General features: G+C 38.1%; 109 protein-coding genes, 3 pseudogenes and 1 riboswitch (2 of these 113 cut by a window edge). Of the genes and pseudogenes, 82 read left to right on the plus strand and 30 right to left on the minus strand.

Annotated features, from left to right (window positions below):
- The 5 genes and pseudogenes from QNH29_RS03350 to QNH29_RS03370 all read right to left on the minus strand — a co-directional run.
- Positions 1–266 (minus strand): annotated as a pseudogene (locus QNH29_RS03350) (DUF2243 domain-containing protein) (it extends 213 nt beyond the left edge of the window).
- A 118-nt stretch (positions 267–384) separates the two neighbouring features.
- Positions 385–1,188 (minus strand): hypothetical protein, encoded by an 804-nt coding sequence (locus QNH29_RS03355; RefSeq protein ID WP_283863439.1) that lies wholly within the window; start codon positions 1,186–1,188, stop codon positions 385–387.
- Between the two features lie 217 nt (positions 1,189–1,405).
- A pseudogene (dapA, locus tag QNH29_RS03360) lies at positions 1,406–2,284 on the minus strand (4-hydroxy-tetrahydrodipicolinate synthase).
- 125 nt (positions 2,285–2,409) lie between these two features.
- Positions 2,410–2,590, minus strand: a riboswitch (Lysine riboswitch).
- A 213-nt stretch (positions 2,591–2,803) separates the two neighbouring features.
- Positions 2,804–3,394, minus strand: a complete 591-nt coding sequence (locus tag QNH29_RS03365; protein WP_481858773.1) for a M15 family metallopeptidase — start codon at positions 3,392–3,394, stop codon at positions 2,804–2,806.
- Between the two features lie 179 nt (positions 3,395–3,573).
- On the minus strand, positions 3,574–4,656 hold the full coding sequence (locus tag QNH29_RS03370) for a branched-chain amino acid aminotransferase (RefSeq protein WP_283863440.1): 1,083 nt from the start codon (positions 4,654–4,656) through the stop codon (positions 3,574–3,576).
- A 331-nt stretch (positions 4,657–4,987) separates the two neighbouring features.
- On the opposite strand from QNH29_RS03370, the gene QNH29_RS03375 reads away from it, so the two are divergent.
- Positions 4,988–5,836 carry a DegV family protein gene (locus tag QNH29_RS03375; RefSeq protein WP_283863441.1) on the plus strand — a complete coding sequence of 283 codons (849 nt, stop codon included), beginning with the start codon at positions 4,988–4,990 and terminating at the stop codon, positions 5,834–5,836.
- Positions 5,837–6,218: 382 nt separating this feature from the next.
- Positions 6,219–7,079 carry an EamA family transporter gene (locus QNH29_RS03380; RefSeq protein ID WP_283863442.1) on the plus strand — a complete coding sequence of 287 codons (861 nt, stop codon included), beginning with the start codon at positions 6,219–6,221 and terminating at the stop codon, positions 7,077–7,079.
- A gap of 436 nt (positions 7,080–7,515) precedes the next feature.
- Here the strand turns inward: QNH29_RS03380 and guaC are convergent, their stop codons facing one another.
- Positions 7,516–8,499, minus strand: a complete 984-nt coding sequence (gene guaC / locus QNH29_RS03385; RefSeq protein WP_283863443.1) for a GMP reductase — start codon at positions 8,497–8,499, stop codon at positions 7,516–7,518.
- 148 nt (positions 8,500–8,647) lie between these two features.
- Here guaC and QNH29_RS03390 point away from each other — a divergent pair, with 148 nt between their 5' ends.
- On the plus strand, positions 8,648–9,223 hold the full coding sequence (locus QNH29_RS03390; RefSeq protein ID WP_283863444.1) for a YhcN/YlaJ family sporulation lipoprotein: 576 nt from the start codon (positions 8,648–8,650) through the stop codon (positions 9,221–9,223).
- Positions 9,224–9,374: 151 nt separating this feature from the next.
- Here the strand turns inward: QNH29_RS03390 and QNH29_RS03395 are convergent, their stop codons facing one another.
- Complete coding sequence (locus QNH29_RS03395) at positions 9,375–14,963, minus strand: pullulanase (RefSeq protein ID WP_283863445.1); 5,589 nt, start codon at positions 14,961–14,963, stop codon at positions 9,375–9,377.
- A gap of 642 nt (positions 14,964–15,605) precedes the next feature.
- Between QNH29_RS03395 and QNH29_RS03400 the strand changes: the two genes are divergently transcribed.
- On the plus strand, positions 15,606–16,241 hold the full coding sequence (locus QNH29_RS03400) for a YczE/YyaS/YitT family protein (RefSeq protein ID WP_283863446.1): 636 nt from the start codon (positions 15,606–15,608) through the stop codon (positions 16,239–16,241).
- A gap of 26 nt (positions 16,242–16,267) precedes the next feature.
- Here QNH29_RS03400 and QNH29_RS03405 read toward each other — a convergent pair whose 3' ends face one another.
- Entirely contained in the window at positions 16,268–17,884 is a 1,617-nt protein-coding gene (locus QNH29_RS03405) for an acetolactate synthase large subunit (protein ID WP_283863447.1), read from the minus strand.
- Positions 17,885–17,988: 104 nt separating this feature from the next.
- Positions 17,989–18,552, minus strand: coding sequence for a hypothetical protein (locus QNH29_RS03410; RefSeq protein WP_283863448.1), 564 nt, complete (start codon positions 18,550–18,552; stop codon positions 17,989–17,991).
- Between the two features lie 494 nt (positions 18,553–19,046).
- Between QNH29_RS03410 and QNH29_RS03415 the strand changes: the two genes are divergently transcribed.
- The 13 genes from QNH29_RS03415 to QNH29_RS03475 all read left to right on the plus strand — a co-directional run bounded on the left by QNH29_RS03415 (position 19,047) and on the right by QNH29_RS03475 (position 34,147).
- Complete coding sequence (locus QNH29_RS03415) at positions 19,047–20,015, plus strand: SIS domain-containing protein (RefSeq protein WP_283863449.1); 969 nt, start codon at positions 19,047–19,049, stop codon at positions 20,013–20,015.
- A gap of 18 nt (positions 20,016–20,033) precedes the next feature.
- Positions 20,034–20,852, plus strand: coding sequence for a fructoselysine 6-kinase (locus QNH29_RS03420; RefSeq protein ID WP_283863450.1), 819 nt, complete (start codon positions 20,034–20,036; stop codon positions 20,850–20,852).
- A gap of 129 nt (positions 20,853–20,981) precedes the next feature.
- Positions 20,982–21,695, plus strand: coding sequence for a GntR family transcriptional regulator (locus QNH29_RS03425; RefSeq protein ID WP_283863451.1), 714 nt, complete (start codon positions 20,982–20,984; stop codon positions 21,693–21,695).
- Positions 21,696–21,834: 139 nt separating this feature from the next.
- Positions 21,835–23,409: an amidohydrolase gene (locus QNH29_RS03430; protein ID WP_283863452.1), complete on the plus strand. Its 1,575-nt coding sequence runs from the start codon at positions 21,835–21,837 to the stop codon at positions 23,407–23,409.
- Positions 23,410–23,511: 102 nt separating this feature from the next.
- Positions 23,512–24,966, plus strand: a complete 1,455-nt coding sequence (locus QNH29_RS03435; RefSeq protein ID WP_283863453.1) for a YfcC family protein — start codon at positions 23,512–23,514, stop codon at positions 24,964–24,966.
- Between the two features lie 286 nt (positions 24,967–25,252).
- Positions 25,253–26,026, plus strand: a complete 774-nt coding sequence (locus tag QNH29_RS03440) for a MurR/RpiR family transcriptional regulator (RefSeq protein ID WP_283863454.1) — start codon at positions 25,253–25,255, stop codon at positions 26,024–26,026.
- A 119-nt stretch (positions 26,027–26,145) separates the two neighbouring features.
- Positions 26,146–27,744, plus strand: coding sequence for a PTS transporter subunit EIIC (locus QNH29_RS03445; protein WP_283863455.1), 1,599 nt, complete (start codon positions 26,146–26,148; stop codon positions 27,742–27,744).
- A gap of 45 nt (positions 27,745–27,789) precedes the next feature.
- Positions 27,790–29,115: a 6-phospho-alpha-glucosidase gene (locus QNH29_RS03450; RefSeq protein WP_283863456.1), complete on the plus strand. Its 1,326-nt coding sequence runs from the start codon at positions 27,790–27,792 to the stop codon at positions 29,113–29,115.
- 183 nt (positions 29,116–29,298) lie between these two features.
- A complete protein-coding gene (locus QNH29_RS03455; RefSeq protein ID WP_283863457.1) occupies positions 29,299–29,976 on the plus strand; it encodes a uracil-DNA glycosylase in 678 nt (225 codons plus the stop codon).
- Between the two features lie 293 nt (positions 29,977–30,269).
- Positions 30,270–31,319, plus strand: coding sequence for a DNA (cytosine-5-)-methyltransferase (gene dcm, locus QNH29_RS03460; protein ID WP_283863458.1), 1,050 nt, complete (start codon positions 30,270–30,272; stop codon positions 31,317–31,319).
- Positions 31,316–32,437, plus strand: a complete 1,122-nt coding sequence (locus tag QNH29_RS03465) for a DNA cytosine methyltransferase (protein ID WP_283863459.1) — start codon at positions 31,316–31,318, stop codon at positions 32,435–32,437. Before dcm ends, QNH29_RS03465 begins: the two co-directional genes overlap by 4 nt.
- Positions 32,388–33,848, plus strand: coding sequence for a hypothetical protein (locus tag QNH29_RS03470; protein ID WP_283863460.1), 1,461 nt, complete (start codon positions 32,388–32,390; stop codon positions 33,846–33,848). Before QNH29_RS03465 ends, QNH29_RS03470 begins: the two co-directional genes overlap by 50 nt.
- Before the next feature lie 44 nt (positions 33,849–33,892).
- A complete protein-coding gene (locus QNH29_RS03475; protein WP_283863461.1) occupies positions 33,893–34,147 on the plus strand; it encodes a hypothetical protein in 255 nt (84 codons plus the stop codon).
- A 176-nt stretch (positions 34,148–34,323) separates the two neighbouring features.
- Here QNH29_RS03475 and QNH29_RS03480 read toward each other — a convergent pair whose 3' ends face one another.
- A complete protein-coding gene (locus QNH29_RS03480) occupies positions 34,324–35,751 on the minus strand; it encodes a hypothetical protein (protein ID WP_283863462.1) in 1,428 nt (475 codons plus the stop codon).
- 176 nt (positions 35,752–35,927) lie between these two features.
- Here QNH29_RS03480 and QNH29_RS03485 point away from each other — a divergent pair, with 176 nt between their 5' ends.
- Positions 35,928–36,320, plus strand: coding sequence for a terminase small subunit (locus tag QNH29_RS03485; RefSeq protein WP_283863463.1), 393 nt, complete (start codon positions 35,928–35,930; stop codon positions 36,318–36,320).
- 214 nt (positions 36,321–36,534) lie between these two features.
- Entirely contained in the window at positions 36,535–37,656 is a 1,122-nt protein-coding gene (locus QNH29_RS03490; RefSeq protein ID WP_283863464.1) for a DUF4236 domain-containing protein, read from the plus strand.
- Positions 37,657–37,835: 179 nt separating this feature from the next.
- On the opposite strand, the gene QNH29_RS03495 is transcribed toward QNH29_RS03490, so the two are convergent.
- Complete coding sequence (locus QNH29_RS03495) at positions 37,836–38,672, minus strand: excalibur calcium-binding domain-containing protein (RefSeq protein ID WP_283863465.1); 837 nt, start codon at positions 38,670–38,672, stop codon at positions 37,836–37,838.
- 492 nt (positions 38,673–39,164) lie between these two features.
- Between QNH29_RS03495 and QNH29_RS03500 the strand changes: the two genes are divergently transcribed.
- The 3 genes from QNH29_RS03500 (at position 39,165) to QNH29_RS03510 (ending at position 41,226) form a co-directional block, all read left to right on the plus strand.
- A complete protein-coding gene (locus QNH29_RS03500) occupies positions 39,165–40,151 on the plus strand; it encodes a DNA/RNA non-specific endonuclease (RefSeq protein ID WP_283863466.1) in 987 nt (328 codons plus the stop codon).
- A gap of 155 nt (positions 40,152–40,306) precedes the next feature.
- The gene (locus tag QNH29_RS03505; protein ID WP_283863467.1) at positions 40,307–40,621 is read left to right on the plus strand and encodes a hypothetical protein; all 315 of its coding nucleotides are present in this window, start codon (positions 40,307–40,309) and stop codon (positions 40,619–40,621) included.
- Between the two features lie 146 nt (positions 40,622–40,767).
- On the plus strand, positions 40,768–41,226 hold the full coding sequence (locus QNH29_RS03510) for a 2-thiouracil desulfurase family protein (RefSeq protein ID WP_283863468.1): 459 nt from the start codon (positions 40,768–40,770) through the stop codon (positions 41,224–41,226).
- 261 nt (positions 41,227–41,487) lie between these two features.
- Here the strand turns inward: QNH29_RS03510 and QNH29_RS03515 are convergent, their stop codons facing one another.
- Positions 41,488–41,625: a hypothetical protein gene (locus QNH29_RS03515; protein ID WP_283863469.1), complete on the minus strand. Its 138-nt coding sequence runs from the start codon at positions 41,623–41,625 to the stop codon at positions 41,488–41,490.
- A gap of 206 nt (positions 41,626–41,831) precedes the next feature.
- On the opposite strand from QNH29_RS03515, the gene QNH29_RS03520 reads away from it, so the two are divergent.
- The 9 genes from QNH29_RS03520 (at position 41,832) to QNH29_RS03560 (ending at position 53,752) form a co-directional block, all read left to right on the plus strand.
- Positions 41,832–47,795 carry a DNRLRE domain-containing protein gene (locus QNH29_RS03520; protein ID WP_283863470.1) on the plus strand — a complete coding sequence of 1,988 codons (5,964 nt, stop codon included), beginning with the start codon at positions 41,832–41,834 and terminating at the stop codon, positions 47,793–47,795.
- Between the two features lie 13 nt (positions 47,796–47,808).
- A complete protein-coding gene (locus tag QNH29_RS03525; protein WP_283863471.1) occupies positions 47,809–48,252 on the plus strand; it encodes a DUF4304 domain-containing protein in 444 nt (147 codons plus the stop codon).
- 387 nt (positions 48,253–48,639) lie between these two features.
- The gene (locus tag QNH29_RS03530) at positions 48,640–48,933 is read left to right on the plus strand and encodes a hypothetical protein (RefSeq protein ID WP_283863472.1); all 294 of its coding nucleotides are present in this window, start codon (positions 48,640–48,642) and stop codon (positions 48,931–48,933) included.
- Positions 48,934–49,075: 142 nt separating this feature from the next.
- Positions 49,076–49,573, plus strand: coding sequence for a hypothetical protein (locus QNH29_RS03535; protein ID WP_283863473.1), 498 nt, complete (start codon positions 49,076–49,078; stop codon positions 49,571–49,573).
- Positions 49,574–49,921: 348 nt separating this feature from the next.
- The gene (locus QNH29_RS03540) at positions 49,922–50,473 is read left to right on the plus strand and encodes a recombinase family protein (protein WP_283863474.1); all 552 of its coding nucleotides are present in this window, start codon (positions 49,922–49,924) and stop codon (positions 50,471–50,473) included.
- A 264-nt stretch (positions 50,474–50,737) separates the two neighbouring features.
- Positions 50,738–51,298: a hypothetical protein gene (locus tag QNH29_RS03545; RefSeq protein WP_283863475.1), complete on the plus strand. Its 561-nt coding sequence runs from the start codon at positions 50,738–50,740 to the stop codon at positions 51,296–51,298.
- Between the two features lie 1,091 nt (positions 51,299–52,389).
- Positions 52,390–52,698 (plus strand): immunity 53 family protein, encoded by a 309-nt coding sequence (locus QNH29_RS03550; protein ID WP_283863476.1) that lies wholly within the window; start codon positions 52,390–52,392, stop codon positions 52,696–52,698.
- A gap of 16 nt (positions 52,699–52,714) precedes the next feature.
- The gene (locus tag QNH29_RS03555; RefSeq protein ID WP_283863477.1) at positions 52,715–53,056 is read left to right on the plus strand and encodes a hypothetical protein; all 342 of its coding nucleotides are present in this window, start codon (positions 52,715–52,717) and stop codon (positions 53,054–53,056) included.
- Positions 53,057–53,212: 156 nt separating this feature from the next.
- Positions 53,213–53,752 (plus strand): hypothetical protein, encoded by a 540-nt coding sequence (locus QNH29_RS03560; protein ID WP_283863478.1) that lies wholly within the window; start codon positions 53,213–53,215, stop codon positions 53,750–53,752.
- 229 nt (positions 53,753–53,981) lie between these two features.
- On the opposite strand, the gene QNH29_RS03565 is transcribed toward QNH29_RS03560, so the two are convergent.
- Complete coding sequence (locus QNH29_RS03565; protein WP_283863479.1) at positions 53,982–54,818, minus strand: ATP-dependent DNA ligase; 837 nt, start codon at positions 54,816–54,818, stop codon at positions 53,982–53,984.
- A gap of 170 nt (positions 54,819–54,988) precedes the next feature.
- Between QNH29_RS03565 and QNH29_RS03570 the strand changes: the two genes are divergently transcribed.
- The gene (locus QNH29_RS03570) at positions 54,989–55,291 is read left to right on the plus strand and encodes a hypothetical protein (RefSeq protein ID WP_283863480.1); all 303 of its coding nucleotides are present in this window, start codon (positions 54,989–54,991) and stop codon (positions 55,289–55,291) included.
- A gap of 123 nt (positions 55,292–55,414) precedes the next feature.
- On the opposite strand, the gene QNH29_RS03575 is transcribed toward QNH29_RS03570, so the two are convergent.
- From QNH29_RS03575 to QNH29_RS03590, 4 genes are read right to left on the minus strand one after another with little or no spacing between them, the layout of a single operon-like run.
- On the minus strand, positions 55,415–55,840 hold the full coding sequence (locus tag QNH29_RS03575) for a hypothetical protein (protein WP_283863481.1): 426 nt from the start codon (positions 55,838–55,840) through the stop codon (positions 55,415–55,417).
- 27 nt (positions 55,841–55,867) lie between these two features.
- Complete coding sequence (locus QNH29_RS03580) at positions 55,868–56,098, minus strand: hypothetical protein (protein WP_283863482.1); 231 nt, start codon at positions 56,096–56,098, stop codon at positions 55,868–55,870.
- A complete protein-coding gene (locus QNH29_RS03585) occupies positions 56,055–56,240 on the minus strand; it encodes a hypothetical protein (protein WP_283863483.1) in 186 nt (61 codons plus the stop codon). The genes QNH29_RS03580 and QNH29_RS03585 overlap by 44 nt, the downstream gene beginning before the upstream one ends.
- Entirely contained in the window at positions 56,203–56,361 is a 159-nt protein-coding gene (locus QNH29_RS03590; RefSeq protein ID WP_349654883.1) for a helix-turn-helix transcriptional regulator, read from the minus strand. Before QNH29_RS03590 ends, QNH29_RS03585 begins: the two co-directional genes overlap by 38 nt.
- Before the next feature lie 210 nt (positions 56,362–56,571).
- Here QNH29_RS03590 and QNH29_RS03595 point away from each other — a divergent pair, with 210 nt between their 5' ends.
- The 14 genes from QNH29_RS03595 to QNH29_RS03660 all read left to right on the plus strand — a co-directional run bounded on the left by QNH29_RS03595 (position 56,572) and on the right by QNH29_RS03660 (position 66,143).
- On the plus strand, positions 56,572–56,790 hold the full coding sequence (locus tag QNH29_RS03595; protein WP_283863485.1) for a hypothetical protein: 219 nt from the start codon (positions 56,572–56,574) through the stop codon (positions 56,788–56,790).
- Positions 56,791–56,862: 72 nt separating this feature from the next.
- The gene (locus tag QNH29_RS03600; RefSeq protein WP_283863486.1) at positions 56,863–57,138 is read left to right on the plus strand and encodes a hypothetical protein; all 276 of its coding nucleotides are present in this window, start codon (positions 56,863–56,865) and stop codon (positions 57,136–57,138) included.
- Positions 57,135–57,386, plus strand: a complete 252-nt coding sequence (locus QNH29_RS03605; protein ID WP_283863487.1) for a hypothetical protein — start codon at positions 57,135–57,137, stop codon at positions 57,384–57,386. The genes QNH29_RS03600 and QNH29_RS03605 overlap by 4 nt, the downstream gene beginning before the upstream one ends.
- Positions 57,387–57,415: 29 nt before the next feature.
- Entirely contained in the window at positions 57,416–57,667 is a 252-nt protein-coding gene (locus QNH29_RS03610) for a hypothetical protein (RefSeq protein WP_283863488.1), read from the plus strand.
- Positions 57,668–58,161: 494 nt separating this feature from the next.
- Positions 58,162–58,581, plus strand: coding sequence for a hypothetical protein (locus QNH29_RS03615; protein ID WP_283863489.1), 420 nt, complete (start codon positions 58,162–58,164; stop codon positions 58,579–58,581).
- The gene (locus QNH29_RS03620; protein ID WP_283863490.1) at positions 58,574–59,062 is read left to right on the plus strand and encodes a hypothetical protein; all 489 of its coding nucleotides are present in this window, start codon (positions 58,574–58,576) and stop codon (positions 59,060–59,062) included. Before QNH29_RS03615 ends, QNH29_RS03620 begins: the two co-directional genes overlap by 8 nt.
- Before the next feature lie 15 nt (positions 59,063–59,077).
- Positions 59,078–59,680 carry a hypothetical protein gene (locus QNH29_RS03625; RefSeq protein WP_283863491.1) on the plus strand — a complete coding sequence of 201 codons (603 nt, stop codon included), beginning with the start codon at positions 59,078–59,080 and terminating at the stop codon, positions 59,678–59,680.
- A 1,351-nt stretch (positions 59,681–61,031) separates the two neighbouring features.
- Positions 61,032–61,757 carry a hypothetical protein gene (locus tag QNH29_RS03630; protein WP_283863492.1) on the plus strand — a complete coding sequence of 242 codons (726 nt, stop codon included), beginning with the start codon at positions 61,032–61,034 and terminating at the stop codon, positions 61,755–61,757.
- A gap of 135 nt (positions 61,758–61,892) precedes the next feature.
- Positions 61,893–62,051 carry a helix-turn-helix domain-containing protein gene (locus QNH29_RS03635; protein ID WP_283863493.1) on the plus strand — a complete coding sequence of 53 codons (159 nt, stop codon included), beginning with the start codon at positions 61,893–61,895 and terminating at the stop codon, positions 62,049–62,051.
- A 41-nt stretch (positions 62,052–62,092) separates the two neighbouring features.
- The gene (locus tag QNH29_RS03640) at positions 62,093–62,932 is read left to right on the plus strand and encodes a replication protein (RefSeq protein WP_283863494.1); all 840 of its coding nucleotides are present in this window, start codon (positions 62,093–62,095) and stop codon (positions 62,930–62,932) included.
- Between the two features lie 11 nt (positions 62,933–62,943).
- Positions 62,944–63,834: an ATP-binding protein gene (locus QNH29_RS03645; protein ID WP_283863495.1), complete on the plus strand. Its 891-nt coding sequence runs from the start codon at positions 62,944–62,946 to the stop codon at positions 63,832–63,834.
- Positions 63,835–64,149: 315 nt separating this feature from the next.
- Entirely contained in the window at positions 64,150–64,338 is a 189-nt protein-coding gene (locus QNH29_RS03650; protein ID WP_283863496.1) for a hypothetical protein, read from the plus strand.
- A gap of 135 nt (positions 64,339–64,473) precedes the next feature.
- Entirely contained in the window at positions 64,474–64,611 is a 138-nt protein-coding gene (locus tag QNH29_RS03655; protein WP_283863497.1) for a hypothetical protein, read from the plus strand.
- Positions 64,612–64,658: 47 nt separating this feature from the next.
- Positions 64,659–66,143 (plus strand): recombinase family protein, encoded by a 1,485-nt coding sequence (locus tag QNH29_RS03660; protein WP_283863498.1) that lies wholly within the window; start codon positions 64,659–64,661, stop codon positions 66,141–66,143.
- A 340-nt stretch (positions 66,144–66,483) separates the two neighbouring features.
- Here the strand turns inward: QNH29_RS03660 and QNH29_RS03665 are convergent, their stop codons facing one another.
- From QNH29_RS03665 to QNH29_RS03680, 5 genes are all read right to left on the minus strand, one after another.
- Positions 66,484–66,738 carry a replicative helicase loader/inhibitor gene (locus QNH29_RS03665; RefSeq protein WP_481858774.1) on the minus strand — a complete coding sequence of 85 codons (255 nt, stop codon included), beginning with the start codon at positions 66,736–66,738 and terminating at the stop codon, positions 66,484–66,486.
- A complete protein-coding gene (locus tag QNH29_RS30290) occupies positions 66,728–67,147 on the minus strand; it encodes a conserved phage C-terminal domain-containing protein (RefSeq protein WP_349654884.1) in 420 nt (139 codons plus the stop codon). The genes QNH29_RS03665 and QNH29_RS30290 overlap by 11 nt, the downstream gene beginning before the upstream one ends.
- On the minus strand, positions 67,122–67,442 hold the full coding sequence (locus tag QNH29_RS30295) for a hypothetical protein (protein WP_349654885.1): 321 nt from the start codon (positions 67,440–67,442) through the stop codon (positions 67,122–67,124). The genes QNH29_RS30290 and QNH29_RS30295 overlap by 26 nt, the downstream gene beginning before the upstream one ends.
- A gap of 451 nt (positions 67,443–67,893) precedes the next feature.
- A complete protein-coding gene (locus tag QNH29_RS03675; protein ID WP_283863499.1) occupies positions 67,894–68,625 on the minus strand; it encodes an HAD family hydrolase in 732 nt (243 codons plus the stop codon).
- Between the two features lie 124 nt (positions 68,626–68,749).
- Complete coding sequence (locus QNH29_RS03680) at positions 68,750–69,469, minus strand: metal-binding protein ZinT (RefSeq protein ID WP_283863500.1); 720 nt, start codon at positions 69,467–69,469, stop codon at positions 68,750–68,752.
- A gap of 569 nt (positions 69,470–70,038) precedes the next feature.
- Between QNH29_RS03680 and lepB the strand changes: the two genes are divergently transcribed.
- A complete protein-coding gene (gene lepB / locus QNH29_RS03685; RefSeq protein WP_283863501.1) occupies positions 70,039–70,575 on the plus strand; it encodes a signal peptidase I in 537 nt (178 codons plus the stop codon).
- A gap of 157 nt (positions 70,576–70,732) precedes the next feature.
- On the opposite strand, the gene QNH29_RS03690 is transcribed toward lepB, so the two are convergent.
- Both QNH29_RS03690 and QNH29_RS03695 read right to left on the minus strand, forming a co-directional pair.
- Complete coding sequence (locus tag QNH29_RS03690) at positions 70,733–71,800, minus strand: DmpA family aminopeptidase (protein ID WP_283863502.1); 1,068 nt, start codon at positions 71,798–71,800, stop codon at positions 70,733–70,735.
- A 364-nt stretch (positions 71,801–72,164) separates the two neighbouring features.
- Entirely contained in the window at positions 72,165–73,772 is a 1,608-nt protein-coding gene (locus tag QNH29_RS03695) for a glucose PTS transporter subunit IIA (protein WP_283863503.1), read from the minus strand.
- Positions 73,773–73,995: 223 nt separating this feature from the next.
- Here QNH29_RS03695 and QNH29_RS03700 point away from each other — a divergent pair, with 223 nt between their 5' ends.
- Entirely contained in the window at positions 73,996–75,201 is a 1,206-nt protein-coding gene (locus tag QNH29_RS03700; RefSeq protein WP_283863504.1) for a helix-turn-helix domain-containing protein, read from the plus strand.
- A gap of 47 nt (positions 75,202–75,248) precedes the next feature.
- Here the strand turns inward: QNH29_RS03700 and QNH29_RS03705 are convergent, their stop codons facing one another.
- Positions 75,249–75,689, minus strand: a complete 441-nt coding sequence (locus QNH29_RS03705; protein WP_283865525.1) for a YaiI/YqxD family protein — start codon at positions 75,687–75,689, stop codon at positions 75,249–75,251.
- Positions 75,690–76,186: 497 nt separating this feature from the next.
- Between QNH29_RS03705 and fsa the strand changes: the two genes are divergently transcribed.
- From fsa to QNH29_RS03795, 18 genes and pseudogenes are all read left to right on the plus strand, one after another.
- The gene (gene fsa / locus QNH29_RS03710; protein WP_283863505.1) at positions 76,187–76,843 is read left to right on the plus strand and encodes a fructose-6-phosphate aldolase; all 657 of its coding nucleotides are present in this window, start codon (positions 76,187–76,189) and stop codon (positions 76,841–76,843) included.
- Between the two features lie 196 nt (positions 76,844–77,039).
- Positions 77,040–77,714 (plus strand): ribose-5-phosphate isomerase RpiA, encoded by a 675-nt coding sequence (gene rpiA, locus QNH29_RS03715; RefSeq protein WP_283863506.1) that lies wholly within the window; start codon positions 77,040–77,042, stop codon positions 77,712–77,714.
- Positions 77,715–77,887: 173 nt separating this feature from the next.
- Entirely contained in the window at positions 77,888–78,454 is a 567-nt protein-coding gene (locus tag QNH29_RS03720) for an RNA polymerase sigma factor (protein ID WP_283863507.1), read from the plus strand.
- The gene (locus QNH29_RS03725; protein WP_283863508.1) at positions 78,432–80,042 is read left to right on the plus strand and encodes an anti-sigma factor family protein; all 1,611 of its coding nucleotides are present in this window, start codon (positions 78,432–78,434) and stop codon (positions 80,040–80,042) included. Before QNH29_RS03720 ends, QNH29_RS03725 begins: the two co-directional genes overlap by 23 nt.
- Positions 80,043–80,346: 304 nt before the next feature.
- On the plus strand, positions 80,347–80,991 hold the full coding sequence (locus tag QNH29_RS03730; RefSeq protein ID WP_283863509.1) for a helix-turn-helix domain-containing protein: 645 nt from the start codon (positions 80,347–80,349) through the stop codon (positions 80,989–80,991).
- A gap of 37 nt (positions 80,992–81,028) precedes the next feature.
- Complete coding sequence (locus QNH29_RS03735; protein ID WP_283863510.1) at positions 81,029–81,853, plus strand: undecaprenyl-diphosphate phosphatase; 825 nt, start codon at positions 81,029–81,031, stop codon at positions 81,851–81,853.
- 71 nt (positions 81,854–81,924) lie between these two features.
- Positions 81,925–82,818: an LCP family protein gene (locus QNH29_RS03740; protein WP_481858815.1), complete on the plus strand. Its 894-nt coding sequence runs from the start codon at positions 81,925–81,927 to the stop codon at positions 82,816–82,818.
- Positions 82,819–82,848: 30 nt separating this feature from the next.
- The gene (locus QNH29_RS03745) at positions 82,849–83,043 is read left to right on the plus strand and encodes a twin-arginine translocase TatA/TatE family subunit (protein ID WP_283863512.1); all 195 of its coding nucleotides are present in this window, start codon (positions 82,849–82,851) and stop codon (positions 83,041–83,043) included.
- Positions 83,044–83,179: 136 nt separating this feature from the next.
- Positions 83,180–83,865: pseudogene (locus QNH29_RS03750) on the plus strand (zinc metallopeptidase).
- A 327-nt stretch (positions 83,866–84,192) separates the two neighbouring features.
- Positions 84,193–84,594 (plus strand): transcriptional regulator SpxA, encoded by a 402-nt coding sequence (spxA, locus tag QNH29_RS03755; RefSeq protein WP_283863513.1) that lies wholly within the window; start codon positions 84,193–84,195, stop codon positions 84,592–84,594.
- A gap of 92 nt (positions 84,595–84,686) precedes the next feature.
- Positions 84,687–85,109, plus strand: a complete 423-nt coding sequence (locus tag QNH29_RS03760) for a MarR family winged helix-turn-helix transcriptional regulator (RefSeq protein WP_283863514.1) — start codon at positions 84,687–84,689, stop codon at positions 85,107–85,109.
- A gap of 61 nt (positions 85,110–85,170) precedes the next feature.
- Positions 85,171–85,569, plus strand: a complete 399-nt coding sequence (locus QNH29_RS03765) for a DoxX family protein (RefSeq protein ID WP_283863515.1) — start codon at positions 85,171–85,173, stop codon at positions 85,567–85,569.
- Positions 85,570–85,659: 90 nt separating this feature from the next.
- Positions 85,660–86,598, plus strand: a complete 939-nt coding sequence (locus QNH29_RS03770; protein WP_283863516.1) for a ring-cleaving dioxygenase — start codon at positions 85,660–85,662, stop codon at positions 86,596–86,598.
- Between the two features lie 23 nt (positions 86,599–86,621).
- A complete protein-coding gene (locus tag QNH29_RS03775; protein WP_283863517.1) occupies positions 86,622–87,230 on the plus strand; it encodes a flavin reductase family protein in 609 nt (202 codons plus the stop codon).
- Between the two features lie 81 nt (positions 87,231–87,311).
- Positions 87,312–88,256 carry a ring-cleaving dioxygenase gene (locus QNH29_RS03780; protein ID WP_283863518.1) on the plus strand — a complete coding sequence of 315 codons (945 nt, stop codon included), beginning with the start codon at positions 87,312–87,314 and terminating at the stop codon, positions 88,254–88,256.
- The gene (locus tag QNH29_RS03785; RefSeq protein WP_283863519.1) at positions 88,256–88,870 is read left to right on the plus strand and encodes an alpha/beta hydrolase; all 615 of its coding nucleotides are present in this window, start codon (positions 88,256–88,258) and stop codon (positions 88,868–88,870) included. Before QNH29_RS03780 ends, QNH29_RS03785 begins: the two co-directional genes overlap by 1 nt.
- A gap of 204 nt (positions 88,871–89,074) precedes the next feature.
- Positions 89,075–89,686, plus strand: coding sequence for an NAD(P)H:quinone oxidoreductase (wrbA, locus tag QNH29_RS03790; RefSeq protein ID WP_283863520.1), 612 nt, complete (start codon positions 89,075–89,077; stop codon positions 89,684–89,686).
- A gap of 158 nt (positions 89,687–89,844) precedes the next feature.
- Positions 89,845–90,315, plus strand: coding sequence for a CBO0543 family protein (locus QNH29_RS03795; RefSeq protein WP_283863521.1), 471 nt, complete (start codon positions 89,845–89,847; stop codon positions 90,313–90,315).
- Positions 90,316–90,421: 106 nt separating this feature from the next.
- On the opposite strand, the gene QNH29_RS03800 is transcribed toward QNH29_RS03795, so the two are convergent.
- From QNH29_RS03800 to QNH29_RS03810, 3 genes are read right to left on the minus strand one after another with little or no spacing between them, the layout of a single operon-like run.
- The gene (locus tag QNH29_RS03800; RefSeq protein ID WP_283863522.1) at positions 90,422–91,210 is read right to left on the minus strand and encodes an FAD synthetase family protein; all 789 of its coding nucleotides are present in this window, start codon (positions 91,208–91,210) and stop codon (positions 90,422–90,424) included.
- Positions 91,211–91,262: 52 nt separating this feature from the next.
- Complete coding sequence (locus tag QNH29_RS03805; protein WP_283863523.1) at positions 91,263–92,057, minus strand: 2-keto-4-pentenoate hydratase; 795 nt, start codon at positions 92,055–92,057, stop codon at positions 91,263–91,265.
- A gap of 14 nt (positions 92,058–92,071) precedes the next feature.
- Complete coding sequence (locus tag QNH29_RS03810) at positions 92,072–92,545, minus strand: flavin reductase family protein (protein WP_283863524.1); 474 nt, start codon at positions 92,543–92,545, stop codon at positions 92,072–92,074.
- Positions 92,546–93,013: 468 nt separating this feature from the next.
- On the opposite strand from QNH29_RS03810, the gene QNH29_RS03815 reads away from it, so the two are divergent.
- Complete coding sequence (locus QNH29_RS03815; RefSeq protein ID WP_283863525.1) at positions 93,014–94,306, plus strand: MFS transporter; 1,293 nt, start codon at positions 93,014–93,016, stop codon at positions 94,304–94,306.
- Positions 94,307–94,393: 87 nt separating this feature from the next.
- On the opposite strand, the gene QNH29_RS03820 is transcribed toward QNH29_RS03815, so the two are convergent.
- On the minus strand, positions 94,394–96,199 hold the full coding sequence (locus tag QNH29_RS03820; RefSeq protein WP_283863526.1) for a V4R domain-containing protein: 1,806 nt from the start codon (positions 96,197–96,199) through the stop codon (positions 94,394–94,396).
- A 177-nt stretch (positions 96,200–96,376) separates the two neighbouring features.
- On the opposite strand from QNH29_RS03820, the gene QNH29_RS03825 reads away from it, so the two are divergent.
- The 4 genes from QNH29_RS03825 to QNH29_RS03840 all read left to right on the plus strand — a co-directional run bounded on the left by QNH29_RS03825 (position 96,377) and on the right by QNH29_RS03840 (position 100,695).
- Complete coding sequence (locus tag QNH29_RS03825; protein WP_283863527.1) at positions 96,377–97,273, plus strand: alpha/beta fold hydrolase; 897 nt, start codon at positions 96,377–96,379, stop codon at positions 97,271–97,273.
- Between the two features lie 156 nt (positions 97,274–97,429).
- Positions 97,430–98,467 (plus strand): acyl-CoA dehydrogenase family protein, encoded by a 1,038-nt coding sequence (locus QNH29_RS03830; protein WP_283863528.1) that lies wholly within the window; start codon positions 97,430–97,432, stop codon positions 98,465–98,467.
- Between the two features lie 68 nt (positions 98,468–98,535).
- The gene (locus tag QNH29_RS03835; protein ID WP_283863529.1) at positions 98,536–99,513 is read left to right on the plus strand and encodes a VOC family protein; all 978 of its coding nucleotides are present in this window, start codon (positions 98,536–98,538) and stop codon (positions 99,511–99,513) included.
- 87 nt (positions 99,514–99,600) lie between these two features.
- Entirely contained in the window at positions 99,601–100,695 is a 1,095-nt protein-coding gene (locus QNH29_RS03840; protein ID WP_283865526.1) for an AbrB family transcriptional regulator, read from the plus strand.
- Positions 100,696–100,858: 163 nt separating this feature from the next.
- Here the strand turns inward: QNH29_RS03840 and QNH29_RS03845 are convergent, their stop codons facing one another.
- Positions 100,859–101,740 (minus strand): LysR family transcriptional regulator, encoded by an 882-nt coding sequence (locus QNH29_RS03845; RefSeq protein WP_283863530.1) that lies wholly within the window; start codon positions 101,738–101,740, stop codon positions 100,859–100,861.
- A 281-nt stretch (positions 101,741–102,021) separates the two neighbouring features.
- Here QNH29_RS03845 and QNH29_RS03850 point away from each other — a divergent pair, with 281 nt between their 5' ends.
- The 11 genes from QNH29_RS03850 to QNH29_RS03900 form a co-directional block, all read left to right on the plus strand.
- A complete protein-coding gene (locus QNH29_RS03850; RefSeq protein ID WP_481858775.1) occupies positions 102,022–104,094 on the plus strand; it encodes a (Fe-S)-binding protein in 2,073 nt (690 codons plus the stop codon).
- A gap of 24 nt (positions 104,095–104,118) precedes the next feature.
- Positions 104,119–105,855 (plus strand): thiamine pyrophosphate-requiring protein, encoded by a 1,737-nt coding sequence (locus tag QNH29_RS03855; RefSeq protein WP_283863532.1) that lies wholly within the window; start codon positions 104,119–104,121, stop codon positions 105,853–105,855.
- A gap of 102 nt (positions 105,856–105,957) precedes the next feature.
- A complete protein-coding gene (locus QNH29_RS03860; protein WP_283863533.1) occupies positions 105,958–106,977 on the plus strand; it encodes a tripartite tricarboxylate transporter substrate binding protein in 1,020 nt (339 codons plus the stop codon).
- Positions 106,978–107,066: 89 nt separating this feature from the next.
- Positions 107,067–107,519 (plus strand): tripartite tricarboxylate transporter TctB family protein, encoded by a 453-nt coding sequence (locus tag QNH29_RS03865; RefSeq protein WP_283863534.1) that lies wholly within the window; start codon positions 107,067–107,069, stop codon positions 107,517–107,519.
- Positions 107,520–107,531: 12 nt separating this feature from the next.
- The gene (locus QNH29_RS03870; protein ID WP_283863535.1) at positions 107,532–109,037 is read left to right on the plus strand and encodes a tripartite tricarboxylate transporter permease; all 1,506 of its coding nucleotides are present in this window, start codon (positions 107,532–107,534) and stop codon (positions 109,035–109,037) included.
- A gap of 44 nt (positions 109,038–109,081) precedes the next feature.
- Positions 109,082–110,527, plus strand: coding sequence for an aldehyde dehydrogenase family protein (locus QNH29_RS03875; RefSeq protein WP_283863536.1), 1,446 nt, complete (start codon positions 109,082–109,084; stop codon positions 110,525–110,527).
- Between the two features lie 84 nt (positions 110,528–110,611).
- Positions 110,612–111,793 (plus strand): MFS transporter, encoded by a 1,182-nt coding sequence (locus tag QNH29_RS03880; protein WP_283863537.1) that lies wholly within the window; start codon positions 110,612–110,614, stop codon positions 111,791–111,793.
- Positions 111,794–111,960: 167 nt separating this feature from the next.
- Positions 111,961–112,728, plus strand: coding sequence for an electron transfer flavoprotein subunit beta/FixA family protein (locus QNH29_RS03885; protein WP_283863538.1), 768 nt, complete (start codon positions 111,961–111,963; stop codon positions 112,726–112,728).
- Between the two features lie 40 nt (positions 112,729–112,768).
- A complete protein-coding gene (locus QNH29_RS03890) occupies positions 112,769–113,740 on the plus strand; it encodes an electron transfer flavoprotein subunit alpha/FixB family protein (protein WP_283863539.1) in 972 nt (323 codons plus the stop codon).
- 25 nt (positions 113,741–113,765) lie between these two features.
- The gene (locus QNH29_RS03895) at positions 113,766–114,959 is read left to right on the plus strand and encodes a CaiB/BaiF CoA transferase family protein (protein ID WP_283863540.1); all 1,194 of its coding nucleotides are present in this window, start codon (positions 113,766–113,768) and stop codon (positions 114,957–114,959) included.
- 9 nt (positions 114,960–114,968) lie between these two features.
- A protein-coding gene (locus tag QNH29_RS03900; RefSeq protein WP_283863541.1) for a hydroxymethylglutaryl-CoA lyase crosses the window boundary here: on the plus strand, positions 114,969–115,343 show its 5' end (the start). It continues 594 nt past the right edge of the window; the window shows 375 of its 969 coding nt (coding positions 1–375); it begins with the start codon at positions 114,969–114,971; the stop codon falls past the right edge of the window.

A 115,343-nucleotide genomic window follows, 5' to 3' on the forward strand; every position in this document is an offset into this window, starting at 1 on the left:
CATCTCTTCGGCCACCATGCATTTCTCCGGCGGAGGTCGGATACTAGGAATGCCCCTGCAACCGTGGAGAACCAGCTAAAGGCATGAAAAATCCCATCTGATACGAGACCCATATCAGGGGTGGATTTATCATAAAAATGATGCCAATGCAGCAGCTGGTGGAAAACAGCCTCATCAATAAAAGCAACAAAACCGATTCCCAGTAAACAACCAGACAAAAGGTTTCGTCCCAAGTAGTTCAAACGCTCATCATGACTTTTAGGCATCGAATTCTCTCCCTATTCCATTTTTACCTTGGTAATAGTTTATCCTGTCGGCAGTAATTCCAAACCGATGAGGAATAGAGATTATATTTAATGTATTCCAAACGAATCAAACGTTTGATTAACAGGTAAGGAAAACAGGAATGTATTTTTTCGACTGTGGTGGATTGATCGCCACGCTAATATACCAATGCCAATGTTTTTCACTTTTTCGTTTTCCAATGACACCACTTAAAATCATCCCTAGTTCCACATAATCAGACGGCAAATCCTTTACATAATAAGTGTGATGGGCGCTCAAATCAGTTAATACACAGGTATCCTCAATCTTGCTTGTTACCTCAAATACTCCCTCTTTAGTATTTTGATATTGGATGCCGCTTAAGGATAATTCTTCTATGTCTTGTTTCGGATCCCAGTTATCACTATAGGCTTTAGGAAAATGTTTTAAAAACAGAAAATTTAAAAGGTGTTCACAGGATATAAGGTAAGGGGCAGCTTCTGTGGTGTATGTTTCGATAATGGAGGAATATTGAGTGCCAACTCGTTTTTCAAGCCAGCGGGCAAACTTTTTCAATTGGAATAGGAAGTTATCTGTTTCCTTCATGGTTTGAGAGATAGATATATTTTGAGGATAATAGTAATAAATGAATTTTTCCCAGAATGAGGATTCACATAGATCCCAGGAGGATGGACAATTATCTTCTAGACAATCCGTCATATATTTTGACAGTATTCGAAGGAATTCATTGCGATTTTGGTCAGAGGGTTTCTCGCGTTTGTATGCAATTAAATCTTTTCCATAGTAAAAGACATGACCGCGGTTCCTCATTCCAAATTCAGCACTTATTGCTAAGTCCATAAATACGTTTTTTCTTTCTTCTGGGGTTGTCATTGGAATTGCCCATGCTTTTACTTCCGGCATGTTCTTAAAGCTGGAGTTTTGCTTTTGCTATTTTTCATAAATCAACCTGCTTTCAGAATTTTTTTAAGAATAGGAGAGGGTTCAATCAGGGGAATCAGGATGTAACAATTTGTATTATACAATTTAATAGGGAAGGGGATTCGGGTGAGAATTGTAATATTTGTGAATATTTAATTATTATTTTCCCCAAAGAAACCTGCCCCGTGAAGGGACAGGATTATACCAATGTGTTAATTGGCAGAACTTTTTGCAGTGCGCTTTTCTCTTCTTCATTTAATGGGATCATTGGCAGGCGGACATCCCCAACCTGGACACCTTGCATATTTAATGCCGCTTTTACAGGAGTAGGATTCGGTGCCATAAATAATGCTTTCATGATTGGCAGAAGGCGGCGATGTTCTGCAGCTGCTTCTTGGACATGTCCGTTTTTAAACTTTGTAATCATTTCCTGCATTTGATTGCCAATGATATGGGAAGCAACGGAAACAACACCGGCTCCGCCAATCGCTAGTACTGGTATCGTTAATCCATCATCTCCGCTGTACAAGGTAAAAGTATCTGAGTACGGCTAATGATTTCAGCCATGGCATCTAAATCGCCACTTGCTTCTTTTACAGCCACAATATTATTAATGGCAGAGAGGCGGATAATTGTCTCTGCTGAGATGTTGACGGCACTAGCGTCCAGGAATATTATAAAGCATAATTGGTAAAGAAGTTGCTTCAGCAATAGCTTTAAAGTGCTGGAACAGCCCCTCTTGAGATGGCTTATTATAGTATGGCGCTACGAGCATAATGCCATCAACGCCTGCTGCTTCCGCCTGTTTCGTTAAGCTGATAGAGGCTCTAGTGTTATTGGAGCCGGTTCCAGCGATGACAGGCACTCTGCCGGCTGCAACCTCGACCACGAATTTAAATAACGCTATTTTTTCCTCTGTTGTTAATGTTGGAGATTCTCCAGTGGTTCCTGCAACTACTAATCCATCGGTACCATTCGCAATTAAGTAATTTACTAGTGTTCTCGTTGCGTTATAGTCAATCTCTCCATGCTGATCAAATGGCGTCACCATTGCTGTTAAAACTTGGCCGAAAATCATCAAGCTCACCCTTTACATAATTTTTAGAAAAATTAGAGGTAGTTCAGGTCAATCATAAGTAATCGCAAAAAGCAGCAACGAAGGCTCGCTGCTGCAGTAGAAACATAATTAAAATCCGTTCCTTTGCGTAAGATAGCCCTCCATATAGTCACCTATATGACAGTTCTGTATTTATTCAACAGCAGAACCAGCTTCAAGACAAATGAGATTCTATCCGCTTCGGCAAATTCCCCTTTCCACAATCATCATAGGATCCTCATTATCCTCCAACTATGTACTAATGGTTTTTGCACCTCTATCCTCACTTCAAAAGGTATGAAGTAAGAAAATATTTAATTATTAATAAATATACCAGAAAATTCTTTAAAATTCAAGAGAAAAAGAGCCAAGAGAAAAGGTGCTACGAGAAAAGTGCTTGTCACCGCAAAATGTCACCGCAAAAGCGGTGACATTTTGCGGTGACAGGCACCACTCGTGGACACTGTCCACCTCAGGCGGACAGTTGGCGGCTTTGCACTTTTATTTTATTTCGTCTGTATCTGCTGTTAGGGATAGGTCTGCTGGTCGTTTTCCGTTTTGCAGGTCGGCTAGTGTTAGGCCAAAGTTCATTTGCAAATGGGGATAGTCTTTAAATTGGACCCAATCGCCGCCCCATTCAAAGCCTAATGTTTTTGCTATTTCTACGACCTCGGTCCAATCGCTTTTTCCGTTTTGGTTGCCATCGTAATTCATATCCCAGATAACATTTTCAGATGGTGTTTTTATTGCAAAATCAATAGCCAGCCCAAAGTTGTGAAAGGACTCTCCGCCTCTTGCATGGGTTACAATACTTCCAGCCGCTGTCCTGCCTTGTTCATAGAGTCGATCTTGGTCTTCTGCACTGCGGAAGTCATCCGTAATCACAATTACAATTCCTTTATCAGCTGCTTGTTGAACTAACTGATTGCTCCGTTCTCTCACTACAGGATGAAGTTCAGTTGGTATTGGCGCGGAACTACCTATGTTAAATATATTTAGTAAGCTGGAGCCAATAGGGTTTTGCACAAAGAATAAAATAATGAGACCAATAATCAAGGTAAATAGTAGTCTGCCTCTCCACTTAAGTTTCACAATCAAAAATCCTTTCTTGTCAAGAATCTTGCAATAGTAAAGACGAGAAATAGAGAATCATTGTTTCAAAAGTTCCTTCCTAATTTTGTATATCCATATGAAATTCTATACCCAAAAAGTCTTTTTAAATAAAAAAAGATCCAGCTCAGCTGCATCTTTCATATCAGGTGTATATAATTTTAGCCTTCAACTTGTGTAACTTTAACGGTCCAATTAAATGGATCTTCTTTTTTTCCTAACTGTATTCCGGTGATCTCATCATAAATAGCCTGTGATAGCTGACCGATTTTATTATCATTAATAGTGATAGATTGATCTTTCCATGTTAGTTCGCCAACAGGAGAAATAACGGCAGCTGTTCCTGCTCCAAAGACTTCCTCCAGTTCACCGCGCTGCTGTGCCGCAAAGACATCTTCAATGGATATTCTTTCTTCGCGCACAGGGATCTTCCAATACTTCAATAATTGAATGACGGAATCACGGGTGACTCCAGGTAAAATGCTGCCATTTAATCTCGGGGTTACAACTTCGCCATTGATTTTGAAGAAGATATTCATACTGCCGACTTCTTCCACATATTTATTCTCCTTTGCATCAAGCCAAAGGATTTGGGCATAGCCGCCTTTATCTGCCTTTTCCTGTGCTTTTAAGCTGGCCGCATAGTTTCCAGCTGTCTTTACATGGCCTACACCGCCAATTACCGCTCGAACGAATTGCTCTTCGACATAAATTTTTACAGGATTTAACTGGCTGCCATAGTAGGCTCCAGACGGAGAAAGGATGACAAGCAACTTGTATTGGCTGGCTGGACGAACTCCAAGATAAGGCTCTGTTGAAAAAATGAACGGCCGAATATAGAGGGATGTTCCATCACCGCCAGGCACCCAGTCTTTTTCAGTAATAATTAATCGTTTAATACCTTCTAACAAAAACTCCTCATCAATTCGGGGAATGCATAGCCTGTCACATGACTCGTTTAGGCGCTTCATATTCTTCTCTGGACGGAATAGCTGGATAGTACCATCCGCTGTTTTATATGCCTTCATCCCTTCGAAGATAGCTTGTCCATAATGGAAAACCATTGCTGACGGATCAAGTGTTATCGGCTCATAAGGAGCAATTCTTGGATTAAACCATCCATTGTCACTATGATAATCCATTACAAACATGTAATCGCTGAAATACTTTCCGAAACCGAGTGAAGCGGTATCAGGCTTTGTTTTTAATTGTTCTCTCGGAATAAATGAAATCTCCTGTTTCATGCTCGCACCTCATTTTAATAATAGATTCAGTAGTAAACACGTTTCTATCTTTTACTAAAACATGTCGTAACTGTAGTTAATTATATTTTTGAAATAGTAAAAATACTTTTCTATACTATACCACTATTTAAATTGAAATAGGGTAATTTTGATTTAGTTTTTGTCTAAGCAGTGACAATCGTGTTTATCAGATTTAAAAAACTGAGTCATATATGACAAATATAACTTGTGAGAAATTATTCGTTTTTGTAATGTTAACCTCGTTAGAATACTACTATTTTACGTTTTTCCTATATAGATTTAGAGAATTTCATTGAAGGAAAGTGATAAAATGAACAAGCTTAAAATAGCATGGATTACGGACACGACTGCTTCTCTTAGCAAAGAGTTTATTGAAAAACATCATATACATGTTATTCCCTTGCATGTTGTTATTAACGATACATATTACAAAGAAACAATTGATATTTCCGCAGAAGATTTCTATGAACGCATGAAAAATGAGGAAGGAAAATTCCAATCCTCCCAGCCAAATATTGGAGACATTGTGGACCTTTATGAAAGGTTAAAAGAAGAGTATGACTTTGGCGTAGCAATTCATGCTTCGAGCACCTTAACTGGCACGTATCAAACGTCTGTCATGGCAGCGGAAATGGCTGGATTTAAATTGTTCGCCATTGATTCACGTACCGGATCCTTTCCTTTATCCTTCCTTGTAAAAAGGGGAATAGAGTTGGTTGAACAGGGTCATGAAATTGGAGAAGTTGTTGACCGATTAAACAACTTGAGGGAACACACTCGATTATTTTTGGTGCCATCTAACTTGGATCAGCTGCATAAAAGTGGCAGGGTTTCTGGAAGTCAAAAAATATTGGCCTCATTATTTAATATTAAGCCAATTTTATCGATTGAGGATGGAGCCGCAAAGATTAAGGATAAAGTCCGAACGGAAAAGAAGGCGCTTGCTTGGCTGGTCAATCATTTAAAGGAAGACCTAGATACAAAAGCTGTTCAGAAAGTGGCGATTGTCCATGCAAACGACCGAGAAAAGGCAGATGGTCTTGAAAGAATTATCAATGAAACATTCCCAGCCATTGAAACAGAAAAGTTAATGCTCATTACCGTTGCAGGTGTGCATACAGGTGTTGGGACACTTGGACTTTCGTGGGTTACTGAATAAACAAAGGAAGAGACACCCAATCCGTTGTGATTGGGTGTCTCTTTTTATAATATGCTATAATTTCGATTATCTAGGCTGAAATCAATACCATCTCATTCATCTTCTGTATAGGCTTCAGTTGACTTATCCCTGCAATCCCAGCATTCAGTTCGATTTCTCTCTGGGAGAGATAATTCGTTTCCACAAGAAATACAGATATCCATACTAAAAGACTCCCCTTTCCAGTGAAAATTTGGTTTTAACTATATATATTCACCCATGCTTCATCTTATTCTCGACATTCCATAAAGTTTCTTGTAGTAGAAAGGCATAATTATTTTCGCATTGGTGCAGAGACTACTTCATAATAATACATATATCTAAAGACAAAAGCAGGTGTAAAATGAGTATCATTTTAGCATTATTAGCAGCTTTATTTGCGGCATTTACGGCAATCTTGGCAAAAGTGGGAATTGAAAATGTAAACTCCAACCTAGCAACTGCTGTTAGGACGATTGTGGTATTAATCATGGCTTTTATCATGGTACTGATAACGGGCAAGCTGGAGACGATTTCACAGATTTCAACAACCGCATTATGGTTTATTTTGTTATCTGGTTTTGCGACGGGCTTTTCATGGTTATTTTTCTTTAAAGCACTCGCCATTGGTGATGTTTCTAAAGTTGTACCAATTGATAAATCCAGTGTTGTGCTTACGATAATTTTTTCTATCCTAGTCTTAGGGGAGCCAGCAGATCCTTTGATTATGGCTGGTGGAGCAATCATAGCCATTGGAACGTTTATTTTAATTGGGAAAAATGAGGAAAAGAAACGCTTTTCAGGTTCGCAGCGGTATATTGTGTATGCGATTTTAGCGGCTGTATTTGCGGCATTAACTTCAATACTGGCAAAAGTGGGAATGGAAGATGTTGATTCCAATGTAGCAACATTTTTACGTACCATTGTAATCTTGTTATTTGCCTGGGTGATTGTATTTTTCCAAAGGACGCATAAGAAGCTAAAGGAGATTTCGAAAAAAGGGTATCTCTTTTTGGTTTTATCGGGAGTGGCTACTGGATTATCTTGGTTATGTTATTTTGCAGCTCTTGCGATGGGGAAGGTTTCAATCGTTGCGCCTATTGATAAATTTAGCGTTGTGATCACAATGATATTGAGTTTTACCATTTTAAAAGAAAAAGCAGCCAGACACACGATAATCGGCGGGATTGTCATTACGATTGGGACGGTGTTGCTGATTTTGTAGGGTGGATGGCGATCAAGACTTGATTCAGGTTGGTTTTTTGGGGGATACATTTTTATAAAAAATCCTTTACCTGCCAAAATGATACCTCAACCTGCTATTTTTAGTCGCTTACCTGCATAGATTCCATTTTACCTGCATAAATCGATTGTTTATCTGCCTAACAAAATCATCCGCCAAACCCCAACACTAAAAAAGCCAGGCTGCGCCTGGCTTAGGTATTTTTATTTCCTATATATGGATATTTAACCTGGGTTTAAGGGCAGATTATGGATTCAGTTGCGTTTTTTAAGTTTCTTCTTTTATAAAAAATCCTTTACCTGCCAAAATGATACCTCAACCTGCTATTTTTAGTCGCTTACCTGCATAGATTTCATTTTACCTGCATATTTCGATTGTTTATCTGCCTAACAAAATTACCGACCTTAAATAACATTTTTTAATAAACCTTATCACCATTAAAAATAGAATTCTTCACAACCACATAATCGACATGCCGGATTGCGTCTAACTCTTTTCCGCCGGCATAGGAAATAGAGGATTGTAAATCCTGCTCCATTTCTATAAGTGTATCGAGTAATGAACCTTTGTGCTCCACCAGCATTTTCTTGCCTTCGACGTTTTTTCGTTCACCTTTTTGATATTCTGAGGCTGACCCAAAGTATTCTTTAAAAAGTTTTCCGTCATTTTCAATCGTTTCACCAGGCGATTCTTCATGGCCGGCAAATAGGGAACCAATCATCACCATACAGGCACCAAATCGTATGGACTTTGCAATATCGCCATGGGTACGAATCCCGCCATCGGCGATAATCGGCTTACTTGCTGCCTTGGCGCACCAGCGAAGAGCTGCCAGCTGCCAGCCGCCCGTTCCGAATCCGGTCTTAATCTTCGTAATACATACCTTACCAGGTCCAATTCCAACCTTTGTGGCATCTGCACCTGCTCGTTCTAATTCGCGGACGGCCTCGGGCGTTCCAACATTTCCGGCGATAACAAATGTATGGGGCAGGTGCTGCTTAATATGCTGGATCATCTTAATCACCGCATTGGAGTGGCCGTGTGCAATATCAATTGTAATATATTCCGGAGAAAGCCTTTCTTCTGCTAACTCTTCAATAAATTGATATTCCTCCTGTTTAACCCCCACACTAATCGAAGCGTATAACCCGCGAAATTGCATATCTTTAATAAAATTTAGCCGATGCTCTGGTTCGAAACGGTGCATGATATAAAAATAACCTTTTTCGGCTAAGAAAATCGCGATCTTGTCGTCAATGATGGTCTGCATATTGGCTGGTACGACAGGAAGCTTGAAAGTCCTGCCGCCAAAATTAACGGAAGTATCACATTCAGATCGACTATTTACTACACTTTTTGCCGGAATTAATTGAATATCTTCATAATCAAATACACTATCCATAAGGAGCCTCCTCAAACAAAATCATCAATGGTTTAGTGTGGTTGGAATCGCTTCTTTTTATTCTTGCTAAAAAAATTCCACCTAATCTCTACATAAAAATATGGGTTAAAGGTAATTGTAAGCATGAACTCATTTTAGGAGGAATCATATGAAAACAGTTAAACTCATATTGGCCAGCTTATGTATGACTGTCATCGTTGCTGGGTGTAATATGAAAGAAGAGGGAAGGGAAGCGGACCAGCACGGTGAGATGAACAACCGCAATTTTGGGGCCTACAATCAAGTGAGAAGTTTAGGTAATCCAGATTTAAACTTTATGGACATGAACAATAACAATAATAACAATAATAACAATAACACTACGACCAATAGAAATGGTTTATGGGTAGTAAAGGAAGCAGAGGATAGCATACAGAATTTAGATGAAGTAAAACGGGCGAATGTTATAGCAGCTGACCGTAATGCCTATGTAGGGGTTGAGATGGATGAGGACTTCCATGGTGAACTATATCCGTACATTGAGGACCAAATTGCTCAACAAGTCCGGAATTCAGATGCCACTTTTCAAAATGTATATATTTCAAGCAATCGTGACTTTGTCAGACAGATGAGTCAATATCGAGAAGAAATACAAAATGGAAGATCGGCAGAAGGGCTAAATAGCGGATTTAATAAAATGGTGCGTAGAGTCTTTAATAATCATACTGGGGTTAACCAGGACTAACCTGAAACTTCGTTTATAATACAAAAGAGCCTAACCTAAAAGTTTGTAAATGCAAAAAGAGACCATGGTAAAATGATGGTCTCTCTTTGTTTATAGCAGCCTTTTTTCACTTTTTAGATATGAAGGAATTCTCCTTTAAGCCTTCCTACCCTCATTTCTTTTCAGCATTACCAGGGTTTTTAGCAGACTTGCCGCCCACTTTGAACACAATCGTTGTTAATGGTTCAATGGTCAGTGTTCCATTAACAAGTGTGAATCCTGACTTTTTAGAAACTGGGGTTGCTCCTGCTTCATCGCTGTCGACAACTACCTTGCCTTTAGAGAGGTTATGGTCACCAAGTGTTAACGTCCGTGCTTGGGTATCAGCATTGACGAACACAAAGTAGGTTCCAGTATCGTCAGTTGAAACAGCTTTGTAAGCTATAACGAGGTCTGTGTCCTTAATTTCAGGAAGGTCAAGCAAATTTACATTTTGGTTAATCAGCTGTTGATCGCCCAAACGGAAAGCATTTGTTGACTTCCTTAGTTCAATTAGACCTTGAGTAAACTCACGTGTCACTGTATTGATTGGATATTGTTTCTTATTCACAGCCTTCTGCCAGTCAAACATATTGATGGCGTCTGATGAATCGTAAGAATCATGAATAAAGTATCCAAATGACTTACCTTGTGCGTCTTTCAGTTCATGGTATTTCTGTTCCGGTACGCCTTCACCAAGCCATTGCTTTGTCCGTCCGTATTCCTGTCCAGCATGCAGGAAGGCAGTTCCCTGTGAAGTCAGAATCAGGGAATTTCCAATGCGGATACGTTTATGAATCTCCAGATTGTTTTCCGGAATAGAAGGATCCTTCTTAATCGATTGGGCGATGACATCGTAAAGTGTCATGTTGTCGTGCGCCTCAATGTATTGGACCATATCACCAGGATCATCCTCAGAAGTATTGGATGGCTGGCCTTTAATATTGTTAAAGATGGTATCGATGCTTCTTGCTCCGCCTGTAATGAATCTTGGTTCGCCTTCAGATCCGAAGCCAGACTTTAATTCATTGCGGATTTCATCAGAGAATACTCCGACATTGTCTGTCTTGTCCATCCAATCTTGGTCCGCGCCCATTCCTTTTAGTTCAGGTTCGGCAATGTGACCGGCAAATGTTCTCCAGCCTTCACCGATGAACAGGGCATTTGGATTAATGGAAGCTGCGGCATTATACGCATTTTGGATGGAAGGATACGTCGCATCACCCATCATGTCAAACCTCATGCCATCGATTTTATACTCATCAAACCAGTATTTTACTGAGTCTACCATCAGCTTTTCAGCCATTTTATGGCTTGTTGCCAGGTTGTTTCCGAAGCCGCCCAGGAAGTTCCCCTTATCGTCTTGGAATGCATAATAGTTTGGAACAATGTCATTTAACATGCTTGATTTTGCCATATGTGTATAAACCACATCAAGAACAACACCCATTCCAGCATCATGGATGGCATCAATCAATTCTTTCAGCTCTTTTACACGCTTTTCAGGATTCGTCGGGTCTTCTGAGTAAGCGCCATCTGGAGAGAAGTAGCTGTGCGGGTCATAGCCCCAGTTGTATTCATTTCCTCCAGCTGAATAGTTCAGCTCTCGTTGTCCCATTTTGGTTTCATCGCCATAATACCACGCCATTACTGGAAGCAGTTGAACGTGTGTGACACCCAATTTCTTCAGATATTCGAGTTTATCAATGAAGGCCTTATATGATCCCCATCTTGCATTTAAATCGCCTTCGATGGAAGGATCTGAAGTAAAGTCACGAATATGTGCTTCGTAGATAATAGCATCTTCACGTTTTTCATACCCTTTGATTTTAGCAAAATCAAAATCTTCAGGATCCGTGCTATTCAGGTCAACAATTGCTGCCTTGCCGACTGTATCTCCATCAGGACCAGCTTCCCCTTTTGTATTTACCGTAAAAGCTGCCATTGACTTGGCATACGGGTCAAGAACTTTGTTTGTTACTCCATCATTTGTTACTTCATATTGGTAAAAATAACCCTGTAAATCAGTTGCGTTCAATTCAGCCGGAGCAACGTCAGCAGACCATACCCCTTTTTCGCCTTTTGTCAGTTCTATGCTGCCAATTTGCTCAGCTGCATTATCTTTATGGAAGAAGTTTGCAACGACCTTGCTTGCCTTTGGCGCCCAAAGTTTAAGGGTGACAGCGCCGTCCTTATAGGTTGCACCAAGGTCATTTCCATCGTATCCATACATAGAGTCAAGCATTCTCCAGCTTGTAGCGGCTGAAACGGTCCTGCCTGCATACGTAACGGATAATGGAAGTTTTTCAAGGTCGAATGAAGCTGTTACTTTTGCCGAATTAGCTCCTGTAATTTCAGCAGATTCAATTGCCACATTACCGCCAGCGGCATCCTTGATTTCCAGTGCATTTTTCAAGCTGTCTGGTGTCAGACCTTCTGTCATAGTAAAACCAAGCAGAATCTCATTTTTGGAGATGACTTCTGCTTTCGTGATTCCTGTTGCCTGCTCCCAATAAGGGGAGATATAGACATTGTTATCACCTTGTTTAATCCAAAGGTGATTATATTTGTCCAGCATGTTGAATCCCTTGTCACCGCCATCTTTGCCAGCATCGCCTTTTGTTACATCCATCACCAGGAAGCCCAGGTTTTTCGCACCTTCTGCAAGCTTCACGTCAACGTACGCACCGTAGCGGTCTGTGCCGGAGAATTGGGATGCTCCTGTCGGCCAGTTGGCAGATGGTGATTCCACATCACCCCAGAGCCAAGCACCAAAATTTTCGTAATCGCTATTGTCACGAACATAATGGATGCGGACTGTGTTTGCAGGCAAATCTACTGGCTCGTAGTTGTAGACTTTGTCCGATCCTTGCTTAATCCAGATTTCGTTCATTTCTGGAGATGTAATAGTGAATCCCTTGTCTCCGCCGTCTTTACCTGCATCGCCCTTGGTTATATCCATGACGAGGAATCCAATATTTTTCGCACCCTCTTTTAGCGGAACATCAATATAGGCACCGTAGCTGTCTGTTTTTTCAAACATAGTCGCTCCAACTGGCCAGTTGGCAGAAGGGGAAGCTACATCATTCCACAGCCAAGCACCATAATTTTCATAATTACCATCTGTACGGTTGTAGTGAATACGAAGGTGATTCGCAGGAACGGGTTCAACACTGCCTCCATCATTGCCGTCTTCACCTTCAGCACCTGTGATGCTGCCGCCTTCAACTGTAAGCAGGACGGTACCGCCGTCAGCTTTTGCAGGGATGGTCAAAGTAACTGTGCCGTTTGCTGAAGCACTGTAAGTCTGGTTTGAATAATGGTTTGTCACAACCGCATCCTTGGAATCCAGTGTAAACGTGACTTCCTTGGCACTGTCTGCGATATTCAAGCCGACATAGGCTGCTTCATTTTCGTATTTTCGGGCAAAAACAAGGAACTTGTCGCTGTCAGAGCCGCCGATTGTCACGTGTTCACCTTTAGCAAACATCTCTGAATGATTAGCTCTAAAGTTCAAGACCTTCGTATAGTGTTCTAGTACATCATTGTTTTCTACTTGATCCCATGCCAGGTCATAACGGTTGTCATACTGAGGATAGTTGTTGGCGCCGGATTGTCCAAGCTCCTCTCCGTAATAGATGACCGGCTGGCCCTTTGCTGCTGCCTGTAGAGAGGCTGCCAGCTTCAGCTTGCCTTTGTCATTTCCTTCCTTGTAGAGGAATCCATCTTCGTCATGGCTTCCAAGGAATTGGCCAAGAGTGGCTGTATTATCTATTTTTTCGTTGCGGGCTATCAGGGCATCATTTGCTGCCTTGAGTTTGCCGTTAACGAAATTGTGGGCAATGTCTTTAAAACCAAAATCAAGCAGGGAATCCATCATGCCTGACTCAAGATAGCCGCCGTTTTGATCAGCACTTCCACCCCAGAATTCACCAATCATTTTGTGTTCCGGCATGATTTTGGTAAGTTCATTTTTAAAAGCCATCAAGGTAGCATCTTCCACGTGTTTTACTGTATCCACACGGAAGTAGTCGATGGTATTTCCGTGTGCTGTTTTCGACTTTTCAATCCAGTCTGTTTGCCAGTCAATAATTGCTTGGCGGACTGCTGGATCTTCGGTTTTTAAATCAGGAAGACTTGCGAGCTCACCGACAACCTCATCGGTTCCAACATTCGAACCTTGACGGAGAAGGGAGCTGAACCGGGCGCGGTCTGCATCTGTTGGGTAGCCTGCAGGCGGATTTGCCACAGTTCCATCAATTTCCTTTAATCCATAACCTGTGTGATTTACTACAACGTCAACCATGATTTTAATACCACGTTCATGGGCAGCGTCAATTAGTTGATGGAAATCATCCATCGTACCAAAGTGAGGGTTCAATTCTCCAAAGTTGTTTGCCCAATAGCCATGGTAAGCATAGTAGGAATGGCCTTCAGGGTTGTTATAGCGAACATCGTACTTAATTTGGTCCACGATTGGACTGATCCAGATGGTGTTAACACCAAGCTTGTCCAAGTAATCCAATTTTTCCGTGATGCCTTTGAAGTCTCCGCCTTGGTAGGTCCCACGGTCGTTTTTCGCATCATAATTCTGATTATAAGGGTCGTTGTTTGCAGCATCGCCATCAAAGAAACGGTCTGTCAGCATGAAGTAAATAATGCTTTCATCCCAGTCAAAGTCATTTTCTCCGACTGCCATGCGGGCTTTCACCTCTACAGTAGCGGAACCATTAAAGTAGTTTCCGAAGGAATCAATCACAGTTAGAGGAATATTTATTGTTCCTGCTGTGATATCATCATCCACGGCAATGGTGACTTCTTTCAGTGCTGGATCAATCTCAAGCTGCTTTGCTCCTCCTAGGGAAGAGATATCAGCAAACATTTTGTTAATTTTCAGTTCATTCGTCAATCCTTGTATATCGACAGACAGAACTGCATTTTGACTATAGTCAATTATTGAAGGCTTAACTGTACCCGAAACTGTTAAATTAGCTTTCTGGTAATCTATCACAGAAACGCCGTTAACAGTGTTGTAAGGGTCAGTTACTTCCTCAGTTGTGCCATCTTTTTTGGTCACAAGGTAGGAATATTCGTTTTTGCCATTCGGAATGTCGTTGTAGGTAACTACAAATCTCTCATTCTTTGGTTCAAACGTCATTGGAGTTGTTTTTTCATCAAATTTTAATTCTACTTTTTCGATGGTATTCATCGCGTCGTTAGCAAAAAGCTGTTTATCGCGATAATAGAACGTCGCATTACCTTGGTCAATAACTGGCGGTGATCCGTCTGGTACGATACGGATTTGTTCCACTCCACTTGTAATGTAAGCTTTCGTAATGGAGTCGTTCTTATTGACTGGAATAAAACGATCCCCAAATTCCTTTTGGGCGGTATTCCAGTCATATGTGCTGCGAAGTACAAAGCCCATTTGGGCAGTGTCTGAGCTTACGGGAATAGTAGCAATAGCGGTATTGTCTTGATAAGAATCAAATTTGACTTGACCATCACTAATACCAGTATTCCAAGTCCAAATGTTCCAGTCGCCAAATGTTTTATCTTCGCGAATGTACGTGAAACGAATCTCGCGATCAGTTGTAGCAGATGTCTCCACCTTTGTCTCGGCTGCATGTGCTTCCTGACTTGGGATATAAGGGATCCACAAGCTTAAAAGCATAATCGCAGTCATGATCATGGAGAAAGTCCTTTTCGTGGTTTTTCTCATTGACAGAAGTACCCCCTTAAAAATTTTAGAATAGGGAAGTATAAGAGCATTTTGCTGCGAGTCAATTGCTGTTTGGTCTGTTACTCTAGAATCGCCCTATTGTGCAATCGTTTGCACAAAATGCAAAAAAAAGAGTGCGGGTTGTGCGAGGTACCTTAAAGAATCAATGCACAGAGAACATATCTAAGCGATATAGAAAATTCCTATCTATTAATTCTTAAGTAGAAATCGCTTACAAAATATGTGAGTATCCTATGCAAACGATTGCATTTTCAATATACAACAAAATCATCCAAACTACAAACACTTTTTCAGACCACAGGGACGGTATAGCCGATTGGAGGCTGCTCCTTACCACAATGTAAAAGTATTTTCTTATAAAAATGAAAACCGAACCCAATCAGCATAAATAAAAGAGAAACCATTTTCTACATGAATGAAAATGATTTACTGTCGCTCTTCCTGTTTCCAATGCTCCAGGCGTGGTCGTCGTTAAAACAACATGCTTCATATTTTTTGCTATCCATAATCCTTAAAAACAGGACCCCATTTAACCCCGATTTCCAATTAATTATTATGTTGAAATAATAATTGATGTGGTATAGTGGTCAAGGTGAAAAGTTTCAGATTAGAGGGGAAATTATGAGAAAAGAATTGATTCTTCGCTGGTCGTTTTTTGTTTTTGGCCTTATTATTCTAGCATTTGGTGCTGCCTTAACGATTGAAGGAGAGTTATTAGGTATCGGTCCATGGGATGTGCTGCATTATGGAATATTTCTGCATCTGGGACTAACGATTGGCTCCTGGTCTATTATTATGGGTTTCTTATTATTGACGGCTGCCTCCATTGCCACGAAAAAGTTACCTAAACTAGGTGCATTTTTAAATATGTTGTTACTTGGTATGTTTATGGATTTCTTTTTATGGTTATTGCCAAGTATTGATAGTACCATAGGAGCAGTATTTTCCTTTGTCTTAGGTGTTGTCCTATTAGGTTTTGGAATTGGACTTTATGTTTCAGCTGATGTCGGTTCTGGACCACGAGATAGTATCATGATATTAATTGTAGAAAAAACAGGATGGAGTTTAAAGTGGGTTCGAAATGGAATGGAAGTACTAGTGCTCATTCTAGGCTGGGCATTAGGCGGTCCTGTCGGGATTGGCACAATAATTATTGCCTTTTTCTTAGGCCCAATTGTAGGCTATTCCTTACCCCGTTGTAAAAAATTGCTAAAATATTTACTTGCAAAAAAACAACATCAAACACTGGCGGCATAAATGTGACTAGGAGACGGCTCTCCTAGTCAATTTTTGTTACCTATGCGGTTTTTTACATCGTTCCAAGTACTAATACATTTTACATCGATTAGTGTCATTTCATTGGTGTGATGTAAAGCTTCATTCAATACTTGTTCAAATTCATTTAGATTGCTGGGTCTTGCTCCTTTTATTCCAAAGCTTTCAGCAAGCTGTACATAGTCAGGGTTTCCAAAGTCTGTCCCAAAGCTATGGCCAAACTTTTCCTGCATCATTTGTTCCTCCAGTTTTAATGAAGAATTGTTGAGAACGATGATGATAAACGACAGGCCTAATCGTTTTGCGGTCTCTAATTCAGAGATATTCATTAATGCCCCTCCGTCTCCAGTAATGCAAATGACCGGAGCGTCAGGACAAGCTAATTTGGCACCAATCGCACCAGGGACAGCGATACCCATGGATGCTAATCCATTGGAGATAATAAGTCGGCCGGCTTGTTTGGGCTGATAGGTACGGGCAACGGACACCTTGTGGGCACCTACGTCAGAAACCACGACGGTCTGTTCTGTTGAAAGTTTCTCCATAACGGATAAGATGTTCTCTACCGATAATGATTGATTTCCGTTGCCAAGATAAGAATGCCTAATCTCTTCTTTCAGCTTATTTGATGGTACCCATGATTTCGGAGCGGTATTGAGTTTAGTAAGTGCCTTAAAGGTTTCCGTTAGATCGCCGACCAATTCCCCTTTAATAGGGTAGTATTCATCGATTTCCGCGGGCAGCGGGTCGATATGTAGTATAGGGCGCCTCTTTTTATTCCAGTCCTTAGGGAGTGCTTCAACAAAATCAAAACCAGCCACAATTAATAAATCAGCATCCTCGATCATTGATAAGATTTCATCCTGCTTGTTAAAACCGAATGTAAAATAATTAAGGGGATGATCCTTTGGTAAAATCCCTTTGGCCATAAAGCTTTGGATGACAGGTGATTGAAGGTTCTCTGCAAATGTGCGCAGTTCTGCCGCTGCTTTTTGCCTTATTACCCCATTTCCTGCAATCACAAGTGGTCCTTGGCTTTGTGTAATGAGAGTATGAGCTTCTTCTAGAGATTGTGAAATAGATGTAGTTTTTGGAATAGGTGTTACCGGTATAGGCTGGGTTGAAATCATTTCCGGTGCTAGGTTCTCTGGCAGTTCAATTAAAACAGCACCTGGTTTTTCCATTTGCGCTACTCTAAATGCCTTTCGAATGATGGCTGCTATCGTTTGTGGATCTTTAATTTGCACAGACCACTTTGTTGCCGGCTCAAATACTTTAACGATCTCTACATATTGGTGTGATTTTTGATGCTGCCTTTCAAAGCCAGCTTGTCCTGTAATGGCTACAACCGGTGAATGATCCAGATTAGCACTAGCTATCCCGGTCAAAAGGTTAGTGGCTCCAGGTCCCAATGTCGCTAAGCAAACGCCAGCCTTGTTGGATAATCTGCCGTAAACATCTGCCATAAACGCTGCTCCTTGTTCATGACGGACATTCACGAACTTAATTTGTTTCGATCTGGACAATGAATCCATTAGGTCAAGGGTTTCCTTCCCCATGATGCCAAAAATATATTCAACGCCTTCATTTTCTAAACACTGAACGAATACATCTGTTGCTTTCATAAGACACCCCTTTCCAACGCATATTCCTTATTTTCCCCTTTTATTTACCTAAATACCAAAAAACTACTTCTTGCAGAAATAGTTTTTAATAGGTATTCATTTTCTTAGCCTTTTATTGGTCTTATGAGCTTAGGCAGTAAGCGGAAAACAAGTTCGTTCCATAACCAACAATAGAGAAGTGAAAAGAGGTAAATAACGATAATATTCCATAAACTAAATGGTAGTAAAAGTGGACCTAAAACAGGAAATTGGACGATATAGAGTAAGAGACAAATCCCTATACATAAAAACAAACTTGAGAAGGTTATAACCTTCCAACCCTTGTTAAAAAAGATAAGGCCAAAACCGATTCCAATAGCCATGGCACCAGTGGTAAAGGGAAAGACAATAAGTTCAGAAGGCTGAATGAGCAGCAAGAGGAAAATGGTAAGAATATAGCTTAATACCCCATATGTTGGCGAGATTAATATACTAATGATGATGGGGGCTGTGGAGAAAGGGCTTATGAGCAGCCCGATGCCTGGGATTACTCCGCCGGCCGACTGTAAAATAGCGGCGATTAAAGCCAGTAACCCTGACGCAACTAATTTAAAGGCGAATCTTCTTTGGTCTCTTAAAATAGCAATGATGGGCATCAAATCTTCCTTTATGTCCTTATTCCAAAACATGGAGTAATCAGCTCTTTTCAGAAATATGGTGGCTGTCTGAATGCCGGTCTGCATTCCGACTGGCAAGCCTTACAAAAGGTGCTAAGTGCCTATTTGTGGTTTAAATACTACTATTAAGTTATTCGAAAACTTACCTATGTAGAATTAATAGTACGGGCTTAAGGTATGCTTCTTCTTCAACGATGAATTTCCTAAAACGGTAAACCACAAGGAAAGTTCTGACAAAATCCGTAAGGTTCGCCGAGAAAAAGGATTTCAGTTTGTCGAAATGAAGGATGCCTTCCGTGCCTCTGAATCAACTCAAATCTAAAAAGATTAATAGGCAAATAAAAGACTTTGAATCAAACAGATCCAGGTCTTTTTGCTGCTCTTTTTAGTTCATACAATTTTCAAATTTTATAAATAATTCTTATTGACCATAAAAATGAAAACGGTTATAGTAGGGACATACTAATAATACGTCATATGACGTCTCAAAAAGGAGAGCGAATAAAATGAATGTGGTAAATGTGATTAATGATATTCATTCAGCAACGAAGGAAGGAATCTCGGAAGTATATTTAGTGGCATGCGGCGGCTCATTAGTCGATATGTATCCAACAAAATATTTTCTTGAGAATGAAGCGAAAAAAGTAGTAACAGGATTGTTTACAGCCAATGAGTTTGTACATGCTACACCTAAAAGATTAAATCAAGATTCTCTTGTCATCGTTTGCTCACATGGAGGGAACACTCCAGAATCAGTGGAAGCATCGATGGTGGCAAAGGAACGTGGTGCCCATACTATCGGTCTAACTCATAACCAGGAAGCATCATTACTAAACTACTCCGATCACGCGTTTGTTTATGAATGGGGATCTGAAAGTGATGTCAAGAATAACCCAATGGCGATTATCCTTCAATTAGCTGTAGAGGTTCTCTATCGAACAGAAGGATATGACCACTACGATGCATTCCAGAGCGGAATTGGAAAAATCAACGGCATCATCAAAAATGGTGAGCAGTTAGTAGAAAAGCGGACAAAAGAATTCGCCAATAAGTATGGAAAGGAAGAACTGTTTTATATTCTTTCAAGCGGGGCTTCTTATGGCCATGCATACGGATTTGCGATTTGTTCGTTAATGGAAATGCAATGGCTGGATGCAGCATCGATTCATTCTGGAGAGTACTTCCACGGTCCATTTGAAGTAACAGATAAGGAAACACCATTTATCTTATTAATGAATGAAGGCAGAACCCGCGCTTTAGACGAACGGGCAAAAACATTCCTTCAGCAATATGCAGAAAAAGTAGAAGTAGTGGACGCAAAAGAATTAGGCATTAATACGATCGCGGATGAAGTGGTTGAGTTCTTTAATCCAATTCTTTTCTATAGTATTATGTGTGTTTATCGTCAAGCATTGGCAGATGTACGAAATCATCCATTAGAAACTCGCCGTTACATGGGGAAAGTCGCATACTAAAATCGAGGTGACAGGCAAATGGTAAAGGTAGTAGGTATTGGAGATAATGTAGTAGATAAATATGTTCATATAAAGACCATGTATCCCGGAGGTAATGCCGTAAACTTTAGTGTATTTGCGAAATTGCTGGGTGCAAACTCGGCTTTTATCGGGACATTTGGCGATGATAAAGAAGCGCAACATGTCGAAAGTGTATTAAAAAAATTAGAAATTGATTTATCACGATGCCGGCACTTCAGCGGGGAGAATGGATGCGCCTATGTTACCCTTGAGGAAGGAGACCGTGTCTTCCTTGGCAGTAATGATGGCGGTGTAACCCGTGAACATTTATTGGAACTAACAGATGAAGATATCTCATTGATTCAAGAGTGTGCCCTTGTACATACAGGCTTATATAGCCATACCGGGCATTTACTCGAAAAACTAGGATCACTGGGTGTGCCGTTATCCTTTGATTTTTCAGATGATTTCCAGCAGCAGCAAGTCGATCAATATATACCATTTGTACATTATGCCTTTTTCTCCTGCAGTCACTTATCAGAGAATGAGACAAAAGAGTTTTTAAGAAATAACCATCAACGGGATGGCCAAATCCTGCTTGCCACCCGTGGAAGTGAAGGGGCCATTGCCTACGATGGAACCAGTTATTTTCATCAGTTACCCGAATATGTTGAAGCTGTCGATACGATGGGAGCAGGGGATTCCTTTATCACTGCCTTCTTACTCACCTATTTAAAAACGAATGAAATTGTGACATCTATGAAAGAAGCGGCGCAGTTTGCTGCCAAAAGCTGTCTAGTTGAGGGATCATTTGGGTTTGGGGTTACTTACGAATAATCCTAATAGGTTGATAATGCCCAAATTGGCAAGGTTATCGGTCACTCTATAATTCTGCTTGTTATGTGTTAAAACGTTTGATACTCTTTTACTAAAGGTCCATGAGGAAACCACTATGGGGGATAAAAAATGTTAAACGTTGATCATCAAGAACCATTATATATACAGTTGAAAAAAGCGATTCAAGTAGAAATCTTAAATGAGAAGTTCCAGCAGGGAGAAAGAATTCCAAATGAAAAGGAATTAATGGAACAGTACAATGTAAGCCGTGTTACGGTTCGAAAAGCGGTAGAGGAGCTTGTTAAGGAAGGGTACCTAGTGAAGCTTCATGGAAAAGGAACTTTTGTAAGCCATACCAAAATCGAACGTAAAATTAAACATGTAATGGGATTCACCGCCGCATGTAAAGCAAATGGTTATCCATCTCATAGTGTGGTAACCAAGAAAGAAATTGTCGATCCGGACACTTCGATTAAGAAGGCTTTACAGCTTGAAGCGGATGAAAAGGCCATCTTTATTCAAAGAAAACGATTTGCAGGCGATAGTCCATTAATGTTAGAAAATAACTTCTATCCTTATAATCGTTATTACTTTTTGTTGGAAGAATCACTTGAAGGGTCATTGTACGATTTGTTAAGTGAAAAACACGGAATAAAACCGATTAAATCAGGTGCTACGACCCTGGATATTGTTCTGGCAGATGAGGAAAAGGCTAATTTACTAGAAACGACTATTGGAAAGCCACTGTTTTATATGAATACCATCATTCATGATCAACACGGCCGTCCAGTCCATATAGGTAGACAGTATATTATTGGTGACCGATATCAATTTACTATTTAAAAAATTAATTAAAACTAAGTGTGGCCCCCGTTATGACGTCCTAGGATGTTATAACGGGAACAAAATAATTAAAATGAAAGCGTTGTAAAATGGTATACCCTCTATACAAAAACTGCAGGGAAAGAATAAAGGTGTACGAATGTCCAAAGCACAAATGAACGCCAATATTGTCATCGTTTCAAACGTTATTTTTTCAGGCTTAGATGAAAAAACTTTTGCGGGGTATATTGCCATAAAGGATAACAAAATTGCTGCAGTTGGGAAGCAGAACGAAAAAGATCAATGGATTGGCCCTGAAACAAAGGTTTATGAGCTTGGTAATCAACTGGTGATGCCAGGAATTCATGATAATCATGTATTTTTCACAGGCTATATGTCCATGAATCGCGGGGTAGATTTATCAAAGGTATCCTCTGTAGACGAAGCAACAACTCTATTAATTCAGCATTCTATGACATTAGGACCTAAAGAAAATGTATACGGATTTGGCTGGGATAAGGAGAGTTTGGGATGTATACCGGAACAACATCTGCTGGATGAAATTTTTCCGAACACGCCTGTTTTCGCGATTAATCGTACAAAGAGCTGGTGCTGGATGAACCAAAAGGCAATCGAAAAATATAAATTTACACCAGACCAATGCAGTGCAGAGGATCGGGCAGCTTTATTAAAAGATATGCTTCAGGAAAGGGAAGAGGTTAAGCAAGAATTCCTGGACTTCTGTCAGTTATTAGCAGCCCGGGGAGTTACGTCCATTAAAGACATAGGCTTTGATCGTTATGAATTACTTTCTATTTTAACGGAATTGGCAGATGAAGGAAAATTGCCATTACGAGTGCATTTTGCGTTAGAGCCTGTCATGGAACCACTTAACATTAAAGTAGGGAAGTCCTACCAAAAACGTTATCAAGATGATTTCCTTCGCTTTCAGGGTTTTAAAATTATGGTGGATGGCGTGGTAGCCGATCATACAGGTGACATGTTAGAGCCTTATGCGGATATGCCAGACGTAAAGAATTTACGGTCAGTGAATTATGAAAAAATTGAAACCTGGGTATTAGAAGCAGATCGAAATGGCTTAAAATGCTGTTTAACGGCAGAAGGGGATGCAGCTATCCGTCAAGCCGTGACCTTTTTAGAAAAATGCCGTGAAGTAAATGGCAAGCGTGATGCACGCCACTCGATAAGTGATTTAGAATATCCACATCCTAGTGACTTAAAGCGGATGGGGGAAAACGAAATCTTTGCAGAAATCTATGCCCAGATTTTACTGCTGAATCCATCTTACGAAGAGTCGTATATGGCTGCTGTTGTTGGAAAGGAAAAAGAAAAACACTTTTATGATTATCGGGCCATGCTGGAAGCAGGAATTTCGATTACAGCGGGAACAGATTTGCCTTTATTTATTACGAGTGTACCAGACTCCATCTATGCCACTGCGATGAGACTGTTTCCAGACGGATCGCCGTGGTACCCAGAGCTTGGTCTGCCAATAGCAGAGATTCTAAAGGCCTGGACTATTAACGGAGCAAGGCATAATTTCATGGAAGATAAAACCGGAACAATTGAAGTGGGGAAATATGCCGACATAGCGGTATTTGACAGAAATTTATTTGAATCTTCCGCTTCAGAAATACGGAACGCAAAGGTAGTTTTAACTGTGATGAACGGAGATATTGTACACGATATCACTTTGGCAGGGATCTTAGCGTGAATTAGAAAAATACTCTAGCTGCTCAATGAATGAAATTATAATGTTTCATACCTCAAAAAAATACGTTATAAGACGTCATTAAATGAGAAATGAGGAGACGAAATGGAAGCGAGTGCAATAAAGGCAAAAGTAGTAGAAAAGAAGAGAAGGAAGTGGGCATTGCCCCACAGTTATTCCCTTATGTTTTTCATCATTATGATCGTAGCTTTATTGACTTGGATTTTACCAAGCGGACAATTTGAACGAAAAGAGGTAACGGTCGATGGTTCTACTAGAACGGTCATCGTTCCCGGTACGTTTGAGACGATTCCAAAAGTAAGTGACCAGGGCGATTTACGTCAGGGACTTACAGGAGTGTTAAGCGCTCCGATGGAAGGGATCATTAATGCCGTAGATGTTATTGCCTTTGTATTAGTTGTTGGCGGCGCATTTGGGATTATTTTGAAAACCGGTGCGATAGATCGAGGCTTAATTGCCTTATCCAACCGTTTACAAAATAAAGGAATATTTGTCATCCCCATTGCGATGCTGATTTTTAGCTTGGGAGGATCCACCTTCGGAATGAGTGAAGAAACCATTCCACTTTACACCATTTTTATATCGTTAATGTTTGTTTTAAAATTTGATTCCATTACAGCGATTTTAATTCTCTTTTTAGGAACACAGATTGGATATGTCGGTTCAACCTTAAATCCGTTTTCTGTCCTGATTGCACAGGGAGTTTCAGGCATTCAAGGGAATCCGCAATTATGGCTTCGATTTATCGAATGGATTGTGTTTACCGGAGTATCAATCGGGTTTACGATGTGGTACGCTGCCCGGGTAAAGAAAAATCCAGAGAAGTCAGTCGTCTATAAAAATGATTTGGAAAGCCGGTCTCATTTTCTTAAAGCGGACCTTGGCGAGGTTGTTCATTTTTCCGTAAGAGATAAAATGATTTTGTCTGGTTTTGGCGTTGCGCTTGGGATTATCGTTTGGGGAATTCTTTCTCATGGCTGGTACATGGTCGAAATTGGTGCCGTATTCATGGGCTTAGGTTTATTCGCAGGTATCGTGTCCAAAATGAATCAAAAAGAAATGGCCGAGAATTTTGTCAGCGGCTGTAGTGAGTTTGTTTATGCGGCGGTAATTATCGGACTAGCCCGCGGTATTCTGGTTATTGCTGAAAATGGAATGATTATTGATACGATCTTAAATTCCTTAGCATCTGTAATGGACGGACTGCCAAAGTATGCTTTTACCACTATCATGCTATTATTTCATAACATAATTACGTTTTTTGTCCCATCATCATCTGGTGAGGCTGCCTTAACGATGCCCGTTATGGCTCCACTGGCCGACCTTATGGGAATCCATGGAGAAGCTGCGGTAACAGCCTATCAGTTTGGTAATGGATTAACAAATATTATTTCGCCAACCAACGGAGTGTTATTAGCAGGCTTAGCCATCGCGAAAATCAGCTTCGGCCAATGGATCAAATTAATGCTAAAAATATTCCCGATTTTATGGATTATTGCTGCCGTATTTGCTGCAATCTCTGCTTATGTAGGGATGTAGGATCCTTACGATAGGTAGACGTTATCAAAGAGACACTATGGTATTTACCTGGTGTCTCTTTAACATTAATCACAAAAAAAGCGGTGAACTAAATGAATACCGGAAAAACGAAACATACTAACCTGGAAAAAAGTATTATTGTAGCAACCAGTAACAGGTATTTCAAAGATATTTGTTTTCTATTACAATTAATTCATCAGTGTTAATAACAGGTACAATCGGATTTACCGCTAGTCAAAGTTAACAACCACAAACCAACCGATGGCGAAGTGAGAGTGATAATGAGATGATAGATATCAGCAAAATTATTCAAGGGAAAAGTTTAACAGAAATTGAAGTCCAAATTGTACAATATATCATTACCAACATTGACACTGTCTTGCAAATGGGCGTTCGAAATATTGCGAAAGAGAATTTTACCTCTCCTGCAACTGTCATCCGCCTTTCAAAAAAATTAGGTTATACGGGATTTATCGATATGTATTACCACCTCCTCCCTCTTGTTAGTAAAGCTCATATACCGGAAAGCGGCGTGATGGAGGACTTTCTCGAGATTACTTCGAAAGATTTTATGACACACAATTCAATGCAGGATATTGAACTCTTCATTAACAAAGTGTTAAATCTACGGGAAAGCTATATTTTTATCTATGCTACAGGGTTTTCAGCGATTACTGCAGAGTATTTGTACAAAAAACTATTAGTATTAGGGAGGAAAACGATTTTTGCTAGTGGAACCGATTCGATTGGTGTATTCGAAAATAATCTGGAAGATATCGGTGCCTTAGTGGTTATTTCCAAATCAGGTGAAACACAGCTTGTTCTCGACAAATTGCAGGCTGCCAAGGAGCATCATATTTTTACCGTTTCTTTCACAAAGGAAACGGAAAACCGGATTGCAGAGCTTTCTGATTTAAATTTCAAAATCATCGATCAGAATAAATTAGACGATAGGAACATGCTGCCGAATAGTTTTTTTCCCGGTCTAATGCTGATGTTTGAATTTATTGTCAAAGAATATGTTGCAACATTATTACCAAAAAAAGATAAGAACGAGTGAAACGTGTTTCAATGTGTGAAACACGTTTTTTATCGCCTTGAATCTATCGACTGTAAAACGGTTACATTGTATTCTAAACCTGTCGACAAAAACGTACGCATATAGGAGGGGAAGGCAAAATGAAAAAGAAAGTGATGGATGCTATGCAGCGCTTTTCAAAAGCGATGTTTATTCCAATACTTATTTTGCCGATTGAGGGTATTTTAATTGCATTTGGGAACTTATTTACCAATCCAAGGTTAATAGAAGTTCTGCCATTTTTAGATAATCCAATTACTACTGGTTTTGGGACCATCTTGACTGGATCATTGGTTTCAATTCTCACCAACTTGGGGCTCATCTTTTGTGTGGGGATAGCAATTGGTTTGGCAAATAAAGATAAAGCAATCGCAGGATTTACATCTTTATTAGGCTATTTGGTATTTGTCAATGCCATGAATAAATTTATGCAACTCACCGGGGTTCTATATGAAGGGGAATCTTTGCAGGGAACGGGACAAACGATGGTCTTGGGCGTGCAAATTCTTGATATGGGTGTGTTTCTCGGACTTATACTCGGTATTGTTACCGCTATCGTTCATAACAAATTTATTGATACAGAGTTCAAAGGCGCGTTTCAAATTTACGGGGGATCACGATTTGTCTTTATTGTACTGATTCCTGTTCTTGTGTTGCTATCAGTTGCGCTAACGTTCATCTGGCCATTTTTCCAAGCTGGAATTAGCAGTCTTGGTGGTCTAATCCAACATAGCGGAAGCTTCGGAGTTTTCTTATATGGAGCATTGGAGCGTTTGTTAATTCCAACAGGTTTGCACCATTTAATTTATACGCCATTTTTATATACATCCCTCGGCGGTGTCGCAGAAATTGGCGGGCAAGTATACGAAGGGGCAAGAAATATTTACTATGCGGAAATTATTGATCCAACTGTAAAAGAGCTTTCATCAAGCGTGGTTTGGGATGCCCGTGGTATTTCAAAGATGTTCGGTTTAATTGGTGCTTGTTTGGCAATGTACCACGTTGCAAAGCCTGAAAACAAAGGCAAAGTAAAGGCGATTTTAATTCCGGCTGCCGTTACATCTTTTATTGCTGGTGTGACTGAGCCAATTGAATTTTCATTCCTGTTTGTAGCACCATTGTTATTTGTTGTTCATGCTGCTTTAAGCGGTTTAGGGATGGTAGCGTATCATCTATTGGATGTCCGAGCAATTGGTCCGAATGGAATGATTGATTTTCTATTGTTCAATGTACCGCTTGGAATTGAAAAAACACATTGGCCAATGTATATCTTAGTAGGATTATTCTCCTTTGCTGCTTACTATGTGGTTTTCCGCTTCCTAATTGTGAAATTTAACTTTAAAACAATCGGAAGAGAAGATGAGGACGAAGAGACAAAATTATATTCGAAGAAAGATTATGAAAAGAAAAACAATAGAGTTACTGGGACTTCTGAATCACAGTCGAATAACGGAATTGCCCCAGTAATCGTCGATGCATTAGGCGGAGCAAGCAACATTAATACAGTTACAAACTGCTATACAAGACTCCGTTTAACACTGGATAACCCTGAAAAGGTCAACGAAGAAGTATTGAAAAAAGAAACAGGTGCCAGTGGAGTCGTGATAAAAGATAAGAATGTACAGGTTGTTTATGGCTTACAGGTAACGAACATTCGCAAAGCTGTCGACAGCTATTTGGGATTGTCAACGAACGAGTAGAAACGTGATGAATACAACAAAGAATACTAGAAGGGAATGGAGAAAATGAAAAAGTTCTCAATTGTTATTGCAGGTGGAGGAAGTACTTATACACCAGGGATTGTTATGATGTTATTGGATAACCTGGACCGTTTTCCGCTTCGAAAAATAAAATTATATGATAACGACGGTGAAAGACAAGCTGTTTTAGGGGAAGCTATTAAAATTGTATTAAAAGAAAAGGCGCCGGATATCGAGTATTGCTATACAACGGATCCGGAGGAAGCTTTCACGGATATCGACTTCTGTTTTGCTCATATTCGTACGGGCAAATATGAAATGCGTGAAAAGGATGAAAAAATTCCATTAAAGCATGGTGTTGTCGGTCAAGAAACGTGCGGACCTGGCGGAATTGCTTATGGGATGAGAAGCATCGGTGATATGATTGAAATGATAGACATGATGGAAAAATATTCACCAGATGCTTGGATGTTAAACTATTCCAATCCTGCAGCCATTGTAGCAGAAGCTTGCCGCGTGCTGCGTCCAAATTCAAAAGTATTGAATATTTGTGACATGCCAGTAGGAACACTGCGCAGAATTTCGCATATCATCGGCAAAGAGCCGCAAGATTTAGAAGTCCGTTATTTTGGATTAAACCACTTTGGCTGGTGGACTAGCGTTAAAGATAAGGAAGGAAATGAATATCTGCCACAAGTTCGAGAATATGTAGCAGAGAACGGTTATCTGACGCAAAAAGAAGTAGATACGCAGCATACGGATGCCAGCTGGCAGGAAACACATAAAAAAGCGAAAGACTTGTTAGCAGTTGATCCAAGATTCTTGCCAAATACGTATCTAAAATACTATTTATATCCTGATTATGTCGTGAAGACTTCAAATCCGGAATATACAAGGGCAAATGAAGTCATCGCTGGCAGAGAAAAGACGGTCTTTTCTACTGCAAGACAAATCATTGAAAGAGGAACAGCAGAAGGCTGTGAATTTGAAATGGGCGCTCACGCAACTTTTGTTGTTGACCTTGCCCGTGCCATTGCCTTTAACACGCACGAAAGAATGCTGTTAATCGTCCAAAACAATGGTGCCATTGCCAACTTTGATGATGATGCCATGGTAGAAGTTCCATGTATTGTCGGAAGCGATGGTCCAGAGCCATTAAGCCAAGGAAAGATTCCTGAATTCCAACGAGCGTTAATGTACCAGCAAGTAACCGTCGAGAAATTAGTCGTACAAGCCTACATCGAAGGAAGCTATCAAAAATTATGGCAGGCTTTAACGCTATCAAAAACCGTACCAAGTGCAAAAGTTGCAAAAGAAATTTTGGATGATTTAATTGAAGCTAATAAAGGTTACTGGCCTGAATTAAACTAACATTATAGATTTGAGTGAAAGGGCGAAAAAGCGAAGAGCTTTTCGCCTTTTCCTGCAAAATCTAGTGAACTTAAGCGAATAGTGCCTGGAACTGTTCGTATTTTTTATAGGCAAAATGTTTTTAATTCCCTTTTTAAACTATAATTAAATCAATCAACAATCTAGAAAAGCGAGTGAATGAGAATGGCAATATTAAAAAATGATTGGGCTCCTTTATTGGAGGAGGAGTTTGAAAAGCCGTATTACCAAGAATTAAGACAAAAATTATTGATGGAATATCAAACAAAGGTCATTTATCCGGATAAAAATGATATTTTTAACGCGCTCCATTACACTTCCTATAAAGATACGAAAGTAGTGATTATCGGTCAGGATCCTTATCATGGGCCAGGACAAGCCCACGGGTTAAGTTTCTCTGTTAAACCAGGAGTGAGGATTCCTCCATCATTACGCAATATTTATAAGGAGTTAAAGGATGATTTGGGGTGTTCTATTCCCAATCATGGATACCTGGTGGAATGGGCCAAGCAGGGGGTATTAATGCTGAATGCGGTGCTGACGGTCCAGGCTGGAAATGCAAACTCTCATAAAGGTCTAGGCTGGGAGTTGTTTACTAATAGAGTCATAGAAATTTTGAATCAAAGGGAGACACCAGTCATATTTATCCTCTGGGGTAATTTCGCGCAGCAGAAACAACAATTGATTACTGCACCCCATCACTATATTATTAAATCTCCACACCCGAGCCCATTGTCTGCTCATAATGGCTTTTTTGGCAGCCGGCCGTTTTCTAAGGCTAATAGGTTTTTGAGGGAAATTGGGAGTAAGGAGATTGATTGGCAAATAAATAACTATAGATAAAGGTATTGTAAAAAATAATTATACAGTAAGATTATACATCATCTTCCTGACTAATCAGAACCTATTGAAAGTCTTATTGAAAAGGGATATAGAAATTCCACAGAGGTTCTTCCAAGTATTTTCCATAAACTTATTCTCGATAAGTATTAAATCCTTTTATTTAATAGCATATAATATAAAAAGTTAGATATTTTTCTAAACACAATTAAGTTATACTAAAATAGAAGGGAACGAGTGTTTGATTTATTTGTATTCTTCCCTAAAATATTATTACAGAAGGTTTGTGAATAAGTATGAAGGCTATTTCCTTATTTTCAAGTGCCGGAATAGGAGAAATATATTTTAAGGAGTTAGGAATTAAGATTTTTGCTGCAAACGAATTGGTCAAAAGGCGTGCAGATTTATATAGAAATGTGCATCACGATACCAAAATGGTACAAGGAAATATCTTAGAAAAAGACGTTTTTGACCAAGTTATAAATACTTCTGACGAAAAAATTGATTTTTTGCTCGCTTCGCCTCCATGCCAAGGGATGAGTATAGCTGGAAAAAACAGAAATGTAAATGACTTTGCGAAGGATGAAAGGAATTTCTTAGTTTATAAAGTAATTGAAGCTATTCATATTTTGAAGCCGACATATGTTCTGATTGAAAATGTTCCCGCTCTTTTAAAACTGTTAATTTTATATGAAGGAAACCTTGTAACCGTTCCAAATGCTTTATCCAAAACATTTAGCGGGTTCTACAATATTGAAGCCGAAGTTGTTGATGCTGCTGAACTGGGGGTGCCTCAAAATAGGAAAAGGGCTATAATAAAAATGTTTAAAAAAGGTACAAGCTGGCCTTGGCCAGCAACTGAAAGAAAAATCAATGTTAGAGAAGCAATTGGATATCTTCCTAGTTTAGAATCCGGTGAATCTTCCAATATAAAATGGCACTTTGCTAGAAAACATGATCCTAGGCATATTTTGTGGATGAAACATACTCCCACTGGTAAATCTGCATTTGAAAATAAAGTGTATTTCCCAAAAAAAGAAAATGGGGAGAAAATATCCGGTTATAATACAACATATAGAAGGATGGAATGGGATGAACCTGCACCAACAATAACATTGAGAAATGATGCGATTAGCTCCCAAAGAAATGTCCATCCAGGAAGAAAATTGAATGATGGCACTTATTCTGATGCGCGGGTCCTCACCCCTTTAGAATTAATGATTTTAAATTCTATGCCAAGTGATTGGGCCATTCCGGATGATACTCCCGAAGTGCTAGTAAGGCAATGTATCGGAGAATCAATTCCACCATTAATGTTAAAAAAGATTGTAGGAGAAATAAAATGAAAAAAATAAAGGCAATATCATTATTTTCAAGCGCTGGCATCGGAGAGTTATTACTAGACAATATTGGAATTGAGGTTATTGCTGCAAATGAATTAATTCCTAAGAGAGCAGAATGTTATAAACACTTTTACCCTAATACCGACGTAATAGTAGGGGATATTAAAAACCCAGAGGTTAAAAGTAAAATAAAATCATATTTAAGTGATGACGTTAAGCTTTTACTGGCAACACCTCCATGCCAAGGGCTAAGTACACTAGGAAAAAACAAAATTCAAAGCCATTACCAGGATGATGAAAGAAATTATTTAATTTTTGACATTTTCGATATAATGGATGAAGGGTATTTCGATTATATATTAATTGAAAATGTTGAGAAATTCCTTAATATGTACTTTCCATACAATGGAGAGTATTTACGACTTGAACAAATACTGAGAGAAAGATATTCTTTGCATTACGATATAGAAGCTGTGGTATTGAATGCCAAAGATTATGGTATTTCTCAAACTAGACCAAGAGCAATAATCAAATTATGCAAAAAGGGCTTATCGTGGGAGTTGCCGGAAATTGAGCCGGAGATTCCTTTGCAAGATGCAATAGGACATTTACCTAGTTTAGAGGCTGGTGAAAAGTCTAATATTCCATGGCATGAGGCTAAGCCTCATAATGAAAGAGCAATACTAGCATTAAAACATACACCTACAGGAAAAAGTGCTTTGAAAAATGAAATATATTATCCCAAAAAAGAAAATGGTGAAAGGATATCTGGTTTTCATAACACTTTTAAAAGAATGCGATGGGACCAACCAGCTCATGCTAGAACAACATATTGTGGAAGCATTAGCTCACACAATAATGTTCACCCAGGTCGGAAGTTGGAAGATGGTACATACTCTGATGCTAGAGTATTAACATTGTTAGAAACTTTCATCGTATCTTCTATACCTACAGATATAACATTTCCAAGTAATGCTACAGATAACTTCATTCGTACAGTCATAGGAGAATCAATTCCACCATTAATGTTAATGAAAATTTTAAAGCAGATACAACAAGGAGGAACTAAAGTTGACTTACAGAATAGAAGAAAAGAAATGGATCCTCAAAAGGCATACTAGTAATGTTGATTTACTTAAAGCGGTTGCTGTTAACCTTAAAAGTCATACAAAAACAGAAATTTCAGAGGGGAAGAAGGCTCAGCTCCTCCAAAAACTTAAAGAACTTGATTACTATAAGGAACGAAATCCCGAAATGCCACTAGATGCAATAAATCATAGAATAGGTACTTTGGCTTATTTTATGTTTGGGTATAAGGATACAATTGATGGTAAACAAAGGTTTATGTATAGTCCATTGGGGAATCTTTTTCTTAAACATATTGCTGATGAAAGAAAACTAAAAAAAATCTTCCTTACCATGTTATGGGCAATACAGTACCCGCATCCTCATGATGGAACAGATAAAGTGTTTAAGCTGTTCCCCTTCAGATTGATATTTAAATTATTAACTGATGAAAGGCTAGAGTATAAGTTGCATGCTTTTGAGGTGGCATATCACGTTGTATTTGCACAAGAGATGAATGATAAAAAGTATGATGAGTTGGTGAATGAAATATTAAAACTTCGCCAAATGACAAATGAAGAATTAATCCCTATGTTCCATGAAAAAGAGCATGTTTTGGTAAATGCAGTTTATGAGTGGGATTATTATTATCGTAGACTTTTTAAGAATATGGGGATATTTGAGGCGCATGATGGGGAATTGATATGTAAGTTGCGCCAAGGCAAAAGCACACATAGAAGAGTAACCAGGAACTTTGTTACAATCCCGTCTGAGCTAATGGAGTATTGTTTAAAGCTAATGGAAAAATATCCTTTTGACGAAGAGCCCTTACCACTGGATGATGAGGGAAGACTTGGAATTGAAGTTACAAAAGAGATATATAGCTTCTACCCTAGACTCTTACTTAAAGAAATTGGAGAATTAGACATTGAAGGTGGTTACTTAACTGATTTACTTGAGCTTCCTAGATTAATAGATGAATATTCTAATAATATTGATGGTGAACAAGCCTACCTCTTCGAAAATGTACTGGTTGAAGGGTTTAATATGTTTATGAATGTCGATGCTAGGAAAATTGGAGGGGCTGGTAACACAGATATTGAATGTTTATATCGCACTGAAGGAATGAAATTTGCAGTTGAAACTAAATCAACAAAGAATAAATTAACCAACATTAATGCAGGTAGGCTAAGGAGTCATCGGTTGAAAATTGGTGGAAAATATACAATCGTAATTACACCGAGATATGTCCCTGCTGTTAAAGGCGACATTTTAGGTACTGATAATGTAATTCTTACTGCAGGTACCTTTTCAGAATTTTTATATAACTGTATACACCATGGTCTTAGGGAAATAGATTACGCGGATTTTGATACAATAATAAAAGAAAATCTAGGAACTGATATTAGCCGGAAAATTTCTGATTTTACAATTGAAAAATTCTCTGCAATATCAAGTGTAAAATAACTCTCGATTTAAAATTAAATAATTCATAATGAAGGAGGGTTTAGATGGAACTAGAACTATTTAAGTTATGGCTTAAAGAAAGCAAAGGAATGCAGGAAGCTTCGGCAAAAGATGTGGTTTCGAGAATAAGACGTGCCTTAAAAATAACTGAGATTAATTTTGAGAAGACTAACGAAGAATCCATAAGTGAACTAGTTAATAGTCCGGAATTTAATGAATTAAGTGTCTTTGTCCAATCCCAACTTAAGCGGGCAATTACCTTGTATCAGGAGTTTATGTTAGATAATTCAAAAATGTAGTTAATGTAAACTTAACCTGTGTCTCAGCAGTGTGTTGCAAGATACACTCCACACATGTGGAGTGCTGTTCACTACTAGTTTTAAAATAATTAAGATGAGGCCGTGTGTAAAAGAAATCTCCCTGCTTAGCAGAGAGATTTTTTTTGAAGTATGGTATACTTTTGCACATACTGATATTAATTAAAAGCTTTGGTTATATCTCTAAAACCTTTCGTCTTTGTTACATTTGATACATTTGCAGCATTTTCAATTAGAAAAGTTATAACTTCCTGCACCCTTAAACTTAATAAATCCGCGTTTATATTTTGAAGAAGACTAACTAACTGCTGCTGACAGTTTTTGATGCCTAGCCTAGATTGAATTTCTACGGTTTCTAATAATTTTATTAGAATTATGATTTGATCACTACTTAGTAAGTTAATAAAAGTATCATAAAGTGGTTTTGCACCAGGGGAAACCCCCATATTATAGCTTACACCATTACCTATTCGACACACTAAGATAGCTTGAATTAATTTTTCCTGTCTATCACTAGGAATATCTGTGGGTGTCTTTATATAGGATAATAATTCTCTAGCAACTGGCACTTCATGATAAAAATTATCCCACGAATAATGAACACTAAGAAGTTTTTCAACTAAATCATTGATAATTAAACTTCTCGTGCTCAAGGTTTTATACATATTACCATCGCACTTTTCAAAAAACCTATTACCTAAATTAAATGCTTCACTATTCAAATTAACATTAAATTGGTCAAGTTTAACTCCTAAATCAAACTTAACATTATCACTACTACAATCCCAAGCAATAGGTGCTAATGCTAATATATTTTGCTGAACAATATTTCCAGTTTTAGGACTTACAAAAATACTAAATAAGGTTCTTAATAAATTATCAGTAATACTACTGGAAAGTTCCTTAATGGATTCTTTTATTTGTGATAATGCTAATCCACCAATTAATTCTGTAGATCTTTTAAGGTTTATAATGAGCTGTTGTACAAAAATTGCCGCAGTAGAAGGTTGATCGCTAATTACCTCTTGTACACAAGTTTGTAGCCACCCAAGAAGTTCAAAAGAACCTATTGAGTAGTTATTCGGATGAGAAGCGCCAATATCATTACGCATTGTTAAGATGTATGTAAGTTTTGTGTGTAACAAATCTGATATTATTTCTAGCTTTCTACACGTATCAAGCAGAGTTTGGTCTTTGACCCCTTTCAGGTCTTCTTCAGTCTGATATAATTCTCTAACTTTTTCCCCTATTGCAGCATCAAAGAAAATATCTATTCCATATATACAAATTTTATTTCTTAGAGAAACAATGACTTCATTCCATACAAAATTGAGTGAAGCATCAAATAAACCTATAGCACAACCCGCAACAAATTTAGAAAGATAAGTAGCATTTTGTTTATTTTCAATGCTCATTCGATTAATTACTATAGGTAGGTTAGTTAGGATTAATTCTCGTTCAGTGGTATCAGCTATAACTCCAGAAGTTGGTAAACCTAAACCTTCTAAATATTGTTCAAAACTATTAAAGCCGTTTGATATTTCCCCTTGGGCTTTTCTTATAATCAAGTCGTTATCTTTTCCCATCTTTGTGTTTCTCCTTTTTTTAACATTTTCCCACAATTCAAATTTATCAGGAATAAAGTAATAAATAAAGAATTATTTGGAAATTTTTATTATCCTCTTGAATAAGAATTTGTTATAATAAAAATAAAAACATACGTTCTGCTTGATTGTTTTTTACGAGACGGGAGGTACTACTATTGATTGAACTAAACATAAAGCAAAAAAGATTTGCCGATTATTATATTGAAACCGGCAATGCTACTGCAAGTTATTTAAGAGCGGGATATGAAGCCGAAGGAAATGCTGCAGAAGTAAATGCAAGCCGACTGCTCAGGAATGCTAAGGTTTTGGAATATATAAAGGAGCGGAATGAAAAATTGGATCTGGAATTTATTGCGGATATTACGGAAACAAAGCGGTTTTGGACAGGAATTATGCGTGATGAAAATGCTGATATTAAGGATCGGTTGAAGGCATCAGAATATATTGCAAAAACGAACGGTGCTTTTGTTGAGAAAAAGGAATTACAAGGTTCTTTTAACAATAAGATAGAGTTTGGATTTGTTGATCCAACTGTTTCAGAGGCTTAATAAATTATACTGCTTTAAGTAATGGAGAGAAGTACAGTCATAATGATTGCATTTCTCTTTATTTTTTTTGTAATAATTATTGCTGCTAAAGTCCTATGCCGTGATACAATTATAGTTGGAATATTAATGTAAGAGGGCAAGTGAAAAATGAATCGACTAAAACAAAAAAATCAGTCCTTTAGGTAACTGGGCTTTGAAGTAGGGAGGAAACTTTATGGGTTTTGGGTTTAGAAAGAGCTTTAAAATTGCTCCTGGAGTTCGTTTAAACGTAAGTAGTCGAGGGGTTGGGGCAAGTGTAGGAGTCAAAGGATTAAGGCACTCTGTGAACTCAAGAGGTCAAAGTAGGACTACGGTTTCTTTGCCTGGAACTGGTCTTTCCTATACTTCCACTTCCGGTGGGAGAAGCGGTAATAGAGGGAATAGGAACTATAGAACAGCTTCATATCAGCGACAAGCGGAATTGAATCGATTGCAAAAAGAAAGAGAAAAGTTGCAAGAACTGCAACGAAATCAATTAGAAGTCGAGTTGTATGAAAATAGACTAAATATGATTAAGTCGATTCATAAAGAGTGTGATGATTTTGTTGATTGGCTGGACATTAAAAATACAGAACCTCCATTCTTAAAAGGGCACCCTGGACCTTTAGAAAAACAAGCCTTACAGGAACTTCAAAATTATAGACCTGGTTTTATGGCAAAAGTCTTTAATCAAGAAGAAAAGCGTATAGAGGAGCTCAGAAATAAGGTCTTAGAAGCCCGTAAGAAAGACGAGGAAGAATATCAAGAATGGAGTGTATTGACAGAAATAGCAACGAAGTTATTGAATGGGGATTTGGAAACGTATTTTGAAGTAATAAAGGATTTCGCTCCTCTAGATGATCTAAGTGATTTTGGAAGTGGGTTTGAGTTTTTTCTTGAAGAACCCCATACTATGGAAGTGGAATTTGATGTACAAACCCAAAATGTTGTACCTTCAGAAATGAAAACTCTAACCAGTACAGGAAAAGTATCCGTCAAAAATATGCCTATCTCCAAATATTACGATATTCAACAGGATTACGTCTGCAGTTGTGTACTTAGAATAGCAAGAGATATGTTAGCTTTATTGCCGTTAGATACTATTATAATCCACGCTTTGGATTCCCAATTAAATACGTCTACTGGGTATCATGAAAAAATAGTAGTATTATCGGTGAAAATCCATAGGTATACGCTTAACCAATTAAATTTTGATACTATTGATTGCTCAGATTCAATGGCTAATTTTGAACATAAAATGAATTTTCGTAAAACTAAGGGTTTCGCTCCGGTAGAAAAGATACAAATAAATTCTTAAAACATAACGAGCCATTATTTTATGTATACAAAAAACTCTTATATAATGGAATGTGTGTAAAACTGACGATTTTTAAGATTAGTGTTAATTTGAAAGTTTTATTGGTCTTTGAATTACCATATTGCTAAGTTTAAAGAAAAACGAAAAAGAAGGTGCGTTAAATGCACCTTCTTTCTTTATCAGTTTGTTTCACACGCATACCCGTCTTTATCCCGATCCATTTTAGATGTATAAGCAGGATGATTTGAAGGAACTCCGTTTGGATAAACTGTCCTCAGGTCGGTGCAGTTGGCAAACGATGTCTGTGTTGCTTGCTGCTGTTGCTGGGCTGCCGCCTGAGCTTCTGCTTTAGCTTTAGCCTCTGCTGCTGCTTTGGCTTCCGCTTCCGCTTTAGCTTTAGCCTCTGCTGCTGCTTTGGCTTCCGCTTCCGCTTTAGCTTTAGCCTCTGCTGCTGCTTTGGCTTCCGCTTCCGCTTTAGCTTTAGCCTCTGCTGCTGCTTTGGCTTCCGCTTCCGCTTTAGCTTTAGCCTCTGCTTCTGCTTTGGCTTCCGCTTCTGCTTTGGCTTTAGCCTCTGCTTCTGCGGCTACTTTGGCTTCCGCTTCTTGTTTCGCCTTTTCCTCTGCTTCTGCTTTTTTCTTTGCTTCTTCCTTCGATTTTACCTTTGTTTCTGAAGCCTGAATATTGGTATCTTTTTTGTCACTCGGAAGCATTGCTGCGCTACCTAACCAGATGACCATTGCTCCTAACATAAGAAGGAATCTCTTTTTCGCTTTGCCGTTTCTTTTGAATAGTGCCAGAATTCCAGTGATGAGAAAAAAAATAAAAGCTAAAAATCCCAAGGCAAACACAACCATGATAAATGAGTTACCTGAAGCGAATAGCCAAATGATCAGACCGACTACCATCCATAAGAAATTTGTTTTTGCTTTCGGATTTCGTCTTCTAAGTCCGTTTATTCCGGATAAAAGAAAATATGCCGCTATGACAAATCCAACCCAGCTAAAATATGTTGCCAAGTAAAACTCCCCCTATTTGTATGTAAGTGCAATCAATTCCCTATTATTATATAGGAAATTTGTCGGTGTTGGGAGATTTTTTCATTTTTTCATATACATTCCCATTTTTTATTTAGAAGCCAGAAATCTCTATTCGGTAGTTTTAAATCCTAATGGACTATTAAAAAATCTGCATTACTGTATTAATAATGGTGATAATGGTTGTAGTTCGGTTAATTCCTGGTGCAGGAATTAAGGCTCCAATTGCCAGTATTGTAGGTGAGTTTCTTATTCAACTACGGGCAGTTTAATTGAATAAGGAATTTTACCATAACTAGGTTAATAACATTAAGGATTATCATATGGGGAATATAAATTTGTTGGATTTAAGATTATAAGGATTTCAGCTTTAGCGGAATCCTTTTTAAATTATAATATATTCGTTTTTTGAAGTGTTTTAGTAGTATAATAGTATTGGTATTTCTACAGATATTTACAAAAAGGGGATAATTCATGAAGAAATTAACCTACATATTTATGGCGTTTTTATTAGTTTTCCTCGCAGCTTGTTCATCAAATGAAACAACTGGCAAAGAGGAAAATGCTGAAACAAAGATAGAAGGGAAAAAAAAGGAACAGGATGTAGCTGAGGCTAAAGAAAAGGCAGAAAAATCGAATAGTGAAAGCGGAGACAGTCCTAGCGTTCCTGCCACTAGTACACCAACGATAACAAGTGTTAATGGTGACTTTGACTACAGTAAATATACACTAATTGAAGTAGATGGCGGAGATATGTCAGGTTCTAGAAAGCCGAATGTAAGAGTTGATGTCGGGTATGGTGACAGGGAATATTGGGCTTTTACAAATGAATACAGACAGCTAATTCGTGTTGAAGCAAAAAATATAACACCCCAAAATCCGAAAACTGAACATGTTTTATCGTCTGGGAGATACTATTCTGATGAAGCAAAGGTTCCCGGTACAGAGCGTCAAGAATTAGATGAAGGGCATGTGATTGCTGACTCACTTGGGGGAGTATCTAACGCATATAACATTACACCTCAAGATAGCATTCTCAATAGACACGGTGATCAAGCTTATATGGAAAAAGTGATTCGAGATGCAGGAGGTGCTACAGATTTCGTAGCAGAGATTCAATATCCAAATACTCAGACGCAAATTCCTAACCATTATAAATTCACGTATAAAATTCAGGGCAGATCCATTACTGATGAATTTGACAATGTAAACCCAGATGAAGTGAATAAAAATTTAGGGGAAACCAAAAGTACGAGCAGTACGCCACCTAAAACAGAAAATGTACCAGCAAATCAAACGGTAATTAGCAATGAAGATGTTAGTAAGGTGGATACCAATAATAATGGTAGTGTTACGATCGCCGAAGCAAAAGCTGCTGGCTTTAAAATGCCAATTACGCGTGATTCATGGCTCTATAAATATATGGACGATCGGGATGGTGATGGACTAATAGGTGAGTAAACAAATCGGCTATATAAACATATAACACAAAAATGAAGAAAGGCTGCTATTTTTGGCGGCTTTTTTCTTGTTGTACTAACGAAGCAGTTAAGTGGAAGAAGGATAATGGTTTTTTATGGTAATATAAATTAGAGATAAGAATAAGGGGGCTGACTATGGAAGGATTAGATATATACGATTGGTCAAGATTAGTTTTTATTACACTAATGATCAGTTTAATTGTTATTTTCATTATTTTATTGATTCAAAGGAAACGAAGCAACATTGTTAATGGATTCACAGTTAGTATTACTTCAATAATTTCAATAATTGTTTCTGGTATTAATCTTATTATTATGGGGTACATAGCTGATGAATTAAATTTAGCAGGGGACGCTATTTCCTCATATATGTTTCTTGTAATTTTAGGGTTAAGCATATTTAATTTGTTTATTTACTTTAAAAGTAAAAACAGTATTATTAGTGCCTAACAAAAAAATTTGTTCTTAAAATAACTGGTGCAAGAGTTGAAGAACGGAGCTGTCATTGTGGCAGCTTTTTTAATTGTGCTAACGAAGCAGTTTAGTACAATAAGTATTACAATGAATGGATTTATTTGAGAGGTGTGTTGTAGTTAATGATTTTGGTCAGTTCTTGTTTAGCTGGATTAGAAGTACGGTATAACGGTACACATAGCTTAGATAATAGGATAAGTAATTTAGTTGGAGAGAATAAAGCTGTTACTATCTGTCCCGAACTGCTTGGTGGATTTTCAACCCCAAGGGAACCTGCTGAAATAGTAGGCGGAGACGGAGGAGATGTACTGGATGGAAAGGCTAAAGTGGTTGAGAAATCTGGTAATGACGTGACCGAACTTTACATAAAAGGAGCTTATGCTACTTTAGAAAAAGCTAAAAAAATTAACGCCACAATAGTTGTTCTCAAGGAGAATAGCCCATCCTGTGGTAGTTCAATGATTTATAATGGTGAATTTAGGGGTAACAAAATTGTTGGTAACGGAGTTACATCAGCCTTACTTAAAAGAAATGGTTTACAAGTAATTTCAGAAGAACAATTTGTTGAAAATTTCCTTTAGTTATTCAACTAACGGGTGCTTTAATCAAATAACTTTAGGAGAAGTTTGAAAACAGAAGAAGCCCTTACTCACAAGTAAGGGCATTTTTCATTTAAATCGTCTCCGAAACAGCTCTAAAATATCCTTTACTTTCAAGTTTCATAAGAACTAAATTTCAATGTTTAAAATCTGTCTCCACTACAAAACGGCAAGGATTATTTATCTCTAATTGTTTCTTGATAAAAAGCTGTATTTGGCACAGTTACTTTATCGTATAGGCATTTAGACATGAATCACCTTCCTTTTCAGGTTGTAACTAGGGATAATTTCATCAACTACTACTTTTGGAGCACGTTTTGATAATCGGATGTTTTGCATTTTGATCACTTCGTATTTGTTAGTCATCAATGCAAATTCCATCAGGAGTTTTGCCTTTGACCTGGTAGTTTCTCCGAGCATGTGCAAGTTATCCTCTATAAGTCCGTGGTCTTTGAATCAAAAGGTCGTTTTTAGTCGAAAGTTGTATGTAATTATTTGTTGTAGTATGTAATAACTGAATAGTAAAATTTAACCATTAATGTAAAGGAGGAGTAACAAATATTCTTATACATAATAGGGGGATAAAGATGAAACAAGTGCAAGCAAAGTTAATACCTGTATTAATAACAATTATGCTATTACTTTCATTTTTGCCGATGAAAACTTTAGCAGAAACAGACGAAACTAAACCAGTTTTCCCTCCTCAAGTAGAATTTCCCGCAAAGGGATCAAAAGATATTGTAAAGGAGGATACTGAAAAGAGAGAAGAAAATGTTAAACACTTTTTATTAAAGGACCATACATATGAGGCGGATGTATATCCTTTTCCAGTGCATTACAAGGAAAATGGTCAATGGAAAGACATAGATAATACGCTAGTAGAATCTACAGATAGCGAAACTAACGGTCCGGTTCTTGAAAATAAGGCTAATAATCTAAAAATTAAATTTGCAAAAAAGACCAATCAAAACGATCTTGTAAGAATCAAAAGTGGGAATTATATCCTTGGTTGGAATCTTGATAATATCCAGGATGCACAAGTGGTTCAAGATAAGGTTAATATCCCAGGATATGATCGTTTCACAAATGATGAAAAAAAGAGAACGCTAGAAAAGATTGGTTCTTCCGTCACTTATCCAGAGGTAATGCAGAATACAGATTTACAATATATATTAACTTCTGGCAGTGTTAAAGAAAATCTTATTCTAAAAGATGTACCAACCATTACTCAATATTCATTTCTTTACAATGCACAAAATTTAACGGCTGAGATAAAGGATAATATTATCTATTTCTATAGTGAAAGTGATCCAACTCAAGTTATTTTTAAAGTTGAAGCCCCATACATGTATGACCAAAACAATGAAATATCTACAGCTATATCATTAGAACTTCAGAAGGGCGGAAATCAATATCAGGTAATCTTAAAGCCAGATATGGAATGGTTACAGTCAACAGACAGAAAATATCCAGTAATTATCGATCCAACCGTAGTGACTTCTTTAAGCCCAGTTGATATATTCGATAATCATGTTTCTCAAAATTATCCGACCACAAACTATTATAATAGCACAATATTAAAGGTTGGTAACGGAGCTTCCTCGGGCATTAACCAAACTTTTATTAAATTTAAATTACCTACAATTTCCTCTGCAAACGTTATTACAAAAGCAAATTTATATTTATCTTTGTTTAACCCTAATACTTCAGGAAGTCAAATTAATGTACACAAAGTCACCCAAGATTGGAATGCGAATACCATTACCTGGAATACCAAGCCTGCATTTGATAATAAGGTTCAAGATTATCAAATTGTAAACAGTAATACAAAAACCGATTACATATGGGATATTACAGGAATTGCAAAACAATGGTATACAGATCAACAAAACTTTGGATTGATGTTAAAGGCAAATAATGAAACGGGAAACTACACAGAATTTTTCTCCTCTGACGTATCCGAAGCTTATGCGGGTTATCGACCTGTTGCTGCCTTTTACTATGTAAATAATAGCGGATTAGAGAGCTATTGGACCTATCACTCTCAAGATATTGGACGAGCCGGCACGGGGTATATCAATGATTATTCAGGAAATCTCGTACTAAGTCATAATGATTTAAGCATGAGTGGAATGAGAATGCCTGTTTCCATTACTCATGTCTATAATAGCAATGATCGTTTAGTAAACCTCAAATATGGTTTAGGATGGCGATTAAATCTAAGTGAAAGAATTGATGCGGACTTTACTCTAGATCTATATTATTTCACAGATGAAGACGGAACAAGACATTATTTTAATTTTGATAATGCAACAAATTCCTATAAAGATGAAAATGGCCAAGATTTAACGATGACGATTGACGCTGCTTCTAGCACTGAACGATTTAAAATCAAAGATAAATCTGATAATCAATTAAGCTTTAATTCATACGGCTATTTAACCTTTATTAAGGATAATAATAACAATAAAATTACTTTAGGATATTCAGGTGATTATATAGTAAATGTTACCGATGGAGCCGGACGGATAACGACGTTAAAACGTGATGCAACTTCGAATAATCTAACTCAAATCATTGATCCAAGCGGTAGAATTACGTCTTACACCTATACTGGTTCAGACTTAACCAGAATTACCTATCCTGATGGAAAGTATAGTCAATACTCCTATGACTTGAATCATAATCTCATTGAAGCAAAGAATTTTGATGGCTACAGAATTAATTATTCTTATTATCCAAATGCGCCTTTTCGGATTCTAAAAGCAACAGAGACCCATATCAATAGCAGTCAAGTAATAACCAATGGTCAGTCCTTACAATTTTCCTATGGGAGCAATACTACCTCTTTTGTAGATAACATTGGGAGAAAAGAAATCTATCAGTTTAATGATAGAGGACATACCGTTAGCATGAAAGATGTAAATGGAAACGCTCAGCATTATAAATATAATACAAGCGGTTCCAATGTTAATAAGCTCTCTGCAGCATCCAAATTGCAAAGAACAACTGTAAATTACCTGTTAAATCATAATGTGGAGACCACTGGCTCATGGACTGCTGGAAAAGATGGCGGTGCGGGTACAACCGGGTATAGTACGGATATGAGTTATATGGGCAATCAAAGTACCAAACTAACAAAAACGGATAGGGTAAGCAGACAATATAGCACACAAATAAATACCCTAACAAAAGGAAAAACGTACACTTTTTCAGCCTATGTCAATACAGTCAATGTTTCAAATACAAACGGAAAAGGAGCCCTTATTTCTTTTTATTATCACGATAAAGCAGGGGCTTGGCAGCAAATCGATTCTGAATATGTAAATGGCACTACAACTGATTGGCAAAGGCTACAGGTCAGCTTTACCCTTCCGTCTGATGCGTTAGACGGTACGGTATTAACGAGATTAACACTTTTAGAGGAAACAGGTACCGCCTATTTTGATAGTATGCAGCTAGAGGAAGGAAGCATTGCCAATCGTTATAACTTAGTAGAAAATGCTGATTTTAGCTATGGGTCAACTTTCCCAACCTATTGGAACCAGGAATCGGGTAGTGCGTCCTCTAATATTTATACAACTGTTGGCGGCGGTCCTTCTTATATGGATAGCAAAGTGTTTGGAATTGCTGGGAATGCAAACGAGCTTAGAAATATTAATCAGACCATTAAGGTAAAAGGAAAAAAAGGTGATATCTTTACCTTTGGCGGCTGGACTAAAGGTGACTCAATTCCTATCACAGATTTAAATAGGTATTATGCATTGGTCCTAGGGTTTAAAAAATCGGATGGGACTTATCAATATATTCGCGCAGGATTCAATCAGGATTCCTCCGATTGGCAATATGTTTCAGACACCGCTACTGCCGATAGTGATTATTCAGAGGTTACCATCTTTGCCACCTATTATCATAACCAGAATACCGCCTATTTTGATGGTCTTCAATTATACTTCGAACCATTTGAGAATCAGTATAGTTATGACAGTAAAGGAAATTTAATTACATCAAAAGATATTAAACAGATTCAATCATCTTTTACGTATTCAAGTGCGAATGATTTAACTCAATACACAGATCCATTAGGAAATGTATATAAATATACTTATGATACTAAACATAATGTATTAACTTCGGTATCACCTAAAAATATTGTTTCGAGCTTTAGCTACGATTCTTACGGCAATACCACTGGAACTTCAATAAAAAGTTCGGACGGATTATTAACTATTGATGGTAGTACAACTTACACTTCGGATGGTAATTATATTTCAACCATCAAGGATGCGTCTGGCAATGTCGTTTCGAATAACTATGACTTGAAAAAAGGGACACTCATTGATTCAACCGATCCGTATAGTCGGAAAACAATGTATACCTATGATCCAAACACTGATCAATTATTGAACGTTTCCAAAACAGTTGATCAGCAAACTTCAACAAATAGCTATCAATATCAAAATGACTTATTAAGTGGAATTACCCAAAATGGCACTTCGATTGGATTGCAATATAATCTGTTTGGAGACACCACAAAAGTCAATATTGGCTCCAAAAGCTTAGTAACGAAAACCTATGATAATTCAACACATTTGTTGCAAAGCAGCCAATATAGTCTTGGTGATACTATTTATTATGGATATGATAATGCAGACCGCATTACGTACAAATCTTTAAATCAATCACCTAAAACAAACTCAAGTGTGATTCCGAACTTCAGTTATGAGTATGACAATAACGGAAATCTTGGGATCCATACGGACCGTGATAATAATGTTTCTTATCGTTATGATTATGATATATTAAATCGAATTACGAAAATACAAGATTCATTGGGCAATAGCTTTGAGTATACGTACAATGCTAATAACCAAGTCACTAAGGATGAATTTAGTACACCAAGCAACACTTATACAACTTCATATTCATACGACAGCGAAGGGAATCAAACTTCTGTTTCGTTTAATCAAAGCAAAATAGATTATGGTTATGATACATTAGGACGACTCCAGCAAAAAACGATTAATTTAACAAGTGGAGATTATACTTCCTCTTATACGTTTAAACCAGGTGTAGCGTCCGGGAAAACAACGAATTTAGTTGATACTTATAAAAATGGTGTGAACAGCCCTATTTCGTACACGTATGATAAAATGGGGAATATCGAGACGATTACGCATGATGGAAAGACCATCACCTATGCCTATAACGAATTGAGTGAATTGTTACGAGAGGATAATCCTGTTTCCGGACAAACCATCGTGTTCACCTATGATGTAGGTGGAAATATCAAAACCAAAAACATCTATGCCTTTACCAGTCCATCCCAAACTCCGGCAAATCCGGTTAAAACATACACATATCAGTACGGGGATACAAACTGGCGAGATTTGTTGACATCGATTGATGTTACAACCTATACCAATGGAACACCATCAACAGTCAATACGCAAATAGCTTACGGCCAAAATGGAATAGACAATCCAACCTCCTATGGCAGCAATACTTTAACTTGGACTTGGGGCGATCAGCTGAAAAGCTTCTCAAACGCAAACTACGGTCTGTCGTATTCCTATAACGATGGTGGCTTCCGTACCAAGAAGGTTGTGACGAATAAACAAACAAATAGTACTGTCACCACCAACTATATTTTAGAAGGTGACAAAGTTGTCTATGAAATGGATGGAACCAATAACATTCACTATACCTATGATGCTGCAGGTATCCTTTTAAGTTTAAATGTAAATGGTACCGAATACTATTATCTATTCAATACCCAAGGAGATATTATTGGTCTAATTAATGGTAGCGGAAGTCAAGTCGTATCCTACCAGTACGATGCTTGGGGAAATAGTACGTCGATCAGCGGAACCTTAAAAGACACCATTGGGAAGCTCAACCCATATCGATATAGAGGCTATCGATATGATAGTGAAACAGGATTATATTATTTAAATGCCCGTTACTATAATCCAGAGTGGGGGCGATTCCTCAACGCCGACAGCTTTGGTGGCCAGCTAGTGGCATTATTATCTCATAATGTCTTTGCATATGGATTGAATAATCCAGTTATGATGGTCGATCCAACTGGAAATATTCCTGTAGATTTTGAGGAACGTCGTTACTCTCGTTTATCAAGAATAAAAATGGTTGAATATATACCTGAGGTAGTTAGGATGGAAGTACCTTGGGGTGTTGGGTCAGTTAGAACTGGTGTTAAAGTAGTTAGTACTGTTTCTAAGGTAGTAAATTCTTCTACTAAGGGTATAAATAATACTAAACCATATACCAAATCAAGTTTGAAACTTGGACAACAAATGCATAAATCGTATAAAGTAGATGATGTTTTAGAAGGTGTAAGAGAAAAAGAATTTCGTTTACCAAGTGGAAAAAGAATTGACTTTATTGATTTTGAGAAAAAAATAATATACGAACTAAAACCATATAACCCTAGAGCAATGAGACAAGGTAATAGACAGCTAGAAAGGTATAAGAAAGAGGTTGAAGAGATATATGGTGGAGATTGGAAAACAAAATTAGACGTGTATTGAGGTGATTAGAGCAGTGGAAAAAAAAGAATTTAAAAAAATTATTAATGACTGTTTATTATCAAACGGTTTCGTTAAAAAAGGTAAATTTTATTATAAAGATAGTAATGAAGTTATATGCTCTTTAGGATTACAAAAATCAAACCACTCAAATTGTTACTATGTGAATTTGGGGATAGTAATAAAAGAAATTAACCCTAGTCTAGAATGGCCAAGAGATGTTGATGGTGATATTAGATGTAGGTTCTACTTTGAATTTGATGGGAATAAAGTTGCCTGCTTACCAATAGACCAAATAAGCGAAAATAATGTTATTATTACTTCTTTAGAGAAAAATATTTTGGAATTAGTTGACCCATCATTAAAACTTGAAGGGCTTAAAAAACTATTAAATGATAAGCCAGTCCTTTTATATCAAACTAAAATGGTAGTTAAAAAGCACTTAGGCATAGAAGAATAAAAAGATAGCCATAGGGGAAACTCTCTATGGCTATTCTTATACCCATTGACTATTTTTTTGTCCTATATTATAAATGAGGTATTTTCCGTATTTCCTCTGTCAAATAATCCTTGGATTTTTTTATGCGTACAATTAGTATTTTGCATTGTCAAATGCTTGAGTTTTGGGATATACAAATCAATCTAATTATATAGACTTACTAGAGCAGTATAAAAATCATAGTAATATTCTTGTGAGAGAAGCAGCGTATAACGCTATAAGTAATTTGTGTAGTAATAGATGAAATATTATTGTTGAACTAACGGAGCAGTTTAATTGAAGAAGGATTTTTGCAAATGCAAAGTGAAATATTAAAAAAGAAGTGCAAGTTTTAGGGGGAGAAATAAAATGAAAAATCTTATAGATTCATTTTTAGAAGATGAGATTTCTGACCAAGAATACTATGATGGGATTTATGAATTTATTGTTTCTTTTAACATTAGATGCGGAGAATACGAAGGCAACCGCTTTATTATTAAAAAGATGGACCATATAAATTTTTTTATTTTTGACGAATATGTTTACCCAGAGGATGGACATAGGGAAATTCATAAAACAATTTCAATTTACAAAGATAATTTAATCAAACTAATTAATGAGTATGCCAAAAAACAGGGCTTAAAATTAAGGGATTCTTATTAAGCTAACGGGGGCTTGAGTTGAAGATGGAGTTGCGGCACGCAGCTCTTTTTTTCGTTGATCAACTAACGAAGCAGGTTAGTTGAGGAACGGTGTAGAATTTTAGTTTATAATGTTAATTACATATTTATATGAGGTGAATTTAGTGTTTACGGTAGAAACCTATATTAATTCATTAAAAGACAATCTAGAAAAGAATACAGAAAAATTAATTCAAAATTTAAAGGCAATAATTAATTATAATTATTACAACGAGATAGATTTATTAGATTTCTCGGTCTTTATGCAACCATTCGAACTTTCCATTATGATGTTTTCTATGGACAAGGAAGCAAATGAAGTCTTTTATCAAGGAAACGATAGCAGTATTTATGCGGGGAGTCTTAAATTACTTGGAGAAATAGAATACCACCAACTTCCTGATAACAAGTCCGACGAATTTTGGGGATTTTATGAACAGAATGATGAGGTCATATCTACAAGTGAAGAACAAACTATTGTGGAATGGTTTGTTGCCTGTTGGGACAAAGCAGGGGGGCACAGTTTTACATTACCTGCATATTTAGTTTTCCACGATGATGTTAAATCTTTTGATTTACATAGAAATAAATGGATATCGGATGATGAAAAGTGGTCGGATTAATCCTTAAAGGAAAGAACCTCTTGTTGAACTACCATGAAAATAAGTTTCCTTTATACATGAAAAAAGACAATACTTAAGAAGACCCTGCACAAAAAAAAGAGAAGGGCGTGACTGGATTAAGGTCAGTATCAGTATTGACAGTTCTTAACCATTTTCATTCTTTGTGGTGCAGCTCTGCTGCATGGGTGGCTAACGGGTAGCTTTAGTATAACAAAGGACTGTCAATAGACGGTCTTTTTTTATGTAATGAAGTGTCATAACTTAAAAGTTTTGACTACGAAAAATGAAAGTGATAAGATATGGGTATCCAAAGGTGTCATAACTTATATTCATAAGTGAGGTGGAAAAATGAAATATGGATACTGTCGTGTTAGCACTTTAGGTCAGGATTTAGAGGTGCAAATAGAAAGGCTACTAATGGAGGGCTGCGACAAAATAATCGAGGAAAAATTTACTGGTACAAAGCTTGAGCGACCCAAGTTTAGTAAATTGATTAAAGAGTTAAAAGAAGGTGACACTTTAGTAGTGACTAAACTGGATCGGCTTGCCAGGAATGTAAGAGAAGGAATTGATGTTGTTGAGGAATTATTCAACAAGGGTGTTCGTGTACATGTACTGAACGTAGGATTACTTGAAAATACAACAATGGGACGATTCTTCCTGCAAACGATGTTAGCGGTAGCGGAAATGGAAAGAAATATGATTGTAGAACGAACCCAGGAAGGGAAAGCATTGGCAAGGCAGCGTGAAGATTTTAGAGAGGGCAGACCAAGGAAATTTAAGAAGGCACAAATAGAGCATGCACTGAAGCTCCTTGAAACACATTCTTATAAGCGAGTAGAGGATATTACCGGCATTAGTAAAAGTACGTTAATAAGAGCTAAAAAACGACAGGTGTAGTTTGACCAATGTTATGGCGGGAATAGAGTAAAAAAGGGTCGACCATCATGGTCGATTTTTTGATGGCATTGTATAACAACACCATTTGGTGGCAGCAGTAATGCACCATATAATATTTGCAATTCCGTTTTACTATTGTAATTTCAGGCGCCGTAGCTAGGAATCCAGTTGCCATCGTTGTTGCGGTCTTCGTTCTTGAACTAACGATGCAGGTTAGTTTAAGAACATTAGGGTATATTACTTTTAAAAAAGGGAGTAACCTTAATGAAAAAGCTATTCTTAATTAGTTTGTATATGTTATTTTCTTGTAGTCTTTTTGTGTTATCAGGAAATCCTGTTTATTCACAAACTACTCTCTCAGATAAGGTTGAATATCTGTATCCTGCAAATAAGGAAAAAGTTTTTCATGAAACTGAAGATGAATTTTATCAAGCATTAAGAGACCTAAAGTATCCTGTGCATCAAGAGTTTTACAGAAAACACTATAAGTTTTTTAAAAAGCATAAAAATAAATATGGAGATATGGATGACGCTCTTTTTAAAGACATTCCCGATGCAACAGTAAATTTTAGAAAAAAGGTACTGTTTCAAGAGGTGGAAAAATTTAATTATGTAACTTGGGATGGAAATGGTATTCTTACTACATATCCAGATATAAAAATGAATCAGGCAGTCAGTCCAGATAGACAGGTATATTTTTTCTATTCTTTTAAAGATACAGATAAAGAGTTTAGGGGAAGATGTGCGGTATATGATGTTGAAACAAAACAATTGGTTGCTGGCGGAGCTGCCTACATTAACAAGCAACTAAAAGTAGGAAAGTGAGCCAAATTCATCATAGCTTTATTAATTTCTTAATGCTTGTTGATACTAACGGATGCGATACTTCAGTAAAGAGGTATCGCATTTCTTATTGAACTAAAGAAGCAGGATAGTTGTGCGAAATGTTTCTAGCTTAAATGGAGGATGGTCACATTTCTCTGGTAAAGGCTAGACAGTTCCTGTCGGAACTGAAGGATTATATCGAAGAATCAAATGAGGGGGTAACGCCCTGAAGGGTTCTCTCTTAGTCGAATAGCACTTGATTTAGTAAGAATGATAGTGTTATAAGCTCGGCGAAAAGGCGTGAGAATTTACCGTAACAGGTTAAGCTGACGAAAGCCTACCCGATGGGGTGGTGTAAATCATGATGCTTGAGTTGAATGAATATGGTGAGAATGCGAAAAAACCTAAAAGAAATGGTTAAGCTGACGAACTTCTGAATGTACGGGTCTATACCTGCGATACATAGAAATGTGTATATCACCAAATTGTGAGGTTAGATGTGGGTGAGTAAAAATAACTAATATGAAAATCCATGATACGTTACAGGCGTATGAAAGCTAACAGGCTTACAGGAAGCACCTAAGTTCATTCTATAATAGATATAATTCAACGTTGTAAGCTGATAACGTGGAGGGCTTACTCCCGAAGAAGCGTTGGCAAGGAAAGCAATGATGACATTAGTAATTGTATAACTTGTCTTTATATCAGTGAAAGTGGTGGCACAGTACCAATGAAAGGTCTAATCAGCCTGGAGGGATAGCCACTAGACTAATGAAGAATCATTTAATCATGCAAGGCAAATCTTTATCGGTTAATAAGGTTCTTGTGAGACTAATAGAGGTTCACCTCCTAAGGGAGGCACCGACTTATTAAAACGGAAGAATTGAGACATGGATGAGGCTGCGATTTCAGAAGTGTTGATGATTAAATCGAATTGGATTAGTTGGAACGCCGTATGAGGTGAAAGTCTCATGTACGGTGTGAACGGGGGGAAAAGGGAGCGATAACTTCAAACCCTTACCTATCTGTATAAAGAAGGAAGTCGCACTATTGATATAGAATAACAAATTAACACGAGGGGAGGAATCAAGATGGATTCATTAATTTGGCTACAAAAATGGTTTGCAAAGCAATGTGATGGCGATTGGGAACATAGTTATGGCATAAGTATTGAAACTCTTGATAACCCTGGTTGGAGAGTAAAGATAAGCCTGCAAAATATTGATGTAGAGCAAAAAGACATTGTAATATTAAATAGTGAACGCAATGAAAGTGATTGGATTCATTGTAAAATTGCCTATGATAAAGAACTGGATGGTATCTATTTTTGGGGCTATGGTGGTATAGAAAATTTAGGGGAAATTTTAGACAGCTTCAGAAGATGGGTTGATTGCCGTTAATAATGGGGGAAAAAGGATGGATAATGAGATTACCAACAGACAATTAATGGAACTGTTTTTAGATACTATTCAAAGATGTGGAACGCATTTATACAATATGGATGATGAAACGATTGAATACGAAATTTTTGAAGAATTTGATATAGGCGTTGTGTCATTTTTACACAATGACAGCCTATCCAAACTCTATAGTGCTGGATTAATTAGCTATGAAGTAATGCAAAAGGGTTTAGAATTAAGGCAGAAAGTACAAGACTTACAGAGCTCAGGACTATGGAATATGGAGGCATTAAAAAGAAGGAATGAATGGAAGCAAGTTTTCATTTTAAGTGATGAAATAAGAACAATGTTAGATTAGTGACTCATAATCCCCTTTTATTATTCAAGTTACGAATCCTTTGCTGCAACAACAGCTAAAGCCTTTTTCTTCTTGTACTAATGGAGCAGTTTACTTTAAGACCTGAATCTGAATCTCAATAGAAATTTAATAAGTCAGAGGAGTTGATAAATATATATGGCTAATATGGGTTTTCAATTTCATGCAACTAAAAGTGAAATCATAGAAGTTGTTAAAAAATCACAAAACTTGTTCGATTTATATATGTTTTCTATAAAATTATTTCCAGAATTTGAATACTTTTTGATATCTAAAAATGAGTTTGCAGAAAAACTGAGCTTTTTAAATGATAGTGATATGATTTTTTTATCTGTATCCAAACCAGATATAATACCAAAGGAATACTATGATTTTGTTAGATCAAACAAAGAAAGTCTAGTATTCCAATTTGGTAAACAAAATGATAACTTCTTAACAGAATCATCAATAGGCACTTTGGCGGATGATAATGAAGCGTTGAAAAAATGGAAAAAAATAATTAATGATTTTAAGAAAACAATGTTAAAGGGAGCTTGGATTTATAATGATTTAACTGATACAAAGGCTTTTTATAAGAATCACTATTATACTGAAACAGCACAAAAATTGTATAAAGAGGGTGCTGAAATAAGGCAATTTGTCGGAGGATCTACCTTATATCATTTAATTCAGGATTAATAAAGCTACATGGCATTTGGAAAGTCATACATAATAAAAGTTTGTGAAATAATGTACTTAAACAAACGGGTGCTTTAGTTGAATAAGAGCCGTACCGCCGCTAAAATCTATATGGGAATAGGCTAGGTAGAATTTCGCCAGACGTATTCTATACCCCATCATTCAATTCAATATTTATGCCCTTTGCTAATGTTCGAGTATAGTTAAAGCCCTCATCAATGGAGGGCTTTTATGCATTTATAGAAATGTATGATGGAAGTCGAAGAAGACCAGCCTTTGTTGTATTTCGATATTTCACAAAACATGATAAAGGTTCTATAAAGACAAACTTATGATTCTCGTCTTTCTTTGGCATTTGGGAGATTTTCTTTCTCTCCTCTTTTGGCATCCCGAGCTCCAAAATTCCAGCATATCTTCCATCTTCATATGATAAAAGCAAGCCAAATTCCTCTTTTCGGAATCCGTTTACAATCACATTTGCGTATTGGTAATTAATCACTTTTAGCCAGGAGTATGACCGTTTGCCAATTTCATAAGTGCTGTCCTTCTTCTTTAGGACAATCCCTTCGAGGTTTTGCTCTTTAATGAGTTCAAAGAGGGTAGTACCGTTGCCATCAATGCTCATTACTTTAGATAGAATGGGTGTATTAACCGGTATGACCTCATTGAGTATTTCCTTCCGTTGATAAAGGGGCAAATGGGTTACCTTTTCTCCTTTATGGTATAGAACGTCAAATACCACGAAGGATACTGGCTCATGCTTGGCAAAATAATTCACTTTGTCTGAATTGAACACAGAAAATCTACTCATCACAGCTTCGAAATCAGGTTTGCCTAATGAATCTGTTACCACTACCTCGCCGTCCAGAACTGTTCCTTTGGGTATGTTTAGGTTCATGAGTTCAGGGAAACGAGTGGTAATATCGGTATTATGGCGGGTATAAAGCTTTTTATCTTCTATATTTGAATAGATGAGACGGAACCCATCCATTTTAAGTTCTGAAACATAATCCTGATGATCAAACGGTTCATCCGTCTTATGGAGTAGCATTGGGCTAATAAACATAATTTCACCTCAAATCAATGATACTACGAAAATGCATAACTGGAATTAGGGGATAAATGGAATTACCAGTCAGGGAATACAACAGCTGTAAATAATTCAATTTAAGTTCATAATTCTTCCAGCCAACTGAACCTGCAAGCCTCATAATAAAGGTAAAAGGAGTGGTTGAAATGAGCCGTATTGTTATCATGGAAGTGGCAATGAAAGAGGAATTACCTGATTTATATGACATCTATTTTGGGGGAAAGGTACTACTTCAATATGAAGAGGAGATTCCTTGTATAGTCGTAGGAACAACATCAAAGATGGGTAAAGATACTGCAATTGAACTTTTAAGAGGGTGTGAACAGTTTAAAGCCTATCACAAATATCTCTTTGGAATTGAAGTAAAGTCATTTGTTACGGATGATAAACAGTTTAAAAAAGTGAATAATTGGTTGCGCCATTTTCATCCAAATGGAATTTATAGATAACCTGCAGATGTGAAAATGTTACAGATAGATTGGACAACAGTATGGGTCAATTTTATTAGGTCCCCAGGACATTAACTTAAGTATTAAATAAGAAACTGCCCTTCCATATCGGAGGGGCATTGCTTATAACGATGGTTTATTAAAAATAGTACCTAATATTTTTGTAGTAGAAAATAACAGTGAAACAAACCCAATAATCGTTAGTACAAAATAAAAAATTAATACCAGCCGGTAAACTAGGATTTGTGGGAAATAAGCCAAATAGAAAGTACCAAGATTTAATACAATAAAATAGAACATTATACCAAGGTAATTAAAGTATTTATCCTTATTACCTTTTAAGTCTGATTTGTTTTGGACTATTAAACATGCAACCACTAAAGCCCCTAAGCCAATTGCAACGCTAATATTTAACTTGGCTGATTCTTTCATTAATTCAGAGAAAATTGCTGGACTTTTATATGTACCTGACAAAGAACCGATAATAATAAGTATTGTCACTATTACCAAAGTGAATAATGTTTTAGCGTTTTTTAGAATTGTTGACAATGATACTCCTCCGTAAATACAACCTTTTCATTCAAGAGACGGTTGCGCTGTTTTCTCTAGGTTCATAACCAGCTGCGTAAAATCCTCTCCATCTACAATTACCTTTTCCAATAAACATGGATAAGGATGTTCTTTTTTTATCCACTTCCAAAATTCATAAGCTACTTCCTCAGGTTTCCTATTCTTTAACGGAAAGCTTCCCCTACGTAAGACACTATTGTCGTTCGTCGTGTAGAAAATCTGAATCAGTAAGTTCATTCTCTTCAACCTCGTACAATTTCTTCAACATTTTATCTGTTTCCATTGTCACATCGTAAAAATGGACAATCCTTTGAATATCGTTAGGAGTATATCCATTTTCCTCAAATTGTTGAATCAGTTTCTTCCACTTCTCGTTCATAGAGATCATCCACCTTTACTCCTAAAAAGTCGGCTAATTGAAAAGCCTTATCGAGCGATGGTAAGGTTTTTCCGGTGCTCCAATTTGACAATGTATTAGCAGATACTCCAAGCTTTTTCATTATGTATTCCCTTTTGTACGGTGATTGTTTAATTAATTGCCCAATGTTGCTTTTATACATATGAACACCTCACCATTTAATTCGACAAAATTCAATGTCATCCCTTTAACAATATTACTTACAAGAAAATCAAACTATTTTTGTGATAGATAGTTATATATAGGTCATAGCGCTCATACCATTTAGTAATCGAGTGAAAGGAGGAAAAAAATGAGCAACAAAAGAGTAAAATCGGTTTCTTTTAATATAACCAATCCACAGGAGAAAGAGTTTTTAGAGCGCCTCGAAAAAGAAAAAATAGAGTTTAGTGGTTATGTTAAGGAATTAATATTAGCAGATGTGCAGCGACGAAATGCACCGCTTAAAATCGTCAAACGAAACGAAAGCGGTGGCATTAAAATAGTCGTTGGTAATACCTCTTCCCATTAAGATTCCACAGTACCACTGTAACACGCTTGACATTGTCAATCGTCATGACGATTTCAAAAGGGAGGGTTCGTAATGATAGAAGGGAAGGGGCTTGGTGGCAAGCGGGTTCATAGGGTGAACGTCTCGCTGACAAACAAGCAGGCATTCAAACTAAACCGCCTGGCTACAGCATGCAACATGAAGCCAACGACACTGGCTGCAGTGCTTATTGAAAAGGGGCTTAACGATGATAGGCTTGTCTCAGAGTTGCAAAAGGAATATTGCACCGAAAAAGCTTATCGAGTGGTCCTCGTCAAGGATAACGGTGAACTGAACTACGTATTGTACGGAAGAGAGGACATCTCATGAGCTGGATCAGTTATATTACAGGCGGTATGACTGTGATATTGGCATATGCGTTTTATGCGGTAGGGATGGGAGACGGAGAAGAGGAACTTTGCGAAGAAGAAAATAATGTGGTCGTTAACGACTTCTCTGGAAGATACGTGACTTTAAGCTGCCAGACATGCAGGAAGTTGAAGAGACACAAAGAAGTCGAGCCAAACCTGTTTCAGTGTACGAAATGCAAGCGGCACGTTGATATAAGGTATGCTTAATAAATTTAAAGTTATAGGGAGAGAATGCCATGAGTAGTGAGGATTACAATAGATTTACTAAAGCGGAGCTTATTAAGGAAATTGAAAATTTACAGGCGCAAGTTGAATATTTAGAAGAAAGACAAGAGGATTTTGAGGATCAACTTGAAAAATTAAAGACTGAAAATGAACGTCATAGTAGGAGCATTCATGATTATGAACAAAAAGAAAGAGAAGAGGAGGTATACAGTCAATTTCCCCATATGAGACCATTATGGATGAGAAAGGGCTTTGACTATTAGATGCTTAATTTTACAAACCAGTGACCGTGTTCGTTTGGGTTCCTCATTCTAAAATATATGAACATTATTGTCTTAAAGCCGCCATTAAAACTTGGCGGTCTTTTTTTGAGTTTAATAGCTCATAAGAATAACCACAAAATTAGTCCTGTTTTTCTGTGTTTCCTGAAATTTTCCCCATTGTTTAATCCTACCCTCTCCAGTAAAATAATATCATTATAACTGCAATTTTGTCGGGTGATTATCTAAATTAATATAACCATCCTCAATAAGAAAGCGCGAATCTTATAATAGGTTCGAGTATTAAGGAATGAATATTCTGAAATATTTAAAAATATTAAATTAATTTTTACCAAGTGACATATTTCGACAAAAATAATATGTTTTAAGGTATACTATATGGGTATAGGATGTTTATATTCGCTTATTTCGGAAACACTTTTAAGAGTGTTTTTATTTTATCCTATTTGGGACAAGTAATACTGGAGGTATATATTATGCCTAAAATTTCAAGTTTCATGTATTGTCAGACCACAAAACATGAATATCCAGAATCAATAACTCCTTTAAACATCATTCCGATAGAATCAAAACCAGGTAGGTTTTCTTTTTCTGTTGTTTACTCAATTGTTGGATTCGATCCGAATAAAGATCATGATGGTTATGTTATTTTTTCTGATCCCAAGGGATTACCTATACTTGAGACAGAAAAATATAAATTACCTGTTGAAGAAAATCACGACAATGTAGTTGGTGACGTTGCTGGAAATCTGCTAAGTGGTGTTACAATGGCAGTGGAATTCGGTAACTTATTATTGGAGAATGAGGGTCTTTTTAAAACAGAATTAATTTTTGATGGTGAGAAGTTAGGGGAATTTTATATTCCTGTAGTTTTAGGAGGTGAAGAACATGAGTAATCTTGCCTATGCAACTCTTAATGAAAAAGAAAATTATTCAATTAAAAAAATGGTTATTAATGGTACAATGGCAGCGTGTGTTGCTACGTCTGGAGTAGCAATCGTCGGTCAATTCTTTACAAAACCGACAAAACCTAGACCTATGCCATTAATTTCGTCAGCCAATGTAAAACAAACAGCAAATATCATAAAGAGTGTCCCACTTTCATATACTAGGCCTAAACCTTATGCAAGATCAAAAACTTTTGTGTTAAGGACCGTTGCTTCAAAGGGGGCGAAATCAGGAATGATGGAACATGAAAAGGATCAGGTGAAAATGATTTCTTCATCGTCTTCATTCACAGGGCCTATTATAGGACGTGAGAGGAAACCGTTCGAGGAACTTGGTACAGAAAGAATAATAAAGAATCAAATCCAATCCAAGGGAATTATTGAATCGACGTTTTCATTTACAGGTCCTATTAAAAGACCATTGTCCTAGGGAGTTGAAAGTATTTTGTCTTCGAATTGGTATGTAGAAATAGATGCATCAGAACATATAAGTCAGGGAGATATTTTTCTAAATGGTCCCATATTTACACCAATCCCAACTTTAAAATATTCTAGGACTGGTGCAGGAAGGTATAATGATTGGGGATTAACAGGACTGAATACTAATATAGGTACTGCTAGTTTTGTTGTTATGAATCAAGCTTGTGATTTAGAGAGAGACCCACCTGAAACGGTGATAGTTGCCCAATTACACGATATGCTTTCAATGGAGTTAGAAGAGGGAAGAACAAGGAAGTCTTTTGTAAGTGAAGTACATGCCGGAAAAAGACCTAATTACTCAATAATCGGTGAATATTCAGGTGAGTTTGAAACGATAAGAATGACTTACCAAATCGTTGATTTTTCATCTATATTTACATTACCATACGCACTTTTAGCAGATTATAGTCAAAATTATGGACCAAGGCTTAGGTTAAATACTCCACATCGGGAACTCTTATCTCAGCAATTCGGGTATTATTATTCAAGGATTGGATTACCTAACGAGGACTTCATTAATAAAAAGCAATTAGAGGAAGTCATTAAAGAAGCAGAAAAGGACTCTTAAGTTTGAGCCCTTTTTTTATGTCTGCTAATTGTCCGCATATTTGTCCGCAATATATCTTTGTTTTATTTAACATTATTTTAATTAGGTCATGACAAAACCCTTTATTAATATGGTTTTTTATTATTTATTTATTCCTATTGTATATGCACATGAATGGGCGGCATGATGTAAACATTTAATCAAGAAACATATCTAAGGATTTACTGGCCTCAATTCCAGAGAACCGTTTGTAAATACCATCTTTTTACGGGCACCATCCATATACACCACCAACGGTCACCCGTGGTACCTACACATTGCACTTTGATGTCTGCTTAATTCATTGATCGTAAATAAAGAGACTTAGATACCATGATGATCCTCATTTCCCATTAGTTGTTTTCCCCAAGCTATGTTGCCGAATGTTCTCGGGTGCAGCCGATGCCATGAGTGAAGTACTCGATATGCCTCTTTGCTGCCTAAATTATTGGGCAAACCGGTTGTCTGAGTAGTCGATAGCCGACCAGTAGGCAGAGGATTCCCCGGTAATACCTTTTCTATCACATAAATATCTTAGACAAATACCAACGAGGACGCGCGAGTCTGAGGTGCACACACTGTCGATGAGTCTTTATGAAGAACAGTGAAGACATTCAATGTTGACTAGTAAATGCCACTTTCTAAGCCACTGAAGATAGTTTCTACTACGTTGGCAAGTGCCAGCCGCTTGTTGGAACCACGTCATGGATGAGTATCTGCGGTGCTCATCATTTGCCCATATTGAGCCACCAACCGTGAATATCCTTTCCTGCCATAATATGAAAAATAACCCGTGAATTTGCTGTTATCTGCGAGTGCTGGGCTATGGGGAAAACCGATTTTGGATGGGGTTATTGCTGTGCCCAGCCACCGTTACCAAATTGACTGACCTCGTGAATTGAGATAGCCAGAGAAATATCGTTTTCTTGTTAAGGATTTCCCAGACGTAAGATCATGTCCCTTCAGAGTCAAACGGATATTGACTTATGCAAAAAACTTGGTTCCAAGTGTCTGTTTGATTACTTTTCAAGGACAATTGATATCAGTTTCCTCGTTGATGGACACCTGAGTGAAGGTGAAAGGTCCCGAACAGTCTGCGTCCTACATAGGCGGGCTTTCATAATCAATTTCATCGGCGTGAGTGCCATGGCACACATGACGGCAACCATTGGTGTTAAAGACATTCGCAGCTCGCCATGGATTAAGCGACCGAAACAATCATTGGTAAGAAGATACGAGAACAGTATTATTTAAACAATGTAGTGTTTATACATAATATAGCGTTTGTGTTAGGGTAAAATAATGCATAAATAAATTAAAGAGAGGTTAACCCATGGATGGTAGCAATTACTACATCGGTTTAGGTGGACAGTTAGTAAATAGAGATTTAGAACAAATGGGTCATCAGTCATTCTTTTTGCGGACTTTAATAGAAGAAATTCCAGAAGTATTGGATGGAATAAAAGAAATTTATTTTGAGTTTGAAGCTATATGTGATTCTTTGGGAAAAGAAAGAAACAAATCACTTCTTCTTTATACAATTGAAGATATTAATGCTACTCAATCAATAAAAAAGCAAATAGAGGATTGGGCAAAACGATGGTACATAAATGAGGAGTGGATATTTACATATTTATTCCAGACTTTTATGGTTTGGTATGAAAATGAAAAAATGAAGTTTAACATAATCATGTTTAATTCGGCCGTTGGGAATGCTAGGGAAATACTCCAGAAAGAAAAATTAAATGAAAAAATAGAATTACCAAGATATAACCCTATTTTACAAACAGAAAAGGAATATCGAGAAAAGGTTGAAAAATTAATTTCCAGTCATATAAAGAGGACAAACCAGGAATTTGAGGAAAATGGGTACATATGCTCAAAGGAAAAAAAAACAAATGAACATTACACATGGCTTGTGTATTATCACGTTTTAGGCTGGACCTTTGATGAAATTGCTGATCAATTTTTTAAAAACAAGGCAGCAACGGTAAGGAAGGAAGTAAATTATATTTATGAAGTTATTGGAATTAATAAGGATAATAGAAAAAAGAGATAATATTATACTCTAAAATAATTATTTTGTGAAGACCCTTAGTGTAAAAAGCTAAGGGTCTTCTTGTTATTTTGTCGTCCTAGTATTCTAGAGTTGTACTAAGTTGAAAGGAAGTGATTTAAATTGAATTTGTTAAGAATGAATGAAGTTGCTGAGATTTTAGGTGTTTCCCGCGATAGGGCATATGCACTCGTTAGAAAAGGAATCTTACCTGCAGTGTACTTAGGCAGGCAAATAAGGATAGAACCAGAACAACTCTCAAATTGGATATCAAAAGGAGGAAAAGCAAATGAATGATTCTCTGGTGACTTACTAGATTAATTTGAGGGTGAGGTATTATGGCTGACGTACAGTTGGAGAATGGTTACACAATGATGGCTAATGAAATATTTGAACAAATGGCAAGAATCAAATTGAGCCCAACCCAATACCGTCTGCTATTTGTTATTTGGCGATATACTTACGGATTTAAAAGGAAAGAACATCGTTTGTCTTTGAAGTTTTTAAGTCAGGCAACCGGTTGTGATCTAAGACAAATTCAGCGCGAATTAAAGAGTCTAGAAGAAAGGAGAGTGATTATCCAGGATATTAAATCCGGCAGTTACAGAAAAATTTCTTTTAATAAAAATCATGACACATGGATTGGTAAAACAGCCATTGGTAAAACAACGATTGGTGAAATAGACAGTGGTGACATAGGTGAAAACGTCAAAGCTTCCCTTGGTGAAACTGACAACCAAGAAAGAAAAAAAGAAAATATTAAAGAAACTAATGATGAGCATATGGACCAGCCTAATCCTTCCAAAGAATTTGAAAAGTATTTTGGACTTCTCCAATCAGGGGCCTTCTCGAATCAAATTAAAGAATGGGTTCATAATAGTCGGTTTCAAGAACCTGAAGCCATTATTTGTGAGGTGATTAAAAGGGCAAAATTAAATTCACCTAAACAACCAGTCAAATATATTCAATCTATTTTGGTCAGCTTACACAATTCGGGTCTTTTCACTTTAACAGCTGTTCAGGATTTCAATGCAAAGTTTGATCAAAAGGTAAAGCACGTTAACAAAAGCCCGCAGCAGATATCATTAAAACGGCCTGACCATTGGAATGAGCCGGAAACCTTAACAGATGAAGACTTATTTAAATTAAGAGAAATAGAGGCAGAAATGCCTTACTAGGGGGAACGTGTATGCAAAGCGCAAACAGCTTTCTATCTAAGGGAATGGATGATATTTACAGAAAATTTGTTATGCGTTCTGTACCTAAATTAAAGGGACAGAAGTTTGAAACGAAATTCCAGGCTGGAATGCTAATGTGCCCTGGTTGTTTTCAAAGCGGAAAAAATGGGACTGGAGCGGTATATTTTCGCCTTAACACAGATGACGATTGGATTCAGGTTGGTGAGATTTCTAAGTGCACCAAATGTAGGGAAGTTGAGGTACTTAAAGAATATCAGAATAAGAGTTTGGAGAAGCAAATAAGAGAAATAGGAGCCCGATTGATGTCAGAGTATTTTATTCTTCCGAATGATTTAAGGAATGCTGGTTTTAAGAACTATCTAGAGACAAACAATGTTAACTTAAGAGCGAAAAAAGAGGCTGTACAGTACACCAAAACCTTTATTGATAATATAGATGAACGACATAATCTATTAATCATGGGAAACCCGGGAACTGGAAAATCACACCTTTGCGCTGCTATTGCAAGAACAGTTAAAGAAAAAGGGATTGTTGTAGGGTTTTTAACAACTGGTCAGTTGCTATCAAAAATCAAAGCTACTTATCAAAATGGAGCAAGCAAAACAGAGAAAAAAATATTCGAAGATATAAAAAAATTAGATCTCCTTATCCTTGATGATTTAGGATCTGAAGCAAAAGGGGGAAATGATGATTGGAGGAAATCAATGATCTTCGAGGTAGTAAATAGCCGGATTGGACTTCCGACTATTTATACCAGCAACTTGACGGAAACTGACCTACCCGTGGCAGTGGGAGAAAGAGTCTATAGCCGTCTATATAATAATACAAAATTTATTGATTTGTTTACAGATGATTATCGGAAAAAATTAATGATCAAGTAGCAAATAATGTTAACCTGCACCATTAGGCGCCATCAAATTTTTAATGTACTAAATTCAAGGGTTGCTACAGAATCGCGGTCACCGCAACTCCTGAACGGCGGACGCCCTTAGTCAAATACATGCACGGCGCAACTTGTATATGAAATCAAGCTAGGTTCTGTCCCTAAAATTACCATCACTGAGTGGATATTCACATCACCAATAATAATTGGGTTTATATAGGAAGTTGTCGAATGCTACCAACTCAATATGGGAACCAACGGAAGCAACATATAACGATGATTTTTCTTGCTAAGAGAATTGGAGGATATAGTAATGAAAAAATTTGAAATTGCGTTCACTATTTATCAAGATGGTTATTTGGTGATTGAGGCAGAAGATGAGAATGAAGTTGAGGTTATTTACAATAACATGACCATTGCAGAGCTTCGGACCAAAACAGAAAACTGGATTGAAACAAAATCATTTACACGTGATATCGGTATCGATGAAATCGAAGAGTAAGCAATGATTAATTCCAAAATCAACAAAAATAAGAATTAGAAGATAAGTTCAAAAGAAGCTGAATGGCATTCAGGATATAACAACTCCTATGTGCCATTCAGTATAAATTATCAAGTTAATAACGGGGGAATAGTTATGAGCAAAATAGAAAGAAAATTTAGCGGGGATAGGATACTAAAGGACATATTAAGTTCATTTATTGAGACGGAGCTAGAAATATATATATTGGAAATTGATGACCAAGTTAAAAAAGAGAGCCAATTATGGGTATAATTAGAACACACACGCGGCCACATCCCAAATTGGAGGATGATTTCAAAATGAGATGTGCCGTTTACATCAGAGTATCTACTGATAAAGAAGAACAAGCCACTAGTCTTGAAAATCAACAACGGTTGTTTATACATTACATGGGTCAACAGGGATGGGGATTATTCGATTTTTATATAGATGTTGAAAGTGGGACAACAGCCAATCGGGAAAATTTCCAAAGAATGATTGAGGATGCAGAAAAGAAAAAATTCGACTGTATTTTAGCCAAGGAACTATCCCGTCTAGCTCGCAATGGGGAATTGGCTTATAAACTTAAGAGAATCTTAAGGTCTTCGAGTGTTCATTTTATCACTTTAGACGGTGCTATAAATACACTAGAGGATAATACGGATAAATTTGGCTTATACGCCTGGTTATATGAAGAAGAAAGCCAGCGCATATCAAAGAGGATCAAAGTTGCGTTAGTACAAAAGGCAAAAGCAGGAGAATTTAAAGGTTCCAATCCACCGTATGGTTACAAAGTAGTCAATAAGCAATTGGTTGTTGGGGACACAAGCACTGTAGAGACGGTAAAGGCCATTTTCCGCCTTTACCTACAAGGAAAAGGGATTGAATCCATCGCCAAAGAAATGGATAAAAGAAAATATCCCACTCCAGCTACCATTGCACAAAAAAAGAATGCTGGCCAGTTTTGGCACGGAACAACCGTCAAATTGATTCTCCAAAATCCTCATTATGTAGGTGATCTTGTTCAATGTAGAAGCCAAACACGAAGCGCAATTGATAAAACAAGAGAATTAATTTCCGAAAACGAGTGGATTGTTGTCCAAAATGCTCATGAAGCCATTATATCGCGTGAAGATTTTGAAGCAGTAAAAACTATCATGAAATCTCGGTATTATAAGCGTCCTAAGGCAAAAAGGCACCTATTCACTAATATCGTTTATTGTGCGGATTGCGGTACTTCTTTATGGTATCTGCATGATCGTAAGGGATATGTTTGTGGTAGATATCGCAAGCATGGGATAAATGGGTGCACCAGCCATTTAATTAGGGAAAAGCAGCTTAAGAATGTTATTTTAGAAGATTTAAGAGAAATGTCATCTGTTGCAGTAAATAAATCGGATTTTGTTCAAAAGGCAAGCGAAAAAGTAAAAAGTATAGAGAACGATTTTAGAAAAAGGGAACAGAAAATTAGTAATGAAATTGAATTATTAAAAACAGAAAATAAAAACCTTCTTAGATTATTGGCTCAAGGGACCATTGAGCAGGAAGATTACCGCCAAGTTGCGGATGAAAACAATTTAAAGGTTCAAGATCTGCAGCAAAAGTTAGTGATATTAAAAAAACAACTCAACGATCGCAATGATCACAATCAGTTAACGGCAAAATTAATGAAATACGTGGATAGGATTCTTGAGTTTAATGAACTAAATGAAGAATTACTACATCGAATCATTGAACGGATTGAAGTAAAAGAAAACCAAGAATTTGTAATCCACTACCGTTTTACAAATCCTAATGCAATTTAATGTAGTGACCAACATACGACACACGTTGAGTGCGTGTCGCAGGTAATTTTGAAATAAGCCTGCGACCACGATCAAAGTGAGGAAATAAAGGTAGTAAACAAAATTATTCACCTTATATTTATAAACCTCTATAAAAGGTTTCTTACTCTTATGTAAGGGACTTTTTTTTATTGTTTATAAAATTCATAAACTAATCAAACGTTTGATTGAATTTTATATCAGTTTGTATAGACTGTTTTACGGGCTACATAAGAGATACAAAAGTCTATCAATCCAAAATTTATATTATTTACTTTGGGTTACAACGGACTGTCAATCATATCCCTAGTCTCTTTCTCCATCAGTTATCAGTTAAATCTAATACAAAATCACGAGGGATATCGCGTCCCCAAGATGTATTCTGGACCAAATCACTAATCTTCGGCGGATGTGGCGAATCTACCACAAAATTTAATAGCTGCTCATGTACTCGTTCATACGTATATTTTTGCAGCACCATATGCCAGGCATCCAGCTTTTGTTGATCAAATTGAAACTTTTCATAATAGGCCTGAATTAGTACCATCAACGTATAAAGCTCTTTCTTATTCATCAAAGTTAAAATCCTCCTCAGTTAATTTCTTTTTACCTTCCTTCTGATTAAGATAAGATTCAAATTTTGTCCCAAACAATGTCTCCGGCCGCAGGAACTTATTCCAAACAGGGTCAGACTTCCAATCAGCTGACTTCAAATCGATAACTCGGTTAAAATCCTCTAGAGTAAAACCTTCTCTATATCTAGCCTGAATCAGTTCCCTCGTTTTAATCGAACTTAGTTTAAAGTTCTTCCCTGTCTTTTCATTCAGATAGGCTAAAATTTCAGCATACGGAATCTGCTTTTTCATCGGAGAAATGACTGCTGATTCCTCTGTTTTCTCTGGATCTTCCACTGGTGTTTGTTCCTCAATAGAACGAGTTTGTGGTTCCGAGGAGCTATCTTCAAACTCCCGCAATTTTTCTATCAATGCTGTACCATTTTGTCTTATCCATTTTCATCTGATTCCAATTATCGGATAAAAGTAATCCTAGCATTTCTAACGAGCGAATACTCCGCTTAATGGTACTCACCGACCAAAATGGCAGCTGCTTCTGCCATTCTTCATATGTATTATAAACCCAAGTTTTCCCTTCAATTTTATGCTTGCTGATTCCCAACCAGTAATGAATCTGCTGCAATACCACAGCCTCATTTAAACCAATCTTAGCTGCTAGACTTGGAATAATCATTACGGGACTTTCATTGATTAATAACCTGCTCATCTAAACCTCTCCCTGTACAAAAATTATTTTCAAGGGACCTTGGTGCGATCGTAGGACGCAAGTAGCCGGCCGATTGGTTAAGGTCCCTTCAACCTGTATATATAAATAAAATTGTAAAAAGGACAGGGTATTTTATAAAAATATTTTTTGAATGTTGGAAGGTGAAATGAAGGAGTGATATTCTTTTATTCTTAGAAGTAATCTTTGAAGTACTCTAATGAAGAAATCTATGGTATTGCTTGGTTCAACAAGACTATCTCTTCATGTCATTCTGATCCTATCTACACGTCAGGATGTTCGACTCCGCTTGGTCATTTTGTGCTGATTAAGGTATCATCATGCCGATGGTTTCACCATGACGGACCTTATCAAGGCTAATAGGGGATTCTATGTATAACCTGCTAAATTAAAAGCAATTCTCATAAGGAGAATTGCTGATTTTGATCATATTCTATCCTTCTTGGATACAGTTATAAATTACCTCAGGAACCTCTTGCAGTGAATCTACTGTTAAAAAAGCACTATTATGCTCTACGTTAACTTCAACCATGTTATAATTCCATTCATTTTCTGCTGGAATGTAGATTGCATGGATATCCATTTCCAGTGCTGGGACAATATCCGTTCTTAATGAATTTCCAACCATCCATGTTACATCAGGGGCCGCCTTAATGGTTTTTAAAATATTGGAAAGAGCTGTTGTATCTTTATGCTCCGATATAAAAATGCGGTGTTCAAAATATGTAGTCAATTCTAACTGTGAAATTTTTCTGCGTTGATTAGCCTCGTCTCCTCCTGTGTGTAAATATAATTCATGTCCATCGTCTTTTAAACGTTGTAACGTTTCATTCATGTACGGAATAGGTTCAACAGGGAACTTAAATACCTTAAAACCCAGTTCTCTTAAATAGTGGATTTCATCATTTTTCTTTTCCCTTCCCGTTAAGTAGCAATAGTAATTATACGTACCAACAAAGGACTCGGGAAACCGCTCTGACTTAAGACCGTGCTCACTAATAGCTGCAACATCAAGTTGAAGCTGTTTCAGTTTTATATCTTCCTCGGTTAGCGAGTCGAACCAAGCCATCATTTGGTCAGCGAACTCGTCTATTACTAGGCTGAAATATCGATTACAGTATGATAATGTGTCATCAAGGTTAAATAAGATGTTTTGTTTTTGCATTTTTAACTCCTTTCGAAGTATATTGCTTTAAACTATTGTTCCACCAAAACTAAGTTAATATTACTGAGATAAGTAAGCAGTTTGTGAGAGTTATTCAGTGAAATTCAAAAATGGGTTATGCCATTTAATGTGCATTCATTTCTTCTACAATGTCTTTTCCACTTAAATTTGAAGGATAATAAGTTGGCCAATTATTTAATTCTTTTAAAAGAGTGTTATGCTCTTCATCCCCAAAATATATATGGTAATGTTCCGATTTTGTTGGATAAATACTATGATCACTGAATTGGACATGTTTTGGCACCCCAGTTACTTCTCCCACTAAATCAAATAAATAACGAACGCCTCTTTTTCCAGAGTCATAGGTTAAAATTTCGTATCCATGATACGTATATTCTCCTGTTTTTCCTTCTCCATTTTTATAAAATGTAATTGTATTAGCTTTTATAACAATTCGTTCAATGTCAGTTTCATATCCGGCTTTATAATATTCTTTGTACTCTTTAAAGGTCTTATCTTTGTTTGTTTCTACTTTTTTCTGTAAGACTTCATCTAAAGTTCCATCTAATAAATAGGGGAAGACTGATTGCCAATCTCCTTCCCAATCTGACAATTCTCTATCTTCAACTTCGTCATCTTGAAATATACCGGAATATATTTCATGCTTTTTTTCATCATCGTGACTATGAACATGGCTATGATTATGAGAATGTTCGGTACTTTCTGCAGTTTCAGAAGCAGAAGTAGTATTTTCAACAGGTGTATCTACTTTTTCTTGGCACCCTGCCAGTATCGTACCTAAAAAGGAAAAAGCAATGATTGATCTTATAAGTGCTTTTTTCATAAATAAAAACTCTCCTTTACCTTTTAATAGTTAATAAAATGACAAGATCACAAAGGGTGGTATTTCCGAGTCAAATTATAAGCGTTACAATAATAATTCACTTAAATAATAACGATTACGATTTAAAACGGATTTTTTTTCGCTAAAAATCACAATCCGTAATTGTTTCAGTAAATCAATTAGTCCAGTTATGAATGAACACAGAATATGTACGTGGATATTACTAGTCAATGAATTAATGATTATAGCGGGGAAAAGACTAACGGGTAGAACCGAAATATTTATAGAACTCAACTCATATTTATCACCCTTTGAAAATTATTTAAAAAGGAATTTCACTTACATAAATCGTAACGATTCCTTTTTACACTTTATGAATATACTATGCCTTGAAATTTCTGTCAATATAAAACGTAATGATTATGATTTGTGACTTATAAAATTCTTAAATAGAGAGGAGGAAAAGACTTCAACGGATCCAGGATAGTAATGTAAATGATTAAAAAATATAAAATTTATGTGTTAAAATAAATGAAAATACAAAGTTTTACATTTTTGGAGGTGTAAATTTGGAAAAAAAAATTAAGAAAGAATTATTTTCTTGGGCTAAATCAATTGGATTTGCTCTAATTATCGTTTTCATTTGTCGTCAGTTTATTTTTGTCCCTGTTACTGTTAAAGGAGAATCGATGATTCCGACACTTGAAAATAATAATAGGATTGTAGTATCTAAGACATCTTCAATACAAAGATTCGATCTGATAGTCTTCCATGCACCTGATGCAGATAAACAATATGTAAAACGAGTAATAGGCGTACCTGGAGACAGTATTAAAATGAAAGATGATATTCTATATGTTAATGGAGAACCCTATAAGGAAACTTATGTGAATAGAGAAATAAAATCTAATAAAATAACTGAAGATTTTACATTACACGATATTGCTGGACTTTCAAAGGTCCCAAAAGGACATCTCTTTATTTTAGGAGACAACCGACTCAGAAGTAAAGATAGTAGAGAGTTCGGATTAATTTTAGAAGATTCCGTTGTTGGAGAAGTGAAGTTTCGATTTTATCCTTTTAACGAGATTGATGTAACAAATTAATTTTCAAGAGAAATCTGAAAAAGGACAGTATCAGTCCTTACAGACTGTCGACAAATTAACTAAATTTAGTTAATAATAAACTATAATAATCAAGCTCACTCAAAAAGATAAAACAAAAAGAAAGCAGGCCAGAGTGCTCCTGCTTTCTTTGTTTCAATTAGGTTATGTTAATTTTATATTCTTCGATTAAATCTTTAAAAGCTGGTCGTTCATTTCCATCTCTTCCAACAACATGTGTTGCTGAAACCAATGAATTTAAAACAGCCTCCTCGGTTGCTTCTCCGACAGCTCTAAAAGCCAAGTCCATATCTTCTTCATGAATCATAGATAGTGAAAGGCAGTGTGAAGTTTTTTCATGAGGTATTTTCATTGCTGTTGAAAAACCAATCACTACTTCACCGCTTCCAGTTGTTATGATGGATCCAGTTCGTGATAAACCTGTTACTGACCGTTTAATGATACGATTTAGCTGCCTTTCAGAAACTGGGAGATCTGTTGCGACAATAATGATTATCGATCCCTTATCTTTCTCTTCCTCTCGAGACTTAAGGATAGCATCTCTTAATTCTTTTCCAACGGGCTTACCGTTTATCATTAAATCACTTAAAATTCCAAAGTTAGATAGTACTAGAACTCCCATTGTATAAGTCCCATGTTCCATTTCCATGGTACGTGAGGAAGTTCCAATCCCACCCTTTAACGAATAGCAGAGCATTCCTGTACCTGCGCCAACAGTTCCTTCGTTAAAGACGGGTGATGCATTTGATAATGCTTGAAAAATATGTTCCTTTTTTATAGATCTAGCCCTAATATCATTTAACAGCATATCATTACACTCACATATTATTGGATTTACAGTACCTGTTGTTATTCCAATTTCCGGATTATGTTCTAGCATATATTCGATCAATGCATCTGCAGCTGTTCCGATACTTAATGTATTCGTTAAAATGATTGGAGTTTCTAGAGTTCCTAACTCATTGATTTGAATAGTTCCCATCGTTTTTCCAAAACCATTTATTACATGGCTTGAAGCAATAAGTTTTTCTTTAAACAGATTCCCTTGATGAGGTAAAATAGCCGTTACCCCCGTCTGTATCTCCTTACTGCTCAGGGTTACATGTCCAACAGTAACGCCTTCAACATCCGTAATGGAGTTATAATTTCCGGTTTCTAATCGACCTATTTTCACTCCGTAATCTCTCAATCTCTTTTGACCATTCATAGACAACCCGCCTTATACTTTATAAACTTATTTTTCCAAAAGGCAAAATGTTAATCAAGGCATTTTACGATGGATTAATTTAAAATACTTGTTGAAAACAATATTATAAATAGTAGAAAAATTAATCAAATGTTTGATTAAATCGGGTGATAAACTAATCAAACGTTTGATTAACTGGTTAGAAGCCTTGGTACATCTGGTTTTGAAAACTAATCAAACGTTTGATGAACAAATTAAACAGCCAAAAGGAAGCGACTAAAATGTAAGACTTACAAATTTTTAAAAAACAGTATTTAGATCCAAGATTTAAACGAATGAGATAAAAAAGGGTTGGTCCAATGGAGACCAACCCTTTAATGGATGCTTAAACCGATAATTTCAACAACTGCTCATTTTGTTCTACTTTTCCACTAGTAGTGGCATTAACATCAATATATTGTTCGGTATTTGTAATCACAACCAATGTGGATGTTTCATACCCATGTGCTTTTATCTGATCCATTTCAAAGTCGATAAGCAGGTCGCCTTGCTTCACATGATCACCTTGTTTTACATGCGGTGTAAAGTATTTTCCTTTCAGCTTTACCGTATCAAGGCCAATATATATTAATACCTCAGCACCATTTTCAGAAGTTACGCCGACTGCATGTCCTGTTGGAAATTGCGTGGTAATCACACCATCAACAGGAGCGTAAATTTTTCCAATTTCCGGTTCAATGGCAATGCCTTTACCTACCGTTTCAGTTGCGAACAATGGGTCACGAATCGCACTTAATGGAACAACTTTTCCGCGTAATGGACTGTTAATCGTTTCCGGCTTTACACCAAAAATATTCTCGGTAAAACCATCAACCACTTTTGAATTTTTACCTTCATATCCAAGAAGATACGTCAAAATAAACCCGATGACAAAAGCAGCGCCAATCCCAATTAAATATTCCCAAATCGGTGTAAACGCAGGAATCGAAAGTACACTTGGAAGGACAAAATCATTCATCACAACACCGATGCTGCCATTGATAGCCCCGCCTATTGCGGCAGCAATGATTACATATACCATGGTTTTTCGATAACGAAGGATGATTCCATAATTTATTGCTTCGGTTGTTCCAGCTAATGCACCAGGAACGATTCCACTTGCTGCCAGCGCCTTCAGATCTTTATCGCGTGTTTTCAGAAAAACAGCAATACCTATTCCGATTTGAGCAAACGGAGCTGCCGCAGCCATAGCAATTATAGGGTCTGGACCCGTTGCGAGATTTGCAATAGCTAATGGGATAACGGTCCAATGCAATCCCATAATGGTTAGGAATGTCCATGAAGCACCTAAAACAGCCCCTGCTAATAGTCCGCTTTTGTCGCTTAGGAAATTAATGACGGAACCTAATCCTTCTCCCAGCAGCGTCCCGATAGGACCAAACACGAGCATCGTCAACGGAACGAGAATGATTAACGAAATCATTGGGTTGATGAACATTTGAATATCTTTATAAATCACTTTCTTTAAAAACCGATCTAGTAAAGCGTAAACGAACATGGCAATAAAGATTGGAAAAACAGTCGAAGAATAATCCGCTAATAGCACAGGAAGGCCAAAAAAGTCAATGGTCTTCACATCGTTTTCTACAAGGTGCATGATTTCAGGAGTCAGTATAGCTGCTCCAATAACACCGCCTACATATCCGTTTGCCCCCAGTTTAAGTGCTATGGATATTCCGAGAAACAATGGAAGGAAGTGAAAAACAGCATCTCCTGCTGCTGATAAAATAATATAGGCTCCACTTTCTTTTGACAGCCAGCCTATTGTGTTTAAAACTGATAACATTGCTTTTAAGAGTCCAGCACCAGCGAGAACGCCGATAATCGGGGCAAAACTTCCTGAGATCACGCTTAACACTTTAGCTAATTTCGTCTCTTTCGATTGATTAGGTGAATGTATGTGATCAGAATGAACTTGTTTTTGATTACTCATAGTTGTTTTCCACACTCCCGTATGCATATCTTTTGCTTAAGTTTCCCAAATTCCTATCTTAAAAATCATTTATTCTTTAACGCTTACATTTCTGATATCGTGATTTGAAAGCTTTAATGTAAAATTAGTATAATGAACGGGTGTGATTTAGTAGTAGGACTAATTTGATATTTTCTGGACAGGGATGGGTTTTATTTGCCGAATTCTATTGGAGGAAGTTACCTTGGAACAATCAAAGATCGTCTCAACAGCTATGAAAATCCAACATATAACCAACTTAAATACATACGTATTGCATCAAAATCGGGAGCTTGTGTACCATCATGAAACCATTACGATACCAGCATTCATGCCAGGTTCAAGGGAGAGAGATATTTTATTTTTATATGACAATATCGTGCAGGGGCAGTTATTTTCCTATATCAATGAATGGGACTTACACTATTTCGGATACTCATTCCGTGAAAGTGAGAAAACCTATACCATTATTATTGGTCCTTATTTTGATAAGATACCGAATCTATACCGCTTATCAAAGGAATATCGTCTCTCGAGTACACAAAGTGAAGATTTAAGGCTAATAGCAGATAAAATCTATGTACTAACTGTTGAACAGGCAAGCAGTTATGGAAGTGTCCTTCAGCAGTTTACCAATATGATGGAGCAGGACAGAGCACCAATAGTCATTGTTTCAGAAAAAAACACCAGTTCTGCTCGTGATCAGGAGGAAAACCTTAACGTTGATGAAGAAGCCGAAATAGTTAAATTGAGGTATAAGACGGAAAAGGATTTTATGCATGCTGTAGAATGCGGAGACAAAAAAACGGCTCTGGCACTGATCAATTCCAAGAATATGCTGTTTTCTTTTTCTGAACGCTTACCAAATCAGCCGTTACGCCGGCTCAAAAATGTGGCCGTTATATTAAATACCTTGCTGCGTACATCAGCAAGAAACGGTCATGTACCTGCGATTATGATTCATCGGATCTCAGAAAAATTTGCTTATGAAATTGAAAATGCGAATCAAGTAGAAACACTTCATCAATTGGAAGATCGGATGATTGAGGAATATTGCGATTTAGTAATTTCAAATACATTAAGTAAATACACTACTATGACCCGGCGGGTGATTGAGTACATCCACAGTTTTTATAATAAACCAATCAATAAAGAAGAATTGTCTGCAAAATTATCTGTCCATCCCAGTCATCTATCGAGAAAATTTAGAGAAGAAACGAAGATGACTCTATCTGCTTTTCAGCAAATGTTACGAATAAACCAAGCGAAACACTTGTTAAAAACAGAGAATTTATCCGTGGAGGAAATTGCCTGGACAATCGGCTATGAAGACCCTTCCTACTTTGCAAGAGTCTTTAAAAAGGAAACCGGGAGGACTCCCACTCAATATAGAGAAGGGAATGCGGAATAGGTAGGTAAAGTAGAACCTGACAGGACTTTGACATGGGGCAATAATATTTAACTGGAAATTACAGTTTTAAAATACTTCCTAAATTTCTCCCGATCCTCTGCCGTAAATGGTTTTGGCCCTTTTGTACGCTTTCCGCTTTTTCGAGCCATTGCACTCAGATAACGGGATTGTAATAATTGATCAATGTTCTCATTGGTATAGCTATACCCAGTGTGGTGAAGGACCGTACAACCTTTTGCTAGACCAAGCGAAGCCAGACCATAATCTTGTGTCACGATGATATCCCCGTTTTGTGCTAACTTCATAATCCGATAATCTGCAGCATCTGCTCCAGAATCAACATAAATGGTTTCCACTCCTGAAGGTTGTTCCGCAGTAGAAAAATGTGAAAAGCTAGTAACCAGGATCACAGGAATATCAGCATTCGTACCTTCAGAGATAATAATATCTTTTACTGGACAAGCATCGGCATCAACATAAATTTTCATCATGAACTCTCCTATAGTACTGCAGTTTAGATTGTGGATAGTTTTTTCCACCTCATTCATTAAATATACCACTTTAGTGAAAAGAAAAGTAATGAACGCAATGGAGTGAATTTTTTAGATAATGGACAAATTATCAATGACGAAATCAGCTTTTTAAATGGCAAAAGTATTGGAAACAAAAAATTTTTTTACTGTAATGGTTCCTTTTCTTAAAAATTTATGGCTGATTGAATTTGACTGAAATTGCTTTGTTTGAAATATCGAAATTATGTAGCAATTAAAGGGATTCTGCGTTGCTTTAGTGAATAAAAATGCCCAGTAAATCAACTTTTACTCTCATAAATAGCAACATCAGTCATTGCAATGTCCTTCAGAATACGCTATCTTCTTCTAGAAGATGACACCTTGCACGTGAAATTTTAGACAATTTTTAGTGGACATGCTGTCGAAAAGATGTAAAATAAGCAATATAATGTATAAATTGGAGGAAATAGTTAATGAAATTTTTTATCGATACTGCAAACCTTGATGAAATCAAAAAAGCTTATAAGATTGGCGTGTTATCAGGAGTAACAACTAACCCTTCATTAGTAGCAAAAGAGGGCGTTAAATTCGAAGACCGTATTGAAGAAATCTTAAATGCCGTTCCAGAGGTAGAGTCTGTATCAGCCGAAGTAACACCTCATGCTGTAACTGCTGAACAAATGATTGCAGAAGCAGATGAACTTATTAAAATTAACGGCGGAGATAAGAATATTACGATTAAACTTCCAATGACACTTGATGGGTTAGAGGCTTGCCGCTATTTAACTAAAAAAGGTGTTAAAACCAACGTTACACTTATTTTCAGTGTAAACCAGGCATTGTTAGCTGCTCGTGCGGGAGCTACGTATGTTTCTCCATTCTTAGGCCGCTTAGATGACATTAATGAAGATGGTGTAGAACTTGTGGCAAAAATTGCACAAATGTTCCGTGTTCAAAATTTAGATTCACAAATCATTGCAGCATCTGTCCGCCATCCTGACCATGTAACACGTGTGGCATTGGCTGGAGCTCATATTGCGACTATTCCATTTAAGGTTATTGAGCAATTATCAAAACATCCGTTAACTGACCAAGGAATTGAAAAATTCGCAGCTGACTGGAACGCTTAAGTCCACCTATAAAAAATAGAGAATAATGTCTGAAAAAAGACGATAGTATTAACCTGTTAATGACTCCGGTATGCGTACCGGAGTCATTTTAATTAGGTTGACACACAAATCTTGTAGGAATCATGGGAACAAGTTACAAACAATGGACAAATTAATATTGGAGAAATCCCAACTTTAGTTGAAGGGGGACAAAGCCTTGAATGAGAAGAAAGAAGTGGGAGAAAAAGCTGTTGAGTATGTGAAAGACGGCATGGTGGTTGGACTAGGTACAGGTTCTACTGTTTTTTATACCATTATGAAACTTGGTCAGTTGGTCCAGCAGGGACTTACTATTAAAGGAGTTCCTACCTCAGAACAAACGGAACAATTAGCGATAGAACTTGGCATTCCACTTGGATCGTTTGAAGAAGTTGAGCAAATTGATGTTGCAATCGATGGTGCAGATGAGGTAGATCCCGAATTAAATCTTATTAAAGGCGGCGGCGGTGCTCTTTTAAGAGAAAAAATCATTGCTGCAGCGGCTAAAACATTTATTGTCGTTGCGGACTCTGATAAAAATGTAGATACATTAGGAACTTTTCCACTGCCGATTGAAGTCGTACCATTTGGATACGAAATGACAGTAAAACATATCAAGGAACTTGGAGGAAGTCTGAAGCTGCGGCAAAAGGATGGGAAAACGTATCTAACAGATAACGGTAACTATATTATAGACAGCAGCTTTCAAGAAATAATGCACCCAAGAGAGTTAGAAAAAAACCTAAACCTTATACCAGGAGTAGTAGATAACGGTTTATTTGTAGGAATGGCAGATCGTGTTATTACCTTTAAAGATAAAAAGCTGACAACGATAGTACGCAGCAATGTATGATATTTTTAAAAGTACTTGAAAATATATATATATATAATGACTCAGTTCACCTTTTTTGGACTGAGTCATTTTATTTTTATCTATTTTTTTGAAATTATTTAGCAAGTGAGCTCGTTATAATAGATGAAAGAAAAAGCGAGACGTGCGCATGATCGTTTTAGCAGGAGGTTTTTATGGAGGAAGATTGGAAGTGGATTCAAGAAGTGTTATCTGGCAATAAGCAAGCCTATGCACACATTATAAATAAATACAAAAACCAGTTATATGCAACCATTTTACGAATGACAAGAAATCCACAGAATGCACAGGACTTAGTACAGGAAGCCTTTATTAAGGTGTATCAACAACTTGGGAAATACGATCATAATGGATCGTTTTCTAATTGGATGTACCGCGTGGCCATTAACCATTGTATGGATGAGTTCCGCAAGAAGAGTTACAAAATGAAACCAGTAGAAATAAAAGAAGAAAAAGTGATAAACCCCAATCATCCAGAGGTCATTTTCTTAAAAAAGGAGAAAAATCGCCAGCTTGAGCGGTTGATTGCATCCTTGCCTGAAGATGAGCGAATGATTATTCTTTTGCGCTATGTAAATGAATTGAGCTATAGCGAAATTAGTGAGTTGAGTGAACTCCCTGTTTCAAGCGTTCGGAATAAACTTCATCGCGCAAAGAAAAAAATGAGAGATTCTGTCAAACGAGAGGGAGGGTATTTTCATGAATTGTCCAACGATAGATAGACTGTCACAATATGTTGATAACCTACTGACGGAACAGGAGCTTGTTGACATCAGCGCTCATTTAGAAAGCTGCAATGATTGCAAGCACATGGTTGAGGAGCTTTACGAAGAACAGAAGTTTTTAATAGAAACCTTACAAACTCCGGCGCTTCCAGATGATTTTGCTTTCAATATTCTTACTAAACTTGATCCTTATGAAAAACAAACGAAAAAGCCTGCTTGGAAACGAAGAATGCTTTTTGCAGCGGGAGTGGTTTTAGCTGTGGGTTTGAGTACCACTCTGCATCCTAGTTTTGCAAGGTGGGTTGGTGGTTTGTTTGCAACCGAACAAGTGGATGAAGGGTTAAGAATAGCTTCAAATGCAGGTATGGCAGAGCGGGTCAATAGTGAAGTGACAGATCAAGGGCTTACATTAAGAGTAGAAGATTTGGTAGCCGATTCTTCCCGGGTGGCACTATCCTATCAAATCGTTAATAAAAAAGGAAAAGTTCGAGATTCCTATATCGAATTAGCGGATTCCAAGAACGAAATCTACGCCAGCGATCAAAATGGAAAAAGACTTGAAGGGGTTGGATTTGGCTGGCAGGACGGAAGTGATTACGGCTTAATTGAATTTTCGCTGCGGGAACAAGAGGATCTAGAGGTAGTTAAGATTACATTTGATTTGGCAGAGTTAGACGGTGTTAAGGGAAATTGGAAGTTAGAGATTCCGGTTGATTTAAAAGAAAGAAATAAATTTACGACCAAACTCTCATTAAATGGCAAGGTAACTATCATGAATGGCGTGAACATTAACATGAAGGAAGTTCGATTTGCTCCTTCCTCTAGTGAATTATTATATGAAACATCCTATTCGAAAGAAGAGCAGGCAAAGTTAGAAGAGAAGATAAGGGATTTGAAAGAGAGAGTTGGTGAGGAAATTGTCAATTCTTTTACGAACTATGGAACGGCCATTCAATACCATATTGAGAACGAGGAAAACAAAGCTGTTTACCATCACAATAGTTTTTTGGAAGGAAAGGGGCACCCGAGTGATTCAGGAGTACTCCAAGGTTCAGGTGCTGATATGGAGAAAATCGGGCAGGTGGCTTGGAATGAATCCTTTATCCCACAAAAGGAGGATGGCAAACTAACATTTGTATTAGATGGCGTCGTGAAAACCGTGCCTAGCGATTTCTCAATAAAAATAAAACCAAAAGAATTAAAGAACCATCCCGTCTCATTTGAATATGAAGGCAATTATCTAACCATTAAGGAAGCAGAGAAGAATCTTAAGTTTTCTCTTCGTAAGTCGTTAAAACCCATTGAAATTGAAAATATCTTTACGATAAAAATGGAGGGCGGCAAGGAAGCTGGCAGTTCTGATCTTGGCTCCTGGGCGTTAGTGGACAATAAAGGAAAGGCCTTCCTTACGTATCATAGCGGATCGATTCTAGATGAAAAAGATGAGAATGACCACTATAAGACAAATTTCAATATTAAGTCCTATGATATCGATGAGGTTCCTGAGGAGTTAACCTTACACCTGCTTTCTGTAACACGTTATGAAAAAGCAGGCAGTAAATGGGAGGTTCCTTTGTATAAGTAAACCTGACACAAATCCAAATACCATTAATGTGAAGACCCTCCCCTTACAGGAGGGTCTCAATTTTTGGGTAAGAATAATCGTGGCAAAGGAGATGATGATGTTTGGAAAATAAATCCGTGAAGCTGCAAATCGTTTGTTGAGTTTTTGTCAATATGTTATTTTGATGACAGCGTGTTTGACAACGTAAAAGCAAATTCGTTGACAAAATGTCATCATATTTATATATTTCTATCAAGGACTTTCAAATTGATTTTAGAAGCTAAACCGTAATCAATATGACAAAATATTCGTAAGGAAGGTAATTATGACGGATAAAAATATAGATAATCAACTTGGGTTTTTTTTGAAAGGATTGTTAAAAGAGCGGTCTATTTCCATGAGAAAGTTGAGCGAGCTCACTGATATCGACATTGCCACTATATCAAGAATAATAAACGGAAAACGCAAAGCGAATCCTGCCCATTTGCAAAAATTCGCCGACTGTTTAGGAGTTCCTATCTCGGAATTGTTTGAACTTACAGGTTTTACAATGGAACACACTAAGACAATACCACCATCCGATATTGGTAAGTCTGTTGAAAGTATTGAACATTTACTTGAAACTACAAAATTAATAGATGATAAGTTTAGTATTGCAAATGTTGAACGGCAATTAGTCCATTTTGAGCACTATGCACAGACAGAGGATGGAAAAGAAAACATCTTTAAAAGTTTTGGAGAAAAGATTAAGAAAATCGGAAGTATTGGTCCATTTATTAGCCAACTTAAGGAAATGTACGAGGATTTTCGCTCGGCAAAGGGGACACCAAGACAACTCGCCTTACTTGGAAGTGCTCTGATCTATTTTATTGTTTCAGTAGATGTGCTGCCTGATTACATTTTTCCTCTCGGTTATATCGATGATGCGATGGCCGTCCACATCGTTACAAATTTATTAACAGCAAAGTAAAAGGATCTATGTAATCAGTTCTAAAAAGGAGTTTTAAATGGAATTGTTTTTCGAGTTTATAAAGTATGCCATTTTAGGAATCGTACAAGGAGTAACAGAGCCATTACCTATTTCATCTAGCGGACATTTGGTTATTTTTCAAAACCTGCTTGGAATGAATTTACAAGGGTTAAATTTTGAAGTCTTCGCTAATTTTGCTTCATTAATTGCCGTTGTCATTATTTTTTGGACAGATATTAAACGACTTTTTTATAATGCCATTCGTTTTCTAGTAAAGGGAGACCGCAGTACGGATGCCAGGAATGATTTTAAATTTGTTTTGTATCTAATCATAGGGACTATTCCGGTTGCCGTAATCGGGATTTTGCTGAAAGATCAAATTGAAGCCTATTTTAAATCACTGTTAACTATTGGAATCACATTAATGGTTACTGGACTTGGTTTATGGATTATTCGTCATCTTCGGGGAGGAAAAGGAGATCACGATGTAAATAGCGTTGAGGCTCTTTTGGTTGGAATGGCTCAAGCCATTGCGTTAATTCCTGGAATTAGCCGTTCTGGAGCTACTTTGATTGCCTGTCTCGGTCTAGGAATGAATCGGGAAACGGCATTACGATTTTCATTTTTGCTTTATATCCCGGTTAGTATTGGTGGTTTAATTTTATCCGCAACGGATCTAGTCAAAGATCCTCAGTTAAATACACTGATTTTTCCATACATTGTTGGTTTTGTTTTTTCACTTATTACTTCGCTTTTTTCATTGAAGTGGTTTATGGGGATTGTCGAGAAGGGAAACTTAGTCTATTTTTCGATTTATTGTTTCATTATAGGAATTGCTGTGATTACAGGCAGCATGATGTAATTAAAAAATAATCAGGGAGGTGCACCATGGGTAGGATGCGTCGTAGGAAAAAGCTTGTTAAATCAAAAAGAATGATCCTGTTTAGCATTATTATAATAATAATTGGTTGCGTGAGTGCTTATGCCGCGTATCAATATCAGCAAGGAGTTTCGCTTGCGGGCAAAGACCGATTTAAAGATGATGAGCAAGCAGCGAAGGCTTTCGAGGGAGCAGATGTGAAGTTTGGAAAAATTAATGTGCTCCTATTGGGAAGTGACACACGTGGTGAAGAACATGCAAGAACGGATACGATCATGATTGCACATTATGACCAAGAGAATCATCAATCGAAATTGATTTCGATTATGAGAGACACTTATGTGAACATACCTGGACACGGGAAGCAAAAAATAAATGCAGCCTATGCATATGGAGGACCTGAGCTTCTTAGAAAAACAATTAAGGAAAACTTTGATGTTGATATAAATTACTATGCTGTGGTTGATTTTGAAGGATTTTCAAAAATTGCCGATATTATTGCTCCAAATGGAATTGAAGTGGATGTTCCTTATGAAATGTCGTATGGGATTGGGACCACTATTGAACCTGGGATACAAACATTAAATGGCGATAAGTTATTAGGGTACGTCCGTTTCAGGCACGATAAACTAAGCGACTTTGGCCGAGTTCAAAGACAGCAAGAGGTCATTGGTAAATTAAAAGATGAGGCAATGAGTATGGGCAATATTTTAAAACTTCCTAAAATATTAGGTGTCGTGGATCCATATATTGATACCAACTTGGACACGCCAACCTTACTATCTTTGGGAAAAGACTTGCTTACAAATCGATCCAATGATTTAAGAACATTGCGGATTCCTGTACAGGACTCTTATACCGATGAACGATTTGGCGGTGTTGGTGCTGTATTAAGTATCAATTTAGATCAAAATAAGTCGGTTCTAGATAAATTTTTAGCTTCATAAATTTACTATTTTGTTAGAGGAGATGAACGTATGTTATCCAATATAGGGGTGCCAGGGTTAATCATCATTCTTGTTGTAGCACTTATTGTTTTCGGTCCAAACAAGCTTCCTGAAGTGGGACGTGCATTTGGGAAAACCATTCGAGAGTTTAAAAAAGCAACTGATGGTATAAGCGATGCAGTAAAGGAAGATATCAAAGAGGTTAAGTCAGATAACCTTAAATAATGATGTGAAACTTAAAATGGGCTTGTGAACTTGCAAGCTAGTACACTTAATATTTACGAACGAATGAAACTTAATTTATGGGGAATCTCATAAAATAAATTAAGGGAAATTTCTTAAGATAAGGGGGAAATAGGCATTGTTTTTTACACCTTGGACCATACTCATACTAATCCATTTGGATTAAGTCTATGGGCACAATTTAAGGTAAAAGGAACGTTTAATAAATACATGAAGGTTTCTGCAGCGTCTGGTTTAACAGGTGCTGAAGCAGCCCGTAAAATGCTTAACGAAAAGGGGTTATATGATGTTCCCATTGAGTCCATTAGCGGGACTTTAACGGATCATTATGATCCCATTTCAAAAGTGGTAAGATTATCAGAACCTGTTTTTCATGGTACTTCTGTTGCAGCGGTATCGGTAGCATGACACGAGATTGGACATGCGATTCAAGATCAAGTGAAATACCCCATGTTAGTTGCAAGGCATAGGTTATTTCCAGTAGTGAATTTTTCCTCTGGGATTGCTCCATTATTGCTTTTAGGAGGTTTCTTTTTTAAGATTCCAGGTTTACTTTTAGTGGGGATTATTGCCTTTAGTGCAGCGGTTGCTTTCCAAATTATTACCCTTCCTGTTGAGTTTAATGCCAGTAAGCGGGCAAAAGATTATATGATAAGCCTTGGTTTGATCAGAAATAATGAAGAACGAGCTGCCCGAAAGGTGTTAGGTGCTGCGGCATTGACCTATGTAGCGGCAACGTTAATGGCCGTCTTACAACTGGCAGAATATATATGGATGTTTAATAATAGTAATGATGAGGATTAAAAATCCGGCACCGTTACAAAAGAAAAATGGTTTACATTCTTATGTAAGCCATTTTTTCGTTCAGTTTGATACCAAGCGGCTGCGGACTAAGTCTTTTAATTTTATCAATTGAATTTTTCAGTAGGTAAACCCGTCATAATAGATGAAAGAAAAATCGGACGTACCATGAGCGTTTTAATAAATTACTGTTGACAAATGTAGAAGATGATCTATAATTAAGGTATCCTTAAATCGAGATATTTTAACTTGAGATACATGGTTTTAAGATTTATGAGGAATGCAAATTTATATGCGTTGACACTAAAAAACACCAGGGGAGTGTTTATAATGGTAACTTTGTATTTATCACCTAGTTGTACTTCATGCCGGAGAGCAAAGGCTTGGTTCGATGAACACCAAATTCCTTATAAGGAGAGAAACATCCTTTCTGAAAAGCTATCAGTTGAGGAGATTAAGGATATTCTTCGTTATACAGAAGATGGCACCGATGAAATTATCTCCACAAAGTCAAAAGCTTTCCAAAAGCTTAATATCAATATCGAATCTCTCTCGCTTAGAGAATTGTATAAACTTATTAATGAGAATCCTGGTGTATTAAAAAAGCCATTAATTCTCGATGAAAAAAGATTGCAGGTAGGATTTAATGAAGAAGAAATACGAAGTTTTTTACCGCGTGACATGCGTCTATTCCAATTGAATGATGTCTATAAATTGGAAGAAGCCCAATAGAAAAATAGATAGCAGCTATTTGTAAGTATGCATTGACAATATCTCGAATTAAAGATATATTAATTAAAGATACTTAGACAGGAGGTTTAGATATGGAAAGGAAATGTACAAACCAGCCTTTTTTATTGCTCATGCAAACTTCAAAAGCCATACAGGAACGGATAAGAGATGAAATGTCCAAACATAATCTAAGTATTACCGAGTTTTCAGTCTTAGAAGTACTTTTCTACCAAGGAAAACAAACTATTCAGCAGATTGGAAGCCGGATCCTGATCTCTAGCGGATCGATGACTTATGTTATTGATAAACTTGAACAAAAAGGAATCATAAAAAGAAATGACTGTAGAGAAGACCGGCGGGTTATTCATATAACCTTAACCGCTGAAGGTATGGACATGATGGAAAATATCATGCCGAAGTATCAAGACTTGGTGGATTCATTTTTTGGAGATTTAACTGGTGAGGAGTCCGAGTTGATAATCAACTTGTTAAAAAAGGTTAGAAACAAAGTGTAAGAATATATTTTTTTGAAATAATATCTCGAAATCGAGATAAAATAATAGGAGGAAAATTAAAATGATGAGTATTGGATTATTAATTATTAGGTTAGTGATTGGGCTGTCATTCATGGCTCACGGGGCACAGAAATTATTTGGCTGGTTTGGCGGTTACGGTTTAAAAGGTACAGGCGGCTGGATGGAATCACTCGGTTTGAAACCAGGTGTGATGATGGCTCTGATGGCTGGTCTGGCAGAATTAATTGGAGGATTATTGTTTACTTTAGGGTTACTTACTCCTCTTGCTGGAATTATGATTGCAGGTACAATGGTTATGGCAATTGTTAAGGTTCACGCTCCAAATGGCTATTGGTCAACACAAAATGGATATGAATATAATTTGACAATCATTGCCGTTGTCTTAGGTTTAGCATTAATCGGACCTGGCCAATATGCATTGGATGCTTTATTATTCTAATGTATCTTGAAATAGAGAATCTTAGTTTAAAATAGTTATCGATAATTTAATTGAAAAAAGACATCATAATAGAAAAGGAGTGTTTCGAAAATGAGTAAGAAAACAATGGGGATTCATCATATTACAGCTATTGTTGGTCATCCACAGGAGAATGTTGATTTTTATGCAGGTGTTTTAGGATTGCGCTTAGTGAAACAAACGGTAAACTTTGATGATCCTGGTACTTATCACCTTTATTTCGGAGATGAAGGAGGAAAACCTGGAACCATCATCACCTTCTTCCCTTGGGCAGGAGCTCGCCAAGGTACAATTGGAGATGGGCAAGTAGGAGTTACCTCATATGTTGTTCCTATGGGTGCCATGGAATTTTGGGAGAAAAGATTGGAAAAGTTTAATATTCCTTTTACAAAAAGTGAAAGATTCGGAGAACACCACTTGCAATTCGATGATCCACATGGCCTTCACCTTGAAATTGTTGAAAGAGAAGAAGGGGAAGTTAACACTTGGAACTTTAGCGGTGTAACACCGGAAGTTGCCATCAAAGGGTTTGGCGGTGCGACTTTATTTTCAGCACAGCCTAATAAAACAGCAGATTTGTTAGAAAACGTTATGGGGCTTGAACTCGTAGGGAAAAAAGGAGATTTTGCCCGTTACCGTTCTTCAGCTGATATCGGTAATGTTATTGACCTAAGATTAACTTCAAATGGACGCGGCCGGATGGGTGTAGGAACCGTACACCACATTGCTTGGCGTGCTATTGATGACCAAGATCAATTGGATTGGCAAAAGTATGTGGCAGCGAATGGTTATGGGGTAACGCCAGTACAGGATCGGAACTATTTCAATGCGATTTATTTTAGAGAACATGGGGAAATCTTATTTGAAATTGCAACAGATCCTCCAGGCTTTGCACATGATGAATCACAGGAAACAATGGGTGAAAAATTAATGCTTCCTGCGCAGTATGAACCACACAGAGAACAAATTCAACGCGGGTTGATTCCATTTAAAGTAAGAGAATTAGACTAATTTTATAAAAAGGAATGATTTCTTTGCTTTCAATTGATCCAGCCTCATTGTCCGAAAGAGAAAATTATAAATTTCTAATCGGGAGTATTATTCCAAGACCAATCGCGTTTGTTACCACGCTATCGAAAGATGGAGTTTTAAATGGTGCACCTTTTAGTTATTTTAATATTGTTTCTTCAAATCCCCCGATGATTTCGTTATCGATTCAGCGAAGAGAGGGGCAGGCAAAGGATACGGCTAGAAATATTCTGTCGTCAAAAGAATTTGTAGTTCACATTGTTGATGAACAGAATGTAGAAAAAATTAACCAAACAGCAGCAAGTCTTCCTCCTGATGAGAGTGAAATAGAGTTAGCTCATTTAACACCAGTAGAAAGTGTAAAAGTTTCAGTACCAGGTGTAAAAGAGGCCAAAATTCGAATGGAATGTTCTTTGGAGCATTCCCTTGAATTAGGTGGTTTGGATTCAACAGGGTGTGATCTAATTATTGGGAGAATTATTCAGTTTCATATTGAAAATGACATATATGAAAAAGGAAGAATTGATCCTATAGGCTTAGCAGCTGTAAGCCGCTTGGCTGGAAATAATTATGCTAGAATCGGTGAGATATTTGAAATCGAAAGACCTAAATAACCTATGTGATCACTTTTTATGGAATCCCAATTCCTTCTTAGTCACATCATAATATCCCATTTAGGAAAGGGAGAGAAATATATGCAGAAGACAGCGGGTATCCATCATATCACGGCAATGGTCAATGATGCTCAAAGGAATATCGACTTTTATGCTGGTGTCCTTGGGTTAAGGTTGATTAAAAAAACAATCAACTTTGATCGTCCTGAAGTGTATCACCTCTATTTTGGAAATGAAAAGGGTGAGCCGGGAACGGTTATTACCTTCTTTCCTTGGGAAAAGCAGTTAAAAGGGCGAATTGGAAAAGGGCAGGTTGGAGTAACGAGTTACATGATCCCAATGGGGAGTCTTTCTTTTTGGGTGAATCGATTGAAGAAGTTCAACATTGAAACACATGTCTCCAATCGCTTTGGGGAAAAGTATCTAAAATTTCATGACCCAGATGGCTTGCTGCTAGAACTTGTGGAAAGAGAGGAAGGGCCGACTAATTCTTGGAGCTTTGGCAGTATTCAAGCAGAAACTGCCATTAAAGGGTTTAGCGGTGCCACTCTATACTCTGCTCAGCCACATAAAACAACAGAAGTGCTAGAACATGTTTTGGGATTAGAATGTATTGGCCAAGAAGGTGATTTTCTAAGATTTAAGACAGATGGACTTATTGGAAACACTGTTGATATACAGCTGAATCCAACTGTCCGGGGTTTAATGGGTGCAGGGACTGTTCACCATATAGCTTGGAGAGCAAAGGATGAAGTGGAGTTACTAGGATGGAGATCACTTCTCCAAGACAAAGGTTACTATCCAACAGAAATTCGTGATCGAAACTATTTTAAAGCACTGTATTTTCATGAAGAAGGGGGCATCCTCTTCGAAATCGCAACCGACCCGCCAGGCTTTTCAGTGGATGAACGGGTCGCTGAACTTGGGGAAAAACTTATGCTGCCATCTTGGCTAGAATCAAAACGAAAAGAATTAGAAGAGACCTTATCGCCTGTAGCGGTTCGAGTTCTGGAGGGAGATAAATAATGAAACATATATTCAATAAGGGAAAAAATCCAACAAAGCCAACCTTTCTTATGCTGCATGGTACTGGAGGCAATGAACTAGACCTGCTGCCACTAGCAGGAATGATTGATGATGAGGCAAATGTATTAAGTGTCCGCGGGAATGTATTAGAAAATGGAATGCCTCGGTTTTTCCGCAGATTAGCAGAAGGTATCTTTGATGAGGAAGATCTAATTTATCGAACAAAAGAATTGAACGAGTTTCTAGATGAAGCAGCTGAAAAGTATGATTTTGACCGCGATAATATCCTTGCAATCGGCTACTCAAATGGGGCAAATATTGCGGGGAGTTTATTATTTCACTATCAACATGCATTAAAGGGAGCGATTCTTCATCATCCGATGGTGCCGCGAAAAGGAATTGACCTTCCTGATTTAACAGGGAAATCTGTATTTATTGCGGCAGGGACAAATGATCCAATTTGTTCACCTATGGAATCTAAAGAGCTTCAGTCTTTATTAGAAAAGGCAAATGCCAAGGTAGAACTTCATTGGGAAAATAGAGGCCACCAACTAACGAGAGAAGAAGTAGAAGCAGCTGCGGCTTGGTATCGACAACATTTTATTAGTAAATAAAATAACTTAAAGGGAAACTACAAAAATGGTAATAAATAAAATTTCATTCATGGAAGCAAGCTATAATCATTGATTTTTCAAAGGGCACAAAAGAGCGGCTTAGTAGTGAATGATAATTTTAAAACAAAGAAATAATAGGAGGTGTTACTAATGGGTTTCTTGTCTAGATTATTTGGGAATACACCTGATAAGGAGGAAAAAAGAATGACAAATGTAAAATTGGCAGTAATTTTTTACAGTATGGGTGGCACAAATTATCAATTAGCAAAGTGGGCTGAAGAAGGAGCAAAAGAAGCTGGTGCTGAGGTTAAAGTATTAAAAGTACAAGAATTAGCTCCTGATTCTATTATTGAGAGAAATGAAGTATGGAAAAACACAGTAGAAGCAACAAAAAATGTTCCAATTGCAACAGGAGACGATATTGAATGGGCAGACGCAATCATCTTTAGTGTTCCGACTCGATTTGGAAACATGCCTTCACAAATGAAGCAATTCCTTGATATTCAAGGAGGACTTTGGGCAACAGGTAAAACTGTCAACAAAGTAGTCAGCGCCATGACCTCTGCACAAAATCCGCATGGCGGTCAAGAAGCAACACTTCTTTCATTATATACATCCATGATGCATTGGGGTGCCATTATTGCTGCTCCTGGTTATACGGATCCTGTTACATTTGGAGCTGGCGGTAACCCATATGGAACAAGTGTTACTGTTGGTCAAGATGGAAAAATGATTGATGATGTTCAAGCTGCTGTAAAACACCAAGCAAAGCGTACAGTTACCGTTGCTGAGTGGGTAAAAAAGGCGAACCAATAAAATCTTTATTAATTAAAAAAGCTAATTGGAGCCTTCCGATTAGTTTTTTTAATTACATAGAAAATAATTTTAAACTCGAAGGAATAGTAAATAATACCTAAAGAAATAATAGGTAGGATGTCACTGTCACGAAATTTTTCTGTCGAAGGAGTTATTGTATGGAAAAGAAACTGTTGAATTTACTCACATCTTTGTGCTTTGTTTTCCTCCCATTCTTATTTAAAGGTCCAAAAATGAGAGAAAATCTTGTTATTTTTTTCTCAAAGGGAGTTCTTGCTTACCTAATAGACGCTTATGTTATTGGTACTAAAAGAGTAGAATATCCAGTCCGTCCTTTTCCAAAGATTTTTAGGACTAACATCATTTATACATTATTATTTTTTCCACTTTTAAGTGTGATTTGGGTTAAGCTCTCTTATAACGATAAGGTTAGTAAAATCCTATTGAAAAGTTTCATATTTAGTGTGCCCATGAGTATCGGTCAATGGTACTTTGAAAAAAACACAAAATTATTTAAATGGAAAAAGTGGACGCCTTTTCATACTTTTGCAAGTGTAAATTTTACTTTGTTTACTATAAGAGGTTTAGTTGGGCTTTTGAAGAAAATAGATAAGTTAAAGGGAGCATAAGTGACCTTAATTAATATTAAATTAAAGTTTTACAGAGAGCTGAATACCAATGATGCAATTTTTTTAAATTGGTCAGGAGGGTGCAATTCTAAATGCAACCCGACATTCAGCTCGGTACTGTTTCTAATTGATCAACCCATAGTATCGTTAGTAAATTCGGCAGTGTGGACATTTCATTATGAATCTGAATATATTTATTACACTTTACAGTCGCTATACACTCAATAAAAGAATGTTGGTCTTCAATCAATACTTTATAACTGCCTACATTCGGCAGCGAATAATTCGGCAGTAAACCTTTCTTTTGACAATACTTTGTTTTATAAAAGCCCCCCAATAGACTCGGTAGTTCACTTAGCTTTCGTTCATTTAAGTACTTTCTAATCAAAGTCGAACTAATTTTTTGATTATTACACTTTAACTCTTCGACAACAGTAAGGCCTACTTGCTGTTTAGCTGCATAAACTACCAGTGTTTTAGCTGTGCCTCTTGCTTTTGCTCCATATGTGTAGTCGAAACCGCAAATAATTTCCGCAGCATTCAAACCAATTATATAATCATCTAAAAAATCAGTCGCTTCTACTTTAGCTAATTCCTTTGTAAACTCTACGATATAAAAAATGTCTACTCCAAGCCTTTCTAACTTTTCTACTTTTTGTTCTAGCGGCTCTAGATATGAGACGTCAATGTCCGGAAATAAAACACTTTTTGGATGCGGGAAAAAAGAGAGGACCGCTAGTGATAAATTTTGTGCTTTTGCTTTTTCTTTAGCTGTTTGAATTACTTTTTGATGCCCTAAATGCACACCATCAAAATATCCAAGCGCCATCGCTGCCTTGGGAGCTGATTGTTTAATCTCTTGTAAGTTATTAGCATTCACATAAATTACCTTCATTGTGATTATCTCCTTTTTCTTTCCGGATCCAATAATTCTTACTATGAAGCTTTTATTTTTTCACCGCTTCCTTCAAAATAGTAGCGTTTACCTTCCCGAGTATACCGAAGTCAACTTCAAATTCATCGCCTGTTTCAAAGGTAACGGCTTTTGATAGGGCCCCTGATAAAACAAACATGCCCGGATCGATAGAAATGCCATATGCACTCAATTCATTAGCCAGCCAGACAACCGCATTGAGTGGGTTGCCTAACACGGCCGAACTCGTTGCTTCGTCTAGAAATTCACCATTTTTCTTCACAATCATGGGGATATTTGTAATGTCCTCAATATCTTTAAGCAGTGTGTGCTTTTTACCTAAGATGGCACCTGCTGAAGAACCGTTGTCTGCTACTGTATCTTCGAATTTTATTTTCCAATTTGCAATACGGCTATCGATTACTTCTACTGCTGGTACAACATAAGCAGTGGCATCGATTACATCTTGCGGTGTCACTTTTGGTCCTCTTAACTCTTTATTGAAAACAAATGCAATCTCAAACTCTACCTTTGGTTGAATAAAGGACTCAGCGGTTAAACCATCTGCCTCGTCATATACCATCGTATCTAAAATAAAGCCGTAGTCTGGTGTATATACATTCAACATTTCTTGAATCGCTTTACTTGTTAGACCAATTTTTAGCCCTTTTACTGCCGCCCCGGAGTCAATCTTTTGACGGATTTGTGCTAATTGCACTGCATAGGCATCAGCAACTGTAATATTTTCATAGGTTTCAGTTAGTGGCACAATTGGCTGCTTTGTACGTTCTGCTTCAAGCAATGCTTCAACCATAATATTAATATTCATAGAGAATTCTCCTTCTAAGCCTTAACTGTTTCTGCCTCAGTCAATTGACGATATTTACCTGAGAAGAATAATAACGGATTTTTATCCTCAAGACGTAAATCTACTACCTTGCCAATGAACAAGGTATGGTCACCTTCTACATGTTCTGATACAACTTCACATGCGATTTGAGCGATAGCCCCTTTTAGGACTGGCAGTTCAGCTAACGTTTCAAACTCTACTGCTTCACCAGGTTTCCCAGCGAAATGACGTGAATAATGCTCTTGATCTTCCGCTAAGATATTTACCGTATATCTTTTAGATTGTGAGACTTTCTCTAAAAATTTTGCTTTATGTCCAATAGAAATTAAGACAAGCTTCGGATCCAATGATACAGACATGAAACCGTTTGCTGTCATTCCATGTGTTTCTCCCTCGTTTTCCGTTAAAAGAACTGTTACACCAGTGGCAAATTTCCCCATTGCATCCCTAAATAAACGATCATCCATCCCAATTCCTCCATTCTTAATCGATTAATTTAATCATAAAGGAGTCCTTTTTAAATTGTCATGGCTATTTTTATTGAAAATTGAGATAAAAACAATAAAATTTACGCAAGACCAAATTTGTATTTTTTGTTAAAAAATTTTAGAAAATTTCAGATTTATCAATATATGTAAATGAAAAAATTTAAACATTTTTTGAATTGGGAATTTAATCTTTTCTTTTTTGTTCTCATTCAAACCCAAATAAGTATCATTTTTTTTTCTTGTAAATCTCTTTTTTTTCAAATAGAATTCTTTTCATGGAAGATTCGTATATTGAATTTTTCAGGAATAAATGGAGGTGTGATATTATTCTAACATTATATTGAAAACGCTAACAATTACCTCAAGAATTTTCGGAAGAGTCTAACAATATTACTGCGAAATGATGTGGATAGGAAAATTCAGTACTACAAGGGGGATTTTATGCATATGCGCTGGGTTGTATTAGGATTTTTATTCTTACTCTCTGTTTTAAACTATACGGATAAAACAGTTTTAGGATTAGCCGCAGAACCAATCATGTCTGAACTAAATTTATCTTACGATCAGTTTGGTTTAGTAGGAAGTAGCTTCTTTGCTGCATACGCTGTCGGAAGTATTATTTTAAGTACATTAACGTATCGCTTCAATACAAAATATTTATTAATGATCATTGCTGCTGGATGGACTGTTTCATTAGCAAGCGCTTATTTTGTAGAAACGGTAACAAACTTAATCCTACTGCGTGTAACTTTAGGTTTCTTCGAGGGTGGTACGCTCGGTTTGTGCATAGCACACCTTTCACGATGGTTTACTAGTTCACAACGCGGTGTCGCTTCAGCTATTATGACTTCTGGTACAACAGTTGGTACGTATTTAGCTGCACCACTTTTAGTTATGGGGATTACAAACTTAGGTTGGCAGCATACTTTCGCAATATTAGGGGCAGCAAGCTCTATATGGGCATTCTTCTTCTTCTTTATGAGGGACGAGCCTAAGCAGCCACTGGTTGAGGACGTAAAATCTTTAGCTTCTAACAAGGAAGTACCATTCAAGTATATTTTAAAAGTTTTAATCAACCCGTATGTACTATCCATTTTAGTTGTAGGTTTCGTCTCCATGTGGATTACAACTTGGGTTATAACATGGGCACCAACTTACTTAACAAAAATCGTTGGTCTTGAGCCGCATATTATGAGCTTAGTATTTGCCGGTATGGGTATTGCAGGTACTGTATTCGCAATTTGTGCAGGAAAATTTACAGACATGTTATTCAAGAAAAATAAAAGCCTTATCAAATCTTATGACCGAGTATTGGTTATAGTACTACTTGTGGGTGCGGTCTCTTACGCAATGACAACAATTGTATCTTCACCAGTTTTGGCATGTATTTTCTTAGGCGGAGGCCTGGTAATGAACACAAGTCTATTACCGTTAAATGTTGCAATAAAAACGTTGATTATTCCGAAAAAATTAGTAGGCAGTGTAACAGGAATTTCATTATCGATTTCAAGTATGGCTGGAGTAATCGGTCCATGGATTACTGGTTACTTAATTACATTTACAGGTGATGACGTTCGCTCGGGCTTTAACTCAGGGGTGTTAGTGATCGTTAGTTTATATGTTGTAACTGCAATCGTGTTATTAGCTACACGTAAATTAAAAATAACAGCAACTGAAAAAGAAGATGCACGTCGTACTACGGAAGAGAAGCAAATGAGCCTAAATGTTTCTGTAGAGTAATAGAATCCCACATGAAAAAAGACTGTAGACAAACTAGAAAGTAAGTTTGCCTGCCAGTCTTTTTTTATCGTTTTAAACCTCATTCAATTAGCGTGCAAATTCCTCAAAGCATAAACTATCCGACAATATTAGCGCCTGAATCACTAATAAAGTATACGCAGCTGTTGAAGCGTTTTTTAGTGAAATTTGCAGCTGCTCTTCAATTTGCTTTATACGATATTGGATACCGCCGATTGATAACGTCAACTCATCCATCGTTTCTTTTAAGCGCTGGCTATTTAATAAATAAACGTAAAGCGTGTGCAGTAATTCTTTTTTACGAGGATCGTCGAAATTGTATAAGTCCTTTAACGTCTTTTTCGCCATTTCATGCAACTGTTCGATACTCATGTTCTTTACAATATCGCCAAGCATACCTAAATCTTCGTAATCCGTTAGCAGCTTTTGATTTGGGAAGCGAAGTGCGATACGCGCCTCTTGTAGAGAACGTTCAAAATCCTTAAAGCTGCTAAACATTCCGCTAAGCCCGATTGAATATTTATAATTGCTGTTTTGTTTCTCCATCTTTTGAAAAATCTTCGTCATTTTATTTTGCGAGCCTTGCTTATCGCTATTAAGTGAGTTAAGGAGAGCAATTTCTTCCCCAAGTACTGCAAAAATACAAGGTAAATCCCACTCTTTTGCCAACTTTGAGAGCTGTGTCAGCTGATCATGTATGTCAATAATTTCGTTATTTTTCTTTTTCTTTTTTACACTAATAATACCTGTAGAAAACGGCGGCCGAAACATAAATGGTAAAAACTTATAGTAAGATTCGATATCTTTAATATTCCGATTATGAATTAAGCGCTCTAACAGCGAGCTGCGCATACGCTGCTGCTCCTCAAACTGCGCTTCCTCGTATAAAATACATAACGCCACGACAGTGGAAATACGCTCTAAAAATAAGTGATCGTTTTCATCCATATGTTGATCGTCAAAGTAAAAAAAAGAACAAGAGGCGTAATTTTTTTTATTAATAAGAACAGGTGAAGTCAACTTCCAATATTCATTGCCTTTGTAATGCGAAATGTTGTGCTTATCATCAAAATACGATAATTTCGCTTTATCTTTTTTCATTACTTGCTGCTGTTCTTCCGTTAAACCAATTTGACTTAACGGAGTGCCGTGAATATCCTCAATCAAAATGGGGATGTTCAACAGTTGATACGCAGCCTGTACAATTTCATCCATCGAATGCTTATCTGTTACTTTTTGCGTGAGTTGACTATGAAACATCGAAATCTTTTCGAGCAATTGCTTATGATGCAAAAGTGCATCATAGGTCATTTCAAGCTCAGATAAAATGTTGTCGTTCTGATAAAGGTGGATAAGCTCCTCTTTCTTGTTGAGCCAATCGCGCTCCAAACGCACTTTAAACTCGCAGCATGGATCACCTTTTGCGACGCACTTGTACTCAATGGCAATAATGGACTCGCCAAACTCATATGTTAATGCACCACTCGCAAACCCGCATAACATGTGACAAACACATTCATTTGCTAAACCGTAATTTTTAAGGTGTAAAGCTGCTTCGAATGATTCTACCCATTGACCCCACGTATTGTTACATTCAATCGTGCCATCTGGATGGCGGACAATTTCTCCCATGAAAATAACATCTTTTACGTGACCTAAGCGCGAATGTCTTTTACCGACAGGACTCACCGAGTTTTTATTCTTAAGCCTATTTTTTGCTGATTCCATCCCAAACTCTTTACCAAATCGGAATAAAAAACCTTTCGTTTTATGGGAGCCAATGTTGGTAAGTAAATTGTTTTTTAATGTGTGGAAGGCATTTGCCGACATTAAAATATTTTTTGTTTCGTTAGAATCAAATGCTATTTCACTCATTAAAATCACATCCCCTATGATTTACTTTTCCCCATAATACTAGAGTTGAGTACCCTTTTCAATAAATTTTAATGATTCTGACTATTCATTCAATAAAAATCGCTATTATGTTTAAATTTATTAACAGTTATACTCAAAACAACAAAAAACAGCCAATCAGTACAAGGGGGCAAAACGATGACAATTTTTGAAGACTTTCATAATAGTTACGTATTAGCAAAAGGTGTACGTACACATTATTCTTGGGCTGGAACAGAAGGACCAGCTGTAATATTACTGCATGGTGCAGGACCTGGTGCCTGCGGCGCAGCGGGATGGCGTTTTATGTTGCCTGCATTAGCAAAAGCCGGTTTCCGCGCATACGCAGTAGATCAACTATCAATGGGCTTCACAGATGCACGCCCTCACGCATGGCCAGTAAATGGTCATCAAAGCTTAGTGAATCATGTACATGATTTTATTGAAGCATTATGTCTAGAGGAAGTATCACTTGTCGGCAACTCGCAAGGTGCTTACGTTGCAGCTAAATATGCAATTGACCACCCTGAAAAAGTAAAAAAGGTTGTTTACATCGGCAGTAATACCATTTATCAAGCGATGCAAGAAGTACCCGAAAGAAGATTGCGTTCATTCTTAGAAGTGATTGGTTACGATTATACAGAAGAATCGTTACGTAAATTCATGTATCGCAATTCAAGTGAAGACACTGTCATTCCTGAAGAACTTATTCAACTACGTCATCAAGCAGCAACTCGCCCAGGCATAAAAGAATCCAATCAAGCGTTCGATGCTTACTTAGCAAGAATGAATGAAGAACCAAAGCTTTGGGATCGTTACTGTATTAAAGATACTTTACCAAAATTAAAAATTCCTGGCATATTCATTTGGGGTAACCAAGATACTGTCGCGCCGGTAGAGACAGGCTATAAGCTTGAGAAATTATTACCGAACATTAAATTCGAATATATAGACGACTGCGGTCACCAAGCACAAACGGACCAGCCAGAAATCGTGAACAAACTTGTTATTGATTTTTTAACAGTTGAAAAAGATCAAGCAGTTGCAGCACAATAAATTATTTTTGAAAGGAATGATCAGATGTTAACAGCACTTGAAAATAAAGCGCCTTATGAAGAAATTATCCAAAAAGCAAAGCGCATCGGGGAAGCTGCAGAGTTAGAAGCAATGGAAGCAGATCTAAACTCGACCATTTCTCCACGCCTCGCGGATATGATCCGCGAGGAGGAAATTCATCGTTTAATTTTACCAAAGGAGTTTAACTATCCACAGCTTGATTGGCGCACGTTCGTTGATATGGTAAGCACGGTTGGATACCGCAACTTATCTGCTTCGTGGTTAACATACTTCTTCTCTGTGCACAACTCTTGGGTATGTTACTACCCAAAGCACATTCGTGATGAAGTCATTAACCAAGGCGGCTTCGTAGCTGACGTATTTGCACCAGTCGGCAAGGTAGAACCCGTTGAAAACGGCTATCTTGTTTCAGGTAAGTATAACTTTGTAAGCGGTATCAACTATTGCGATTGGGTTGGCGTTGGCGCATTTATGAAATTCGAAGATAACGACAAGCCTGAGCGGGTAGGTATTTTATTAAAAGTTTCTGACTTAGAAGTTGTGAAAACCTGGGATTCGCTTGGTCTTCGTGGATCCGGCAGTAATACATTAATCGTCGATAAAGTTTTCGTGAAGCCTGATGCCATTTTACGCTTTACCAAAATTATCGAAAAGAGCCAGCCGCCGTATGAAGATTTCGATCAAGACTACTTATACTACAACACGCCATTCTACCCCGGCTTCTATATAGGGTTTGCAGCGATGGCTGTTGGCGGTGCCGAGCGTGTGCTTGACGAATTCGAAAAGCATACAGCAGGCCGCGTACGGTTCTCTGGCATAAACGAAAAGGATTCCCCTGCGAGCCAGCGCGTACTTTCGGAGTTAAAGCTTGAGATGCTTTCTGCTAAAAGTCTATTAAATGAATACATCACAATGATGGAAACAGATAAAGGCGGCCCGTACGAAGGGGCAAAGTATAAAGCAATCCGTGCAAAGATTATTGATAAGTGTGCACATATCGGTGTGAAATCACTGCTGACTTTAGGCGGACACGCCTTATTAAAAGGTCATCCAGTAGAGCTGTTTACTCGTGACTTAATGGCAATCGCAACCCACATTACTTCTTTATATGAAGACGGCATTTTAGGATACGGCAGACATTTATTCGGCGTTAATACAAACATTCAAGGGTAATATCATCTTCCGAAAATGAATGAATATGTCCTCTTATAAAAAAACAATTGACTATGAGGTGAATATAATTGGAAAAGTTTCTTTACGCACCCGAAATTGCAAAATTAGGACACGTAGCTTTAGTGTCAGCAGATCTTGAAAAATCTTTATGGTTCTTCCGTGATACAATCGGCTTAGAAGAAACAGAGGTTGTAGATGGCGTACATTATTTACGGGCTTGGGGCGACTTCGAGCACCATACATTATCCATTACAGCTGGTGAAACTTCTTACATCGATCACATCGGCTGGCGTACAAAACGCCGCGAGGACATAGCAACTTTCGCACAATTATTAGAAGATGCTGGTACAGAAGTACGCTGGATAGAAGCTGAGGAAGAAACAGCGCAAGGAGAAGCAATCCGCTTCGAGTTACCAAGTGGACACCGCTTCGAACTTTACTACGATATGGAAAAAACACCTGCTGATGAAACCCGCAAATCAGTACTTAAAAACCAAACGTATAAATCCTGGGCGAAAGGTGTATCTCCACGCCGAATCGATCATGTAAACTTACAAACTTCTCACGATAACGCTGAAATCGTAAAATATTTACAAGAAGCATTAGGCTTCAAACTGCGCGAATATTTCGTAAATCCAGATGATGTACAAGTAGCCAGCTGGTTATCCGTAACAAACTTAGTACATGATGTAGCAATTATGTCTACATCACGTTCAAAACAGCCAAACGAAATGCACCATATTGCTTACTGGTTAGACAACGCACAAGACTTACTGCGTGCTGCTGATATCTTATGCGAAGCTGATGTACAATTCGTAGGTCCTGGTAAACACGGTATTTCGCAGGCCATGTACATTTACGTAAAAGACCCAGGAAGCGGCTTACGTCTTGAAATCTTTACAAACGGCTACCTAATCTTCGAACCAGACTGGGAGCCAGTGAAATGGAATTATGAAGAATATTTGAAAAATGGTTCTGCATACTGGGGTGATAGGCGCCGCGATGACGTAGATCGTGAAGCACAAGTAAAAGAATTAGTGAAATAATAATCATTAAACCACCAGTATTCATGAAATAAACGCTGGTGGTTTTTTTGTAGTTTTTTATAGGAAGGGGTGTTACGGTTGAAGGCCATGTTAACGGTGTTAGTCTTATCTTTACTTGGCGGATTTATTTTTAGTCTGCTGCACATCCCTATTCCATGGATGCTCGGTCCGATTATTGTCGTCATGTTAGCCCAATTTATTTATAAAGGACCGCTCAACTGGTCCAGCCAAATGTGTGATTTAGGTGTCGTCATGGTCGGTACCTCAATAGGTGTAGAATTTAACATCAATTTATTCGGCATGATGAGCTCTATTTTATTTTACATCATAACGCTAAACGTTATTTTAATCGGCGGCTCAATCGCCATTGCCTACTTAACGTGCAAATGGGCAAAAATCCCGATGAAAGCTGCTGTACTAGGGGCTATCCCAGGCGGTTTAAGTCAAATCGTCGTCTTTGCCGAAGAAGAAAAGGTTAAAGAAATTGGCATTATTTCTTATTTTCAAGTCATTCGGCTCTTACTAGTCGTTGTATTCGTACCCTTTATCGTCAGTGGCCAAGTAATGAGTAAGCAGCCAACTGACGCGAAACTGGCGATTAGTTTAGTCTTATTAATTGCACTAGCATGGGCATGCTCACACGTAACGAAACGTATCCATTTGCCAGTAGCATTTTTCATTACACCCATTATTTTGTTAATTATGTTGCAACTCACAACACCAATGGCAATGCCACAAGTACCTGGCATAGTCATGGACGTCGCACAGTTACTAATCGGCGCCCATATCGGTCTCATGCTCAAGCCGCATATGATTAAGCTGCCAGTACGCGTACTTGCAGGCGGTATTTTCAGCTCATTCGCACTGATTGCTCTGACTTATGGCTCAAGTTTCCTCATGTCGTCTACTATGGATACAACGTTCGCTACAGGTTTCCTAAGTACAGCACCAGGAGGCTTAGATCAGATGGTATTACTAGCAGATGCCGTTAATGCAGAGGTCTCGCTTGTTACGATGTTCCAAACGTTCAGGCTGCTGTTCATTTTTATTTTAATTATTCCTTTGCTGAAAATATATTATCGCTGGCAGGAAAAAAAAAGAGATTGTATGCAGTCAAGAAGGAGGCGTAATATTCTCGTTACTGTGTATGAAACGATAGTAAAGCAGAAAAAAGCTGCCTAGCGAAAAAATCGTATTTTAATAGGCTTCTTTGTCATGCTTATGAGGTGATAGGGGGGAGCAGTAGTGGGTGTACTGCCGCAGTTTTTAAAAAAACGATTAACTAAGAGCCGTATATATAATATAAGGCTCTTTTCTTATTTATCTGCCAAAAGGAAGTGATCGTTTAATCAAAATACTCAATAAACCGTTGGGCACCTTTCGATAGAGGACGATTTTTGTCCCAGATGAGAGAGATTTTATTTTGAAGAGGACAATCCTCTATTTCAACAATTTTTATATTGTCTGACGTGTGAATGGCAAGTGTTGATCTTGGCAGAACAGCCGCTCCCATCCCGGCCGCGACAAAGGAAAAGATAATGCCAGCATCATGAGATTCGCAGACGATGTTCGTTTTGACGCCTAGTTTTATACAGGCATCATGGAAGGCAGTATATTTTCCATACTTATTTTCTCTTACGAACATGACAAGAGGGATGTCTTCAAGATCCTTCATACGGATAGATGTTCTAGATGGATCCCACTCCCATTTACTAGGAATAAATAACACATAAGGTTCGATGTGTAAAGTTTTTGATGCATAATCCAAAGACAGGTCTGAAACGAAGCGAACGAAAGCTAATTCTACTAATCTATCTTCTAAAAACTTAACAACTTCATGGGGATGGCCATCCTCTATGCGGAAGGTAACGAGTGGATATTGACTATGGAACGCTTGAATTCTTTCCGGCAAATAGGCCGCGGCCACTGTTTTCGCCGTACCAATGGAGAGCTGTCCCCGCAGGCCATCTCCCGTTTCTTTCACTTCCATTACAGTGTCTTCCATTTGATTTAGGATACTAACTGCTCGCTGGTAGAGTAACATGCCAGCTTCCGTTAACTCGACGCTCCTGCTGTTCCGGATAAACAAAGAGGTCCCTAGCTCTTCTTCGATTAGCTTTAGCTGTTGACTCAGGGGCGGCTGGGCCATATTCAATTTCTTGGCAGCTCGTGTAATCTGTCCTTCATTAGATACTGTCACAAAGTAACGTAATTGGCGTATATCCATGTACGAATCACCTATCCATATTTTTATCGTATGGCAAATCTATTAAATAGATATTTGAAGTATTAGTATACCAAATGCTACTATGAAAATAAATAATATTCAGAATAATAAAAATCAAAAAACACAATGGCTGGAGATGTTTTAGCCAGAGGCCGTGCGCATGGTTTCATAAGAAAGAAATAGGAGTAAATGTAAAAAAGTCCCATTCAATCCGAAATGTAATACGTACGATTGGTGGAGGCTTCAGATATATATTTTTAGTTAAGAAAGGAAGTGCGCTGGTGCTTGTATATTTGAATGCTGCAGCAGTTCTAGCTGTGACAGGATATGCTTTGTATTTATTTATTCAAATCGTATACAGCCGGTATTTGTTTGTGAAGCTCGGCAAGAAAACCGAATTTGAACTGAACCTTAAAGAACGATTGAATAGTGTGTTCGTCAACGGGTTTGGTCAAAGGAAATTGTTTAAAGACAAGAAAAGCGGTCTGATGCATTTGATCCTGTTCTATGGTTTTTTCATCATTCAAATTGGACTCATTGAAATCATCATCAAGGGGTTTATCAAAGGATACGAATTCCCACTTGGCACCCTGCACAAATATTTCAGTCTTATGCAGGAGTGGACGACCTTCCTCATGCTGTGCGCAGTAGTATTTGCCTTTTACCGTCGCTATATTGAGAAATTAAAGCGTTTACAGCTCAGAAGAGATTTCAAAGCGGCTGTTGTCATTATTGCCTTAACCACGCTGACAGCTTCCATCCTGCTCACGCTGGGTTTTGAAACTGTGATGCTCGGGCATGAACCGGATTTCATCTATGCTCCAATCTCTGGTGCGGTTGCTGCGGTGTTCTCGGGCATTAGCACGAGTACAGGAACAATATTGTTCTACGTATTTTGGTGGGTACACCTACTGACCGTGTTGTCCTTCATGGTTTTCGTCCCGCAGTCAAAGCAAGCGCATGAGCTATTCGCGTTATTTAACTTGTTTTTCAAGAAAGTCGGTCCTGTTGGAAAATTGAGTAAAATCGATTTCGAGGATGAAGAGGCTGAGGAATTCGGTGTTGGAAAAATCGAGAATTTTACCCAACGGCAGTTGATCGATTTGTATGCCTGCGCAGAATGCGGACGATGTACAAACATGTGTCCTGCCTCCGGTACAGGTAAGACCCTTTCACCAATGGAACTCATTTTGAAAATGCGAAACCACCTGACGGAAAAGGGAGCTTCGATTACATCGCGTTCGCCTTGGGTGCCAGCCTTTGCTTTTAAGGCAAATTCCAGTCCAATGGCTCTACAAGCAACAGCGGGCGGGAATTCCGAGGTAGCCGCTTCTGTCGAAACACCAAATCTAATCGGGGATATCATCACGGAAGAGGAACTGTGGGCATGTACGACATGCCGAAATTGTGAAGATCAATGTCCGGTAATGAATGAGCATGTTGACAAAATTATCGATATGCGCAGGTTCTTGGTTATGTCGCAAGGAGAAATGCCTGCTGAAGCTTCACGCTATTTCAATAATATCGAGAGACAAGGAAACCCTTGGGGCTCGAACCGCAATGAACGCATCAAATGGCGTGAAGGCATGGAGGATATTATCAAGACCGTCGATGAAACGCCTGAATTTGATGTTTTATTCTGGGTAGGATCAATGGGCTCTTACGACATCCGCAGCCAGAAGATTGCCCGGTCCTTTGCCCGTCTGCTGCACAAGGCTGGGGTGAAATTTGCGATTCTAGGCAATGAAGAGATGAACTCAGGGGACACAGTGCGCCGGATGGGGAACGAGTACTTATTTCAGGAATTATGTACTCAAAACATTGAGACGTTCCAAAAATACGGCGTACGCAAAATTGTGACGACAGATCCCCATGCATTTAACACCTTTAAAAATGAGTACCCGGAATTTGGGCTGGAAGCGGAAGTCGTTCACCATACTCAACTTCTGGCTGATCTATTAAAAGAAGGCAGACTTAAGCCAACGAAGAAGGTTGAAGAAAAAGTGGCCTATCATGACTCTTGTTATATTGGACGCTACAATGATATCTACGGTTCGCCGAGGGAAATACTGCGTGCAATCCCGGGAATTAAGCTGCTCGAGATGGAACGAAACCAGGAAAATGCACTTTGCTGCGGAGCCGGCGGAGGCAGGATGTGGATGGAAGAGCGCGAAGGGACACGGGTAAATATAGCCCGGACGGAAATGGCGCTTCAAACGAACCCGACGGTCATTGGTAGCAATTGCCCTTATTGTTTAACGATGCTTACCGATGGTACGAAGGCTAAGGAAGTCGAGGAACAGGTGCAGACGCTGGATATTGCTGAAATCATTGAAAAGTCAGTGGAATTTTAAAAGGATAATATAGGAGATGAATTCATGAACAACACAGAAAAGTTCGAAAGGTACACGACAGCTGATGCTTTGATGGAAGCATTGCAGGAAGTCGGCATTTCCTACCTGTTTTGCAATCTAGGCAGCGATCATCCTTCGATGATTGAGGCCTTGGCAAAAGCCAAGGAGGAAGGGAAGGAACTTCCCAAGGCCATCATTTGTCCACATGAAAGTACCGCTTTATCCGCAGCTCAAGGGTATGCAATGCTGACAGGCCAGGCGCAGGGCGTGATTATTCATACGGATGTGGGAACTCAAAATCTGGGAGGTGCTGTTCATAATGCATTTCGAGCTCGCGTTCCGGTGTTCATTTTCGCTGGAGAAACACCGATCACCATGGACGGAGAGCTTCCGGGCAGCCGCAATTCCTATGTGAATTATCTGCAAAATGTATACGATCAGCGTGGAATCCTAAGGTCTTATGTCAAATGGGAATCAGATATCAGAACGGGAAAGAACGTTAAACAACTCATTTACCGGGCGATGCAGATGGCTCAAAGTGATCCAGCTGGACCGGTTTATTTGACCGGAGCAAGAGAAGTGCTGGAGGAAAATGTGGAGAAACTGCCAGACTCTTGGGGGGAATGGGCGCTAATTGAACAATCCTCCTTACCCAAATGGGGTCTTGATGAAATCGTAAGCGCTTTATTAGAATCCCAAAATCCATTGTTGATTACTTCTTATTTAGGTAGAAATACGAAAGCGGTCTCAGAATTAATTGAATTTTGCGAAAAAGTGGCTATACCTGTTGTGGAACAGATTCCTTCTTTCGTTAATTTCCCGAGGGACCATAATCTGCATCTGGGGTACGATCCAAATCCATTTGTTTTCGAAGCAGATGTCATTATCGCCATTGATACGGATGTTCCTTGGGTCGCTACACAAGTTAAGCCAAAGGACGAATGTAAAGTCTACTATATTGATTTAGACCCAATTAAGGAAGACATTCCATTATGGCACATTCCCGCGGTAAAGAATTATCGTGCGGATGCCTATGCGTCCTTAATTCAATTAAATGATCATCTGGCCCAGAGGGATATTAATCAGGAGCAAGTACAAGAACGTTATCTCCGTTTAGCCAAATACCATGAAGAGCAGCGTGAAGCTTGGAAGCAGAAAGAACAAGGGGAAGGAAACACGATTTCGCCAGAATGGCTTACGGCTTGTTTGCGTCATGTGGTGGACACTGAGACCATCATATTAGATGAGACGATTACGAATACCATGACGGTAGCCAAACATTTACCGCGCTCAAAGACAGGCACCTACTTTAGCAGCGGAGGTACATCCTTAGGATGGAACGGTGGCGCAGCTATTGGAATCAAGCTCGCTGATCCAACGAAAACCGTAGTCAATTTAACCGGTGACGGTTCATACTTATTCAGCGTTCCAGCCTCGGTTCACTGGATGTCGCGCAGATATCAAGCGCCATTCCTGACGGTCATTTACAACAATGAAGGCTGGAATGCAACGAAGCAGAATCTATTAAAGCGGTATCCAGACGGCATAGCCAAACAAACGGACCGTTACTGGGTGAATTTTGACCAACCGGCCGATCTAGCAAAAATCGCTGAAGCGGCAGGGGGAGCATACGCCAGGATGGTGACAGATCCAATGGAGTTACCTGAAGTATTACAGCAGGCCATGAATGAAGTGAAAAACGGTAAGTCAGCTGTTGTAGATGTCCGCCTGGCTAAAGTTTCGAATCAAAAAGATTATTAATCTAAGTTTTTCTGAAATTATGATTTCGTTGGGAGGTGATGAACAGTTAAATAAGTTTTGAGATTAAAGCTGTGAAATTTAAAATTTGGGGGAATTTTAGAAATGAAAAAGTTCATTATGCTCTGTTTGACAGCTTTACTTATTGTACTGGCAGGTTGTGCTCAATCTTCACAATCAACGGGTTCGAATGAATCTACGGCAGCCAAAAATGAAAAACAAACAAAAGTTGAGTATCCGACAAGACCGATTGAAGTACTTGTACCATTTGCTGCGGGCGGCTCTACAGACATCGGTGCAAGAATCATAGAAAAATACCTTCCTAAATATTTGCCCGGTGCCAAGCTTGTAATTGTGAATAAACCAGGCGGCAGCGGCTCAATTGCCATCACGGATTTATTTAACTCCAAGCCTGATGGATACACCCTTGCAATGTCTACTCACCGTGCTATTTCCATGCAGCCTTTGTATGGGAATGTGAAATACTCCCATGACAGTTTTCAACCTATCTCAAAAGTATTCGGTAACCAGCAAATCATGATAGTTAAAGCAGATGCCCCTTGGAAAACGTTTGAAGAATGGCTTGATTATGTGAAGAAAAACCCTGGTAAATTCTCATATGGTGTAGCTGGCGGGATTGGATCAGGAGCGCATATACCGGTGGCAGAACTGGAAAAGCAGGCGGGCTTTGAAGCAAAGGCCGTATCATTTGAAGGCACGCCTCCAGCAATCACAGGTGTTTTAGGCGGGCATGTTCAGGGGGCTATGGTACAGCCTAGTGATGCCAAGGCGCTAATTGAATCTGGTGAGCTGCGCGGATTATTTAATGTTGCAAGTGTACCTGTTCCTTATTTTCCAGAAATCCCACTTTTGAAAGATAAAGGCTTCGATGTTGCGATTGACAGCAATACCTCGCTTTTTGCACCGAAGGGTGTGCCAGAAGAAATTGTTACGATGCTAGAAGAAGCGCTTAAGAAAACAATGGAAGATCCTGAAGTGTTAGCAGAATTCAAGAAAGTCTCTTTACAGACTCAATATGGCAATCCTGAGGTTGTCCAAAAAGAGGTTGATGCAGAGAATGTTAGATTTGGAAAAATGTTGAAAGAACTAGGGTTTATTAAATAAATCTGTGTATTAAACATATTTGGGTATTCGGGTTTAACCTGAATGCCCTCCATTTTCGATTTGTTTGTGGAAGGGGATGAATTTCTATCATGAGTAATTACAGATCAGGAATTTTGGCTGGTGCAGTCATTTTCCTTCTAGCTCTTTTCTTGTTTGTACTGTCCTTGCAGTATTCCTATTCTAGTGCTCTTGGACCGGGACCGGGCTTCTTTCCTACTTGGTTGAGCGGTATCCTGATGGCTCTCTCAATTTGGTATATCTATGAAAGCGTAAAAGGGAAAAATGTAAGCGGTGAATCGTGGCCAACGGGACGTTCTTTCAAACATATTTTGTTTATCATTATCAGTTTGGTCCTTTTCGTTATTCTCTTTTCTTTATTCGGATTCGTAGTTGCGGGTGTTACCTTTTTGGCCCTTTTGTTTTACAAAGAGTATAAATGGTACACCAACTTATTAATGTCTGTTGGAATCACAGCATTTATTTACTTGTTGTTTAATACAGTTTTAAAGGTGTACTTACCTTTAGGCGGGATACTTTTTTAGGGGGGCAGTTAAATGGATTCATTGTTATTGCTTTTGCATGGATTTGAAACGGCATTGAGCTGGTCAAATCTTCTCTACTGCCTTATTGGTGTAATGCTAGGGATGGTCATCGGCGTTCTCCCTGGTCTTGGTCCAGTATCTGGTACTGCTTTGCTTATTCCGATTACTTTTGGGATGGAGCCAGTCACTGCTATTATTATGCTTTCCGGAATCTTCTATGGATCGATGTATGGAGGAACGATTACTTCTGTATTAGTGAACGTGCCAGGTGAGGCTGCATCGGTCATTACATGTATTGACGGTTATGAGATGACGAAGCAGGGGCGTTCGGGAGCGGCACTTGGGGTGGCTGCAATTGGCTCATTTATCGGCGGGATTGTTGCTGTAACCGCACTTACATTTGTAGGTCCAGCTTTGTCTAAAATTGCGTTGAAATTTGGTCCTCCGGAGTTCTTTGCTATTATGCTGCTTGGCATGCTGATGATTGTGGCATTGATGGGAAAGTCTTTAGTCAGGGGATTAATTGCTGCATTCCTCGGTTTATTGCTTGCGATGGTAGGACAAGACATGGTCACTGGAGAATTCCGTTTCACATTTAACTCCATAGAGTTGATGGATGGAATTGATTTTGCGGTCATGGCCATGGGTCTGTTTGGAATTTCAGAGATTTTGCTAAATGCAGAAAACCCAACAAAAGTCTCCAAACCGGAAAAGGTCACAGGTCTTCTTCCTAAGCGGGAAGAATGGGGACCAACTCTTAAATCCGTCGGAAGGGGAACGGGCATCGGAATGCTTCTTGGAGTCATCCCAGGTGCAAACTCCATTATTGCGTCAACCTTTTCCTATATTTTAGAAAAAAAGGTTGCCAAGGATCCATCCCGCTTTGGAAAAGGAGCGATCGAGGGGGTAGCAGGACCTGAGACGGCGAATAACGCCCACAGCGGTGCAGCTTTAATTCCTTTATTTTCCCTAGGACTGCCAAGCTCGCCTACGATGGCGGTTATTTTAGGAGCGTTTGTGATGCATGGATTAACGCCAGGACCAGCCCTGTTTACGAAAAATCCGGACTTTGTATGGGGCCTGATTGCAAGTATGTTTATTGGAAATGTTTTATTGCTGATCATGAACATGCCTTTAGTCGGTATGTGGGCAAAAATTGCGATGATACCGTATAAGTTATTGTTTCCGATTATCCTGATGGTCATTTTAGTTGGAACCTACAGTCTAAATGGCAGCCTTTGGGATGTTTCGATGATGCTGATTTTTGGGGTTATTGGTTATATCCTAAAGAAATTAGATATCCCGATGTCCGCAATGATTGTAACTTTTATATTAGGGTCCCAATTGGAGACTTCCATGCTGCAATCCTTATCTATTTCAACTGAAGGTTTTCTTATCTTTTTTACACAGCCAATTTCAGCCGTTATCATGGGCATTGCCCTCATTATATTTGCCATTAGCATCTATAGCGGAGTGAAAAATAAGCGTGGGAATCTCGCGGACGATGTTGAAATGTAATTTAGGAGCGAATGAAATGAAAGGGACATAACGAGGTGAAGCACATGAAGGTGAACTTGTTCATAAACAATGAAGATGTGACAACAGAGCATTATGAGGAAGTGAGGGATCCAGGCAGATTAAGTGAAGTAGTTGGTTTTATCGCCAAGGGGGATCCAGGCTATATTGATCGGGCTGTGCAAGCTGCACATCAAGCCTTCCACTTCTGGCGCCAAAATACACTTAATGAAAGAATGTCAATCCTATTAAAATCCGCTGAAGAAATTGAGAAAAATATGTCATCTATCGCCAGTGTGACGGCAAAAGAAAACGGCATGCTGCTTGGCAGAACCATTGATGAAGTCAAGTTAGGCTTGATGGATATGAGAACTATAATAGAATTGGCGCCTTCTGCCTTTCAACAACGGATTATAGAGGATGAAAGCGGCTGGGTCAACGTAGTGAAGAGGCCGATGGGTGTGATAGCTTGTATCGTTCCTTGGAATGCCCCTATTATTCTAACTCTGCAAAAAATAACGCCGATCCTTCTTGCTGGCAATACAATCGTAGTTAAACCGTCTCCAACTGCTTCAATGGGAGTAGTAACAATATTAAAAACAATGGCGGAATTTTTCCCGCCAGGCGTAATTAATGTTGTTCTTGGCGGTGGTGATGTAGGAAGTGCTTTAACTTCTCATCCGCTCGTACGTAAAATTTCCTTTACTGGCGGAGGGAGTACTGCCGTGGCAATCATGAAATCTGCTGCTGACACACTTAAAGGGGTTCACTTTGAATTAGGGGGTAACGACCCAGCTATTGTACTGAACGACGCCGATCTTAATGAAGTCGTTCCCAAAATTGTAGAAGGAGCATTTCGAAGGACAGGTCAATTCTGTTTTGCGATTAAGCGCGTTTACATTCCTTATAGTATGTATGATGAGTTCTATGAAAAGGCTTGCGAGTTTACAGACTCCTATAAAATCGGGTATCAATTGAATGAAGAAGCTACAATGGGGCCAATTAACAACCAACTTCAATATCAAAGGATTATTGAACTAATTGAAAGACTGGAACACAGCGGGGCTAATTTAGTCAAGTTAGGAAAGCAGCTTGAACCTGAGAATTGGGATAACGGATACTATCTTCAGCCAGTTATTGTAAGGGATGTCGATCCTTACGCTGAGATTGTGACCTGTGAACAATTTGGTCCAGTGCTCCCGTTGATTCCCTATCATACGGAAGAAGAAGTGATTCATATGGCCAACAATTCTGAATTTGGTTTGGGTTCTTCTGTATGGTCTTCAGATTTTGACCGTGCATTAGACGTTGCGAACAGAATAGAAGCGGGTATGACCTTTATAAATGGTCATGGGCAGACACCATTAGGTTCAAAATACATCCCGTTCGGCGGAATTAAGCAAAGTGGAATCGGAAGAGAAAAGTCTATCAAAGTTTTTGATGAATTTATCGAATACCATGGAATTAATTTCCACAAAAAAGGCATTAATTGATCGTTTAAAAAGCTCTCCAGATTTGGGGAGTCCTTTTTATTTCCATTCCTTTTGATATGAACTTCTATCTTGGCGGTGAATCAAATGAACTATTACATTATTATTCTGATGAATACCATTCTTATCACAACCATTACTGGGATCAAGCCTGTTGTTTCTTTATACGCCTACTCTTTGGGGCTTTCCCCTCAAGAAATCAGCATGATTATTGCTAGTTCTGCCATCTGCCCGGCCTTATTGGCTTTACATATTGGCAAATGGATTGATCAGATAGGATCACGTCCTATAGTCATCATAGGCAACGTCATGTATTTGATTGCGTTATTGGTAAGTGTTATATTTCCATCCTTTTTCATTTTTTTAATCCAGCTTGCCTTGGTTGGTATTGCTTCTACCTGCCTGATGCTTGCCTTGCAGAAGAGAATTGGTAACTTAGGAGGCGACATCGATCGGACGGTGGCTAACTACAGTCTGTTTGGATCGGTTGGAGCAATGATTGGCCCCATTATTAGTTCCTTTCTGTATGAACACTTCGGCTACCATATTTGTATCATTTTTAATATGCTGCTCATTGCCATCGCATTGTTCAGCGAGATGGGTATCAGGAATTTGCATGAAGAGAATAGGCAAAAAACGGTTCAGAACCAGCAAGCACATTTGCAGAGCAGAGAATCGATTTGGACCCTGATGCGAAACCGTGAAATAAGAAATGCGATTCTAATTGGTGGATTGATCTTTTCCTATCGAGAGTTGTTTAGCGTGTATTTTCCTTTGCTTGCCGACAATATGGGCATCAGTCCAACAATGACAGGGATTCTCCTTTCATTCAGCGGACTTACCATGCTCGTTATTCGGTTTACCCAAACGTCTCTCGTCCGCTCTTTAGGCCGGATGAGAATCCTTACATGGTCCCTTTTCGTAACTGGATTCATTTATCTTGTCACTCCATTTTCCCCTTGGATTGTAGTGCTTTTTATGTTGGTTGGTATTTTAGGAGCTGGTTTAGGTCTTGCACAGCCACTTAGCACTGCTACTCTACTGGAAGGGTCCTTACCCGAACGTCATGGACATGTATTAGGGGTCCAGATGATGATTAATCGTGTCTCCCAATTCGCCATTCCGGTCATCTTTGGAGGACTAGGCGGTTTGCTTGGGGTTTCCGCTATTTTTTGGGGCAGCGGGCTTGTTCTTACGGTCTTTGGTTATCTAACACGCCCTTTGCCTTTGCAATCGCACAAGACTGAGAATCAGAACCAGCATTTGTAGGTGATTCATCAACCAATTATTCCTTAAATCCATATTTAAATCATATGGGAAGTCTATTTTATAGATATTAGTAATATGTGTATTCCTGTGTTAAATTTTAAATATACAGATTATTCAAAAATAATTTCTCGGAATGAACATGAAAATTTTACTTTTAGGAGGATCACATGAACATTTTGGTGCTGCTCAAGCAAACATTTGACACAGAAGAGAAAATTGTACTCACCAATGGAAAAGTAAGCGAAAACGGAGTCAAATTCGTCATTAATCCTTATGATGAATACGCTGTCGAAGAGGCGGTGGCCATTAAGGAAAAACACGGTGGAGAAGTTACGGTTGTGACGGTAGGCCCGTCACGTGCTGAAGCTGCACTCCGTTCGGCTTTAGCAATGGGAGCTGATAAGGCGGTCATCGTGGATGATGAATCTGTTTTCGGTGATGAATATATGATTTCCAAAGTACTGGCTGCTTTTGCGAAAAGGGATAGTTATGATTTGATTTTAGGCGGATATATGGCGGTTGATGATGGAGCTGCTCAGGTCGGACCGCGATTAGCCGAAGAGCTGGGGATCGCGCATATTTCTACCATTACGAATTTGGAAGTGGATGGCAGCAAGGTAAAAGTGGAAAAGGATGTGGAAGGTGATATCGAAATCATTGAAGCGGACATGCCAGTACTGGTCACTGCACAGCAGGGCTTAAATGAACCGCGATACCCCACACTTCCGGGAATCATGAAGGCAAAGAAAAAACCAATTGAACGGCTTACTGCTGCTAAGCTAGGTTTAAATAGTGAAGAAATTCTTTCGAAGACAGAAGTACTGGAACAATATTTACCACAGCAAAAAACGGCTGGGAAAATTCTACAAGGGGAACTGCCTGAACAGGTCTCTGAGCTCGTAGAAGCGCTGCGATTTAAGGTAAAAGTCGTGTAATCTTATCGGGATAATAATTATTTAAGGGGGAAAGGCACCAATGAGTAAAGATGTGTTAGTTGTTGCAGAAAAACGAAATGGCAGTTTGAGAAATGTATCGTTTGAAGCACTTGCCGCTGCCCAAAAAATAGCGGCTGGCGGTAAAGTGACTGCAGTATTATTTGGCAAAGGGGACAACGGAGATGCAGGGCAGCTGGCTCAATATGGAGCAGATCAAGTCTACTTGGTTACCAACGAGGAATTGAATGCTTATTCAACGGATGCATTCTCGCAAGCGTTCACAGAGGTTATTCAAAACGTAAACCCGGATGCCGTACTGCTTGGTCATACAGCTTTGGGTCGTGATTTGGCACCAAGGCTAGCTGCTCGTCTGGGACTTGGATTAGTATCTGATTGTACCGCTGTAGAAGTAAATGGAGATGAAGTGATTTTTGTTCGCCCGATTTACGCAGGGAAAGCGTTTCAAAAGAAAAAAATAACTGACGGAACCATTTTTGCTACTATTCGTTCTAATAATATCCCCAAAGGAGAACCTGATGTGGGGCGTACAGCAGACACGATTGAATATAAAGCGACCATAAAGGATATTCGCACGGTCATTAAAGATGTTGTAAGAAAGACAGCAGGCACCATTGATTTAACTGAAGCTAAAATTATTGTTTCGGGCGGCCGGGGGGTAAAGAGCGCAGAAGGATTCAACCCGATTAATGAATTAGCAAAAGCACTGGGAGCTGCTGTTGGTGCATCCCGCGCAGCTTGTGATGCAGGATACTGTGATTACTCCATGCAGGTAGGTCAGACCGGGAAAGTGGTAACACCCGATTTATATATTGCATGCGGCATCTCCGGTGCGGTTCAGCATTTGGCTGGGATGTCTAATTCCAAAATTATCGTAGCAATCAATAAGGATCCGGAAGCGCCGATTTTCCAAGTGGCTGATTATGGAATTGTAGGAGACTTATTTGAAGTGGTTCCAATGTTGACTGAAGAGTTCAAGAAAGTTCCAGTATAAAACAAAAGAGAAAGGGGAAACGAACATGGCTAATATTCTAACGGGTCTTACAGTCATTGATGTGACGCAAAACGTTGCGGGCCCATTTTGTTCACAAATGTTAGGCGATTTAGGAGCGACAGTTATCAAGATTGAACGTCCGGGACATGGAGATGATACGAGGCATTGGCATCCGCCATTATGGGGAGGGGAATCTTCCACCTTCCTGGCATTAAATCGCAATAAGAAAAGCCTTTGCGTCGATCTTAATCACCCAGAGGGGCAGAAAATAGTCCAACAATTATGCGAGACTGCAGACATTTTTATCCATAGCTTGAAGCCCGGAAGTGAGGAATCTCGCGGACTCGGTTATGAGCATTTATCCGAAATCAATCCTTCTTTAATATATGCGGCTATTAGTGCGTTCGGAGATAAAGGGAAAATGAAAAACAAGCCGGGCTACGACCCGCTTATTCAAGCATACAGCGGCATTATGAGTTTGACAGGAAATGCGGGTGACGACCCAGCTCGCGTCGGTGTATCCATTGTGGATATGGCAACAGGTATGTGGTCTCTAATTGGTATACTAAGTGCCCTTCACCAGCGCAATGAAACCGGTAAAGGCTGCAAGGTAGCAAACAGTCTGTTAGAAACGGGAATTGCATGGGTCACATTACAACTTTCCACATATATGGCATCCGGAAATCTTCCGAAGAAGATGGGAACGGGAATGGCCACGACAGCACCTTATGAAGCTTTTAAAACCAAAGGGGATCAATGGGCTATTATCGCAGCTGGAAACAATCGACTGTTCAAAAATTTATGTGCGGCGCTTCAAATGCCAGAACTAGTCGAGGATCCTCGATTTGAATCCAATTCAACCAGGGTCCAAAACCGTAAAGAGCTCCATCGAATTATAGAAGAATGCACCCTGGGATATGAAGTGGACGACCTCGTCAACTTAATGGCGGAACACAATGTCCCAAGTTGTCCAATCAATACATTGGATCGGGTGCTCCGTGATGAACAAGTGAATGCGCTTTCAATAATTAAGCCAGTTGAAGATTTTAGAGTTTCTGATTTCCGAATGGTCGATCTTCCATTCCGAATCAATGAAGAACGAGGCAATCTTCAATCGTTACCTCCACTGCTAGGGGAGCATACGAATGAAATTCTTAGCTCATTAAATTATTCAAAAGAATTATTGGAGCAGCTCAAGAGTAAGAGCATTGTTGGTTAGGAGGCAGCGATGACATTACCCCGACACGTTGAATTGTATGAGGTAGGGCCAAGGGAAGGCTTTCAATCGGAACCAAGCAAGATTCTAACTGAAGATAAAATTAGCTTTATTAACTCACTGAGCCAGACTGGACTTAAAAACATTGAGGTTACTTCCTTTGTTAGTCCGAAATGGGTACCGCAGATGGCAGATGCAGAAATGGTATTAGCAAAGATTGATAGAGTACAGGGCGTCGCCTATCGGGCGGCATATCTGAATTTAAAAGGTCTTGAACGGGCGCTGCTCAACAACGTGACAATGGATGGAAGTCTTGTCCTATCTGCTAGTAATGCTTTTTCAAAGCGGAATATGAATAAATCGACGAGTGAAATGTTCGAAACACTG

It is taken from the genome of Neobacillus sp. DY30 (assembly GCF_030123065.1).
Classification (GTDB): Bacteria; Bacillota; Bacilli; order Bacillales; family Cytobacillaceae; genus Neobacillus.

What these genes read in the sequence shown, in the direction of transcription:
- QNH29_RS03680 (WP_283863500.1), bottom strand. Translation starts at nt 69,469, where the DNA reads ATGAAAAAAGCACTTATAAGATCAATCATTGCTTTTTCCTTTTTAGGT.
- dcm (WP_283863458.1), top strand. Translation starts at nt 30,270, where the DNA reads ATGAAGGCTATTTCCTTATTTTCAAGTGCCGGAATAGGAGAAATATAT.
- QNH29_RS03565 (WP_283863479.1), bottom strand. Translation starts at nt 54,818, where the DNA reads ATGTTTATTAGCCCAATGCTACTCCATAAGACGGATGAACCGTTTGAT.
- QNH29_RS03795 (WP_283863521.1), top strand. Translation starts at nt 89,845, where the DNA reads ATGGAAAAGAAACTGTTGAATTTACTCACATCTTTGTGCTTTGTTTTC.
- QNH29_RS03855 (WP_283863532.1), top strand. Translation starts at nt 104,119, where the DNA reads ATGAACAACACAGAAAAGTTCGAAAGGTACACGACAGCTGATGCTTTG.
- QNH29_RS03780 (WP_283863518.1), top strand. Translation starts at nt 87,312, where the DNA reads ATGCAGAAGACAGCGGGTATCCATCATATCACGGCAATGGTCAATGAT.
- QNH29_RS03595 (WP_283863485.1), top strand. Translation starts at nt 56,572, where the DNA reads ATGAGCAACAAAAGAGTAAAATCGGTTTCTTTTAATATAACCAATCCA.
- QNH29_RS03820 (WP_283863526.1), bottom strand. Translation starts at nt 96,199, where the DNA reads ATGAGTGAAATAGCATTTGATTCTAACGAAACAAAAAATATTTTAATG.
- QNH29_RS03895 (WP_283863540.1), top strand. Translation starts at nt 113,766, where the DNA reads ATGGCTAATATTCTAACGGGTCTTACAGTCATTGATGTGACGCAAAAC.
- QNH29_RS03745 (WP_283863512.1), top strand. Translation starts at nt 82,849, where the DNA reads ATGTTATCCAATATAGGGGTGCCAGGGTTAATCATCATTCTTGTTGTA.
- QNH29_RS03555 (WP_283863477.1), top strand. Translation starts at nt 52,715, where the DNA reads ATGGATAATGAGATTACCAACAGACAATTAATGGAACTGTTTTTAGAT.
- QNH29_RS03600 (WP_283863486.1), top strand. Translation starts at nt 56,863, where the DNA reads ATGATAGAAGGGAAGGGGCTTGGTGGCAAGCGGGTTCATAGGGTGAAC.
- QNH29_RS03605 (WP_283863487.1), top strand. Translation starts at nt 57,135, where the DNA reads ATGAGCTGGATCAGTTATATTACAGGCGGTATGACTGTGATATTGGCA.
- QNH29_RS03580 (WP_283863482.1), bottom strand. Translation starts at nt 56,098, where the DNA reads ATGAACTTACTGATTCAGATTTTCTACACGACGAACGACAATAGTGTC.
- QNH29_RS03550 (WP_283863476.1), top strand. Translation starts at nt 52,390, where the DNA reads ATGGATTCATTAATTTGGCTACAAAAATGGTTTGCAAAGCAATGTGAT.
- QNH29_RS30295 (WP_349654885.1), bottom strand. Translation starts at nt 67,442, where the DNA reads ATGAGCAGGTTATTAATCAATGAAAGTCCCGTAATGATTATTCCAAGT.
- QNH29_RS03880 (WP_283863537.1), top strand. Translation starts at nt 110,612, where the DNA reads ATGAACTATTACATTATTATTCTGATGAATACCATTCTTATCACAACC.
- QNH29_RS03585 (WP_283863483.1), bottom strand. Translation starts at nt 56,240, where the DNA reads ATGAACGAGAAGTGGAAGAAACTGATTCAACAATTTGAGGAAAATGGA.
- QNH29_RS03465 (WP_283863459.1), top strand. Translation starts at nt 31,316, where the DNA reads ATGAAAAAAATAAAGGCAATATCATTATTTTCAAGCGCTGGCATCGGA.
- QNH29_RS03840 (WP_283865526.1), top strand. Translation starts at nt 99,601, where the DNA reads ATGTTAACGGTGTTAGTCTTATCTTTACTTGGCGGATTTATTTTTAGT.
- spxA (WP_283863513.1), top strand. Translation starts at nt 84,193, where the DNA reads ATGGTAACTTTGTATTTATCACCTAGTTGTACTTCATGCCGGAGAGCA.
- wrbA (WP_283863520.1), top strand. Translation starts at nt 89,075, where the DNA reads ATGACAAATGTAAAATTGGCAGTAATTTTTTACAGTATGGGTGGCACA.
- QNH29_RS03430 (WP_283863452.1), top strand. Translation starts at nt 21,835, where the DNA reads ATGTCCAAAGCACAAATGAACGCCAATATTGTCATCGTTTCAAACGTT.
- QNH29_RS03425 (WP_283863451.1), top strand. Translation starts at nt 20,982, where the DNA reads ATGTTAAACGTTGATCATCAAGAACCATTATATATACAGTTGAAAAAA.
- QNH29_RS03740 (WP_481858815.1), top strand. Translation starts at nt 81,925, where the DNA reads ATGATCCTGTTTAGCATTATTATAATAATAATTGGTTGCGTGAGTGCT.
- QNH29_RS03705 (WP_283865525.1), bottom strand. Translation starts at nt 75,689, where the DNA reads ATGAAAATTTATGTTGATGCCGATGCTTGTCCAGTAAAAGATATTATT.
- QNH29_RS03515 (WP_283863469.1), bottom strand. Translation starts at nt 41,625, where the DNA reads ATGGAATTTGCATTGATGACTAACAAATACGAAGTGATCAAAATGCAA.
- QNH29_RS03510 (WP_283863468.1), top strand. Translation starts at nt 40,768, where the DNA reads ATGATTTTGGTCAGTTCTTGTTTAGCTGGATTAGAAGTACGGTATAAC.
- QNH29_RS03825 (WP_283863527.1), top strand. Translation starts at nt 96,377, where the DNA reads ATGACAATTTTTGAAGACTTTCATAATAGTTACGTATTAGCAAAAGGT.
- QNH29_RS03560 (WP_283863478.1), top strand. Translation starts at nt 53,213, where the DNA reads ATGGCTAATATGGGTTTTCAATTTCATGCAACTAAAAGTGAAATCATA.
- QNH29_RS03435 (WP_283863453.1), top strand. Translation starts at nt 23,512, where the DNA reads ATGGAAGCGAGTGCAATAAAGGCAAAAGTAGTAGAAAAGAAGAGAAGG.
- guaC (WP_283863443.1), bottom strand. Translation starts at nt 8,499, where the DNA reads ATGGATAGTGTATTTGATTATGAAGATATTCAATTAATTCCGGCAAAA.
- QNH29_RS03520 (WP_283863470.1), top strand. Translation starts at nt 41,832, where the DNA reads ATGAAACAAGTGCAAGCAAAGTTAATACCTGTATTAATAACAATTATG.
- QNH29_RS03490 (WP_283863464.1), top strand. Translation starts at nt 36,535, where the DNA reads ATGGGTTTTGGGTTTAGAAAGAGCTTTAAAATTGCTCCTGGAGTTCGT.
- QNH29_RS03800 (WP_283863522.1), bottom strand. Translation starts at nt 91,210, where the DNA reads ATGAAGGTAATTTATGTGAATGCTAATAACTTACAAGAGATTAAACAA.
- QNH29_RS03830 (WP_283863528.1), top strand. Translation starts at nt 97,430, where the DNA reads ATGATCCGCGAGGAGGAAATTCATCGTTTAATTTTACCAAAGGAGTTT.
- QNH29_RS03690 (WP_283863502.1), bottom strand. Translation starts at nt 71,800, where the DNA reads ATGAATGGTCAAAAGAGATTGAGAGATTACGGAGTGAAAATAGGTCGA.
- QNH29_RS03450 (WP_283863456.1), top strand. Translation starts at nt 27,790, where the DNA reads ATGAAAAAGTTCTCAATTGTTATTGCAGGTGGAGGAAGTACTTATACA.
- QNH29_RS03545 (WP_283863475.1), top strand. Translation starts at nt 50,738, where the DNA reads ATGAAAAAGCTATTCTTAATTAGTTTGTATATGTTATTTTCTTGTAGT.
- QNH29_RS03530 (WP_283863472.1), top strand. Translation starts at nt 48,640, where the DNA reads ATGAAAAATCTTATAGATTCATTTTTAGAAGATGAGATTTCTGACCAA.
- QNH29_RS03785 (WP_283863519.1), top strand. Translation starts at nt 88,256, where the DNA reads ATGAAACATATATTCAATAAGGGAAAAAATCCAACAAAGCCAACCTTT.
- QNH29_RS03630 (WP_283863492.1), top strand. Translation starts at nt 61,032, where the DNA reads ATGGATGGTAGCAATTACTACATCGGTTTAGGTGGACAGTTAGTAAAT.
- QNH29_RS03380 (WP_283863442.1), top strand. Translation starts at nt 6,219, where the DNA reads ATGAGTATCATTTTAGCATTATTAGCAGCTTTATTTGCGGCATTTACG.
- QNH29_RS03500 (WP_283863466.1), top strand. Translation starts at nt 39,165, where the DNA reads ATGAAGAAATTAACCTACATATTTATGGCGTTTTTATTAGTTTTCCTC.
- QNH29_RS03760 (WP_283863514.1), top strand. Translation starts at nt 84,687, where the DNA reads ATGGAAAGGAAATGTACAAACCAGCCTTTTTTATTGCTCATGCAAACT.
- QNH29_RS03475 (WP_283863461.1), top strand. Translation starts at nt 33,893, where the DNA reads ATGGAACTAGAACTATTTAAGTTATGGCTTAAAGAAAGCAAAGGAATG.
- QNH29_RS03805 (WP_283863523.1), bottom strand. Translation starts at nt 92,057, where the DNA reads ATGAATATTAATATTATGGTTGAAGCATTGCTTGAAGCAGAACGTACA.
- QNH29_RS03400 (WP_283863446.1), top strand. Translation starts at nt 15,606, where the DNA reads ATGAGAAAAGAATTGATTCTTCGCTGGTCGTTTTTTGTTTTTGGCCTT.
- QNH29_RS03570 (WP_283863480.1), top strand. Translation starts at nt 54,989, where the DNA reads ATGAGCCGTATTGTTATCATGGAAGTGGCAATGAAAGAGGAATTACCT.
- QNH29_RS03355 (WP_283863439.1), bottom strand. Translation starts at nt 1,188, where the DNA reads ATGCCGGAAGTAAAAGCATGGGCAATTCCAATGACAACCCCAGAAGAA.
- QNH29_RS03875 (WP_283863536.1), top strand. Translation starts at nt 109,082, where the DNA reads ATGAAGGTGAACTTGTTCATAAACAATGAAGATGTGACAACAGAGCAT.
- QNH29_RS03650 (WP_283863496.1), top strand. Translation starts at nt 64,150, where the DNA reads ATGAAAAAATTTGAAATTGCGTTCACTATTTATCAAGATGGTTATTTG.
- QNH29_RS03890 (WP_283863539.1), top strand. Translation starts at nt 112,769, where the DNA reads ATGAGTAAAGATGTGTTAGTTGTTGCAGAAAAACGAAATGGCAGTTTG.
- QNH29_RS03660 (WP_283863498.1), top strand. Translation starts at nt 64,659, where the DNA reads ATGAGATGTGCCGTTTACATCAGAGTATCTACTGATAAAGAAGAACAA.
- QNH29_RS03405 (WP_283863447.1), bottom strand. Translation starts at nt 17,884, where the DNA reads ATGAAAGCAACAGATGTATTCGTTCAGTGTTTAGAAAATGAAGGCGTT.
- QNH29_RS03610 (WP_283863488.1), top strand. Translation starts at nt 57,416, where the DNA reads ATGAGTAGTGAGGATTACAATAGATTTACTAAAGCGGAGCTTATTAAG.
- QNH29_RS03590 (WP_349654883.1), bottom strand. Translation starts at nt 56,361, where the DNA reads ATGAAAAAGCTTGGAGTATCTGCTAATACATTGTCAAATTGGAGCACC.
- QNH29_RS03865 (WP_283863534.1), top strand. Translation starts at nt 107,067, where the DNA reads ATGAGTAATTACAGATCAGGAATTTTGGCTGGTGCAGTCATTTTCCTT.
- QNH29_RS03765 (WP_283863515.1), top strand. Translation starts at nt 85,171, where the DNA reads ATGATGAGTATTGGATTATTAATTATTAGGTTAGTGATTGGGCTGTCA.
- QNH29_RS03455 (WP_283863457.1), top strand. Translation starts at nt 29,299, where the DNA reads ATGGCAATATTAAAAAATGATTGGGCTCCTTTATTGGAGGAGGAGTTT.
- QNH29_RS03655 (WP_283863497.1), top strand. Translation starts at nt 64,474, where the DNA reads ATGAGCAAAATAGAAAGAAAATTTAGCGGGGATAGGATACTAAAGGAC.
- QNH29_RS03770 (WP_283863516.1), top strand. Translation starts at nt 85,660, where the DNA reads ATGAGTAAGAAAACAATGGGGATTCATCATATTACAGCTATTGTTGGT.
- QNH29_RS03480 (WP_283863462.1), bottom strand. Translation starts at nt 35,751, where the DNA reads ATGGGAAAAGATAACGACTTGATTATAAGAAAAGCCCAAGGGGAAATA.
- QNH29_RS03395 (WP_283863445.1), bottom strand. Translation starts at nt 14,963, where the DNA reads ATGAGAAAAACCACGAAAAGGACTTTCTCCATGATCATGACTGCGATT.
- QNH29_RS03635 (WP_283863493.1), top strand. Translation starts at nt 61,893, where the DNA reads ATGAATGAAGTTGCTGAGATTTTAGGTGTTTCCCGCGATAGGGCATAT.
- QNH29_RS03675 (WP_283863499.1), bottom strand. Translation starts at nt 68,625, where the DNA reads ATGCAAAAACAAAACATCTTATTTAACCTTGATGACACATTATCATAC.
- QNH29_RS03415 (WP_283863449.1), top strand. Translation starts at nt 19,047, where the DNA reads ATGAATGTGGTAAATGTGATTAATGATATTCATTCAGCAACGAAGGAA.
- QNH29_RS03885 (WP_283863538.1), top strand. Translation starts at nt 111,961, where the DNA reads ATGAACATTTTGGTGCTGCTCAAGCAAACATTTGACACAGAAGAGAAA.
- QNH29_RS03505 (WP_283863467.1), top strand. Translation starts at nt 40,307, where the DNA reads ATGGAAGGATTAGATATATACGATTGGTCAAGATTAGTTTTTATTACA.
- QNH29_RS03870 (WP_283863535.1), top strand. Translation starts at nt 107,532, where the DNA reads ATGGATTCATTGTTATTGCTTTTGCATGGATTTGAAACGGCATTGAGC.
- QNH29_RS03695 (WP_283863503.1), bottom strand. Translation starts at nt 73,772, where the DNA reads ATGAGTAATCAAAAACAAGTTCATTCTGATCACATACATTCACCTAAT.
- QNH29_RS03440 (WP_283863454.1), top strand. Translation starts at nt 25,253, where the DNA reads ATGATAGATATCAGCAAAATTATTCAAGGGAAAAGTTTAACAGAAATT.
- QNH29_RS03730 (WP_283863509.1), top strand. Translation starts at nt 80,347, where the DNA reads ATGACGGATAAAAATATAGATAATCAACTTGGGTTTTTTTTGAAAGGA.
- QNH29_RS03370 (WP_283863440.1), bottom strand. Translation starts at nt 4,656, where the DNA reads ATGAAACAGGAGATTTCATTTATTCCGAGAGAACAATTAAAAACAAAG.
- QNH29_RS03845 (WP_283863530.1), bottom strand. Translation starts at nt 101,740, where the DNA reads ATGGATATACGCCAATTACGTTACTTTGTGACAGTATCTAATGAAGGA.
- fsa (WP_283863505.1), top strand. Translation starts at nt 76,187, where the DNA reads ATGAAATTTTTTATCGATACTGCAAACCTTGATGAAATCAAAAAAGCT.
- QNH29_RS03640 (WP_283863494.1), top strand. Translation starts at nt 62,093, where the DNA reads ATGGCTGACGTACAGTTGGAGAATGGTTACACAATGATGGCTAATGAA.
- QNH29_RS03375 (WP_283863441.1), top strand. Translation starts at nt 4,988, where the DNA reads ATGAACAAGCTTAAAATAGCATGGATTACGGACACGACTGCTTCTCTT.
- QNH29_RS03860 (WP_283863533.1), top strand. Translation starts at nt 105,958, where the DNA reads ATGAAAAAGTTCATTATGCTCTGTTTGACAGCTTTACTTATTGTACTG.
- QNH29_RS03620 (WP_283863490.1), top strand. Translation starts at nt 58,574, where the DNA reads ATGAGTAATCTTGCCTATGCAACTCTTAATGAAAAAGAAAATTATTCA.
- QNH29_RS03810 (WP_283863524.1), bottom strand. Translation starts at nt 92,545, where the DNA reads ATGGATGATCGTTTATTTAGGGATGCAATGGGGAAATTTGCCACTGGT.
- QNH29_RS03815 (WP_283863525.1), top strand. Translation starts at nt 93,014, where the DNA reads ATGCGCTGGGTTGTATTAGGATTTTTATTCTTACTCTCTGTTTTAAAC.
- QNH29_RS03645 (WP_283863495.1), top strand. Translation starts at nt 62,944, where the DNA reads ATGCAAAGCGCAAACAGCTTTCTATCTAAGGGAATGGATGATATTTAC.
- QNH29_RS03735 (WP_283863510.1), top strand. Translation starts at nt 81,029, where the DNA reads ATGGAATTGTTTTTCGAGTTTATAAAGTATGCCATTTTAGGAATCGTA.
- QNH29_RS03420 (WP_283863450.1), top strand. Translation starts at nt 20,034, where the DNA reads ATGGTAAAGGTAGTAGGTATTGGAGATAATGTAGTAGATAAATATGTT.
- QNH29_RS03615 (WP_283863489.1), top strand. Translation starts at nt 58,162, where the DNA reads ATGCCTAAAATTTCAAGTTTCATGTATTGTCAGACCACAAAACATGAA.
- QNH29_RS03390 (WP_283863444.1), top strand. Translation starts at nt 8,648, where the DNA reads ATGAAAACAGTTAAACTCATATTGGCCAGCTTATGTATGACTGTCATC.
- QNH29_RS03445 (WP_283863455.1), top strand. Translation starts at nt 26,146, where the DNA reads ATGAAAAAGAAAGTGATGGATGCTATGCAGCGCTTTTCAAAAGCGATG.
- QNH29_RS03410 (WP_283863448.1), bottom strand. Translation starts at nt 18,552, where the DNA reads ATGTTTTGGAATAAGGACATAAAGGAAGATTTGATGCCCATCATTGCT.
- QNH29_RS03540 (WP_283863474.1), top strand. Translation starts at nt 49,922, where the DNA reads ATGAAATATGGATACTGTCGTGTTAGCACTTTAGGTCAGGATTTAGAG.
- QNH29_RS03725 (WP_283863508.1), top strand. Translation starts at nt 78,432, where the DNA reads ATGAATTGTCCAACGATAGATAGACTGTCACAATATGTTGATAACCTA.
- QNH29_RS03720 (WP_283863507.1), top strand. Translation starts at nt 77,888, where the DNA reads ATGGAGGAAGATTGGAAGTGGATTCAAGAAGTGTTATCTGGCAATAAG.